This is a genomic window from Streptomyces sp. RG80, assembly GCF_040446465.1.
Taxonomy (GTDB): domain Bacteria; phylum Actinomycetota; class Actinomycetes; order Streptomycetales; family Streptomycetaceae; genus Streptomyces.
This window is the reverse complement of sequence record NZ_JBEAAJ010000010.1, coordinates 428,008-520,886: the sequence shown is the minus strand read 5'-3', so window position 1 is coordinate 520,886 and position 92,879 is coordinate 428,008. Positions and strand designations below refer to the sequence as shown.

Below are 92,879 nucleotides of genomic sequence, written 5' to 3'. Positions count from 1 at the left end.
GCCGATGGACTTCCACGTCTCGGACTCGTACTTCGTGGTGGCGCACTTCCACTACGTGGTGTTCGGCACCGTCGTCTTCGCGATGTTCTCCGGCTTCCACTTCTGGTGGCCGAAGATGACCGGCAAGATGCTCGACGAGCGCCTCGGCAAGATCACCTTCTGGACGCTGTTCATCGGCTTCCACGGCACCTTCCTGGTCCAGCACTGGCTGGGTGCCGAGGGCATGCCCCGTCGTTACGCGGACTACCTCGCGGCCGACGGCTTCACCGCCCTGAACACGATCTCGACGATCAGCTCGTTCGTCCTCGGCGCGTCGATCCTGCCCTTCTTCTACAACGTGTGGAAGACGGCCAAGTACGGCAAGAAGGTCGAGGTCGACGACCCGTGGGGCTACGGCCGCTCGCTCGAGTGGGCGACGTCCTGCCCGCCGCCGCGGCACAACTTCCTCACCCTGCCGCGGATCCGCAGCGAATCCCCGGCGTTCGACCTGCACCACCCGGAGATCGCCGCTCTCGACCAGCTCGAGAACGCACCTCACGGTGAGAAGGCTCTCGCGGGCGGCAAGGAGGCCGGCAAGTGAAGATCCAGGGCAAGATGTTCATGTGGCTGAGCGTCTTCGTCCTCGCCATGGCGGTCGTCTATGGCGTGTGGTCGAAGGAGCCGGCCGGTACCACGGCGCTCTTCCTGGCCTTCGGCCTGTGCATCATGGTCGGCTTCTACCTGGGCTTCACCGCCCGGCGGGTCGACGCGGGCGCACAGGACAACAAGGAGGCGGACGTCGCGGACGACGCCGGCGAGGTCGGGTTCTTCAGCCCGCACAGCTGGCAGCCGCTCTCGCTCGCCGTCGGTGGCGCGCTGGCGTTCCTCTCGGTCGCGATCGGCTGGTGGCTGATGTACTTCTCGGCGCCGCTGATCCTGGTCGGCCTGTGGGGCTGGGTCTTCGAGTACTACCGCGGTGAGAACCGCACCCAGTAGCACGGCCTGAGCTCAACAGGAGCCCGGACACTCCGTCAGGAGGGTCCGGGCTCCTGCTTTTGCAGCAGCCCCTGTCCCTCGTCCGAGTTACCCACCGCGCCGCGTCCCACGAAGCTTCCTAGCTTGAGGCTATGAGCCAGACTCCGCGCACCCGCACCGTCATCTCCTGCACGCTGCTGGTGGTCGCCCTGACCGCGGGCGCCACCGCCTGCGGCAGCGACGGCAACCCGCTGTCGGCGGCGCCGTACGACGCCGCGGACCAGATCTCCTTCAACGGCCCCTCCGGCGACGGGAAGAAGGCCGACCCCGACAAGCCCCTCGAGGTCACCGCCGAGGACGACGACGGGCGGATCACCGACGTCACGGCCATGGACGCCACAGGGCGCTATGTGGCGGGCGAACTCTCCGCCGACGGCACTCGCTGGCACAGCACCAGCCCGCTGGCCGCCAGCGCCCGCTACACGGTGCGGGTCAGCACGGAGGACGAGGACGGGGCGCCCGGGCGGAAGATCCTCGCCTTCGACACCGGCAAGCCGCTCACCAAGAAGCGCCTGAAGGTCACCTTCGGCCCCAAGGCGGGCAAGTACGGCGTCGGCCAGCCCATCACCGCCGAACTCAGCAAGCCCGTCAAGGACAAGGCGCAACGGGCCGTCGTGGAGCGCGCGCTCAAGGTCGACTCGATGCCCGCCGTGGAGGGCGCTTGGCACTGGGTGGACGACAAGGAGCTCCACTACCGCCCCAAGGAGTACTGGCCCGCCCGCGCCACCATCCAGGTTCGAAGCAACCTGGACGGCATCAAGATCAGCGACCGGCTGTGGGGCGGCAAGGTCAAGCCCCTGACCCTGACCACGGGCGACCGGGTCATCGCCGTCACGGACGCGTCGTCGTACTCCATGACGGTCTACAAGAACGGCAAGTCGATCAACGAGATCCCCGTCACCACCGGAAAGCCCGGCTTCGAGACCCGCAACGGCGTCAAGGTCGTCCTCGGCAAGGAGCACTTCGTACGGATGCGCGGCACCAGCATCGGTATCGCGGAGGGCTCCTCGGAGTCGTACGACCTGCCCGTCTACTGGGCCACCAGGGTCACCTGGAGCGGTGAGTACGTGCACGCCGCGCCCTGGTCGACCGGGTCCCAGGGGTACGAGAACGTCAGCCACGGATGTACGGGCATGAGCACCGACAACGCCGAGTGGTTCTTCGAGAACGTCCGGGAGGGCGACGTCGTCAAGGTCGTCAACTCCTACGGCGACACCATGGAAGCCTTCGGCAACGGCTTCGGCGACTGGAACCTCGCCTGGAAGAAGTGGCGCGCGGGCAGCGCGCTGGTGGGCGGGAGCCCCGACGGCCCCCGCCCGGAGGAGCGGGCGAGACTGCGTCCCGAGTCGCTCTGAGCCGCCGTCTCAGGCGCTCAGGGCCTTCTTCCCGCGCAGCAGGGAGGCCAGCGACGACGCGAACTCCACCGGGTCCACCGGCAGCGTCACGGCCGCCTCCGCACGGCTCCAGGTGGCCAGCCAGGCGTCCTGGGGCCGGCCGATGAGCAGCAGCACCGGCGGGCAGTCGAACACCTCGTCCTTGACCTGGCGGCACAGCCCCATGCCGCCCATCGGAGCGGCCTCGCCGTCCAGGACGGCGACGTCGATCCCGCCCCGGTCCAGTTCCTTGATGACGGCGGCGGGGGTCGCGCACTCCACGAACTCGATCAGGGGAGCGTCGGGGGCGGGCCTGCGCCCGGTCGCCAACCGCACCTGCTCGCGGGTGTTGGCGTCATCGCTGTAGACCAGCACCGTGGCGGTCGCCTGCATCGTTCCTCCGCGCGTCATTGGTCGGGTACCGATGCGGCGGATGCTACCCCCTTGAACACTCCGTCAACACCCGCTTGAACACCCCCGCGATGGGCCATCCGGGCAGTACACACGCTGCGGACACCCCGAACGGCACCCCCGGGAGTGAGGGCGGGATAAGCGACCGACATAATGTCGGTCGTGGCGACAGCAACGACAGTAGAAACCGGGCACGCGCACCCGTCGGTCAACCGGCCGAACCTCACCAGCGTCGGAACCATCATCTGGCTGAGTTCCGAGCTGATGTTCTTCGCGGCCCTCTTCGCGATGTACTTCACCCTCCGATCGGTGACCGGTCCCGAGTTCTGGAAGGAGAAGGCAGACTTCCTGAACCTCCCGTTCTCGGCGACGAACACCACGATCCTGGTGCTCTCCTCCCTCACCTGCCAGCTCGGCGTGTTCGCCGCCGAGCGCGGTGATGTGAAGAAGCTCCGGATGTGGTTCATCGTCACGTTCGTGATGGGTGCGATCTTCATCGGCGGCCAGGTCTACGAGTACACCGAGCTGGTGAAGCACGAGGGCCTCTCGCTCTCCTCTGACCCCTACGGCTCGGTCTTCTACCTGACCACCGGTTTCCACGGTCTGCACGTGACGGGTGGCCTCATCGCCTTCCTGTTCGTCCTCGGCCGCACCTACGCGGCCAAGAGGTTCACGCACGAGCAGGCGACCGCCGCCATCGTCGTGTCCTACTACTGGCACTTCGTCGATGTCGTCTGGATCGGCCTTTTCGCCACGATCTACCTGATCAAGTAGTCGGGCCCGCGCCCGCACATTCCAGAAGCATCGACGCAGAAGATCCTGACACCGGGGTAATCCGTGAAAAAGCTCTCCGCACGACGACGCCATCCGCTGGCGGCGGTCGTCGTCCTACTCCTCGCGCTGGCGTGCACGGGGGGGCTGTACGCCGCGTTCGCGCCCGCGGAAAAGGCGCAGGCTGACGAAACAGCCCAGTCCCTCACCATCGAGGAGGGCAAGAAGCTCTACGCAGTGGGCTGCGCCAGTTGCCACGGCACCGGTGGTCAGGGCACCACCGACGGCCCGAGCCTCGTGGGTGTGGGCGCCGCGGCCGTCGACTTCCAGGTCGGTACCGGCCGTATGCCGGCCCAGCAGCCGGGCGCGCAGGTCCCGAAGAAGAAGGTCATCTACACGCAGGCCGAGATCGACCAGCTCGCGGCGTACATCTCCTCGCTGGGTGCCGGTCCGGCCATCCCGACGAAGAACGAGTACAGCCCGGACGGAGCGGACATCGCCAAGGGTGGCGAGCTGTTCCGCACCAACTGCGCGCAGTGCCACAACTTCACCGGCAAGGGCGGTGCGCTGACGCACGGCAAGTTCGCGCCGAGCCTCGAGGGCGTCGACCCGAAGCACATCTACGAGGCCATGCAGACCGGCCCGCAGAACATGCCGTCGTTCCCCGACACCACGCTGTCGGAGCAGAACAAGAAGGACATCATCGCGTACCTCGACGCGGTCAACGGCGATGACACCGAGAGCCCCGGCGGCCTCGAACTGGGCGGACTCGGTCCGGTCAGTGAGGGTCTGTTCGCGTGGGTGTTCGGACTCGGTTCGCTCATCGCGGTCGCCATCTGGCTCGCCGCTCGGACCGCAAAGGCCAAGAAGTCATGAGTAGCCAAGACATTCCGGAAGAGAACCTGCCCGCAGAGCAGGACGCACACGGTGCGGTAGGCGTCGCGGACGACAAGAACCCCTTCGCCGACCCCGGCCTGCCGCCCCACGAGCACCGCGTGCAGGACATCGACGAGCAGGCCGCCAGGCGGTCCGAGCGTACGGTCGCCCTGCTGTTCACGCTGTCGATGGTGGCCACGGTCGCCTTCATCGTCTCGTACGTGGCGGTGCCGCACGACAAGTCGATCTTCGTCTTCCCGATCGGTCACATCAACGCGCTGAACTTCGCGCTGGGCCTCACCCTCGGGGTGGCGCTCTTCGCGATCGGCGCGGGCGCGGTCCACTGGGCCCGCACCCTGATGTCCGACGAGGAGATGGTCGACGAGCGGCACCCGATCTCGGCCTCCCCCGAGGTCCGCGAGAAGGTCTTCGACGACTTCAAGACGGGCACCAAGGAGTCCGCGATCGGCCGTCGCAAGCTGATCCGCAACACGATGCTCGGCGCGCTCACCCTGGTGCCGCTCTCCGGCGTCATGCTGCTGCGCGACCTCGGCCCGCTGCCCGGCACCAAGCTCCGCCACACCATGTGGAAGAAGGGGCTGATGCTCGTCAACATGAACACGAACGAGCCGCTGCGCCCCTCGGACATCGCGGTCGGTTCGCTGACCTTCGCCAAGCCCGACGGCCTGGAGGAGCACGACCACGACTTCCAGACGGAGATCGCCAAGGCGGCCCTGATGATCGTCCGGATCCAGCCGGACGACATCAAGGACAAGCGCGAGCTCGAGTGGTCGCACGAGGGCATCGTCGCGTACTCGAAGATCTGCACCCACGTCGGTTGCCCGATCTCCCTGTACGAGCAGCAGACGCACCACGTGCTCTGCCCCTGCCACCAGTCCACCTTCGACCTCTCCGACGGTGCCCGGGTGATCTTCGGCCCCGCCGGTCACGCCCTGCCGCAGCTGCGCATCGCCGTGAACGACGAGGGCTACCTCGAAGCGCAGGGCGACTTCGAAGAGCCTGTCGGTCCTGCCTTCTGGGAGCGCGGATGAGCACCAACGAGAACACTGAGCCCGCCCGCGACCGCGGGAAGGCGCCGGCCGGCGAGAAGCTCGCCGACTGGGCCGACGGCCGGCTGGGGATCTACTCCCTGGCCAAGGCCAACATGCGCAAGATCTTCCCCGACCACTGGTCGTTCATGCTGGGCGAGATCTGCCTGTACAGCTTCATCATCATCATCCTCACGGGTGTGTACCTGACGCTGTTCTTCCACCCGTCGATGAACGAGGTGGAGTACCACGGCAGCTACGTCCCGCTGCAGGGCCAGCTGATGTCCGAGGCGTTCAACTCGACCATGCACATCTCCTTCGATGTGCGCGGTGGTCTGCTGATCCGGCAGATCCACCACTGGGCGGCGCTGATCTTCCTCGCCGGCATGTTCGTGCACATGATGCGTGTGTTCTTCACGGGCGCCTTCCGCAAGCCGCGTGAGGTCAACTGGCTGTTCGGCTTCCTGCTGTTCGTCCTGGGCATGTTCACCGGCTTCACCGGTTACTCGCTCCCGGACGACCTGCTCTCCGGCACCGGCGTCCGCTTCATGGAGGGCGCGGTCCTGTCCGTGCCGATCGTCGGCACGTACCTGTCGTTCTTCCTGTTCGGCGGAGAGTTCCCCGGCGGCGACTTCGTGGCCCGGTTCTACTCGGTCCACGTCCTGCTGCTGCCGGGAATCATGCTCGGCCTGATCGTGGCGCACCTGATCCTGGTGTTCGTCCACAAGCACACGCAGTACGCGGGCCCCGGCAAGACCAACAAGAACGTGGTCGGCATGCCGCTGTTCCCGGTCTACACGGCCAAGGCCGGAGGCTTCTTCTTCCTGGTCTTCGGTGTCATCGCGGTCATCGCGGCGATCGCCTCGATCAACCCGATCTGGTCCATGGGCCCCTACCGGCCGGACCAGGTGTCCACGGGCGCCCAGCCCGACTGGTACATGGGCTTCTCCGAGGGCCTGATCCGTGTCATGCCGGGCTGGGAGATCAACTTCTGGGGTCACACGCTCGTCCTGGGTGTGTTCATCCCGCTGGTGATCTTCCCGCTGGTCCTGGTCGCGATCGCGGTCTACCCGTTCATCGAGTCCTGGGTCACCGGCGACAAGCGCGAGCACCACATCCTGGACCGCCCGCGCAACGCCCCGACGCGTACCGCCTTCGGTGTCGCGTGGATCACCTGGTACATGGTGCTGCTCATCGGTGGCGGCAACGACCTGTGGGCCACGCACTTCCACCTGTCGATCAACTCGATCACCTGGTTCGTCCGGGTCGCGTTCTTCGTGGCCCCGGTGATCGCGTTCATCGTCACCAAGCGGATCTGCCTCGGCCTCCAGCGCCGCGACAAGGACAAGGTGCTGCACGGCCGCGAGTCGGGCATCATCAAGCGCCTGCCGCACGGTGAGTTCATCGAGGTGCACGAGCCGCTCAGCCAGGACGCGCTGCACACGCTCACCGCGCACGAGCAGTACAAGCCCGCCGAGATCGGCCCGACGGTCGACGAGAACGGCGTCGAGCGCAAGGTGAAGGGTTCCGAGAAGCTGCGCGTCAAGCTGAGCAAGGCTTACTACGGCGAGGAGTCCCAGATCCCCAAGCCGACCGCCGAGGAGTTCAAGGAGATCACGAGCGGCCACGGCCACCACTGATCGCTGCGCTCGCCACGCGCGGTAGAAGGGCCCCGTCCGAACACCGGACGGGGCCCTTTGCCGTGCCCCGCTGCTGGATAGGGTGGGGGCACACTTTTCTACGACATCCTGGAGCGGCCTTATGAGCGCTGTGACCCCCGCTGGAGGCGACACCGCGGCGGGCCGTTCCTGGCCCGAGGTACTGAGCGCACTGCTCGGCGGGCGGGACCTGAGCTCCGGCGACACGGCGTGGGCCATGGACCGCTTCATGAGCGGCGAGGCCACGGACGCCCAGATCGCGGGCTTCATGGTGGCGCTGCGGGCCAAGGGCGAGACGGTCGAGGAGATCACCGGTCTCGTCGAGGCGATGTACAAGCACGCGCAGCCGCTGGACATCCCCGGCCCCGCCGTCGACATCGTCGGCACCGGCGGCGACCGGGCGAAGACGGTCAACATCTCCACGATGTCCGCCATCGTGATCGCGGGCACCGGGGCGAAGGTCGTCAAGCACGGCAACCGGGCCTCGTCCTCGGCGAGCGGTTCCTCCGACGTGCTGGAGAAGCTCGGCATCAACCTGGACCTGTCGCCCGAGGGGGTGGCGCGGGTGGTGGACGAGGCCGGCATCACCTTCTGTTTCGCGGCCAAGTTCCACCCGTCGATGCGGTTCGTCGGCGGGGTCCGCCGCGACCTCGGGATCCCGACCTCGTTCAACCTGCTCGGCCCGCTGACCAACCCCGCCCGGGTCACCGCCTCGGCGGTCGGCTGCTTCGACACCCGGATGGCGGGGCTCATCGCCGGAGTGCTGGCCCAGCGCGGCTCCTCCGCGCTGGTCTTCCGCGGCGACGACGGCCTCGACGAGCTGACCACCACGGCCACCTCGCGGGTCTGGATCGTCCGCGACGGCGCGGTGCGCGAGGAGGCCTTCGACCCTCGGGACGTCGGTCTCGCACTGGTGCCGGTGGAGGCGCTGCGGGGCGCGGACGCCTCGTTCAACGCCGAGGTCGCGCGTCGGCTGCTGGACGGCGAGACCGGAGCGGTGCGCGACGCCGTACTGCTCAACTCGGCTGCCGCGCTGGTGGCGTTGGAGCCGACGCAGGCGCCGCTCGTGGACCAGATCCGGGCCGGCATGGCGAAGGCGGCCGAGTCGATCGACTCGGGCGCGGCCAAGCGGACGCTGGAGCGCTGGGTGGCGGCCAGCAACGCCTGACGTGCATCGGGTGTCGTCCCGCGATCCGGACACGGGTTGCGGGACGACGATCACATCGCGTACGTTCCTGTACCAGGTCATGAGTGACAGTCATGAGGCCCCGGCCGACTGTCCGGCAACCCTCCGTCCGTGGCGGGGTGCCCCGGGTGAAGACCAGGCCGTAGGCAGCGAGGTCTACGGCAAGCGCGGACCCCTCGAAACGCCAGGGGTCCTGGTCGTCGAGGAGCCTCCCGTGAGCAAGCGAATGCGATAGGGCCGCCGAGCCCCGCCTCCGCGCACCCTTCTTCTCTTCCTTCCCCGCATGCCTGGCTTCCTTCCGCATGCTCTCTCACGGGAGTTCCCCATGTCTGTCTCCACCGCTGCCGCCGCCCAGACCATTTGCACCCCCCTGCCCGTTCTGGGGCGTGATGTCACCGTCCCGCTCGTCACCGGCGGCGAGGTCACCTACGCGGCCCTCGACTACGCGGCCAGCGCCCCCGCCCTCCAGCGCGTCTGGGACGACGTGGCGGCCTACGCCCCGTACTACGGCAGCGTCCACCGGGGCGCCGGCTACCTCTCCCAGCTGTCGACCGACCTGTTCGAGAACGCCCGCCGGACCGTCACCGAGTTCCTGGACTGCCGGGCCGACGACCAGCTGATCTTCACCCGGTCCACCACGGACTCCCTCAACCTGCTGGCCCAGGCCCTTCCCGCCGACTGCCAGGTCTTCGTCTTCGAGACCGAGCACCACGCCTCCCTGCTGCCCTGGCGCGACGCCCGCGTCACCTACCTCGACGCGCCGCGCACCCCGCGCCAGGCCGTCGAGACCCTGGAGAAGGCCCTCGAGGACCGCGACCCGTACGGCCCGGCCCTGGTCTGCGTCACCGGCGCCTCCAACGTCACCGGCGAGCTGTGGCCCGTACGGGAGCTGGCCGCCGCCGCCCACGCGCACGGCGCCCGGATCGTCCTGGACGCCGCCCAGCTGGCCCCCCACCACCCGGTGTCGGTCCAGGATCTCGACGTGGACTGGGTCGCCTTCTCCGGCCACAAGCTGTACGCGCCCTTCGGCTCCGGCGTCCTGGCCGGCCGCGCCGACTGGCTCCGGGCCGCCGACCCCTACCTCGCGGGCGGCGGCGCCAGCCGCAAGGTCTCCCGGCGCGAGGACGGGGGAGTGGACGTGGAGTGGCACGAGAGCGCGGCCCGTCACGAGGCCGGGTCCCCGAACGTGATCGGCGCCTACTCCATCGCCTCGGCCTGCAAGGCCCTCACCGAGGCCGGCTTCGACACCCTGGTCGCCCGCGAGCAGCACCTGATCGAGACGGTCAGGGCCGGTCTCGCCGACGTCCCCGAGGTCCGGATCCTCTCCCTGTTCGGGGACGACGCCCCGCGCGTCGGCGTGCTCTCCTTCGTCGTCCAGGGCTGGAACAGCTCCCACTTCGCCGCCGCCCTCTCCGCCGAGTACGGCATCGGCGTCCGCGACGGCCTCTTCTGCGCCCACCCCCTCGTCCGCACCCTCCTCGGCAGCGACCCGCAGACCCAGGGCGAGTGCGGAGCCCCGGAGGCCGCGCCCGGCGAGAAGTCCCTCAACGCGATCCGGGTGAGCTTCGGGGCGGGGACGCCGGACGAGCACGTGGAGCGGTTCGTGACCGCCGTCAAGGAGCTCGTCCGCGATGGTGCGAAGTGGAACTACCGCACGGAGGACGGTCGTTGCGTCCCGGCGGTCTGACCTGCTGACAGGCCTGCTATACCCTGCCTCCTCGACAGGTTCACGCTGGACGGGGGAGCGGGAAGTGCAGGCGCTGCGCACGACGGATCCACGCAGGATCGGCCCGTACGAGGTGCGGGGCCGGCTCGGCTCGGGAGGTATGGGCGAGGTCTATCTCGCCGAGTCACGGACCGGGCTGCGGCTGGCGGTGAAGGTCGTGCGGTCCGAGTACGCCCAGGACCGCACCTTCCGCGCGCGGTTCCGGCAGGAGGTGCGGGCCGCTCAGACGGTCGGCGGGACGGGGACGTACACCGCGCGGGTGGTCGACGCCGACCCCGAGGGCGAGCACCCCTGGATGGCGACGGAGTTCGTGGCGGGGCCGAACCTCAGGGACGCGGTGCTGGACGGCGGGGCGCTGCCGGAGCCGGCGGTACGGGTGCTGGCGGCGGCGCTGGGCGAGGCGCTGGGCGCGATCCACGCCAAGGGCATGGTCCACCGGGACCTCAAGCCCTCCAACATCCTGCTCGCACCGGACGGCCCCCGGGTCATCGACTTCGGGATCGTCCGGGCGCTGGAGGCCACGGCGATGACCCGCACGGGCGCGATCGTCGGCTCGGTCGGCTATGTCTCGCCCGAGCAGATCCGCAACGGCGGCCAGGTCGGCCCGCCGAGCGACGTCTTCGCGCTGGGCGCGGTGCTGGCGTACGCGGCGAGCGGCCGCGAGCCCTTCGGCGAGGGCCAGGACTCGGTGATCCTGCTGCGCGTGCTGACCCGGGACTTCGATCTGATGGGCGTCCCGGACGGGCTGCTGCCGCTGGTGGAGTCCTGTCTGCGGGACGAGCCGGGAGAGCGGCCGACGCCGCAGGCGGTGGTGGAGGCGGTGGGGCACACGGCGGGCTCGCTGCGGGCGAGCGTACGGCCGGGCTGGTTCAGGGCCCTCTCGCCGGAGTCCGTCGCGGCCAAGGGCGACGAACGATGGCTTCCGCAGGGGGAGTCGGGGGAGCGGGAGAGCCGGGTCGAGTACGTGGCGCCGACGACGGCGACGGATACGCCGGTGCCGGACGGAGTGGTGTCGGGTGCGGTGGAGGCGGATGCGGTGAAGCCGGGTGCGGTGGTGTCGGGTGCGGTGCAGGCGGGCGTCCCGGCGACGGCCGTGGTGCCCGCTGCCTCGCCCTCGCCCTCGCGACGCGGGCTGCTGAAGGCCCTCACCGGCGGGGCCGTGGTGGTCGCCGGCGGTGGGGTCGGCGGGTGGCTGTGGCTGCGGGACTCGGGGAACGAGGGGCGCGCGACGGGCGGCGGGGCCACCTCGCCGGACAAGGCCTCGACTTCCGGCAAGCCGGGGGCGAAGGTCCGGTGGCGCTACGCGGCCGCCAAGCCGAGTGCCTCGCAAAGCCCGCTGGGGACGGTCTCGCCCGACGGGCGGGTGCTCTACGTGCCCATGGCGGACGGCACCCTGCGGGCGATCGGAGCGGACGGGAAGGAACGCTGGCAGCGCGATTTCGGCAACATCGCCACCCTCACCGTGTCGAACCCGGTGGTGACCTCGGACGGCCTCTACACCGTCGTCAGCGACGTCAAGGCGGGTGCCCCCGTCTCGACGCTGCTCGCGCTGGACGCGGACGGGGAGCAGCGGTGGGAAAAGGCCATACCCAGCGGGGGTTACGTCACCAATCCGGTGCCGGCCGGGGACCTGATCGCCGTCGGCTACGCCGTGGCGGAACTCGAGGGCGCCGGAGAGATCCGTGCCTACGACGCGGACGGCCTAAGCCGCTGGAACACCGGACTCCAGGGATCCCCGCACGCCGAACTGCTGGTGGCGGACGACATCCTCTACGCGCCGAGCTTCGACAACCATTTGCACGCGCTCGGCGCAGCCGACGGCGGGGAGCTGTGGAAGGCCAAGGTGAACGGTGACGTCGACCAGCCGGCGGTGGCGAAGGACGTGGTCGTCGTCGGTACGGGCGACGAGGCCGGCACCCTGTTCGGGATCGGCCCCGATGGGCAGCGGCTCTGGCAGCGGACCGGCCTCGGGAGCGCGTTCGTCACGGCCGGCGGCTCGGACGACGTGGCCTTCCTCGGCATCGAGCGCGAGGGACAGGCTCTCCTGGCGCTCGACAAGGGCGGGAAGCTGCTCTGGGAGTACCGGCCCGGGGACTTCTTCTCGAACCCGGTGCCGGCCGGAGACCTGATCTACCTGCTGACGCCCACGCAGGTCCATGCCCTCACCCGGACCGGCGAGACCGCCTTCAAGGTCGAGGTCGGCGTCCTCCAGAACGGGACGGCGGCCCCCGTACTGCACGGGAACCGCCTCTACACCGCCTCCAGCGAGGGCATCATCGCCGCCGACATCACCGTCTAGCTGTCGAGCCCGATCGCGAACGCCGCCTCCAGGTCGTGCTGGGAGTACGTGCGGAAGGCGACGTGGGTGTCGGTGCCCTCGACGCCCGGGATCTTGCTGATGCTGCCGGGGATGACCTCGGCGAGGTCCTCGTGGCGCTTGACCCGGACCATGGCGATCAGGTCGTAGGTGCCGGTGACGGAGAAGACCTCGCTCACGGAGTCCAGGGCCGCGATCGACTCGGCGATCTCGGGGATCCGGTCCACGCTGGTCTTGATGAGGACGATCGCGGTGATCACGGCTGGTTCTCTCCCTCGGGGGCCGGAGCTGGGGCGGCCTTCACTCTAGTGGCACGGCCGAAGCGCACCCACGCGAAGGCGAAGCCCAGGCCGAAGCCCACCAGGTGCGCCAGATACGCCACTCCCGGGCCGCGCGAGGCCTGTCCCGCCGCCACCCATTGCAGGGCCGCCCAGAAGGGCAGCACGACCCAGGCCGGGAAGCGCAGGGGGAGGAAGAAGAGGAACGGGAGCAGGCTTGTCACCCGGGCGCCGGGGAACAGGTAGAGAAACGCTCCGAGCACGGCTGAGATCGCCCCGGACGCCCCCACCAGCGACTGGTCGGAGCCGGAGTTCGCGGCCGCGTAGCCCAGCAGCGCGAGATAGCCGCAGCCCAGGTAGAAGAAGGTGAACTGGACGCGGCCCATCCGTTCCTCGGTCAGTACGCCGAAGACGTAGAGGAAGAGCATGTTGCCGAGGAGGTGGACCCAGCTGCCGTGGACGAAGAGGGCCGTCGCGGGGGTGAGCGCGGCTCTGGCCGAGCCCTCGAACAGTTCTGCGGGGACCACGCCCCAGCGGTGGAAGTAGGCGCGCTGAGCCGCGAGGAGCGCGTCGCCGGAGCCGTACGCCGGATTGAGGCCCGCGGCCGGGCCGATCGCGAAGAGCGTGCAGCACAGGGCGATGAGGCCGTAGGTCACCGGCGCCGACCGCCACAGCGATCCGCTCGCCCGGCCGGCTCCCGCGCTCCAGTTGCTGATCATGAACACAGAGCATGACGTAACGGGACGCAAGCCGACAGACCGCCTCGCCGCCGTGGACGGACCAGCGGCGAGTCCCTGCCAGGCCTTAGGGTTACGGCCACACGCCCGGGCGGCCGGTGCGTCGCGGACAATGGAAGACCTAGAAGGAAAGAGCACAGCCACGATGACGGTTCCCCTGCCGACCGCCTCGACGCGGTGGCGCTGCACCCTCTGCGGCAACCTCACGCGCTTCGATGTGACCCGCTCGTCGAAGGTCGTCGAGTACGTCCACCTCGACCTGGCCGGTGCGCCGAACGTCGAGGAGCGCGAGGTGGTCAGTGAGACCATCGAGTCGGTCCGCTGCCGCTGGTGCAACGCCGTGGATCAGGTGGAACTCGTGGACAGGCCGGGCGCCGGCTCCTGAGGGAGCAGGCCCCGCGGGAACGGTTGGGGTGTTGACGGATGGTGGAGTCCACAGGCGGGGGGCCGGGCGACGGCGCCGCCGAGGTGCTCGACCGTCCGCTGCCCGACGGCGTACGGCGACGCGTCGTGCAGATCGTCTCCGACGGCTTCGGTGGACTGACCGTCGGTGAACTGCCCGCGCAGCTCAGACAGTACGCACGGTTCGCGGCCAACCGGCGGGCCAAGTTCGCCGGCAACGCGATGGCCGCGGCACTGGAGACCGAGCCGCTGTTCCGGCAGCGGATCGGGGAGAAGTTCAGAGAGGCCCAGCCGGAGCTCGCCGGCGCCCTCGACTCCGGCTCGCCGCCCCCGGCCGCGGATCCGCTCGACGTGGCGGCCGCGGCCTATGTTCTGCGCCCCACCGGCTGGGTGAAGCTCGTGACCGCGGCCGGTGAGGAGGCCCAGCGGGCCGACGCCGAGCGCGCCGACGAGGAGAGCCGGGCCGAGCTTGAGCGGCTGCGCGAGGAGCTGGCGCACGCTCGTGAGCACACCCGGGCCGAGACCGAGCGGCTGCGTACGGAGCTGGAATCGGCCAAGAAGGAAGCCGAATCGCTTCACCGCAAGCTGCGCGCCGCCCTCAGTGACGTCAAGCGCGGCGAGGCCGCCCTGCGCAAGATGCGGGGCGAGATGGACGCGGTGCGCGCCGAGGGGCAGACGCAGGTGTCCGCGGCCGAGGTCGAGGCGCGGCGGCTCAAGGCCCGCCTGGGCGAGGTCGAGGCCGCGCTGGAGGCCACCCGTCGTGCGGCCCGCGAGGGGCGCAGCGTCGAGGACATGCGCGTACGGCTGCTTCTGGACACCGTGCTGGACGCGGCCCAGGGACTGCGCCGGGAGCTGGCGCTGCCGCCGGTCTCCGTACGTCCGGCCGAGACCGTCGACGCGGTCGAACCGGGACGAATGACCCCGAAGGACATCGCGGCGCGGGCGTTGTCCGAGAACGACCCCGCGATCCTGGACCAGCTTCTCGCCCTGCCGCAGGCCCACTTGGTGGTCGACGGCTACAACGTCACCAAGACCGGCTATCCGCAGATGCCGCTGGAGAAGCAGCGGCTCCGGCTGCTCGGTCAGCTCTCGCAGCTCGCCGCGCAGACCGGGGCGGAGGTGACCTGTGTCTTCGACGGGGCCGAGCTGGCCGCGCCGGTGCTGCTGGCGCCGCCGCGCGGGGTGCGGGTGCTGTTCTCCAAGCCCGGTGTCACCGCCGACGAGTTGATCCGTCAGCTGGTGCGGGCCGAGCCGCCGGGGCGCCCTGTCATCGTCGCCTCCACCGACCGTGAGGTGGCCGACGGGGTGGCGAAGGCGGGGGCCCGGCCTGTCGCTTCCGCGATGCTTCTCAAGCGTCTGTCGTAAACATCAAGTTCCAGGTTTAATGCCCGAATTGGTGGAATCGTCACGCAACGTAGTGTCAATCGAGCATTACGGCACGTGAGTTGTGTGTAAAGAATGCGGTCCGTGACCGATTTTTTCGCTTGAGGATTTGAATGATCACAAGAAGGTCACTAGGGTCTGGGCTCGAACCTCCGAACGGGTGATCACTCACAAGAAGGAGCTCACCTCCGTGGCGTCCCACCGTCGACCCAAGCAGCCGAGCCGCACGCGCGTGACCGTGCTGACCACCGCTGCTGCCGCTGCCGTCGCTCTGAGCGCCAACGCCGCCAACGCGGCGCCGAGCGAGAAGCCGAGCAAGGACGAGGTCAAGTCCAAGGTCGACAAGCTCTACGAGGAGGCCGAGCAGGCCACCGAGAAGCTCAACGGCGCCAAGGAGAAGCAGGAGAAGCTCCAGAAGGAGATCTCCACGATCCAGGACAACGTCGCCCGCGGCCAGGAGGAGCTCAACGAGCTCCGTGACTCCATGGGCCTGGCGGCCGCCGCCCAGTACCGCACGGGCAGCATCGACTCCTCCCTCCAGCTCTTCCTGTCCTCGAACCCGGACGACTACCTGGACAAGGCCTCCACGGCCGACCAGTTGAGCGCCCAGCAGGTCGACGCGCTGAAGAAGATCCAGGAGAAGCAGCGCGAGCTCGCCCAGGAGCGTTCCGAGGCCTCCGAGAAGCTCAAGGACCTCTCCAGCACCCGGACCGAACTGGCCAAGAAGAAGAAGGAAGTCCAGGGCAAGCTCGCCGAGGCGCAGAAGCTCCTCAACACGCTGACGGCCGCCGAGAAGGCCGCCCTCGCCGCCGAGGACGCCCGCGCCAGCCGCTCCGCCAGCGAGCGCGTCGACCTGGGCAACTCCACCCCCGCCTCCGGCCGCGCGGCCGCCGCTTTCGCCGCCGCCCAGAGCCAGCTCGGCAAGCCCTACGTCTACGGCGCCACGGGCACCGCCTCCTACGACTGCTCGGGCCTGACCTCCTGGGCCTACGCCCAGGCCGGTGTCTCCATACCGCGTACCTCGCAGGCGCAGGCCGGCTACGGCAGGCACCTGTCGATGAGCGAACTCCAGGTCGGCGACCTCGTCATCTTCTACGGCGACCTGCACCACGTCGGCCTCTACGCGGGCAACGGCCAGGTCATCCACGCCCCCCGCACCGGCACGGTCGTCCGCTACGAGTCGATCGGCAACATGCCGTTCCAGTTCGGCGTCCGGGTCTGATCACCCTCAAGATCACGACACCGCACCGCCCGAACGGGCGAATTGCGGGAACATGAACTGACCCCATGCCCCGCCCATGACCTGCGTCATAGGCGGGGCATCACTGTGTGTGCCCACGAAGGTCGTTGGTCGGCACCCCGTCACGGAGCTACTGTCACCCGCGTTTCCCCGGAGTAGCTCTCGCCGGGGAAGGTCCTTGTCCGCCAGCGGAAGGAGTGCGGCTTCCCGTGGGGTTCCATCGCCGCCTTGTACCGTCCGGGTTCGACCGGGGCGCCAGTGCCGCGCTCTGCGTCCTGTCAGCCACCGCCGCGGCCCTCGGCGCCGTACCGGCGTCGGCCGCGCCGCACGACGACACCCGTGCCGAGGTGGACCGTCTCTACGAGGAGGCCGAGCAGGCCACCGAGGCCTACAACAAGGCCGACGAACGCGCCGACACCCTCCGCGAGGAGGTCGGCACTGCGCAGGACCGCATCGCCCGCCAGCAGGAGCGCATCAACACCATGCGGGAGGCCCTCGGTTCGCTGGCCGGCGCCCAGTACCGCGCCGGCGGCCTCGACCCCTCCCTCGCCCTGCTGTTCTCCGACGACCCGGACGACTACCTCGACAAGGCCGCCGTCCTGGACCGGATCACCGCCCACCAGGCCGGTGAGCTGAAGGACCTCCAGGAGGCGATGCGCGAGCTCACCCAGGAGCGCGCGGAGGCGACCGGGAAGCTCACCGAGCTGGAGAAGAGCCGCAAGGCGGTCGCGACCCACAAGCGGAGCGTCGAGAGGAAGCTCGCCAAGGCCCGCGAACTGCTCAACTCCCTGCCGTCCGAGGAGCGCGCCGCCTACGACCGGGCCTCCCGCTCCGGCCGCGAGGAGATGCCCGACCTCGGCAGCGCGGTCCCGCCCAACGCCCGCGCCGGTGCCGCGGTCGCCGCCGCCCGGGCCGCGCTCGGCAAGCCGTACGTCTGGGGCTCCACCGGCCCTTCCGGCTTCGACTGCTCGGGCCTGATGGTGTGGTCGTACCGCCAGGCCGGGGTCTCCCTGCCGCGCACCTCGCAGGCCCAGCGGCACGCCGGCCGGCAGGTCCCGCTCTCCCAGGCCCAGCCCGGTGACCTGGTCACCTACCGCTCGGACGCCAGCCATGTGGGGATGTACGTCGGCAACGGCCAGGTGATCCACGCGCCCTACCCCGGCGCCCCTGTGCGCTACGACCCGGTGGGCATGATGCCGGGGGCGACGGTCACCAGGGTCTGACCTTCGCCGCGTCCCCGCCGTACGATCGTGAAATGGCTGGTCGAAGGCGGGCGTCGCGCCGCGGTGTGCTGGTGCTGTGCCTGCTGCTCGTCGCCCTGGTGGGGTGCGGCGGCGGGCCCGCCTCCGACACCGCCCGGGCCGATGTCCAGCGGCTCCTGGACCGGCGGTCGGCCGCCGTCCTCGACCGTGACCAGGCGGCCTTCAGGAAGACGGGCGACCTGGACTGGTTCGAGAACGCCCGCGGGGTGCCGTTCGCGGCCTGGGCGTACCGGCTGACCGCCCTGCACCGGGACGGCGCCACGGCCACCGCCGAGGCCGAGCTCAGCTATCGCATACAGGGCTACGACAACGCGCCGGTCAGCGTCGGCCGCACCCTCACCCTGAGTCTGGACGCGGGCGGCCAGTGGTACGTGGACACCGAGAGGCCCGCGGAGAAGTCCGCCGAGCAGCTGTGGGACCAGGGCGAGGTGGCCGTGGTGCGCGGGAAGCACAGCCTCGTCCTGGGCGCCGAGCAGTCGACCGAGGCGCTGCACTCCTACGCCGACCTCGCGGACCACGCCGTCCCGGCCGTCTCGGCGGCGTGGGGCACCGACTGGTCCCGGCATGTCGTCGTCCTCGTACCGGACTCCCTGAAGGGCATGGCGGGGCTGCTCGGGTCGCCCGCCTCCTCGTACCGCGGGATCGCGGCGGTCACCACGGGCGAGACCGGGGCCCCCGCGAGCGCGCCCGCGGACCGGATCATCGTCAACCCCGACGCGTACGGCGTCCTCGGCGACGTCGGCAAGCAGGTCGTGCTCACCCACGAGACCACCCATGTCGCCACCCGCGCCGACACCAACGCCGCCACGCCCCTGTGGCTGTCCGAGGGGTACGCCGACTTCGTCGGCTATCTCGGCTCCGGCCGCTCGCCGGTCCAGGCCGCCCCCGAGCTCTGGCGGGCCGTGACCGACGGGCGGTCGCCGACCGCGTTGCCCGAGGACGCGGACTTCGGCTTCAGCGGGGACGCGACCGAGCTCGCGCGGGCCTACGAGAGCGGCTGGATGGCGTGCCGGATGGTCGCCGAGCAGTGGGGCGAGCCGAAGCTCCGGGAGTTCTACAAGGCGGTCGGCGCGCACCGGGAGCGGGCCGGGGCGGTCGAGGGCGCGCTCGAGGAGGTGCTCGGCACGGACCTGGAGGACTTCACGGCGCGCTGGCGGGACTATCTGCGGGTTCAGCTCGGCTGAGTCGCGCTATGGCCTCCTCCAGCCAGGTGCGTTCCGCCGCCCCGGTCGCCCGGGCGACCCGCAGCATGCCCTCCCGGAACAGGTCGCCGCTGTCCTCCGCGCGGACGGGCTCCCCGCCCTCGTAGAAGAAGCTCGTCGGCGTGTCGAGGAACTCCAGGCGGCGGCGCAGCACCGCGGCCTGTTCGCGGCGGTCCGGCAGGTGGCGCAGGAACGTGAGGACCGTGTTGAAGCGGACCTGGTCGGTGATCTCGACCTGCTTGGGGCGGCGCAGGCGCTCCAGCAGGTCCTCGCGGCCCTCGTCGGTGAGGGAGAGGGTGCGGCGCGGGGCCGCGCTCGCGCCCGGCTCCTCGTGCTGGTCGAGCTTGCCGGCCTTGATCAGACGGGTGATCGCCGGATAGAGGGCGCCGTCGCTGACCGGGCGGACATGGCCGCTGAGCGCCTTGATGCGCTCCTTCAACTCGTAACCGTGCAGGGGCTCTTCGGCGAGGAAGCCCAGGATCGACAGCTCCAGCACTCGGATTCCTCCTTGTGGTTGTCGTAGCGCCATGATACCTCTTAACGAGCTACCTCGATTAGAGGTAGCTCGGTTCGAGGGGGGTCTCGTGTCTCGTGTGGACAGTCACCGCAAGCAGCTCGTCGCGCTCGCCCACCCCGTCTACTTCTCGCTCCTCGCCTCGGTCGCCGCCGGGATCATCAACACCGTCTGGGTCTCCCGGCTCGGCGGCCCGGCCGTGGCCGCCGTCGCGGTGGCGACCAACACCGAGAACGTGCTGCTCGGCATCGCCCTGGTCTTCGGCTCCGGGACGACCGTGCTGGTCGCGCACGCCAGGGGCGCTCGGGACCCGGGGGCCGTGCGGGCGGCCGTGCGCGGGGGCTGGGCGGTGTTCGGGGTGGTCACACCGGTGGTCGCGGTGGGCGGGTTCCTGCTGCGGGAACCGCTGGCCCGGCTGGTCCTCGACGGGGGCGCGGCCCTGCCGCTCGCGGTCGGGTACTTCGCGATATCGATGCCGGGCATCGCCGTGTTCTACGCCCAGCAGCTGGTGGACGGCATCCTCAAGGGCGCGGGCGACACCAGGACACCGATGCGGCTCGCGCTGCTGGCCAACGGGCTGATCCTGGTCTGCGACCCGTTCCTGATCCACCTCTACGGTGTCCGGGGCGCCGCCGCCTCGACCGTGCTGTGCCGGTGTGCGGCGCTGGCGGCGGGGCTGGTGGCGGTGCGCCGGAACCCGTTGCTGCGGACCGCCACCGGACCGGGGATCGCCTTCGGAAGAACCCTGCGCACCGGGCTGCCGATGGCCGCCGACTTCACCGTGCGCCAGGGCGGTGCGCTCGTGCTGGTCGCCATCGTGGCGCGGCTGGGGGTGACGGCGGTGGCCGGCTACGCGATCGCGTACAAGGTCATGTACGTGGCCACCATGGGCTTCTACGCGGTACGGCAGGCCGCCTCCATCCACACCGCGCATCTGCTGGGCGCCGGGCGGGACGAGCGGCGCGCGATCGGTCGGCAGGCCGTGCTGGTGTCCGGGACGTTCGCGCTGGCGGCGGCTCTCGTGCTGGCCGGGACCGCCCCCTGGATCATGGCCGCCTTCGGCGCCGGGCCCGGCGTCGCCCACGACGGAGCGCTCTTCCTGCGCTGCGTCGGGCCCTATCTGCTGCTGACGGCCTGCTTCATCGCGCTCGGCGGGGTCTTCGAGGGCAGCGGCGGCGCGCCGGTGCTGCTGCGGGTGACCCTGGTCGGCACGGCGGTCCAACTGCCGCTGGCGTACGGCCTGTCGGGGCTGGGACTGCCGGGGGTGTGTCTGGCGCTGGCGCTGTCCATGGCGGTGCAGTGCGCGGCGGTCGCCCTGGCGGCGACCCGGCGTCAGGAGGTGACCGGGGTCTTGGTGGTGCGGGCTTCGGTCTGAGGGGCGGGGATGTCCCGTGCCGGGGCGGTGGCGACGACCGCCATGACTGCGGGGTGTCGCGGAGTGTGGAGTGTGGTGGCGATCGAGGGCCGTCGCGTCCGAGCGGGGATGCGCCGGGTGAGGGAGTCCCGTTCCGAAGCGGTCGGCGTCAGGAGGTGACCGAGGTCTCCTCGGTGGTGAGTGCGGCCTGAGCGGGCACCGGTGTCTCGGCCTCGGGTGACACGGTCGAGCGCCACAGCTCCACGGCCGCGAGGACGGTGGCGGCGACCAGCAGGCCGTTGCGGATGAACAGCAGGGTGACACCGAGGCCGTCGCTCGCGACGACGTTGCCGAAGTAGATCGGGAACTCCAGCACCGTCACGAAGGAGGCCGGCAGCACGATCAGGGCGGGCACCGTCATCCGGCTGGCCCGGAAGCACAGACAGACGGCCGCCAGCCCGATCAGCCACACCATGTACTGCGGGCTGATCACCCGGCTGGTCGTGGTGAACAGCAGCACCGCCACGAAGGCCGCGTCGGCCGCGGTGTGCGCCTGGAAGCGGGTCGCCATCAGCCGCCACAGCAGCAGCCAGCCGAAGGCGAGCCCGGTCAGGGCCAGGGCGGCCGTGCTGACGATGTTCACCCAGGGGCCGAGGAACTCCACCGAGCCGTAGTTGAGCAGCACCTGCCCGTCCCAGCCGTACTGCCGGGCCACATGGAAGACCAGGGAGCCCAGCGACTCCACCTCGGTGCCCCGGTCGGCCTGGAAGGTCAGGAAGGCGAAGGCACCCGGCATGGTGACGGAGAACAGGGCGGCGAGGCCCGCCGCGGTCACCGCCGCCGCCATCCAGGTGCTCCGCCTGCGGACGGCGACCAGCAGCAGCACCGGCCACACCTTGAGCATCGCCCCGAAGCCCACCAGGACCCCCGCCACCCGGGGATGCCGGGCGCCCGCGAGCAGCGCGGCGACCGCGACGGCGGTGACCATCACGTCGTAGCGGGCGTACACGGTGGGTCCGAGCAGCGGGACGCCCACCACCCAGACCCAGGCGCCGCGCAGCGAGCGGCCGGGGCGCAGGCCCGCGTACAGCAGCAGGGAGAAGGCGACCAGGTCGGCGGCGAAGGCGAGGAGGAAGAACGCGGTCGCGTACTGGAGGAAGGGCAGCAGCGCGGGGGAGAGGATCGCGAGCGCGGCGGCGGGCGGGTACTGCCAGGTGACGTCGTCCTGCGGGAACGTTCCGGTGCTCAGGACGTCGTACCAGCCCCGGTAGATCACCGAGACGTCGCTCGTGACGTCCGGGCCGGGGAAGACGAACACCTTGAGCACGAACAGGAGCAGCAGCAGCCTCGTCAGCCCCCAGGTCACCAGCAGTCCGGCCGGAGACCGCCTCGCACCCGCAATGTCCACCGGAGCCCCTGTTCGCGTGTTGCCCGTCTTGAGATGGCCATGATGTCCCGTCCGCCTGTGTGCTTGCCATAAACGCGGCCGTGCCGAGCTGTGGGCGGGCCTCGGAGCAGGTTCGGCGGGCGCTTTGGATAAGGTCGGGCGCGATGCACAAGACCCTGATCGTGACGAACGACTTCCCGCCCAGGCCCGGCGGCATCCAGGCGTTCCTGCACAACATGGCACTGCGGCTCGACCCGGAGCGGCTCGTCGTCTACGCGTCCACCTGGAAGCGCGGCCACGAGGGCGCCGAGGCTACGGCGGCCTTCGACGCCGAGCAGCCCTTCACCGTCGTACGCGACCGTACGACGATGCTGCTGCCGACGCCCGCGGCGACGCGTACGGCCGTCGGACTGCTGCGGGAGCACGGCTGTACGTCGGTGTGGTTCGGGGCGGCCGCACCGCTCGGGCTGATGGCGCCGGCGCTGCGGAAGGCCGGTGCCGAGCGGCTGGTGGCGACCACCCACGGGCACGAGGCGGGCTGGGCCCAGCTGCCCGCCGCGCGGCAGTTGCTGCGCCGGATCGGGGAGGGCACCGACACCATCACCTACCTCGGCGAGTACACGCGCTCGCGGATCGCCGGCGCGCTGACGCCCCAGGCGGCCTCGCGGATGGCGCAGCTGCCGCCGGGGGTGGACGAGAAGACCTTCCACCCGGGCTCGGGCGGCGAGGCCGTCAGGGCGCGGCTCGGGCTGACCGACCGGCCGGTGGTCGTGTGCGTCTCGCGGCTCGTGCCGCGCAAGGGGCAGGACACGCTGATCCTGGCGATGCCCCGGATCCTCGCCGCCGAGCCGGACGCGGTGCTGCTGATCGTCGGCGGCGGGCCGTACGAGAAGGAGCTGCGCAAGCTCGCCCACGAGACCCGGGTCGCCGACTCCGTCCGCTTCACCGGTTCCGTCCCCTGGTCCGAGCTGCCCGCGCACTACGGCGCCGGGGACGTCTTCGCGATGCCGTGCCGGACCCGGCGAGGCGGGCTCGATGTCGAGGGGCTCGGGATCGTGTACCTGGAGGCTTCCGCGACCGGGCTGCCCGTCGTCGCCGGGGACTCGGGCGGCGCCCCGGACGCGGTGCTGGACGGCGAGACCGGCTGGGTGGTGCGGGGCGGCTCCGTGGCGGAGACCGCCGAGCGCGTCGTCGTGCTCCTCGGGGACGCCGAGCTGCGTCGCCGGATGGGGGAGCGGGGGCGGGAGTGGGTCGAGGAGAAGTGGCGCTGGGACCTGCTCGCGGAGAAGCTCAAGGCCCTTCTGTAAAGCGGCCGGGCAAAGGTCCGGTCCGAACCCTGCGGTAGTACTAGGCGGAACCGGAAAATCCGCACATGCTGCGCTCATGACAGCAAAACTGATGCAGCGTCAGCTGACGAGACGTCAAATCCTGGGCATGGCCGCCCTCCAGACGGCCGCCGCCTCGGGTCTCACCCGCATCGGTCTCCAGTCGGCACAGGCCGTCGAACCGGCCGCCGTCGACAACGCCCCCGCCATCGTGGTCGGTTCGGGCTACGGCGCCGCCGTCGCCGCGCTCCGTCTCGGCCAGGCGGGCATCCGTACGATCGTGATCGAGATGGGCCGGCTCTGGAACACCGCCGGCTCCGACGGCAAGATCTTCTGCTCCACGGCCAACCCGGACCAGCGCTCCATGTGGTTCCGCACCCGCACCGAGGCGCCGCTGGCCACCTTCCTGTGGCTGGACGTCGTCAACAAGGACATCAGCTCCTACCCCGGCGTCCTGGACCGGGTGCGCTTCGCCAACATGTCCGTGTTCGTCGGGCGGGGCGTCGGCGGCGGCTCCCTGGTGAACGGCGGCATGGCGGTGACCCCGCTGAAGTCGTACTTCGCCGAGCAGTTCCCCACGGTCGACGCCGACGAGATGTACGGCACCTACTTCCCGCGCGCCAACTCCATGCTCGGCGTCAACACCATCGACCCCGCCTGGTTCGAGTCGACCGAGTGGTACCGCTTCTCCCGCATCTCCCGCAAGCACGCCCAGAACACCGGCCTGAAGACCACCTTCGTACCCAGCACCTACGACTTCGCCTACATGCAGAAGGAGGCCGCCGGCACCGCCACCAGGTCCGCGCTCGCCCAGGAGGTCATCTACGGCAACAACCACGGCAAGCGCAGCCTCGACAAGACCTACCTCGCCTCCGCGCTCGGCACCGGGAACGTCACCATCAACACGATGGAACGGGTCAGGGCCATCAGCCGGGCGAGCGACGGGACGTACGTGCTGACCGCCGACCGCATCAACGACGCCGGCACGGTCGTCGAGACCAAGCAGTACAGCTGCACCTACCTCTTCCTCGGCGGCGGCAGCCTCGGCACCACCGAACTCCTCGTCCGGGCCCGGGACACGGGCACCCTGCCCGCCCTGGACGCCAGCGTCGGCGCCGGGTGGGGGCCCAACGGCAACACGATGCTGGGCCGGGCCAACCACCTGTGGGACACCGTAGGGGCGAACCAGTCGACCATGCCGGTCATGGGCATCGACGACTGGGCGAACACCGCCAACCCCGTCTTCGCGGAGATCGCTCCTTTACCCACGGGACTGGAGCACTGGGTCAGCCTCTATCTGGCGATCACCAAGAACCCGCAGCGCGCGACGTTCACGTACAACAGCTCCACGGGCGGAGTGAACCTCGGCTGGACCGTGGCCCAGAGCGCGGTGTCGTCGGGCATGGCCAAGAAGCTCTTCGACCGGATCAACTCGGCGAACACCACGATCTACCGGACCGATCTGTTCGGCTCGAACAACCGGACCTTCGCCGACGACTTCACCTACCACCCGCTCGGCGGCTGTGTGCTGGGCAAGGCGACCGACGGCTACGGGAGGGTCAAGGGATATTCGAAGCTGTACGTCACCGACGGCTCGCTCGTGCCCGGGTCGATCGGAGTGAACCCGTTCGTCACGATCACCGCGCTCGCCGAACGGACGATGGCGCGGGTCCTCGTGGAGGACACCGCGCCATGACGCTCTCTCAGAAAGCCTGCTACTTCTGGTAGATCGCCTCGATCTCGTCCGCGTAGTCCTTCGCCACCACGTTCCGCTTGAGCTTCAGCGACGGCGTCAGGTGGCCCGAGTCCTCCGTGAACTGGGAGGAGAGAATGCGGAACTTCCGCACCGATTCCGCCTTCGACACCGCGGCGTTGCCGTCGTCGATCGCGGCCTGGATCGCCGCGTTCAGGTCCGCGTCCCCGGCCAGCGACGCCGCGGTGGAACCCGCCGGCTTGCCGTGCTCGGCGGCCCACCGGCCGAGGAACTCGTCGTCGATGGTGACCAGCGCGCCCACGAAGGGCCGCCCGTCGCCCACCACCATGCACTCCGCGACCAGCGCGTGGGCGCGGATCCGGTCCTCGATGACCGCCGGGGCGACGTTCTTGCCGCCCGCGGTGACGATGATCTCCTTCTTGCGGCCGGTGATCCTGAGGTAGCCGTCCTCGTCGAGGGTGCCGATGTCGCCGGTGTGGAACCAGCCGTCGGCCAGCGCCTCCTCGGTGGCGCCCGGGTTGTTCCAGTAGCCGGTGAACAGGTGCTCGCCGTGCAGCAGCACCTCTCCGTCGTCGGCGATCCGGACCACCGAGCCCGGCAGCGGCTGGCCGACCGTGCCGATCTTCTGCCGGTCCCAGGGGTTGAAGGCGGTCGCCGCACAGGACTCGGTCAGGCCGTAGCCCTCCAGGACCGTGAAGCCGATGCCGCGGAAGAAGTGACCGAGCCGCTCACCGAGCGGGGCGCCGCCGGAGATGGCGTACTCGCCCTTGCCGCCGAGGACCGCGCGCAGCTTGCTGTAGACCAGCTTGTCGAAGGTCTTGTGCTTGATCTTCAGGCCGAGGGACGGGCCCGAGGGGGTGTCCAGCGCCTTGCTGTAGGCGATCGCGGTGTCCGCGGCCTTGTCGAAGATCTTGCCCTTGCCGTCCGCCTGGGCCTTGGCGCGCGCCGAGTTGTAGACCTTCTCGAAGACGCGCGGGACGCCCAGGATCAGGGTCGGCCGGAAGGACGCCAGCTCGTTGGTCAGGTCCTTGATGTCCGGGACCGTGCCCAGCTTGATCGGCGCCATCATCGGCGCGATCTGCACGAGCCGGCCGAAGACGTGCGCGAGCGGCAGGAAGAGCAGGACGGAGCACTCGCCGGTGCGGAACAGCGGGCGCAGACGCTCCACGATGTTCCCGCACTCCGCGAAGAAGCTGCGGTGGGTCAGCACACAGCCCTTGGGGCGGCCGGTGGTGCCGGACGTGTAGACGATGGTCGCCGGGTCGTCGGCCTTGGCGAGCGAGCTGCGCTCCTCGACGGCGGCGTCGCTGATGTCCTTGCCGAGCCGGCCCAGCTCCTCCACGCCCCCGGCGTCGATCTGCCAGACGTGCTTCAGGGCGGGCAGCCCGTTGCGCACCGACTCGACGGCGGCCACGTGGCTGTCCAGCTCGACGACGATGGCGGTGGCGCCCGAGTCGGACAGGATCCACTGGACCTGCTCCGGCGAACTGGTCTCGTACACCGGCACGGTGATCGCACCCGCACACCAGATCGCGAAGTCCAGCAGAGTCCACTCGTAGCGGGTGCGGGACATCAGGCCGACGCGGTCGCCGGGCTGGACACCGGAGGCGATGAGCCCCTTGGCGGCGGCGTGCACCTCGGCCAGGAAGGTCGTGGCGGTCACGTCCTGCCAGGCGCCGCCCACCTTGCGGGCGATCACGGCGACGTCGGGATGCTGCGCGGCGTTTCTACGGACGATGTCCGTGAGGTTGCCGTCCGCAGGGACCTCGTACAAAGCCGGAAGGCTGAACTCGCGCAAGACTGCTGCTCCTCATAGGGCGCCGGCGCCACGACGTTGTGCGATGCGACGGTGCGGTCCAAGGCTCGGGCAGGTGCTCGGGACCCTCAGCGGTTTCAGCCACTGGTTGAAATCCTGAGCACGACTGGACTGCCCGGACGTTACCCGCCGGTATGGCGTCTCCGACAGGGGGTCCCGGCGAGATGTTCGCTGCGTCACACAGATTGGTGTTTCTTTTCGCGCACAGTAGTCCACGCATTTGATGACTAGCCAGTAACCGCAGGTCCCGTCGCCACTGTTCACGTATGCCGCACAGGCCTACCCTTGATCGCCATGGCACTCACACCGCCCGGCAACGGGAGGACGCGCGTACATGTGGTCAGCGACGTACACGGCAACGCCCGTGACCTGGCCAGAGCCGGCGAGGGCGCGGACGCCCTGATCTGCCTGGGTGACCTGGTGCTCTTCCTCGACTACGCCGACCACTCCCGCGGGATCTTCCCCGACCTGTTCGGCGTGGAGAACGCCGACCGCATCGTGGAACTGCGCACCGCCCGCCGCTTCGAGGAGGCCCGCGAGTTCGGCGCCCGGCTGTGGGCGGGCATCGGCACCGACCGGGCGGCGGCGATCGAGAAGGCGGTTCGCAAACAGTACGCCGAGATGTTCGCCGCGTTCCCGACACCGACGTACGCCACCTACGGCAATGTCGACATGCCGCCCCTGTGGCCCGAGTACGCCGGACCGGGCACCACCGTGCTGGACGGCGAGCGCGTCGAGATCGGCGGCCGGACCTTCGGCTTCGTCGGCGGCGGCCTGCGGACCCCCATGCGCACCCCGTACGAGATCAGCGACGAGGAGTACGCGGCGAAGATCGAGGCGGTCGGCGAGGTCGACGTGCTCTGCACCCACATCCCGCCGGAGGTGCCGGAGCTGGTCTACGACACCGTCGCGCGCCGCTTCGAGCGCGGCAGCCGCGCCCTGCTCGACGCCATCCGCCGCACCCGCCCCCGGTACGCCCTCTTCGGCCACGTCCACCAGCCGCTGGTGCCCCGGATGCGGATCGGGGCGACGGAGTGTGTGAACGTGGGCCACTTCGCCGGGTCCGGGAAGCCCTGGGCGCTCGAATGGTGAGCCAACGCAGGTGGGGGTGAAGTCGGGCGCTCACGTGCGCGGTAGCCTTCACGCTGCACACACGTGCGCAGCACGACCTGCCCTACCGGCCCGCATCTGGAGGAGCCACGGCGATGGCGGAACACACCAGCTCGAGCATCACGATCGAGGCGGCACCGGCCGACGTCATGGCGGTGATCGCCGACTTCGCCCGCTACCCGGACTGGACCGGCGAGGTGAAGGAGGCCGAGGTCCTCGCCACCGACGCCCAGGGGCGTGCCGAGCAGGTGCGGCTCGTCATGGACGCGGGGGCCATCAAGGACGACCAGGTCCTCGGCTACACGTGGACCGGTGACAACGAGGTCTCCTGGACGCTGGTCAAGTCCCAGATGCTGCGCTCCCTCGACGGGTCGTACATCCTCAAGCCGGCGGGCGCCGGCGCCACCGAGGTGACGTACCTCCTGACCGTGGACGTCAAGATCCCCATGCTCGGGATGATCAAGCGCAAGGCCGAGAAGGTCATCATCGACCGGGCGCTGGCCGGGCTGAAGAAGCGCGTGGAGTCGGGGGCCAAGTAGGGCGGGTGGAGCCGGCGGGTGAAGCGGAGCGTTACCGTCACTCCCATGCGCACCCTCCTGATCACCGGTCCCGGTGGTGGCGGTCGGACGACCGTCGCCGCCGCCACCGCCCTCGCCGCCGCCCGTGACGGCGTCCGCACTCTCGTGCTGAGTGCCGACCGCACCGACACCCTCGGCTCGGTCCTGGGCGTGGCCACCGGACGGGTGCCCGTGGAGGTCCGGGACGGCCTCACCGCCTGGCGGCCCGACGCCGCCGCCGGCTTCCGCGACGACCTCGCCGCCTTCCAGCAGCGCGCGTCCTCCGTGCTCGACCTGCTCGGCGCCTCCCGCCTCGACCCCGAGGAGGTCACGCCGCTGCCCGGCGCCGAGGAGCTGACGCTGCTCCGGGCGCTGCGGGACGCGGCCCTGTCCGAGCGGCACGACCTGCTCGTGGTGGACCTCCCGGCCACCGCGGAGGCGCTCGCCCTGCTCGCCCTGCCCGAGGAGCTCCGCCGCTATCTGCGCCGCCTCCTCCCGCCCGAACGGCAGGCCGCCCGCGCGCTGCGGCCCGTCCTCGGACGGCTGGCCGGGGTGCCGATGCCCTCGGAGTGGCTGTACGAGACCGCCGCGCGCTGGGACCTGGAACTGGCCGCCGTCGAGTCGGTCGTCACGGACCGCAGCACCGTCGTACGGCTGGTCGCCGAGCCGGGCCCGGCCGGCGCCGACGCCGTACGCGACGCGACCCTCGGCCTCGCCCTGCGCGGACTGCGCCCGGACCACCTGATCGCCAACCGCGTCCTCCCGGAATCCGCGGCCGACAGCTGGCTCGCCGCCCCCGTCGCCCAGCAGCGCAAGACGCTGGAGGAATGGGCCCAGTCCTACGACGTCGTACGCGTCGCACACCCTGGCCGTGACCCGCGGGGCGCCGACGACCTCGCCGAACTCGCCGTCCCCGGGGCGCCGGACGGGCCCTCGCGGGTCGAGTGGCCGGTCGAGGACCGTCTCGCCGACGACGGCGTCCTCGTCTGGCACCTGCCCCTGCCCGGCGCGATACGGGACGAGCTCGACCTCATCCGGCGCGGTGACGAACTCGTGGTCAGCGCGGGGCGGTTCCGCCGGATCGTGCCCCTGCCGTCCGCCCTGCGCCGCTGCACCGTCGCCGGGGCCGCCCTGCGCGACGGGGAGCTGTGCATCCGGTTCGCGCCGGACCCGGATCTGTGGCCGCAGACCCGGTGAACCCGCTGCGCCCGTTCGGGTAACGTCGTAGAGACGAACCGCAGTCAGGAGTCCGTCATGAGCGAAGAGCTCCCCCCGTCAGAGGCCGCCGATCGCGAGGCCGTCGACGAGGTGCGGGCGACCGACGCCGATGCCTGGGCGACGGCGTGTGCCGAAGACCTCGCGGCGGAGAAGGCCCGCCGTCGCGCCGAGTACGGCCCGCCTCCGGGCTCGGCCGCCGAGGAACTGCGCAAGCTCGTCGACGCCGTCACCGACAAGCTGTCGTCGATCCAGTCGCCGCTGTTCGGCGCGGTGGCCGGACCCGCCGCGCAGCAGGTGGTGCACCAGGTCGTCCAGCAGGCCAAGGCCGCCGTCGAGCCCGTCATCGAACGCAACCCGGACGTCTTCGACCACCTCGCGGCAGCGGGCAACGAACTGCTCGCCGCGTACCGGTCCGCCGTCCAGGCCCAGGAACAGCGCTGGACGGCCCGGGACAAGCCGTCCCGCGACCCGGACGACCGGGGCGAGGACCCCGGCCCCGGTGAACGGATCGACCTGGACTAGAGGCCCCTCCGGTACGGTGGGCCATAGCGGGGCTCGACCGAAACTGAGGGATTCATGGGACTCACCATCGGCGTCGACATCGGCGGCACGAAGATCGCGGCCGGCGTGGTCGATGAGGAAGGCAACATCCTCTCGACCCACAAGGTGCCGACCCCGGGTACGCCCGAGGGCATCGTGGACGCCATCGCCTCCGCGGTGGACGGGGCGCGCGCCGGGCACGAGATCGTCGGCGTGGGCATCGGTGCGGCCGGTTACGTCAACCGGCAGCGCTCGGAGGTGTACTTCGCGCCCAACATCGACTGGCGCAACGAGCCGCTGAAGGAGAAGGTCGAGGCCCGCGTGGGCCTCCCGGTCGTCGTGGAGAACGACGCCAACGCGGCCGCGTGGGGCGAGTACAAGTTCGGCGCGGGCAAGGGCCACCGCAACGTCATCTGCATCACCCTCGGCACCGGCCTCGGCGGCGGCATCATCATCGGCAACAAGCTGCGCCGCGGACACTTCGGCGTGGCCGCCGAGTTCGGCCACATCCGCATGGTGCCGGACGGCCTGCTGTGCGGCTGCGGCTCGCAGGGCTGCTGGGAGCAGTACGCCTCGGGGCGCGCGCTGGTGCGGTACGCCAAGCAGCGCGCCAACGCGACCCCCGAGAACGCCGAGATCCTGCTGGGCCTCGGCGACGGCAGCCCCGACGGCATCGAGGGCAAGCACATCTCGATGGCCGCCCGGCAGGGTGACCCGGTCGCCGTGGACTCCTACCGTGAGCTCGCCCGCTGGGCCGGAGCCGGCCTCGCCGACCTCGCCTCCCTCTTCGACCCCTCCGCCTTCATCGTCGGCGGCGGCCTCTCCGACGAGGGCGAGCTGGTCCTGGACCCGATCCGCAAGTCCTACAAGCGCTGGCTGGTCGGCGGCAACTGGCGCCCGGTGGCGGATGTGATCGCGGCCCAGCTGGGCAACAAGGCGGGGCTGGTGGGCGCGGCGGACCTGGCCCGCGAGCCCGACCCGATCATGTAACAGGCGTTCACTGGACCTACCCAGGGGCGCGGGGAACTGCGCGACAAGCCACGACGGTGCGGCAGTCGCACATCTTCCTCGCGTCCCTCGTCATTGGGCGTAAATTGCTCATCATGGCGTCCGACGATCCCACCCTCGTCCGAGTCCTGAGCTACAACATCCGCTCCATGCGAGACGACACCGATGCCCTGGCCAGAGTCATCCGCGCCTGCGCACCGGACCTCGTACTGATCCAAGAAGCCCCCCGCTTCTTCCGCTGGCGCAAGAAACTCGCCCGCCTGGCCCGGGCGACGGACCTCGTCATCCTCACCGGGGGTGCCACCGCCGCCGGCCCGGCGATCCTGTGCAACCTCCGCACCACCGTCGAGCGCACCGAGGACGTCCTCCTGCCGCTCACCCCCGGCCAACACCGCCGCGGCTTCGCCACGGCGGTGGTCCGCATCGGCGGCGCCCGTCTCGGCGTCCTGAGCTGCCACCTCTCGCTCCGCAACGACGAGCGCTACGAGCAGGGCGGCATGCTCCTCGACCGGCTGGCCGGCATGGGAGTCGAGCACGCCGTCGCGGGCGGCGACCTCAACGAGGCCCCCGGCGGCCGCACCTTCCGCCGCCTCTCCGACAACCTCCAGGACTGCTGGGCGACGGCCCCCTGGGGCGGGGAGCACACCTGGACGCGCGACGAGCCGCACCGCCGTATCGACGCGATCTTCGCGAGCAAGGGCATCGAGGTGGTGAGCTGTGGAGTGCCCGAGGACGTCGATGAGACAGACCTGAGGGCGGCCACGGACCACCTTCCGGTCCTGGCCGCCCTCAGAGTGCCCGTGAGCTAGACGACCGCCCCGCGCCCCGGGTCGTCCTCGTCCTCGTCGTCCGTCCGCATCCGCACCACCAGCGTGGCGAACCCGCCCAGGAAACCGCCGATGCTGAGGGTGGTGAGCCACCAGGTCATCTCCCAGCCCAGCAGTATCGCCAGCAGGAGCAGCAGCGGCCCGCCCAGGACAGCGAGCCACGCGAACTTCGCGGTGGTGTCCGCGGCCGGCAGCGGCGGCGGCTCCGGCGGGACGAAGTGGCCCTCGTCGTCCTCGTCGAAGTCCTCCTCGGCCGGCTCGGGCATCGTGTAGTCGCGGGGGCCGCCGACGCCGGGCGCGAAGGAGACGGAGCTGCCCAGCGGCTTGGCCGAGGCGGGCTTCTCGTCCTCCTCCTTCGGCTTCTCGTCGTTGGTCTCCGGCTCCAGGAGCGCCAGGTCCTCCACCGACTTGAACGGCTTGCTGCCCGGCGGGTCCTTCGGCTCCTCGCCGTACCCGGCGACGATCGCCTCCCAGGCCGCCGCCTCGTCGAAGGGGACGCCCTGCTCGTCCGGCTCCCGGTCCTCGCGGTCGGAGTCGTGCTCAGCCACGTGCGGCCGTCCCTTCCTTGCCGATACCGGTCGCGAGCCGGCCGATGAAGGCGAAGCTCTCCTCGAAGATCCGCTCCGCGTCATGGTCCAACGTCGCGACGTGGTAGCTCTGTTCCAGCACGATCTCCGATACGTCCGTGGAGGACACCCGGCTCAGCACACGCGCGGAGTCGGCCGACGGCACCACATGGTCCACGGCGCTGCGCAGGAGCAGCAGCGGCTGGGTGACCTGCGGAAGCTCGCCGTCGACCAGTTTGAAGAACTGCCGCAGGGAGTGCGCGGCGTGCAGCGGCACCCGGGTGTACCCCAGCTCGTGGGCACCCTCCTTGGCGATGTCGTCGGCGATGCCCGGCGTCGACCGCAGCAGATGACGGGCCACCGGAAGGGCGTACGGCGCGAGGCCGTGCATACGGTTCGCCGGGTTGACGGCCACCACACCGCTGACGGCGTCCCCGTGCTTGGCGGCCAGCCGCAGGGCGAGGGCGCCGCCCATGGACAGGCCTGCCACGAACACCTGGGTGCAGCGCTCGCGCAGGGCACGCAGCTCGCGGTCCACCTCGGCGTACCAGTCCTGCCAGCCGGTGAGTGCCATGTCCTCCCAGCGGGTGCCGTGCCCCGGAAGGAGGGGCAGCGACACGGTCAGGCCGCGCTCGGCGAGGTACTCCGCCCAGGGGCGCAGCGACTGCGGGGAACCGGTGAAGCCGTGGCAGAGGAGGACCGCAGTCTCCCCGCCCTCGTGGCGGAACGGCTCGGCTCCAGGGAGGACCGGCACCTTCGGTCTCCTGTTCATGAGAAGGGTGTGAACGCGTCCAGGTGTGGTTCACCGTACGCGACCGCACTGACACCGACCAGGGTCGTCGGGGCCTTTGACAGTGCTCCGGGTTAAGGTCTGACCGACAGACACAGGAGGCACGGGGTTGTTGTACGGAACGATGAAGGTCGCCATCGGCGGGCCGCTGAAGGTCGCCTTCAGGCCCTGGGTGGAAGGCCTCGAGAACATCCCTGCCGAGGGCCCCGCGATCCTGGCGAGCAACCACCTCTCCTTCTCGGACTCCTTCTTCCTGCCCGCGGTCCTGGACCGCAAGGTCACCTTCATCGCCAAGGCGGAGTACTTCACCACGCCGGGCCTGAAGGGCAGGCTCACGGCCGCGTTCTTCAAGGGCGCGGGGCAGCTCCCCGTGGACCGCTCCGGCGCGCGCGGCGCGGGTGAGGCGGCGATCAAGGCCGGCATCGAGGTGCTGGAGCGCGGCGAGCTGTTCGGGATCTACCCGGAGGGCACGCGCTCGCCCGACGGCCGGCTCTACCGGGGCAAGCCGGGCGGCCTCGCGCGCGTGGCGCTCGCCACCGGCGCGCCCGTCATCCCGGTCGCCATGATCGACACCGAGAAGATCCAGCCGCCCGGGCAGGTGATGCCCAAGCTGATGCGGCCGGGCATCCGCATCGGCGAGCCGCTGGACTTCAGCCGGTACCAGGGCATGGAGCACGACCGTTTCGTGCTGCGCGCCGTGACCGACGAGGTCATGTACGAAATCATGAAGCTCTCCGGCCAGGAGTACGTCGACATGTACGCGACCGCCGCCAAGCGGCAGATCGCGGAGGCGACGAAGGCCGAGAAGGAAGCGGAGAAGGCGGCCAAGGCCGCCCTCGCCAAGGCGGAGAAGGAACGCTCCGAGTCCTGAAAAGGGACTTCAAGGGGGCGGGGTGGGGCGGGGGACCATGGCCAGGCGTGAGCGTGTGATGAGGATGTCGGTCGAGCTGCCGTTGTGGCGTGCGCTCACCGGGTACCGGGTGCTGACCCTGCTGTACGCGGTCGGGCTGTTCGCCACGAACTACGAGAACTACGACCGGCCGGGCATCGCCATCGGCTACTACGCCGTCCTGGTCGTCTGGACGTTCGCCACCCTGCCCCGGGTCCAGAACGAGGCCGCCTGCACCAAGCGCTTCCTCGCCCTGGACCTCACCGTCGCGCTCACCGGCATCCTCCTCACCCCGCTGGCGGCCGACGCCCACCACATCGACTCCGGTGGTCCCACCCTGCCGTCGATATGGACCGCCGGTTCGGTCCTCGCGTTCGCCATCAAGGGCGGCTGGCGCTGGGCCGCGTTCGCCTCCACGACGGTCGCCGTCGCCAACCTGATCGAGCGCGGCCAGCCGGCCCGGGACACCGTCCACAACGTGATCCTGGTCTGGGTCGCCTCCATCGCCATCGGCTACGTCGTCGAGGTCGCCCGCGCCTCCGAGCGCACCCTCGCCCGCGCCCTGGAGATAGAGGCCGCGACCCGGGAGCGGGAGCGGCTCGCGCGGGACATCCACGACAGCGTGCTCCAGGTGCTCGCCATGGTGCAGCGGCGCGGCGCCGTCATCGGCGGCGAGGCGGCCGAGCTGGGCCGGATGGCCGGCGAGCAGGAGGTCGCGCTGCGCACCCTGGTCTCCGGCGGTCTGACCCGCGTGTCGTGGGCGTCCGAGGACACGGCCCAGGGAGCCGTCGTACGTGCCGTCGACGAGCCCGACGACTCCGGTCCCGTCGATCTGCGCGTGCTGCTCGCGCCCTTCGCCGCCGCCAGGGTCAGCCTCGCCGAACCCGGCGCCCCGGTGACCCTGGACCCGGCCGCCGCCGAGGAACTGGCCGCCGCGGTGGGGGCGGCCCTGGACAACGTACGCAAGCATGCGGGGGAGCACGCGCGTGCGTGGATCCTGGTCGAGGACGAGCCCGACGAGGTCGTGGTGACCGTACGGGACGACGGGCCCGGTATCCCCGAGGGGCGGCTCGCGCAGGCCGAGGGGGAGGGGCGGATGGGGGTCGCCCTGTCGATCCGGGGGCGGTTGCGCGAACTCGGCGGCAGCGCCGAACTGATCTCGGTGCCCGGGCAGGGCACGGAGGTCGAGCTGAAGGTACCGAAGGTCTCACGGGGGAAGGCAGGACAGCGATGAGTGACAAGGACCCGATCAGGGTGATGGTGGTCGACGACCATCCCATGTGGCGTGACGCGGTCGCTCGCGACCTGGACGCGTCCGGCTTCGACGTGGTGGCCACCGCGGGCGACGGCGAACAGGCGGTACGCCGGGCCAAGGCGGTCGCCCCCGACGTTCTGGTCCTGGACCTCAACCTGCCCGCCAAGCCCGGTGTCCAGGTCTGCAAGGAACTCGTCGGCCACAACCCGGCGCTACGGGTGCTCGTGCTGTCGGCGAGCGGGGAGCACGCGGACGTGCTGGAGGCCGTGAAGTCGGGCGCGACCGGCTATCTGCTGAAGTCGGCGTCCACCGAGGAGCTGCTCGACGCGGTGCGCCGCACGGCCGTCGGCGACCCGGTCTTCACGCCCGGCCTCGCCGGTCTCGTCCTCGGCGAGTACCGCCGGCTCGCCTCCGAGCCCGCGCCCGCCGCGGACCCCGACCAGCCCAAGGCGCCGCAGCTCACCGACCGGGAGACCGAGGTGCTGCGGCTGGTCGCCAAGGGCCTGAGCTACAAGCAGATCGCCGAGCGTCTGGTCATCTCGCACCGCACGGTCCAGAACCACGTCCAGAACACCCTCGGCAAGCTCCAGCTGCACAATCGGGTGGAGCTCGTCCGGTACGCCATAGAGCGCGGGCTTGACGACGAGTAAACCAACCGCCCGACAGTTCACCGGAATTGCCCTTCCCGCCCATCCCTGTGTGACCTGGATCACCATTAGCGTGACCCTCACAGGCAACCGCGGCGAAGGGACATTTCCATGCGGGTCGGAGTACTGACCGGAGGCGGCGACTGCCCCGGGCTCAACGCCGTCATCCGGGGCGTCGTCCGCAAGGGCGTGCAGGAGTACGGCTATGACTTCGTCGGCTTCCGGGACGGCTGGCGAGGACCACTGGAGAACGACACCATCCGCCTCGACATCCCCGCCGTGCGCGGCATCCTGCCCCGCGGCGGCACCATCCTCGGCTCCTCGCGCACCAACCCCTTGAAGGTCGAGGGCGGAATCCGCCGGATCAAGGAGAACCTCGCCAAGCAGGAGGTCGAGGCGCTCATCGCCATCGGCGGCGAGGACACCCTGGGGGTGGCCGCACGGCTCACCGACGAGTACGGCGTGCCCGTCGTCGGCGTACCGAAGACCATCGACAACGACCTGTCCGCCACCGACTACACCTTCGGCTTCGACACCGCCGTCGGCATCGCCACGGAGGCGATCGACCGGCTGCACACCACCGCCGAGTCGCACATGCGCGTCCTGGTCTGTGAGGTCATGGGCCGACACGCGGGCTGGATCGCCATCCACTCCGGGCTCGCCGGAGGCGCCAACGTCATCCTCATCCCCGAGCAGCGCTTCGACGTCGACAAGGTGTGCGCCTGGGTGACCTCCCGCTTCAAGGCCTCGTACGCCCCGATCGTGGTCGTCGCCGAGGGCGCCATGCCCAAGGACGGCGACGTGGTCCTCAAGGACGAGTCGCTGGACTCCTTCGGACACGTCCGGCTGTCCGGGGTCGGCGAGTGGCTGGCCAAGGAGATCGAGAAGCGGACCGGCAAGGAGGCCCGCACGACCGTCCTCGGGCACATCCAGCGCGGCGGCACCCCCAGCGCCTTCGACCGCTGGCTCGCCACCCGCTTCGGCCTGCACGCCATCGAGGCCGTCCGCGACGGCGACTTCGGCAAGATGGTCGCGCTGCGCGGCACGGACATCGTGCGCGTGCCGATCGCGGAGGCGACGGCCAAGCTGAAGACGGTGGATCCGAAGCTGTACGAGGAGGTCGGGGTGTTCTTCGGCTGAGGACGCCGTCAACCCCCGCTCGCTTCAGCTGAGTTGCACGATCCCCGAGCGCCGCCGCGGTCACCGTGGCGGCGTTCGGCGCATGGGGCAGGAAGTTCTGTGAGCGCCGCTCGGTGTGGCGCCGTATATTCAGCCCATACCCCACCAGAACGGGAGCGGTCATGGAGATTCTCGCCTTCGGTGTCCAGGCGGACGAGAAACCCCTGATCGAGCGGGCCTTCCAGGGGCACCACGAGGTCCGCTGTCTGGACGTCTTCCTCAACGAGGACACCGCCCCCATCGCCGCCGGCTACGAGGTGGTCTCCACCAGCGTCAACGCCGAGCTCGGCCACCGCGTCCTGGAGGTCCTCGCGGCCGGCGGCACGCGGATGATCGCCCAGCGGTCCACCGGGTTCAACAACATCGACCTCAAGGTCGCCGAGCGGCTCGGCATGACGGTCGCCCGGGTCTCGTACTACTCGCCGTACTCGGTCGCCGAGTTCGCCTGGACCCTCGCCATGGCGGTCAACCGCCGTATCGTCCGCGCCTCCACCCGCACCCGCGACTTCGACTTCCGCCTCGACGGACTGATGGGCCGCGACCTGCGCGGCCGCACCGCGGGCGTCCTCGGCACCGGCAAGATCGGCGAGGCCTTCACCCGGATCGCCCACGGCTTCGGCATGAGGCTGCTCGGCTGGGACGTCGCCGAGAACCCCGCGTGCATGGAACTCGGCATGAAGTACGTCCCCAAGGAGGAACTCCTCGCCGAGTCCGACCTGGTCACCCTGCACGTCCCGCTGATGCCGGAGACCCGGCACCTCATCGACGCCGCCGCCCTGAAAGTCATGCGGGACGACGCGATCCTGGTGAACTCCAGCCGCGGCGGCCTCGTCGACACCGCCGCCCTCGTCGACGAACTGCGCGCGGGCCGCTTCGCGGGCGTCGGGCTCGACGTGTACGAGGCCGAGGCGGGCCTGTTCTTCCTCGACAAGTCCCTGGAGGCCGTCGAGGACGACACCCTGGCCCGCCTCGTCACCTTCCCCAACGTCCTGGTCACGTCCCATCAGGCGTACTACACCGAGGACGCCGTCGCCCAGATCGTCGACGCCACGGTGAAGAACGTCCTCGACTACAAGGCCGGCCGCCGCTCGGAGAACGTGCTCGTCCCGCGCAGCTGAGCCATCAACTCCCGTACCACCGCGGCCCCGTTCAGCGTGAGCACCGACTCCGGGTGGAACTGCACACCGGCGAAGCCGGGCCCCCGCAGGGCGTGCACCTCGCCCGACGCGCTCCGGCTGACCTCGACGCCGTGCGCGGCCAGCTCGGCCGCCGTCTCGTCGGCGCAGTGCGCCACGAAGCTGTTGTAGAAGCCGACCGTCTCCGGCCGCCCGAACAGGTCGATCTCCGTCTGCGCGCCCTGGTACGGCACTTCCTTCCGTACGATCTCCAGGCCCAGCTCCGCCGCGAGCAGCTCGTGCCCGAGGCAGACGCCGAGCACGCCGTGCCGGTGCCCCCGGATCACCTCGGTGGCCAGCGACCGCAGGAACCGCATCTTCGGATCGGCCGTGTCGGACGGGTCACCGGGACCCGGACCCAGCACCACCGGCCCCTCGTGCGCGAGGACCGCCTCCCGCAATCCGGGTTCGTCATAGCGCCGGACAGTGACCTCCAGACCGCTGGACCGCAGGACATGCGCGAGCATCGCCGTGAAGGTGTCCTCCCCGTCGACGACCAGGGCATGCCCGGCCAGCTCCGCCGACCGCTCCTGCATCCGGAGCCAGAACGGGGCGAGGGAGCTCCGGCGCCCGTCCAGCGCGGCACGCACGCGTGGGTCGTCGGCGAGGTGCACGCGCGCGTGCTCCGCACGTGGCCGCTGCTCGACCACGCCGAGCGCCGCCAGCACCCCCGCCGCCTTGGCGTGCGTCTCCGCGACCTCGCCCGCCGGGTCGGACCCCCGTACGAGCGTGGCCCCGACCGGCACCCGCAGCCGGCCGTCCGCGTCGATGTCGGCGGTACGGATGAGGATGGGGGAGTCGAGCGTCTGGGCGCCCCCGGAGTCCCGGCCGAGCAGGGCCAGCGCCCCCGCGTAGTACCCGCGCCCACCGACCTCGTGCCGCTCGATGACCCGGCAGGCGTTCTGCACCGGCGACCCGGTGACGGTCGCGGCGAACATGGTCTCCTTCAGCACCTCCCGCACATCCAGCGAGGACTTCCCGCGCAGCTCGTACTCGGTGTGCGCGAGGTGTGCCATCTCCTTCAGCCGCGGCCCGACGACGACTCCGCCCATGTCGCCGACGGTGCACATCATCTTGAGCTCCTCGTCGACCACCATCGACAGCTCCTCGATCTCCTTGCCGTCGGCGAGGAACTCCAGCAGATGCTCGGGCGTCGGCCCCTGGGCCGGATAGCGGTACGTCCCGCTGATCGGGTTCATCACGACCGTCCCGCCGGACATCCGCACATGGACCTCGGGGCTGGCGCCGACGAGGGTCCGCTCGCCGGTGTGCACGACGAACGTCCAGTACGCGCCCCGCTCGCCCTCCAGCAGCCGCCGGAACAGGGCGAGGGCGTCGGCGCGTCCGAACCCGGGGATCTCACCCTCGTAGGTCCGCCGGATCACGAAGTTCGCGCCCTCGCCCCGCCCGATCTCCTCCCGCAGCACGCGCCCGACGATCTCCGCGTACTCCTCGTCGGCCACGTCGAAGCCGCCGCGCTCGACGCGCACGTCATGGGCCGGGAGATGGGCGAGGACCTCCGCCAGCGGCAGTGTGTGGGTCTCCTCCGGGGTCAGCACCGACAGCGGCGTCCCGTCGTCGCGGACGTCGAAGCCACGCTCGCGGATCTGCCGGAACGGGACCAGGGCGAGGCCCTCCTCGGGGAGGTCGGCGAGCCTGTCGTACGTCGAGACCGGGCCGAGGAGCAGCTCCACGGTCTGCTCGTCATGGCCCGGCGTGCGACGGCGCAGCAGGGCGAACGGGCGGGGGTCGTCGATCAGGTCGGGCAGCTGCATGGGTCCGTGTCCTTCGGTGAGAGTTCACTGGGAGGAACGGACCCCGGAAACACCGAAGGCCGCCCCTCGGGCGGCCTTCGCGAAGTCTTGCGTACGCGTGATCAGTGGGCCGCCGGATGAGCGGTCCACCACCAGTTCTGGTTCGAAAGCGCGTACATGCGACGCACCCTACCGCATTCCACTCCGTGTACCCCGTGTCTCATTTGCTGGGCATGCGCCGGGAGGCACGACATGACCCCGTAATGTTGAGGCCGTGACCGTGAACGCTAAGACCAGCGCGAGCGCTGGCAACACCTGGCGAGACCTGCCCGCGGCGCAGCAGCCCGAGTACCCCGACACCGAGGCTCTGCGCGCAGTCGTTGCGGAGCTGGAGTCGTATCCGCCGCTCGTCTTCGCGGGCGAGTGCGATCAGCTGCGCGCCCGGATGGCGGCCGTCGCCAAGGGAGAGGCGTTCCTGCTCCAGGGCGGCGACTGCGCCGAGGCCTTCGACGCGGTGTCGGCCGACCACATCCGCAACAAGCTCAAGACCCTGCTCCAGATGGGCGCCGTGCTGACGTACGCCGCGTCCGTCCCCGTGGTGAAGGTGGGCCGGATCGCCGGCCAGTACTCCAAGCCGCGCTCCAAGGGCACCGAGACCCGCGACGGCGTGACCTTGCCGACGTACCGCGGCGACTCGGTCAACGGCTTCGACTTCGACGAGAAGTCCCGGATCCCGGACCCCGAGCGCCTGAAGCGGATGTACAACGCCTCCGCCTCCACGCTCAACCTGGTCCGCGCCTTCACCACCGGCGGCTACGCCGACCTGCGCCAGGTGCACGCCTGGAACCAGGACTTCGTGAAGTCGTCCCCGTCCGGCCAGCGCTACGAGCAGCTCGCGCGGGAGATCGACAACGCGCTGAACTTCATGCGGGCCTGCGGCACGGACCCGGAGGAGTTCAAGACGGTCGAGTTCTACGCCTCCCACGAGGCGCTGCTCCTCGACTACGAGTCGGCGCTGACCAGGGTCGACTCGCGTACCGGCCATCTGTACGACGTCTCCGGCCACATGGTGTGGATCGGTGAGCGCACCCGTCAGCTGGACCACGCGCACATCGAGTTCGCCTCGAAGATCCGCAACCCGATCGGCATCAAGCTCGGCCCGACGACCACGGCCGAGGAGGCGCTGCAGTACATCGAGCGCCTCGACCCGGACCGCGAGCCGGGCCGGCTGACCTTCATCGTCCGCATGGGCGCCGACAAGGTCCGCGACAAGCTCCCCGAGCTGGTCGAGAAGGTCACCGCCTCGGGCGCGACCGTCGCCTGGGTGACCGACCCGATGCACGGCAACACCTTCGAGGCGGCCTCGGGTCACAAGACCCGTCGCTTCGACGACGTGCTGGACGAGGTCAAGGGCTTCTTCGAGGTCCACAAGGAGCTCGGCACCCACCCGGGCGGCATCCACGTGGAGCTCACCGGTGACGATGTCACCGAGTGCGTGGGCGGCGGCGACGAGATCTTCGTCGACGACCTGCACCAGCGCTACGAGACGGCCTGCGACCCGCGCCTCAACCGCAGCCAGTCGCTTGACCTGGCGTTCCTCGTCGCCGAGATGTACAGGGACCAGTAGCGGGAGCACCTGTTACAGGGACACGCAGTGGGGCGCGGATCACATACGATCCGCGCCCCACTGCACTTTTATGGTTCCTGTATGGCGGGTAAGGTTAGGTTAGCCTCACCGATCAACGGGGATGGCAAGACCGATCAATCCCGTCGGGAGGTGACCCGCGTGTACGTCTGCAGTTGTTTCGGGGTCACCGAGCAGCAGGTGAAGAAGCATGCGGAGGACGGTGCCTGCACCCCCCGCCAGATAGCCTCGGCCTGCAAGGCGGGCACAGACTGCGGTTCGTGTGTACGCCGTATTCAGGCGATCCTGGGCCGGGGCGCGTGCCCCCGCCGTGAGCTGGCCGACCAGGGTCAGCCGGTCCTCGCCGAGCTCGACGAAGCCGCCTGACCTTCGCGCGCCCGACCTTCCCGGCTCAGCTCTCCGGCTGCTCGATCAGCTGCGCGATGTAGAGCGCGTCGCCGAGCTTCTCCAGGAGCTCCAGCTGGGTGTCGAGGTAGTCGATGTGGTGCTCCTCGTCCTCGAGGATCGACTCGAAGATGTTCGCGGACGTGATGTCGCCCTTGGCGCGCATCACCTCGATACCGCGCTTGAGGCGGTCGATCGCCTCGACCTCGACCTGCCGGTCGGCCTCGAACATCTCCTTGATCGTCTGCCCGACCCGGACATGGAACAGCCGCTGGTAGTTCGGCAGCCCGTCCAGGAACAGGATCCGGTCGGTGAGCACCTCGGCGTGCTTCATCTCGTCGAACGACTCGTGGCGCGTGTACTTCGCGAGCTTCGTCCAGCCGAAGTTCTCCTGCATCTTCGCGTGCAGGAAGTACTGGTTGATCGCGGTGAGCTCGCCGGTGAGCTGCTCGTTGAGGAATTCGATGACCTCGGGGTCGCCCTGCATCGCAGAGGCTCCTTCCAACCGTGGGGAACTGGCAGGTTGCGCCGCATCCTTGCACCGGTTCCGAAGATCGTCCAGTAAGTCTTCACTTAGTAAGTAAGGGCATGCTTAGTCCGGTTTGGGGTGATTCGGGATGGGGTTGGTCAGGTGCACCGCCCCGGGTCTGTCAGGATGGAGTCATGGGTCAGTCGGTGGAACGCGAGTCAGGAGAAGCGGCACACTCCGAGCTTCCGCCGGGGCAGCGAATGCAGCGCGGCTGGCCGGTCACGCACTACGGACCCGTCCCCAAGTTCCGCCCCGAACGCTGGGAGTTCCGCGTCTTCGGCGCCACCGCGGACGGCGGCAAGGAGTGCTGGACCCACGAGGAGTTCACGGCGCTGCCGCACACCACCGTCGTGGCCGATCTGCACTGCGTCACGAAGTTCAGCATGCTCGGCGCCGAGTGGGGCGGTGTGCCCGCCCGGACCATCCTGGAGATCGCCCCGCCCGCCCCGGCCGTCACCCATGTGATGGTGTGGGCGGAGTACGGCTTCAGCTCCAACCTGCGCCTCGCCGACTTCGCCGCCGAGCGCACGATTTTCGCCACCCACAAGGACGGCGAACTGCTCACCGCCGAGCACGGCTTCCCGCTGCGGCTGGTCGTGCCTCATCTGTACGCCTGGAAGGGGCCCAAGTGGGTCCGCGGCGTCGAGTACATGACCGCCGACCGCCGCGGCTTCTGGGAGGAGCGCGGCTATCACAACATCGGCGACCCCTGGAAAGAGCAGCGCTACTCCTACCAGGAAGTCCCCGGGGACGGTCCCGAGCTCTGACCCCTCGGCTCAGTGGTGGTACTGGTGCACCACCGCGTGGCCCTTGCCGCGGCCGATCATCCACTTGTTGACCGGTGTGGTCAGGACGAAGGCGATGGCCAGCGCGATCGCCAGCGCACCCCAGAACAGTGGGTCACCGAGCCCGGCGTCCATGGCGCCCGGCCACAGCACGATCACGCCGTTGTCGACCAGTTCCATCACGGCGATGGACAGGGTGTCCGCGGCCAGCGCCACCTTCAGCGCGGCGCGCAGGCCGACGCCCGCCTTCATGACGCCGCGCAGGGTGAGCGCGTAGCCGAAGAAGAAGGCGAGGGCGATCGCCAGGATCAGGGTCGGGGTGTTGCCCCAGCCGAGCGCCGTGCCGATGACCATGCCCAGCACCTCGCCGATGGCGCATCCGGTGAGGCAGTGGAGGGTGGCCTGGACGGCCGTGGTCCAGCCGCTGCCCGTCTGGTGGCCCTCGTGCCCGTGGTGAGCGTGTCCTGTGTGCGCCTCGTGCTCCATGAGTACCCCCAACGTCAGGTAGCGGTTCCTGCCTTGAGCAAGAACCGTATACCCCCTAGGGGTATTCCGTAACGGCTATCCGTCGCGCAGTTTCTTCAGCCGCTCCACGTCCGCCGCGTGTCCCTCCTTGCCGCCGGGCGTCTCGATGATCAGCGGTACGCCCTCGGTGGCGGGGTGGGTCATCAGTGCCCGGAACGGGTCCTCGCCGATGTGGCCGGAGCCGATGTTCTCGTGCCGGTCCTTGTGGGCGCCGACGACGTCCTTGGAGTCGTTGGCGTGGATCAGCTTCAGCCGGCCCTCGCCCACGGTGTCCACCAGCAGGTCGAGGGTCTGGTGCATACCGGACGGGCCGGTCAGGTCGTGGCCCGCCGCGAAGATGTGGCAGGTGTCGAGGCAGACGCCGAGCTTGGGGTGGGCGTCCAGGGCCTCGAAGTACGGTCCGAAGTCCCAGGTCCGCGAGCAGAGCGACGAGCCCTGTCCGGCGGTCGACTCCAGCAGCAGGAACGGGTCGTCGTCATGGGTGAGCTCGTCCAGCAGCGGCAGCAGGTACTCCCGGACCTGCTTGAGGGCGACGGGGCGGTCCCGGCCGCCGGTCGCGCTGCCCGTGTGCACGACCACGCCGAGCGCCCCGATCTCGCGGCCGCGGCGCAGCGAGTGGCGCAGGCTCTCCACCGACTTCTCCACGGTGGCCTCGGTGTGCGAGCCGAAGTTGATCAGATACGGGGCGTGCACATACGCGGGGATCGACTCCGCCGCGCACGCCGCGCGGAACTCCTCGTCCTGGCGCGGGTTGCCGACGGGCGTGGCCCAGCCGCGCGGGTTGGCGACGAAGACCTGCACGGTCTCCGCCCGGAGATCACGGGCGTAGGACAGGCCGACGGAGTTCAGACCGCCGGCCACGGGGACATGGCCGCCGACGGGGTTGCGCTGAGTCATCACCCACTCAGGGTGTCATGTGAGCGGGCATGCCCAGATCAGGCACCTGGCCGCAGCCGCCGCGGCAGCGGCCCTCGTGGTCGTCAGCGGTTCTCGCGGCCGACGGGGCGACGGTGTCAGCGGATCTCGATGGTGATCGTCGATCCCTTGGGGGCCGTCTGACCGCCCTCCACCGACTGGCTCTTGACGGTGTCGCCGAACAGTCCGAGGATCCCCCGGTCCTCGTCGACCTCGAACCCGGCCCCCTCCAGCGCGGACTTGGCGTCGTCGACGCTGTCGCCGACCACGTCCGGCACCTCGACCAGCTCCGGACCCTTGGAGATCGTCAGCGTCACGGTGTCGCCCTCGGCGGCCTCGCTGCCGTCCTGCGGGGTCTGCGCGGCGACCAGACCCTTGTCGTACTCGGAGTTGACCTGCTGGGAGGCGACCTTCACCTTCAGGCCCGCCTCCGCCAGGTCCGCCTTCGCGTCCTCCAGGCTCTCGCCGGTGACGTCCGGGACGTCCACCGGGCTGCCCTTGCTGACGACCAGGGCGACGGCCGAGCCCGCGCGGAGCGTGGTGCCCGCCTCCGGGTCGGTGCTGATGACGAACCCCTTGATGACGTCCTCGCTGAACTCCCGGGTCACCATGCCCGGTTCGAGCCCGTCGTTCTCCAGCCGGTTCTTCGCCTTGTCGAGCCGGTAGCCCTTCAGATCGGCGAGTTTCACGGTGTCGGGACCCTTGGAGATCGTCAGCCCCACCGAGTCGTTGTCCCGGATCCGGGTGCCGACCGTCGGGTCCGAGCTGATGACACGGCCGCGCTTGACGGTGTCGCTGTACTCCCGCTGCACCTTCCCGACCTCGAGCCCGGCCTGCTCCAGCCGGTCCCGGGCCTGCGTCTCCGTCTTGTCGATCAGCGCCGGGACCTTGGTGAACTGGCCGGAGTTGATGTACCAGACGCCCGCGCCGACGCCGAGGATCAGCAGAAGGGCGACGACGATGGCGAGCGGCCCGCGCGGCGGGCCCGAACGGCGCCGGGGCGGCGGGGGCGGGGGGGTCTGGAGCCGGCTCGTGCGGTTGAGCGACGGCGCCGCGTCGTCCTCGTTGACCGGCAGGGGCCGCGGCACCGTCAGTGAGCGCGGGATCACGCTCGTACGGTCCTCGGCACCACTGTGCGCGACGGACAGGGCCTGCGGCGGAACCAGGTCCAGCTGGTCCTCGCTGAGCGCGCCGCGCGCCTCGCGGGCCTGGGCGAGCAGCGCCACCGCGTCGTACGGGCGGATGTCCGGGGTGCGGGCGGTCGCCGACGCGACCAGTTCGTCCAGCTCGAACGGCAGCCCCGGCACGACGGCCGAGGGCGCCGGGACGTCCTCGTGGAGATGCTTGTAGAGCACGATGGCGGGGGACTCCCCGTCGTGCGGCTTCTCGCCGGTCAGCATCTCGTACAGCACGACACCGCAGGCGTAGACGTCGACGCGGGCATCGGCGGCGCCCGGCTGGTCGATCTGCTCGGGTGCGAGATAGGAGACGGTGCCGAGCACGGCACCGCTGGTGTTGGTGACGGTGTCGACGGACCGGACCAGCCCGAAGTCGGCGACCTTGACCCGGCCGTCGTCCCCTATCAGGACGTTCTCCGGCTTCATGTCCCGGTGCACGAACCCCGCGCGGTGCGCGGCGCCGAGCGCGGCGAGCACCGGCTCCAGGATGTCGAGTGCGGCCCGCGGTTGCAGCGCCCCGCGGTCGCGCAGCACGTCACGCAGCGTGCAGCCCGCCACGTACTCCATGGCGAGATAGACGTACGACCCGTCGGTGCCCTGGTCGAAGACCTGCACCACGTTGGGGTGGGCGAGTCGGGCGACGGACTTGGCCTCGCGGATGAACCGGTCGACGAAGGTGCCGTCGGCCGCGAGGCCCGGGTGCATCACCTTCAGCGCGAGCACGCGGTCGAGGCGGGTGTCCACGGCCCGGTAGACCGTGGCCATCCCGCCGACCGCAATCCGCGCGTCCACGCGATAACGCCCGTCGAGCACCTGCCCGACGAGAGGGTCCTGAAGGGTCGTATCCACGCAGGTGAGTGTACGAGCCGTGACTGACAGGGCCGTCGGTTCGGGCGAGATCGGGGCGGGACTGAAGCCGTCCTGTGACGGACGTCGCAACGACTTTCGTCCCGCATCGAACGTACGTTCAGAACGCGGGGCGTTCCGGATCCAGTCGCGCCAACCCCTCGGCGGGGGAGGAGGCTTCGGCGAAATGCCGCCGCGGGATACGCCCCGCGCGGTACGCGAGGCGGCCCGCCTCCACCGCGTGCCGCATCGCATGCGCCATCAGCTCCGGCTCCTGTGCCCGCGTCACGGCCGAGGCGAGCATCACACCCGCGCACCCCAGCTCCATCGCGAGCGCCGCGTCCGACGCCGTCCCCGCGCCGGCGTCCAGGATCACCGGCACGCGCGCGTGCTCGACGATCAGCTGGAAGTTGTGCGGGTTGCGGATGCCGAGCCCGGAGCCGATCGGGGAGCCCAGCGGCATGATCGCCGCGCAGCCCACGTCCTCCAGCTTGCGGGCCAGCACCGGGTCGTCGTTGGTGTACGGCAGCACCGTGAAACCGTCGTCGACCAGCGTCTCCGCCGCGTCCAGCAGCTCGATGGGGTCCGGCAGCAGGGTGCGTTCGTCGGCGATGACCTCCAGCTTGACCACGTCGGTGCCGAGCGCCTCGCGCGCGAGGCGGGCCGTCAGCACGGCCTCGCCCGCGGTGAAGCAGCCCGCGGTGTTGGGCAGCACCTGGATGCCGAGCCGGTTCAGCACCGACAGGACGGAGCCGTGCACGTTCGGGTCCACGCGGCGCATCGCGACCGTCGTGAGCTCGGTCCCGGAGGCGATCAGCGCCCGCTCCAGCCCGTCCAGGCTGGGTGCCCCGCCGGTGCCCATGATCAGACGGGACGAGAACGCCGTACCGCCGAGGAGGAAGGGATCGTCGGCCATGGGTCAGCCTCCTTGGACGGCGGTGAGGACCTCGACACGGTCCCCCTCGGTGAGGGGTGTCGAGGGCCACTGCCCGCGCGGGACGACGGTTTCGTTGAGAGCGGCGGCCACTCCGGAGGGCGCCGGGGTCAGGGTCCGTACGACGGTGTCGAGAGCCGTGCCGGGAGCGAACTCACGCGGCTCTCCGTTGAGGGAGATGTTCATGCGGGCTGCTCCGTGAGGTGCGGGGCCGTGGGCTCCGGGCGGGCGAAACGCTTCGGCGTGAACGGGCGGACCTCGTCCGGGAGTTCACCGGTGGCCAGTACGTCGGCCATCGCGTCGCCGGTGACCGGGGTCAGCAGCACACCGTTGCGGTAGTGGCCGGTCGCGAGGAGCAGCCCGGGCAGCTCGGTCGGGCCGAGCAGCGGCGCGTTGTCGGGGGACCCCGGGCGCAGTCCCGCGCGGGTCTCCGTGAGCGGCAGCTCGGTGATGCCGGGGACCAGCTCATGGGCGTCGCGCAGCAGCTCGTACACCCCGCCCGCGGTCACCGTGGTGTCCCAGCCGAGCTCCTCGCTGGTCGCCCCGATCACCAGCTCGCCGTTCTCGCGCGGCACCAGGTAGACATGGCTGCCACGGACCACGGCCCGCACGGTCCGGCTCAGGAACGGCGCGTACCGCTGCGGCACGGTCAGCCGCAGCACCTGCCCCTTCACCGGCCGCACGGGCGGCAGTACGGCGTCGGGGACCCCGGCGAGCCGCCCGCTGAGGCTGCCGCCGGCCAGGACGACCTGGCCCGCGCCCAGCCGCGTGGCGTCGGTCGTGGTGATGCCGGCGGCCCGGCCCGCAACGACGTCCAGGCGCTCGGCCCAGAGGCGATGGAAGACCACGCCCGCGTGCTCGCACGCCGCCAGCAGCGCCTTGACCAGCCGGCGGGGGTCGATCTGATGGTCGCCGTCGACCCGCAGCCCGCCGCGTACACCTGGCGCGAGCATCGGCTCCAGACGCCGGCACTCCCGCCCGGACAGCCACTCCGACTCCAGGCCTGACTCCCGCTGGAGGGCGTGCAGTTCGCGCAGATGGGCGCGGTCGTCGGCGTCCAGCGCGACGGCGAGCGTGCCGCAACGGCGGTAACCGAGGTCCTGGCCGGTCAGCTCGGTGAGCTCGGCCGCGAAGTCCGGATAGCGGCGGGCCGAGGCGAGGTTCAGACCCAGCAGGGTCTGCTCGCCGTAGTGCAGTTCCGTGACGGCGGCCAGCATGCCGGCCGCCACCTGGGCGGCCCCGCCGCCCGGTTCGGGATCGACGACGGCCGTGGCGAGACTGCGCTGCGCGGCCCGCCAGGCCGTGACGAGGCCGATGATTCCGCCCCCGACGACGAGGACGTCTGACGTACGTGAGGACATGGGCGTCCAGCCCCTCCCTTCGCCGGCATGACCCGGATCAGGTTCGTACGGTCGGAGGCCGCCAGCCTCCCTCTCAGCCCGGTGCGTCCGGGCTCCCGCGAGTGCTCTACGTTGGCCACCCTAGCCCGACGTCGTATGTCTCAGTAAGGGAGCCTCGCTCGGTGGCACGCTCGCTCGACGGTCTCGTCCTCGCCCCCGTCGCCGACCAGGCCCCAGGTCAGGTGGGCACCCGCACCCGGTTCACGTACCACGAGAAGGACGGCGAGATCTGGGCCGAGTACGTGGGCGGGGACGTCGTACGCGGGCATCTGATCGGGACCCGGGAGGGGGACCGGCTGGACTTCCGGTACGTCCAGCTCAAGCACGACGGGACGACCTCGTCCGGGCACTGTGTGTCCACGGTCGTCGAACTTCCGGACGGGCGCGTGCGCCTGGAGGAGACCTGGGAGTGGGAGTCCGGGCCCGGCAGCGGGACGAGCGTCGTGGAACAGATCGCCGAGGGTGTGGAGCAGGTCACTGCGCACGACTCCTGACTGACAAATTGTCAGTTGTCTATGGTGATCAGGTGAGCGAGGAGACGCAGGCGCAGGCGAGGCAGCGGGTCGTGGTGGTGGGCGCGGGCATGGCCGGCGTGCAGACCGCGGTCGCGCTGCGCGAACAGGGCTTCACCGGCACCGTGACACTGATCGGCGCCGAGCCGCATCAGCCGTACGACCGGCCACCGCTGTCCAAGGCCGTACTGCTCGGCAAGGCCGAGGGCTCCGCCTTCGACGTCGACTTCGAGGCGCTCGGCATCGAGCTGGAACTGGGCCGCGAGGTGCTGGGCGTGCGCCCCGCCGAGCACGCCCTGGACACCGAGTCCGGGCCGGTGCCGTACGACGTCCTGGTCCTGGCCACCGGTGCCGAACCGATCCGGCTGCCCGGCGCGGAGGGCGTCCCCGGCGTCCATCTGCTGCGCACCCTCGACGACGCCGAGCGGCTGCGGCCGGTGCTCGCCCGGCAGCACGACATCGTGGTCGTCGGCGCGGGCTGGATCGGCGCCGAGTTCGCCACCGCCGCACGCGAGGCGGGCTGCGCGGTGACCGTCGTGGAGGCCGCCGAACGGCCGTTGGCGGGAGCGCTGCCCGCGGAGGTGGCCGCCCCGATGGGGGGCTGGTACGCCGACGCGGGTGCCGTGCTGCGCACCCACGCGCGCGTGGCGCGGGTCGAGCCCGGCACGGTCGTCCTCGACGACGGCACACGGCTGCCCGCGGACGCCGTCGTGGTCGGCATCGGCGCCCGCCCCGCCACGGCCTGGCTGGCCGGATCGGGCGTCGAGCTCGGCGCGCACGGCGAGGTCGTGGCCGACGACCGTCTGCGCACCTCCGCACCCGACGTGTACGCGGTCGGCGACTGCGCGTCCTTCCCCTCGGGAAGGTACGGCGAGCGCCTGCTGGTCCACCACTGGGACAACGCCCTCCAGGGGCCGCGCACGGTGGCGGCCAACATCATCGGCGAGACCCCCGCGGTCTACGACCCGGTGCCCTACTTCTGGTCCGAGCAGTTCGGCCGCTTCGTCCAGTACGCCGGTCACCACACCTCCGCCGACACCGCGGTGTGGCGCGGCGACCCGTCCGGTCCCGCCTGGACCGTCTGCTGGCTGCGGGAGAACCGCCTGGTCGGCCTGCTGGCGGTGGGCAGGCCGCGGGACCTGGCACAGGGGCGGAAGCTGATCGAGGCGGGGACCGAGCTGGACCCGGCGCTGCTCCCGGACCCGGCGAGGCCGCTGAAGGCCGCCACGGCGTAGCGGAAAAGCCCAGGTGGGAGGGGTCCGGCTTCCGACTGTCAGTGCGGGATGGCAGGCTTGATGTCGTGACCGAGATTGACGCAAAGATCGATGCTCTCGTCCCCGCCTGGCTCACCCTCCCCGACATCGCGGAAATGCTCGATGTCGAGGTGACGCGTGTGCGGCAGCTGGTCAAGGACGGCCAGCTCATCGCCGTACGCCGAGGTGAGAACCGCGCGCTGCACGTCCCCGCCGCCTTCATCGACGGGGTCGAGCAGAAGGTCGTCAAGGGCCTCACCGGGACCCTGACGCTCCTGCGGGACGACGGCTTCAGCGACGAAGAGATGCTGGAGTGGCTCTTCACCCCGGACGACAGCCTGCCCGGCACCCCCGCACAGGCACTCGCCGAGAATCGCGGCACGGAGGTGAAGCGCCGGGCCCAGGCGCTCGCCGTCTGACCCGAGCACCGAGAGAAACGAACACCGTCCGGTACGGGCCGGGGTCCGCGGGCCCCGGCCGCGGGTGACTGCGGCCGGGGGCGCGCGCGGCGTCGGTCGACGGGCGGTGCGGTCCGGGTCGGTCCGGGTCGGTTCGAGTCCGGGCCGCCCCGGCAGAGGGCGGTGGTGCGAGTCCGTCGGTGGGGTCAGCCGGGGATCGGCCGGGGCCGGCCACCACGAGAACGGGCGCGCGCCTCGACCCGCAGCCGTGGTCGCGGACAGCCGCCTCGGCACCCGCAGCCGCCGGTTGGCTCAGGGCCGGTCGGTCGCGGAGGGGCCGTGTCAGCTCGGCCCCGCCCCGCCGAACCGCACCTGTGGTTCACTACGCCCGGTCCGCCGAGGCCGACCGCACCGGTCCGCGGCCCGTACGCCATCCATATCGGGGGACACCCATGCCCGTCACGTCCGACACCGCCGCCCGCGCCCAGCTCGCCGACGCCCGGCTCTATCTGTGCACGGACGCCCGCAAGAAGCAGGGCGACCTGCCCGAGTTCCTGGACGCGGTCCTCGCGAACGGCGTCGACGTCGTCCAGCTGCGCGACAAGACCCTGGAAGCGGACGAGGAGCTGGGCCTGTTGGCGCTGTTCGCCGACAAGTGCCGACAGCACGGCAAGGTCCTCTCGGTGAACGACCGTGCCGACGTGGCGCACGCCGTCCGGGCCGCCCACCCCTGGCCGCCCGCGGTCCTGCACCTCGGCCAGGGCGACCTCCCGGTCCCCGCGGCCCGCGCGATCCTCGGCGACGACATCCTCGTCGGCCGCTCCACGCACTCCGAGACCGAGGCCGCCGCGGCCGCCGTCCAGGAAGGCGTGGACTACTTCTGCACCGGCCCGTGCTGGCCGACCCCCACCAAGCCCGGCCGCCACGCCCCCGGCCTCGACCTGGTCCGGTACACCGCCGCCCTCGGCACCGACCGCCCCTGGTTCGCCATCGGCGGCATCGACCTCGGCAACCTCGACGAGGTGCTGGAGGCCGGCGCCCGCCGGGTCGTCGTCGTACGGGCCATCACGGACGCGGACGACCCGGGTGCCGCGGCGGCGGAGTTCGCGAAGCGGCTCCGGGACGCGGCTCCGGGACGCCGCGTGAGCCCGGCGTAACTCCGGTGTGAGTCCGGCGTCGAGCGGTCCCGGTGTCCGAGGGGTGGACAACAAGTCGACAAAAAGGGCAAATTTCCCTGATTCGGTTGGGTGACCGCTGCCCCCTGACTAACCTGCGGGTATGGCCCTCGGAACCGCATCCACCAGGACGGACCGCGCACGCACCGTGCGCGACATGCTCGCCACGGGCAAGACGACGTACTCCTTCGAGTTCTCGGCGCCGAAGACCCCCAAGGGCGAGCGGAACCTGTGGAGCGCGCTCCGGAGGGTCGAGGCGGTCGCCCCCGACTTCGTCTCCGTGACGTACGGCGCCGGCGGTTCCACCCGGGCGGGCACGGTCAAGGAGACCGAGCAGATCGTCGCCGACACCACGCTCACCCCGGTGGCGCACCTCACCGCGGTCAACCACTCCATCGCGGAACTGCGCAACATCATCGGCCAGTACGCCGACGCCGGGATCCGCAACATCCTGGCCGTGCGCGGCGACCCGCCCGGCGACCCCATGGGCGACTGGGTGGCCCACCCGCAGGGCCTGACCTACGCCGCGGAGCTCGTCCGGCTCATCAAGGAGTCGGGTGACTTCTGCGTCGGCGTCGCGGCCTTCCCGGAGATGCACCCGCGGTCCGGGGACTGGGACGCCGACGTCGCGCACTTCGTCGACAAGTGCCGGGCCGGCGCCGACTACGCCATCACGCAGATGTTCTTCCAGCCGGAGTCCTATCTGCGGCTGCGTGACCGAGTCGTCAAAGCGGCCTGCGTGACCCCCGTCATCCCCGAGATCATGCCGGTGACCAGCGTGCGGATGCTGGAGCGCCTGCCACAGCTCAGCAACGCGGCCATCCCCTCTGTCCTGAAAGAGCGGATCCTCACAGCAAAAGACGATCCGGCCGCTGTACGCTCCATCGGTATCGAATTCGCCACGGAGTTCTGCGCCCGGCTGCTGGCCGAGGGAGTGCCCGGACTGCACTTCATCACGCTCAACAACTCGACGGCGACGCTGGAAATCTACGAGAACCTGGGCCTGCACCACCCATCGCAGGCCTAGACCGGCCGCACGGATATACGACACACTGCGTAGCGGTCACTGGGAGAGGGGCGTACATGGGCTGGACGGTCCTCTACATCGCGTTCGGAGTCGTCGCGCTGTGGTTGCTCGGCGAGGTGCTGCTGCAGTACAAGGCGCGGCTGCGCTGGCGACTGCTCGCCTTCGCGGGCTTCCTGGGTGTCGTGCTCGGTGTCCTGATGCCCTCGGTGGTCGTCATCGGACTGGGCGCCATCGCCTTCGCGGTCGGCCAGACCTACGTCACCCTCTCCTTCCGTCGCGGCTTCGAACAGGGCTGGGCGGTCAATCCGCCGGAGGCCCTGGGCGGCCTGGTCGGCGGCAAGCGCGCCGGCCGCCGGGACCGCGGCCGCGAGGAGCCGACCCTGGAGGTCACCGACCTCGAGGCGACGGACACCGGTTACGGCGACGTCGGCAACTACGCCTCGGACCCGGTCGGTTACGGCCAGGACGACTACGACCGCGACGACGTCTTCACCCCCACCCGCACCGCCGCCGCCGAGAGCACCGCGGTCTACGAGCCGCAGCCCATGCCCGATGACACCGGCTCCTACGGCATATACCGCGACGGCACGTACGCCGGCCAGGGCCAGACCCCGGATCAGGGCCAGGACCAGTACGCGGCGACCGCGCAGGGCGCCGACCAGACCTACGGCTACGACGGCTACACCGGCTACGACCAGCAGAACTACGGCTACGACATGGCCGGACAGCAGCAGTACGCCGCCTACTCCGACCCGTACATCGGCACCCAGACCTACGGCGGCTACGACACCTCCTACGGCGGCCAGCAGAGCTACGGCCAGCAGGCGTACGGCCAGGACCAGTACGGCAACCCCACCTACGGCGGCGAGACCCCGGCCGGTGGCGTCTGGGTCCCGCAGCAGCGCACCGACGAGACGTACGGCGGTGAACTCCCGCCGGAGCAGCAGCAGTACCCCTACCAGGGCAACGGCCAGCAGCAGGGGAACGGCTACGACGAGCAGTACCGCTTCTGACCGGCAGTCACGTCACTGAGAGCCGCGGAACTCCGGTCCCTCCACGATCAGACCGGCGACCAGAGCGCCCGACATGCCCGCGTGGGGGAGACCGCCACCGGGGTGCGACCAGCCGCCGACGGTGAACAGGCCCGGTAGCTCCGTGGTGTTCGCCGAGTGCAGCAGCCGCCCCTCGGCCGCTGCGAGGGCGGGGGCCGGAACCGCGCCGCCCTCCGTGCCGGTGGCTTCCGCGATGTCGGCCGGTATGCGCACCTCGTGCCACAGCAGGCGCTCCCGGAGGTCCGGGACGGCCCGCTCGGCGGCGGTGATCAGCTGCTCCGCGTGATCGCCGAAGACCTCGGACCTCGGCCAGTTTTGGCCCGGGAAAGCCGGCACGGTCGCGGTGAGGGTGATCGCCTCGTGGTCCGGGTCCGGGACCAGGGAGGGGTCGTCGGGGCGCAGGACGGTGAGCGTGGGACGCGCGTCGAGCCCCCTGATCGGGCCGAACACCATGTCCAGCTCGCGCTCCCGGTCCTCGGCGTGCAGCACAGTCCGGTGCGCCACCCCCTCCGGGCGCCCACCGCGCAGCGCCAGCAGCACCGTCAGACGGCTCGGCATCCCGGGCAGCGCGGGAACGTCACCGTCCCCGCGGACCTCGGAGCCCCGCACACAGCCGCTCAGCACCTCGGGAGCGACACCGGCGACCACGAACTCCGCCTCCGTCACCGTCCCGTCGGCCAGTTCGAGTCCCGCCGCCCGACCGTCCTTCTCCAGCACCCCGGTGACCTCGGCGCCGAAGTGGAACTCGACCCTGCGCGCCACACATCGCTCGTACACCGCGCGCGCCAACTCCCGTATCCCGCCCCGGACATACCAGGTACCGAAGGCGTGCTCCATGTACGGCAGCACCGCCGCGCTCGCCGGCGCGACCCGCGGGTCCAGGCCGTACGCGAGCGCGTGGCTCTCCAGGAGGGCGACGAGCCTCGGGTCGCGCAGCTCCCACGCGCCCACCTCGGCGAGCGTGCCGGCCCGGCGGGTGCGGAGCAGTTTCTTGTGGGGGACCGAGGGATAGGGCTCGCGGTCGGCCAGCACCGACCAGTTCGGCCACAGGGGTTCCTCCAGGAGCGGCCGACGGGTGCGGTCCCAGGCCTCGCGGGCCCGGACCAGGAAGTCGCCCCAGCGGTCGCCCGAGCCCGAGCCGAGCGCCTCCTCCAGTGCGGAGACGACACCCGCGCGCGAGGCGTTCGGCAACGAGGCCTCGGTTCCGTCCGGGAAGAGGTGCCGCGATGACGGGTCGACCTGGACCAGCTCGACGACCGACTCCAGCGGCTCCTTGCCGGTCTTGACGAACAGATCGCGGTAGACCGCGGGCAGCGGAAGCAGCCCCGGTCCGGTGTCGAAGGCGAACCCGTCGCGCTCGAGACGGCGCACCGCACCGCCGTACGTCTCCGTACGCTCGTACACCGCCACCCGGTGGCCCGCGACGGCCAGCCGGGCAGCGGCCGCCATCGCGCCCATCCCGGCGCCGATCACCGCAATCCGTGCCATGCCTGCGACTTTATCGGCCACCACTGACAGCCGGTCGGGGTGGTGGCCGGGGCCGTGGTGACTCGGGTGCGCGCTGGGGGCGGGCACCCGGGCGACCGCGCCGGCGTCAGCCCGGTGGCCAGCCAGAGCGTCCCGCGAGCCGTTTCTCCTCGCGGCGTTGCGCCCGGCGGCGCAGGAAGCGGCGGATCCGGGAGATGAAGAACACGAGTATCACCAGGCCGCCGACGAGCAGCACGGCCGCGATGATCGCCGCCGCCTCCGGGTGGAAGATCGCGAAGGTGACGAGCCCGCCGACCCCGAGATCCTCGGCCAGGCTCACGATCACATTGCTGAAAGGCTCCGGCGAGGTGTTGACCGCCATCCGCGTCCCGGCCTTGACGGCGTGGCTGGCCAGCGCCGTCGAACCGCCGACCAGACCCGCGACGACGTCGTTGAGCGAACCGCTCTGCCCGGCGAGCACCGCGCCGACCCAGGCGCCCGCGGCCGGCCGGATCACCGTGTGGACCGAGTCCCACGCCGAGTCGACGTACGGGATCTTGTCCGCGACCGCCTCGCACAGGAACAGCACGCCCGCTGTGACGAGCACCTCAGGGCGCTGGAGCGTCTCGGGGACGTCGTCGCTCAGTCCGGTCGCGCCGAAGACGCCGAGCAGCAGCACGACGGCGTACGCGTTGATTCCGCTGGCCCAGCCGCTGGTGAAGACGAGAGGGAGTACCGACACGGAGGCGATCGTAACCACTCGGCAACGGAGCGTCCTGGGCCTGAGTGCGCAGGTCTGAGTACGCGTACCTAGTGGGTGAGATGAGTACGCGCGCGGATGGGGGCCGACCTGCGCGAACGAGAGAGTGGAGCCACGGAGAAGGGGAACGGCTTCAGCACCGGCGACACGGGGCGCCGGAGCGGAGCCGCCCCGGATCCGCTCCTTCCGCCGGCGGAAGTCGGCGGGAGCGAGGCACGGGGGACCCGGGGGAACGACCGAACGGGGGTCCAACGGGGGACACGGGGGAAAACGGGGGAGCACGAGAAGGCGCCGGTTCGAGGTGGCCCGCGGGGGACGCGGCCACCACGGACCGGCGCTTTCGTCTGTCTACGCGCGCGTACCGGCCTCAGCCCCGGCCGCTCACCCGCCCCTGAAGCAGCCGCGACAGTGCCGAGTGCACATCGTCCAGCGAGCGCTCCGGCTGGAACGCCTTCCAGTCCAGGGCGGCCACCAGCACCATGCCGACCAGCGCGGACGCGGTCAGCGAGACGTCGATCGCCTCGTGGAACTCGCCGTTCTCGATCCCCTCGCGCAGCACGCCCTCGACGACGGCGACCGCCTGCTGCCGGACCACCAGGAGCGTGGACTGCCAGGCCCGGTTGGTGCGCCACAGCTCGGCCACGTACAGCTGGGTGAAGGCCGGATAGCGGTCGATGAAGACCAGACCCGCCCGGATCATCGCGTCCAGGGCGTCCGTCCTGCTGCCGCCCTCCGTCGCCGTCCGCTCGGCGGCTTCCCGGAGGGAGGCGGTGAGCAGGCCCACACCGTGCCGCAGCAGCTCCTCGAAGAGGACGGACTTGCTCGCGAAGTTGTAGTAGACCGTGCCCTTCGCCACCCCCGCGCGCTCGGCGATCTCGTCGACGGTGGTGGCGGAGAAGCCCTGCTCCGCGATGAGCGTGACGGCCGCCTCGTAGAGCTTCTGCCGGGTGGCCTCGCGGCGCGTGCTGCCGCTGCTGCTTTCCATGGCCCCGATTCTCACAGCTGCCGGGGGCCCGGCGGTCGTCGAGGTCACAGGCTCAGCTCCGGATGCAGTCGGTCGAGCGTCCACACCTGGCGGCGCCGGGCCGACAGCGCGGTCAGCGCGAGCGCGCCCGCGGTGAAGGCCGTGAGCACCACGCACGCGTGCCACACCGGACCGAGACCGCCGCCCGTGATGAGCCTGCGCAGCGCCTCGACGACGTAGCTCATCGGCAGGAAGGGATGGAGCGCGTTGAAGAAGCCCGGGCTGGTCTGCACGGGGTAGGTGCCGCCCGCGGACGTCAACTGGAGCATCAGGAAGGCCAGGACGAGGATCCGCCCGGCCGCTCCGAAGCGGGCGTTGAGCCACTGCACGATCGCCGCGAAGCACGCCGTCACCAGGAACAGGAAGCCCACCGTGCCGGCCGCCCGCACCATCTGGAGGCCGATCGCCCAGTGCAGCACCGACATGAGGGCCACCGTCTGGAGCACCCCGAGCGCCACCACCGGCAGCCAGCCCGCCAGCGCGATCCGCCACGCGGGGGCGCCCGCGGCGAGCGCGCGCCGGTTCATGGGCGCGACCAGCATGTACGCCACCATCGCGCCCACCCACAGGGACAGCGGGATGAAGTACGGGGCGAAACCGGTGCCGTAGTTGGGCGCCTTGTGCAGGTCCCGGGAGACCAGCTGGACCGGGTCGGCCATGACGCCGGTGCGCTCGTCGCGGTCGGCCTTGTCGTAGTCGGGGATCTGGTCGGCGCCGTCGTGCAGCCCGTCGGAGAGCTTCCCGGAGCCGTCGACGAGCTTGTACATGCCGCCGTTCAGATCGGTCGCGCCCGTCTTGAGCTTGCCGACCCCTTCGTCCAGGTCGTCGGCGCCGGTCCTGGCCGTACCGAGGCCGGTGTGCAGCTTCTCGGCGCCCGCGGCGACCTTCCCGGCTCCCTTGTTCAGCTCGTTGATCTTGGAGACGGCGTCGTCGAGGTCCTCGGAGAGGTGCGGCGCCCGCTTCGCCAGGGCCTGTGCCTGCTTCTGCAGGGTCGCCAGGTTCGAGTCGAGCTTCTTCAGGTCACCGTCCTGGTCGCCCACGAGCGTGTCGATGTCGTCCGCGATCGTCGAGACATCGGCGGCCGCGTCCCTGGCCTTCTCCAGGTCGGAGCAGGCGGCGTCGGGCAGCAGGGGCTTCTCGCAGCGCGTGTGGTAGATCCTGTCGAGTGTGCCGGAGGCGGTCCGGGCCCCCTCGGCGGCGACGGGGGCGGTCTCCACCAGGGTGCCCAGGTGCTTGCGGATCGCCTTGCTCGAGTCGGCGACGAGCTGGGCGGTGTCGCCGATCGTCTGCTCGTTGTCCGCCAGGAACGGGCCCACCTTCGCCGCGACCCCGTTGACCTTGTCGGCGAGCGTCTGGGTGCCCTCCGCGACCTGCTGCGAGCCGTCCTGGAGGTCGCCCGCGCCCTTGTCGAGCTTCTTCAGTCCCTTGGCCAGCTCGCCACTGCCGCTCTTGGCGTCCTTCAACCCGTCGGCGAGGTCCTTCGAGCCCTTCTCGGCCTTCCCGAGCCCGCCCTCCAGCTTGTCGGCGCCCTTGGCGGCCTTGACCGTGGCGCCGTGGATGTCGGAGAACGAGATGAAGATCCGGTCCAGGAAGGACCGTGACGCCTTCGTGGACGCGGCCTGCCGCACCTCGCCGAAGACCGTGCGGGAGATCTGCCCGACGATGTAGTTGTTCGCGTCGTTCGTGCGCACCTGAAGGGCGCCCGTCTCGGGGGAGTCGCCCGCGCTGGACGCGATCCGCTCACTGAAGTCGGCCGGCACGGTCAGCGACAGGTAGTACCTGCCGTCCTCCACGCCCGCGCGGGCCTCGGCGGCGCCCACCTCGTGCCACTCGAAGACGTCGCTGTCGCGCAGCCCCTCGGTGATGTCGTCGCCCGCCGCGAGCTTCGTGCCGTCGGCACTCGCTCCCCGGTCGTCGTTGACGAGCGCCACGGGGATCCGGTCCAGCCGGCCGTAAGGATCCCAGAACGACCACAGGTACAGGGCTCCGTACAGCAGGGGCAGCACCAGCAGCGCGACCAGCGCGGCCCGCGGCAGCTTCCCCCGCCCGAAGCGCCGGAGCTCAAGCGCGGCCAGTCGCGGCGAGCGCATCGGCGGCCTCCTTCTTCCGAGTCGAGCCCTGAGGGGTGCTTCGGGTGGACACCTTCACGGCCTCCTCGGGGGCCTCACTGCACACCGCCACGACCGTGGTCCCCGCCGAGGCGATCGACGTCAACAGCGCCCAGACCTCGGCCCATTCCGCCTCGGACAGCTTCAGGTCGGTGTCGTCCACGCCGAGCAGCCGCGGACGTCCGACAAGGGCGAGAGCCACGGACAGCCGCAGCGCCTCGAGCCGCTCCAGATCCCGTACGGCGGTCCGCGAGCCCTTGGGCAGGGACTCCAGGTCGAGCCCGGCGGCGCTCAGAGCGGTGTCGATCCGCAGCCGCGCCTCGTCCTTCCGCTCGGCACGCGGCCGCAGCAGCCCCCGCAGGGAGTCGCCGAACCGGCGCTGGAGCAGCGCCCGTTCCCGCAGGTGCTCCCCGACGGTCAGGGCCGGTTCAAGGTCGGTGACCCCGGCGACGTTGGCCACGGCACTCACCCGCCGCACCGCCCCGAGCTGCTTCGGCAGCCGAGCCCCGCCCACGGCCGCGGTTCCCTCGCTCGCCCTCATCCGCCCGGTGAGCGCGAGCAGCAGACACGTACGCCCCGACCCCGAGGCCCCCTCGACGGCGATCAGCGAACCGGGCTCCGCGTCGAAGTCGATCCCGCGGAACGCCCAGCCGCGCGGCCCCTTGAGCCCGAAGCCCTCGGCTGTGACGGCGACTCCGTCCACAGCCCACCCCCTGTACTCGAAGTACCCGAACTGACCGAACTTTTGAACTGACTGGTCAGTGCAAAAAGTAACCCGAACCTTCGATCGAAGCAAAAGCCCAGGTCAGAACGGATTGTCAGTGGCATACCTCACGATGGGCACATACGGCATCCCGTATCGGGACGTGCCGTCACACAGACGACAGGAGGTTCGTCATGGCCAGCTATCACGCAGCAGCCGCCCGCCGGCGCCGCGCCACCGGCCCTGCCCCCTCACTGACCGGTCCGGCGAGCGATGTCCACCCCGTGCTCCGCCGGACCACGGCCCCGCCCGCCGCCCTCGATCTGCTCGCCCAGGCCCGTGCCGGACTCGACGAGGCCGCCGTCCTGGAGACCCCCAACGAGCGCTACGCCACGGCTCATCTCGCCGCCCTGCGTACCGCCGCCGCCGTGCTCGCCGCGCGAGGGCGCCCGGAGCCCACGCCCCGACGGCGGGCCAAGATACGGAGCGCCTGGGAAGTGCTCCCCGAGATAGCGCCCGAGCTCGCCGAGTGGAGCGGGCTCTTCGCCGCCGGCGCCCGGCGCCGCGCCCGCGCCGAGGCCGGTATCCAGGGCGCGGCCAGCCGCCGGGACGCCGACGACCTCATCCGCGACGTCGCGATGTTCCTGCGCCTGGTCGAGCGGATGCTGGTGCTCCAGCCGGTGCTGCCCCAGCCACGCCAGGACGCGGACCACCCCGAGCCAGACGACCACGAGACCGGGCGGGACATGCCGGACGCGGGGTGAGCGGGCCGGGGGAGCGACCGGGGGAGCGGTGCGCGCCCGCTTGCTCCGCCGGTGCTCATCGCGCTCGGTGGAGACAGGGCTGACGCGGTGCCTCCACGCTTCCCATTAGGGTGGAGGGCGCCTGAAGCCTTCCTCCGCCCGCACCCCCGGCGAGGAGGGCAGCCCGTTCGCTCCGCCGTGCAAGAGGCGGTGCCGCGCCGAGGAGTCAACTGCCGTGTCGGACCCGCTGCGACCCCGCGCCTCTCTCCGTACCGCCGTGGTCTGGGAGGTGCTCCAGGAGGCCCTCGAGCGGCGGGTCAAGGCCACCGGCCGGGACGTCCTGGACGTCCTCGACACCGGGGGCGGCAGCGGCAACTTCGCCGTGCCCGTCGCCCGCCTCGGTCACCGGGTCACCGTCGTCGACCCCAGCCCCAACGCGCTGTTCGCCCTGGAGCGCCGCGCCGCCGAGGCCGGCGTCGCCGACCGGGTGCGCGGTGTCCAGGGTGACGCCCACGGTCTCTTCGACGTGGTGGAGCGCGGTGCCTACGACGCGGTGCTGTGCCACGGCGTGCTGGAGTACGTGGACGACGCGACCGAGGGCATCCGCAACGTGGTGGCCGCCCTGCGGTCCGAGGGCGTCCTCAGCCTCCTCGCCGCCGGGCTCGGCGGCGCGGTGCTCGCCCGTGCCCTGGCCGGCCACTTCAAGGAGGCCCGGCAGGCTCTCGACGACCCGAACGGCCGCTGGGGCACCGGCGACCCCGTGCCGCGGCGCTTCACCGCCGAGCAGCTCACCGAGCTGGTCGAGGGAGCGGGCCTGGCGGTCGGTGCCGTGCACGGTGTCCGGGTCTTCGCCGACCTGGTCCCCGGAGTGCTGGTCGACACCGAGCCCGGCGCCCTGGAGGCCCTGCTCAAGCTGGAGGAGGTGGCGGCCGAACTCCCCGCCTTCCACTCCGTGGCCACACAGCTTCACGTGCTCGGTGAGACGCGAGGGGCCGTCGAGGCCTGAGGCACCTCTCCTGGTGCAGCGCTGATCAGGGACTTGGGTGCAGATGGAGTACGCCACAGGCCCCCCGATCGGGCGCCCGGCGCCGTATGATCGAGGGAGACCGTCCGGCATGACGGGTCGGCCGCTGGGGAATGCAAGATCTAGCGAGCCGGATCGTTCATGGCGGAATCCCGGTTGGCCAATTGGCGTAGAGGGGCGGGTTTCACGGGGGCGATTCCCTGCCTATCCTGAAGGGACCCCCCGAGTCGCCCCGGCGACTGCACGATGAGGAGGACTCCGTGCCGCTCTCGGAGCACGAGCAGCGAATGCTCGAGCAAATGGAGCGAGCGCTGTACGCCGAAGATCCCAAGTTCGCGACAGCGCTTGAGGGAAGCGGGCTGCGCACGTACACCCGGCGACGGGTCTACCAGGCGGTCGCGGGCTTCCTCGTGGGTATCGCGCTCCTCATGGCAGGAATGGTCGCCAAGCAGGTCTGGCTCAGCGTGGTGGGCTTCCTCGTCATGCTGGGCTGTGCGGTACTCGCAGTGACCGGCTGGCGCAAGGCTCCCAAGCCGGGCGAGCAGCCCGCTGCCGGGGCCCCGCACGCCCGCCGTCAGGCCCGGCAGAAGCGCTCCATGATGGACCGCATCGAGCAGCGTTGGCAGAAGCGCCGCGATGAGCAGGGCGGCCATTAGTCCGACCAGCAGCTGATGCGTCAGGGGGTGACCGTCCGGGAGGCGGTCACCCCCTCACGCACGCCCTTTTACAGCACCCTTTTGACGGCACCCGTCACCCTTACCCGTCACCCTTTCGGCGAGCGCCTGACCAGCGATCACTCGAACGACGGTCGAGGCCCGGCCGACGAACGCCCGACGAACGCCCGACCAACGGCTGAGGCCCCGATCCGCTCGCACGGATCGGGGCCTCAGCCATGGGGCCCGTGGGCTGCTCAGCCCTCCTGGCCCGACGGCTTGCGCAGCGTCGGCCTGGCCGCCGCCGCCCGGGCCGTCACCCGGGTCCACCACTCCGAGACGGCCCACACCACTCGTACGGTGGAACGCGGGGCGAAGATCGCCCGCAGTTGCGTACGCCGCGGCGCCGGGTCGGCCAGTCCGGCGACCGCCTTGCGGACCTCCTCCGCGAGCCCGGCCGTCGGGCGGGGCTGAGGCGCGTAGAGGACCTGCTCCACCGCGTCCGCCACCCGATGCACCGAAGCCGCGGCCACCGGATCGAGATGCCCGAGTCTGACGATCCGGGCCGCCGCCTTGCGCGGCGTCTGCGACTCGTCCGGCAGGATCCCGAAGTCCCACGCCGTATCGGTCAGTTCCGACCAGACCGCCAGCGTGTGCAGCGCCGCGTCCGCCTCGCTGCGGCCGTGCGCCCCCAGCCGTACCGCCCGGGTGCGCCGGCGCCACAGCATCGGTGCCAGTGGAATCGCCAGTGCCGCCAGTCCGCCGAGGGCCCAGGCCAGGACGACGTACCACTTCGGGCCGTCACCGCCGCCGGTCGGCGCGATCGCCGCGGACTCGCTCGGGCAGGCCTCCAGCTTCTTCTGCTCCGCCGTGCAGCTCTCGCTCGCCGAGGGGGCGGTGGAGGGCGCCGCGCTGGCCGACCGGGACGGGACGCCCGGGTCGGGGAGGTTGCTGTTCGGGCTGTCCGTCTGCGTGTACTCGGGCTGGGTGCCCCGCGTCGGAGTCGGCTCGAAGCGCGTCCAGCCCACGCCCTCGAAGTACAGCTCGGGCCAGGCGTGGGCGTCCCGCAGCCCCACCGACACCGAGCCGTCGGCCTCCGGAGTACCCGGCGCGAAGCCCACCGCGATCCGGGCCGGGATGCCCAGGGTGCGGGCCATCGCCGCCATGGCGTAGGAGAAGTGGACGCAGAAGCCCTGCTTGTCCTTCAGGAACCGGGCGATCGCCTGGGAGCCGGAGCCGACCTGCACCTGGGTGTCGTACTGGAAACCGCCGGTCAGGGAGAAGTACTCCTGGAGCTTGACCGCCTGCTCGTAGTGGTTCGCGGAGCCCTGGGTGACCTCACGCGCCGTCTTGGCCACGACCGCCGGCAGCGAGTCCGGCACCTCGGTGTACTCGCGCCTCAGGTCCGCCGGCGGTGCCGGGGCCGCTGCCAGCTGCTCCGCCGTCGGCTGCACGACAAGGCTCTTGACCTCGTACGTCGCCCCGCCGGTGTTCTGGTCGTGGTCGCCGACGAGGGTCATGCCGTCGGGTTCGTAGCGCCAGTCCCCGTCGACCTGCACACTGCTGGGCGGGTACGGCATCGGGAGCCAGTCCTGCCGGTAGTCCTTGGCGGCCGCCACCCGGGTCGTGATCTCGGAGCGCCGGATGTCGGCGCCGAGACCGATCGGGGTGGGAAGCTCGTCCGGCACCTTCACGATCTTGCGCTCGGACGACTTCCAGGTCCGGCCGTCGAAGTCGTCCAGCGAGACGATCCGCAGATAGAGGCTGCCCTGGTCCTCGGGCTCGGTGCGCAGGGACAGGACCTTGCGGTCCTCGTCCACGTTCAGGTTGTCGCGCAGGGACACCAGTGGGTTCACCGCGGAGATCGTGCCGCCGTTCCCGCTGCCGCCGCCCGCACCGACACCGGTGCCGTCCAGGAGACCGCCGTCCATCGCCGGCAGCGCGACCGGCACCACCAGGGCGAGCCCCAGCGCGACCGCGCCGATACGCCGACCGGTGCGGACCGGCGCGACCACGCCGGACTCCCCGCCCGGGGTACGCGGCGACCCGCCGAAGACCCGGCCCCACTGGGAGAGCCGGTCGCGTCCCTCGGCCAGCAGCAGCGTCAGATAGCCGGCCGCCGCGACCAGGAACCACAGCCAGTCGGCGCCGCCGTCGGACAGCCCCGCGGCGACGGAGTACAGCGCGAGCAGCGGCAGTCCGGCCGGGGCCGCGCTGCGGAAGGTCACCGCGAGGGTGTCCACCGCGAGGCCGATGAGCAGCACACCGCCGATGATCATGAGCCGGATGCCGTCCGACTCCAGCGGCGCCGGGATGGCGTACCGCGCGATGTCGTCGCCGCCCTGCCGGAACAGCTCGGCGAAGTGCTGGAACGCCTCCGGAGTCGGGACCAGCCCGGCGACGGCCTGCTCCCGGGCGAAGACCACGGTCAGCATCATCAGGGTGACCAGGGCCTGGGCGGCCACGGTCAGCGGCCGGGCCAGCGGCACCCGCCGGGTCGCCGCGCCCACCAGCGCCTGGACGCCGAGCAGGAAGGCCGCCTGGAGGATCCACGAGGCCGGTTCGACCAGGGGCAGCAGGGCGCAGGACGCCGCCAGGGTGGCCGCCCAGGCGCACAGTGCCAGTCGTGCCCGCCCGCTCATGCGTGTGCCCCCTCACTGCCCGGACCGTTCGGCGCGCCGATGCCGGTGCGCTCGCGGTCCGCCTGCCGCCACAGTTCGGTCAGGGAGGCGCCCCGCGGCACGCTCAGGGCCGTCCAGCCCGCCTCGCGCAGCATCCGCAACCGCTCCTCGCTCCTGTCCAACGGCCCGGCCACATCGGTGGGTTCCCGCACCCAGTGCTGACTGTCCAGCAGGAAGGCGACCGCGCCCCCGCTGCGCTGGCGCATCTTGGCGGCCACCGTGGCCTGCTCCTCGTCGAGGTCGCCGAAGAAGGCGACCAGCAGCCCTTCGTTGCCCCCGCGCAGCACGTCGTAGGACCGGGACAGGCCCGTGCCGTCGGAGTGGTCGATCACCGCGAGGGTGTCCATCATCAGCCCGGCCGCGTCCGCCGACTCCTGGCTCGCGCCCGCGAACCCGTCCGCGCCCTCGCCGGGCACCGAACTGCCGGTGTCCGTCAACAGTCGTACGGAGAAGCCCCGTTCGAGCATGTGCACCAGCGCCGACGCCGCGCCCGACACGGCCCACTCGAAGGCCGAGTCGGGGCCCGCGCCGCGAAAGGCCAGGCCCCGGGTGTCGAGCAGCACCGTGCAGCGGGAGCGCTGCGGCTGCTCCTCGCGGCGCACCATCAGCTCGCCGTAGCGCGCGGTGGACCGCCAGTGCACCCGGCGCAGATCGTCGCCGTAGCGGTATCCGCGCGGGATGACGTCGTCCTCGCCGGCCAGCGCCAGCGAGCGTTGCCGCCCGTCGCCGTACCCCTTGGCCTCGCCGCTGAACCGCACCGGCGGCAGCGGCTCCACGCGCGGGATCACCGTCAGGGTGTCGTACGAGGAGAAGGACCGGGTCAGCTCGCACATGCCGAACGGGTCGGTCAGGCGCAGCTGGAGCGGGCCCAGGGGATAGCGGCCGCGCAGGTCGGAGCGGACGCGGTAGGACACCTCGCGGCGGCCGCCCGCCTCGACCCGGTCGAGGACGAAGCGGGGGCGCGGGCCGAGGACGTAGGGGACCCGGTCCTGGAGCATGAGCAGACCGGTGGGCAGCCGGGAGACGTTGTCCATGCGCAGATGGACCCGGGCCTCGCTGCCGGCGGGCACGCGCGCGGGGGAGAGCCGGCGGCTGCCGGCCACCCGGTAGCGGGTGCGGTAGAGCACGGTCGCGCAGACCAGCGGCAGCAGGGCCAGCAGCAGGCCGACCCGGAGCAGATCGCTCTGCCCCAGGACGTACGCGCAGACGGCGGCGGCGATCCCGGCGGCGAGGAAGGAACGGCCGCGGGTGGTCAGCCCGGCCAGCGCGGTGCGTATCCCGCCCTTGTCGCCCCGGTCGGCCTCGCTGTGGCCCGCCCCGGCGGCGGTGGTCATCACAGCCTCCGCGGCGGCTGCTGACCGAACGCCTGTGCGCCGTGCCCGAGCCCGATGCCGCTCTGCTGCTGGGGCACCGGGGTGCGCTGGAGGATCTCCTGCACGACCTGCTCGGCCGTACGCCGGTTGAGCTGGGCCTGGGCGGTGGGCAGCAGGCGGTGGGCCAGGACGGCGACGGCGAGTGCCTGGATGTCGTCCGGCAGCGCGTACTCCCGGCCGCTGAGGGCGGCGGACGCCTTCGCCGCGCGCAGCAGATGCAGCGTCGCGCGCGGGGAGGCGCCGAGTCTGAGGTCGGGGTGGGTGCGCGTGGCGGCGACCAGGTCGACCGCGTACCGCCGGACCGCGTCGGCGACGTGGACCCCGCGGACGGCGTCGACCAGCTTCACGATGTCGTGCGCGTGCGCCACCGGCTGGAGGTCGTCCAGGGGGCTCACCCCGCCGTGGATGTCGAGCATCTGGAGCTCGGCGTCCGCGCTGGGGTAGCCGATGGACACCCGGGCCATGAAGCGGTCCCGCTGCGCCTCGGGCAGCGGGTACGTGCCCTCCATCTCGACCGGGTTCTGGGTGGCCACCACCATGAACGGGCTCGGCAGCTCGTACGTCTGCCCGTCGATGGTGACCTGCCGCTCCTCCATGGACTCCAGAAGCGCGGACTGGGTCTTCGGCGAGGCGCGGTTGATCTCGTCGCCGATCACGATCTGCGCGAAGATCGCACCCGGCTTGAACTCGAAGTCCCGGCGCTGCTGGTCCCAGATGGACACACCCGTGATGTCCGAGGGCAGCAGGTCCGGCGTGAACTGGATACGCCGCACCGAGCAGTCGATGGACCGCGCCAGTGCCTTCGCCAGCATGGTCTTGCCGACGCCGGGCACATCCTCGATCAGAAGATGCCCCTCGGCGAGCAGTACGGTCAGCGAAAGCCGTACGACCTCGGGCTTGCCCTCGATCACACCCTCCACCGAACTGCGGACTCGCTCCACAGTGGCAGTCAGATCAGTGAGGCTCGCTCGATCGTCATAGGTCGTCACCCGGCCCTCCTCGGCCCGTTCTTTCCCGGGCCGACGCTCTGCGTTGCGGACCGGCCCACCCCGAATCACGGACACCACACGGAAATGGTTCCGCGCGACGTCCACCCCCGCATTCTTGCTGCCGTTACCGATTCGTGTCACTCGCCTGTGGACAACTGCCTGCGATATGTCGGGGCTTGCGGCCTTTTGGGCACCCCTGAACCGGAAATCAACAGCAGAACGACAGCTTCGCGGTGGGTCAGGCGGGGTCGATCTCGCGCAGCAGACCCGTCTTCACGTCGAACACGAAGCCCCGCACATCGTCGGTGTGGAGCAGGAACGGGGAGGTGCGCACCCGCTGCATCGACTGCCGTACGTCCTGGTCGACGTCCCGGAAGGCCTCCACCGCCCAGGCGGGGCGCTGGCCGACCTCCATCTCCAGCTCGGTGCGGAAGTCCTCGGTGATCGCTTCCAGACCGCAGCCGGTGTGGTGGATGAGGACCACGCTGCGGGTGCCGAGCTTGCGCTGGCTGATGGTGAGCGAGCGGATCACGTCGTCGGTGACCACGCCGCCCGCGTTACGGATGGTGTGGCAGTCGCCGAGCTCCAGGCCGAGCGCCTTGTGGAGGTCGAGACGGGCGTCCATGCAGGCCACGACGGCGACATGCAGAACGGGACGGGCGTCCATACCGGGGTCGGTGAAGGCGGAGGCGTACTGCTCGTTCGCCCCGACGAGCCGGTCGGTGACGGTGTTGCCGCGTATGGCGGCTTCGGGCGAGGCGGCAGCGGATGCAGAAGTCGTCATAGGCACGACGGTACTGGTCACAGCGATTCCGGTCCTGTCGTGAGATGGGAAAAAGAGCGTCATCACGCCCTCTCTGTGAGGTAAGCCACAAGGGGGTGGCGGTGCGTCCGAGCGGGTGATTTCCCGCGGCCCGTCGCTTCGTCCCGAGCCGGGTCGCGACGCGCAGGCCGGTTGATTGACCGCGAGACACCGTGGACTAAAGTGACGCGAAGCGGGAGGCGAGGTCTCCCCGCTGGACTGACTTCCCCGGGAGACGCCGGCCAAGCCACCGGAATCTCCCCCACGTGCGCGGCGCGCACGTACGGCTCGGCCTCCCCCCGCTCCCGGTCGGCTGACGCTTCCGGCGCCGGCGGGCCTCCCCTCCATCGGGGGTTCCCCGGTTCGACGGGGGAGGGCGGGGACCCGGCGGTGCGTACGGCCCCGCCGGACCTGAGAGGGCCCCTTGAGCCAGAGTCGACACGTCCCGGTGATGCTCCAGCGGTGCCTGGACATGTTGGCCCCCGCCCTCCAGGCCCCCGGAGCGGTCGTCGTCGACTGCACCCTCGGCCTCGGCGGCCACAGCGAGGCCCTTCTCCAGCAGTTCCCCGAGGCCCGGCTCGTCGCCCTGGACCGCGACAAGGAGGCCCTGCGGCTGTCCGGCGAGCGCCTCGCGCCGTTCGGAGAGCGCGCCACCCTCGTCCACGCGGTGTACGACGAGCTCCCGGAGGTCCTGGACCGACTCGGCGTCCCGCGTGTCCAGGGTGTCCTCTTCGACCTCGGTGTCTCCTCCATGCAGCTCGACGAGGCCGACCGCGGGTTCGCCTACGCCCAGGACGCCCCGCTGGACATGCGCATGGACCAGACGACCGGCATCAGCGCCGCCGAGGTCCTCAACACCTACCCGGCGGGCGAACTGGTCCGGATCCTGCGCGCGTACGGCGAGGAGAAGCAGGCCAAGCGGATCGTCTCCGCGATCGTGCGCGAGCGCGACAAGGAGCCGTTCTCCAACAGCGCGCGGCTGGTCGAGCTGATCCGTGACTCCCTGCCGCAGGCCGCCAAGCGCACCGGCGGCAACCCGGCCAAGCGCACCTTCCAGGCGCTGCGCATCGAGGTCAACGGTGAACTCGCCGTCCTGGAACGGGCGATCCCGGCCGCCGTGGACGCGATCGCGGTGGGCGGGCGGGTCGCCGTGCTGTCGTACCACTCGCTCGAGGACCGCCTGGTCAAGCAGGTGTTCGCGGCCGGTGCCGCCAACACCGCGCCCCCCGGACTGCCGGTCGTCCCCGAGCAGTACCAGCCACGACTCAAGCTGCTCACGCGCGGTGCCGAACTTCCCACGGAGGAAGAGGTCGCCGAGAACCGACGGGCGGCCCCCGCGCGGTTGCGCGGCGCCGAGCGCATCAGGGAGGCGCTGGAATGACGGAGACGAGAGGGCCGGGGCGCGTGAGCGAGTTGGGAAACCGGACTCACTGGAGGTGGAGTGAGTAGGAAACCCGAACTGAAAGGGCGGGCCGCCCGTCTCGCGCGGCTCTTCCCGGCGGCGGGGGGCCGCGGACAGGCGGCCCGCACCCCGTTCGTCCTGCTCGTCGTGCTGCTCCTCGGCGGTGGCCTCATCGGGCTCCTCGTGCTGAACTCCGCGCTCTCCGAAGGGTCGTTCAAGCTCGACGACCTCCAGAAGGAGACGAAGAGCCTCACCGACCAGGAGCAGGCGCTCCAGCGGGACATCGACTCCTACTCCGCCCCCGACGCCCTCCAGCGCCGCGCCCGCGAGCTCGGCATGGTCCCCGGCGGCGACCCCGCCTTCCTGGACCCCGACGGCACCGTCAAGGGCGTCCCGGGAGCCGCGGCCGAGCGGTCCTCGACAGAGTACGTACGGCCGCCCGAGGCGATGGTGCCCCTGGTGGCGCCCTCGGTGACCCCGACCCCCACGGCCACCCCCACGGACGCTCCCGCGAACAGCCCCATGCCCACCCCCTCCACCGCCCCGTCCTCCGCGACCCCGACCCCCGGCAGGTGACGGAAGTGTCCGACAGGGAACCGCCGCGCCGCCGCGTACCCGGCCCCGCCAGGCCCGCCCCCGACGCCCGACGCCGCCCCAGGCCCGGCGCCGGCCCCGGACCCGGCGTCCGCCCGGCCCGCCGCCCCGCCGCGCCCCGCCCCGCGGGCCCGCGCATCATCCGGCTCGGCAGCCCCCGGCCCCGGCTCCGCATGGTCAGCCTCGCCCTGACCCTCGTACTGGTCGCCTTCGCCGTACGGCTGCTCCAGGTCCAGGCCGTCGACGCGAGCACCTACGCCGCCAAGGCCGAGCAGAACCGGTACGTCGGCTACACCCTGGCCGCCGAGCGCGGCCAGATCACCGACCGCTCCGGTGTGGCCCTGGCGACCAGCGTGGACGCGTACGACATCACGGCCGACCCCACGCTCTTCGCCAAGAAGCAGCTGAAGATCACCGACGGTCCCGAGCAGGCGGCCGCGCTCCTCGCGCCGATCCTCGGCCAGGACCAGGCGGACCTGACCGAGAAGCTGCGGACCAAGGGGCAGTACGTCAAGCTCGCCGGCCGGCAGACACCGCAGGTCTGGAAGCAGATCAAGGACCTCAAGAGCGCGCTGGCCGCGAAGGCGAGCGACGACAAGACCACCGTCAACGTCCTCGCCGGTGTCTTCGCGGTCGCCACCAGCAAGCGCGTGTACCCCAACGGCGACCTCGCCGCCGGGATACTGGGTTGGGTCAACGCCGACGGCAAGGGCGGCGGCGGGGTCGAGCAGGAGCTGAACACCCTGCTGACCGGCAAGGACGGCAAGATCCGTTACGCCCAGTCCGGCGGCCGTCAGGTCCCCACCGCGGGCTCCACCGAGACCCCCGCGGTGCCCGGCAGCGACGTCGAGCTCACCATCGACCGCGACATCCAGTGGGCCGCGCAGGACGCCATCAGCGAGCAGGTGAAGAAGTCCAAGGCGGACCGCGGCTACGTGATAGTGCAGGACACGCAGACCGGCGAGATCCTCGCCATGGCCAACTCGCCCGGCTTCGACCCGGGCGACCTCTCCCAGGCCGACCCGAGCACCCTGCACAACTGGGCCCTGGAGGACGCCTACGAGCCCGGCTCCACCGCCAAGGTCATGTCGATGGCGGCCGTGCTGGAGGAGAAGGTCGCGACGCCGCTGACGCAGGTCGTCGTGCCCAACCGGCTGCACCGCGGCGACCGGCTCTTCCAGGACGACATCGACCACGAGACCTGGTATCTCACGCTCAACGGCGTGCTCGCCAAGTCCAGCAACATCGGCACCATCCTGGCGACCGGCCAGCTCGGCAAGACGCAGGCGCAGGCCAACAAGGTCCTCTACTCGTATCTGCGCAAGTTCGGCCTGGGCAGCTACAGCGGCCTCGGCTTCCCCGGCGAGACCAAGGGCATCCTCGCGGCGCCGCAGGACTGGTCGACCTCGCAGCAGTACACGATTCCTTTCGGCCAGGGCGTCTCCCTCAACGCGATGCAGGCCGCCTCCGTCTACTCGACCATCGCCAACGGCGGGGTCCGCGTCGAGCCCACGCTGGTCCGCGGCACCCAGGGACCCGACGGACGCTTCACCCCCGCCGCAAAGCCTGACAGGAACCGGGTGATCAGCGAGAAGACGGCGAAGACCCTCGCCCGGATGCTGGAGTCGGTGGTGGACGACCGGGAGGGCACCGGCGCCAAGGCGCGTATCCCCGGCTACCGGGTCGCGGGCAAGACGGGTACGGCCAACCGCGTGGATCCGGCCACCGGCAAGTACCGCGGCTACACCTCGTCGTTCGCCGGGTTCGCGCCCGCCGACAAACCCCGTGTCACCGTCTACTGCGCCATCCAGAACGCCACCAAGGGCAGCTACTTCGGCGGCCAGATCTGCGGACCGGTCTACAAGCAGGTCATGGAGTTCGCACTGAAGTCCCTCCAGGTCCCGCCGACCGGTGCCAAGCCCGCCAGCCTCCCCGTCACCTTCAAACCCTGACCTGCACGCCTCAGCACGGAACCACCCAGGAACCAGCTCGTGACAACGATCACTCCCGATTCCGGGAACCAGGGCGCGCCCACGCCCTCGCTTCGCTCCGAAGCGGGTCCGCCCGGTACGCTCACCGCCGTGCCACACGCTGATCAGTCCCAAACCACCCAGAAGGGCCATCCCGTGACATATCCGGGGCCGCCCAGGCCGGTTCAGGTCTCCGCCACACCCCTCGCGGAACTCGCCGACCAACTGGGTGTCGTACAGCCCGAAAGCGGCGCGGAGGTCACGGGCATCACCCATGACTCGCGCGCCGTCCGCCCCGGCGACCTGTACGCCGCCCTCCCGGGCGCCCGACTGCACGGGGCGGACTTCGCCACCCAGGCCACCGGCCTCGGCGCGGTCGCCGTGCTGACCGACCCGACCGGCGCCGACCGCGCCGCGGCGACGGGGCTGCCGGTCCTGGTCGTGGACGATCCGCGCGCGCGGATGGGCGAACTCGCGGCCACCATCTACGGCCGCCCGGGCCGCGATCTGCTCCAGATCGGCATCACCGGTACGTCCGGGAAGACCACCACCGCGTATCTGGTGGAGGGTGGTCTGAAGACCGCCCGCAGCACCGGTCTCATCGGGACCGTCGAGATGCGGATCGGCGACGAGCGCATCAAGTCCGAGCGCACCACCCCCGAAGCCACCGATCTCCAGGCCCTGTTCGCGGTCATGCGCGAACGCGGCGTCGAGGCGGTCGCGATGGAGGTCTCCAGCCATGCGCTGGTGCTCGGCCGCGTCGACGGCACCGTCTTCGACATCGCGGTGTTCAACAACCTGAGCCCGGAGCACATGGAGTTCCACTCCGACATGGAGGACTACTTCCAGGCGAAGGCGCAGCTGTTCACGGCGAAACGCAGCAGGCTCGGCATCGTCAACCTCGACGACGAGTACGGCCGCAGGCTGGTCAAGGAGGCCGGCGTACCGATCGTCACCTTCTCCGCCGAGGGCCATCCCGACGCCGACTGGCGTGCCGAGGACGTCCAGGTCGGCCCGATGGACTCCACGTTCACGGTGATCGGCCCCAAGGGCGAGCGGATCACCGCCAGGTCGCCGATCGCCGGGCCCTTCAACGTGGCCAACACCCTCGCCGCGATCACCGCCCTCGCCGTCGCGGGCCTCGACGCGCAGAGCGCCGCCGACGGCATCGCCGCGGTGCCGGGCGTGCCGGGGCGCCTGGAGCGGGTGGACGCCGGGCAGCCGTATCTCGCGGTCGTGGACTACGCCCACAAGACCGACGCCGTCGAATCGGTCCTGCGCGCCCTGCGCAAGGTCACCGAGGGCAGGCTGCACATCGTGCTCGGCTGCGGCGGGGACCGCGACAGGACCAAGCGGGCCCCGATGGGCGCCGCCGCGGCCCGGCTCGCCGACACCGCCGTACTGACCTCCGACAACCCCCGCTCCGAGGACCCCCTCGCGATCCTTGCAACCATGCTCGAGGGCGCGGCGTCCGTACCAGCACACGAGCGCGGCGAGGTCCAGGTCTTCGAGGACCGGGCCGCCGCGATCGCCGCCGCCGTCGCCCGCGCCCGGCCGGGGGACACCGTGCTGGTCGCCGGCAAGGGTCACGAACAGGGCCAGGACATCGCCGGAGTGGTCCGTCCCTTCGACGACCGCCAGGTGCTTCGAGAAGCCATTCAGAAGACCCAGGGATGAACTTGTGATCGCCCTCTCTCTCGCCGAGATCGCCTCAGTCGTCGGCGGGCAGACACACGACATACCGGATCCGTCCGTCCAGGTCACCGGATCCGTCGTCCGGGACTCCAGAGAGGTGGAGTCCGGCAGCCTCTTCGTCGCCTTCGCCGGCGAGCGCGTCGACGGCCACGACTTCGCGGCGCAGGTCGTCGAGGCGGGCGCGGTCGCCGTACTGGCGTCGCGCCCCGTCGGCGTGCCCGCGATCGTCGTCGAGGACGTGCAGTCGGCGCTCGGCGCCCTCGCCCGGCACGTCGTACGACGGCTCGGCGCGACCCTGGTGGCCCTCACCGGCTCCGCGGGCAAGACCAGCACCAAGGACCTGATCGCCCAGGTGCTCCAGCGCAAGGCGCCGACGGTGTGGACCCCGGGCTCGCTCAACAACGAGATCGGGCTGCCGCTGACCGCCCTCAGCGCCACGGACGAGACCAGGTTCCTCGTCCTGGAGATGGGCGCCCGCGGCATCGGCCACATCCGCTACCTCGCGGATCTGACGCCCCCGAGGATTGGCCTCGTCCTCAACGTCGGCACCGCGCACATCGGCGAGTTCGGCGGCCGGGAGCAGATCGCGCAGGCCAAGGGCGAACTGGTGGAGTCCCTTCCGGAAGACGGCACGGCCGTCCTCAACGCGGACGACCCGCTCGTACGGGCCATGGCAGCCCGTACGAAGGCGAAGGTGATCCTTTTCGGAGAGTCCGACGAAGCGGACGTACGAGCCGAGAACGTCAGACTCACGGACAGCGGACAGCCCTCCTTCAGGCTTCGCACACCCTCCGGTGCAAGCGACGTGACCATGCGCCTGTACGGTGAGCACCACGTGTCGAACGCGCTCGCAGCGGCCGCCGTCGCCCATGAGCTGGGCATGTCCGCGGAAGAGATCGCCACCGCGCTCTCCGAGGCGGGCTCCCTCTCCCGCTGGCGGATGGAGGTCACCGAGCGCCCGGACGGCGTGACGGTCGTCAACGACGCCTACAACGCGAACCCCGAGTCCATGCGAGCGGCTTTGCGCGCGCTCGCGGCCATGGGCAAGGGGCGGCGGACCTGGGCGGTGCTCGGCAAGATGGCCGAGCTCGGGGACGAGGCGCTCGCCGAGCACGACGCGGTCGGACGGCTCGCCGTCCGGCTCAATGTCGGCAAGCTCGTCGCGGTCGGGGGCAGGGAAGCGTCCTGGCTGCAACTGGGCGCATATAACGAGGGTTCGTGGGGTGAGGAGTCGGTGCACGTGTCCGACGCACAGGCGGCGGTCGACCTGTTGCGCAGTCAGCTGCGCCCGGGAGACGTCGTTCTCGTGAAGGCGTCCCGTTCGGTCGGCCTGGAGAGTGTCGCCGCGGCGCTGCTCGGCGCCGAGGGTGAGGTTGCCGCCCGATGATGAAGCAGATCCTGTTCGCAGGCGTCATTGGTCTGTTCCTGACCCTGGTCGGCACCCCGCTGCTGATCAAGCTGCTGGCCCGCAAGGGCTACGGCCAGTACATCCGCGACGACGGCCCGCGCGAGCACGCCAGCAAGCGCGGTACGCCGACGATGGGCGGTATCGCCTTCATCTTCGCGACGGTCGCCGCCTACTTCCTGTCCAAGCTCATCACCGGCTTCCCCCCGACCTACTCGGGTCTGCTGGTGCTCGGCCTGATGGTCGGCATGGGCCTGGTGGGCTTCCTCGACGACTACATCAAGATCGTCAAGCGGCGCTCGCTCGGTCTGCGGGCCAAGGCCAAGATGGCCGGTCAGCTGATCGTCGGCATCAGCTTCGCGGTGCTCGCCCTGATGTTCCCGGACGCCCGCAACAACACCCCGGCCTCCGACAAGCTGTCGTTCATCACGGACTTCGGCTGGAAGATCGGCCCGGTGCTGTTCGTGATCTGGGCGCTGTTCATGATCCTCGCGATGTCGAACGGCGTGAACCTGACCGACGGTCTGGACGGCCTGGCCACCGGCGCCTCCGTGCTCGTCTTCGGCGCCTACACCTTCATCGGTGTCTGGCAGTTCCAGGAGTCCTGCGCCAACGCGGGCACCCTGACCAACCCGAACGCCTGTTACGAGGTACGAGATCCCCTCGACCTGGCGGTCATCGCCTCGGCCCTGATGGGTGCCTGCCTCGGCTTCCTGTGGTGGAACACCTCGCCGGCGAAGATCTTCATGGGCGACACCGGTTCGCTCGCCCTCGGCGGTGTCCTCACGGGCCTGGCGATCTGCTCCCGCACCGAGCTGCTCGTCGCCATCATGGGCGGTCTGTTCGTCCTCATCACCATGTCGGTCGTCATCCAGGTCGGCTCCTTCAAGCTCACCGGCAAACGCGTCTTCCGGATGGCACCGCTCCAGCACCACTTCGAACTCAAGGGCTGGTCCGAAGTGCTCGTGGTGGTCCGTTTCTGGATCATTCAGGGCATCTGCGTGATCGTCGGCCTGGGTCTCTTCTACGCGGGATGGGCAGCAGAAAAGTGACCTCCTCGGAGCTCCTTGACTGGCAGGGCAAGCACGTCACCGTCGCCGGACTCGGCGTCTCCGGCATCCCGGCGGCCAAGGTGCTGCACGCGCGTGGAGCCGTCGTCACGGTCGTCAACGACGGCGACGACGCACGCGCGCGTGAGCAGGCCGCCGAACTGGAGGCGCTCGGCGTCACCGTCCGCCTCGGCGACGGCGCCACCCTGCCCGAGGGCACCGAACTCATCGTCACCGCACCCGGCTGGAAGCCCGACAAGCCGCTGTTCACGGCGGCGCGCGAGGCCGGCGTCGAGATCTGGGGCGACGTGGAGCTCGCCTGGCGGCTGCGCGGGCTGGACGGTAGAAAAGCAGCCCCCTGGCTCGCCATCACGGGCACCAACGGCAAGACCACGACCACCCAGATGCTGGCGTCCATCCTGAAGGCGGCGGGCCTGCGCACGGCCGCCGTCGGCAACATCGGCGTCTCGCTGCTGGACGCGGTGCTCGGCGAGGAGCGCTACGACATCCTCGCCGTGGAGTTGTCGAGCTACCAGTTGCACTGGGCGCCCTCCCTGCGCGCCCACTCCGCCGCCGTCCTGAACCTCGCGCCGGACCACCTCGACTGGCACGGCTCCATGGAGGCGTACGCGCGCGACAAGGGCCGTGTCTACGAGGGCAATCGCGTCGCCTGTGTCTACAACGTGGCCGACAAGGCCACCGAGGACCTGGTGCGCGAGGCGGACGTCGAGGAGGGCTGCCGGGCCATCGGCTTCACCCTCGGCGCCCCCGGCCCGTCCCAACTCGGCGTCGTGGACGGCATCCTGGTCGACCGCGCCTTCGTCGAGAACCGGCAGAAGAACGCCCAGGAGCTCGCCGAGATCTCCGACGTCGACCCGCCGGCCCCGCACAACATCGCCAACGCCCTTGCCGCGGCGGCCCTCGCCCGCGCCTTCGGGGTGCCCGCCAAGGCCGTACGCGACGGTCTGCGGGCGTTCACCCCGGACGCCCACCGGATCGCGCACGTGGCCGACGTGGACGGCGTGGCGTACGTCGACGACTCCAAGGCCACCAACACCCACGCGGCGGAAGCCTCGTTGGCGGCGTACGAGTCGATCGTGTGGATCGCGGGCGGCCTCGCCAAGGGCGCCACCTTCGACGAACTGGTCGCCAAGTCGGCGAAGCGACTTCGTGGCGCGGTTCTGATCGGCGCCGACCGGGCCCTGATCCGCGAAGCCCTCGCGCGACACGCCCCGGAAGTACCCGTCGTCGACCTCGACCGGACCGACACTGGGGCGATGCTCCAGGCGGTGACGGAGGCGAAGCGGCTGGCTCGGCCCGGCGACACGGTGCTGCTGGCCCCGGCCTGCGCCTCCATGGACATGTTCACCAACTACAACAAGCGCGGTGACGCGTTCGCGGAGGCGGTTCGCGAACTCGGCTCCTGACCGACGTAGCGGAGGCTCTGATGCCCAGCAGCCGTACCGGCCGACCGCCCGTGCAGCGGGCCGTCAGACGTCCGGCCGCTTCCCGGACAGTGCGCCAGAATCCCGTCCTACGGCTCTACACGCGCGCGCGTAAGGCCTGGGACCGGCCGCTGACGGCGTACTACCTGATCCTCGGCGGCAGTCTGCTGATCACGGTGCTGGGTCTGGTGATGGTCTACTCGGCCTCCCAGATCAAGGCCCTGCAGATGTCGCTGCCGGGCTCGTACTTCTTCCGCAAGCAGCTCCTCGCCGCCGTGATCGGCGCCGCGCTGCTGCTGGTCGCCTCGCGGATGCCGGTGAAGCTGCACCGGGCGCTGGCCTACCCGATCCTCGCGGGCGCCGTCTTCCTGATGGCGCTGGTGCAGGTGCCCGGGATAGGGATGGCGGTCAACGGCAACCAGAACTGGATCGCGCTCGGCGGCTCCTTCCAGATCCAGCCCAGCGAGTTCGGCAAGCTCGCCCTGGTGCTGTGGGGCGCCGATCTGCTGGCCCGCAAGCAGGACAAGAAGCTGCTGACCCAGTGGAAGCACATGCTGGTGCCGCTCGTCCCGGTCGCCTTCATGCTGCTGGGGCTGATCATGCTCGGCGGTGACATGGGCACCGCGATCATTCTCACAGCGATCCTTTTCGGCCTTCTGTGGCTCGCGGGGGCGCCGACCCGGCTGTTCGTCGGGGTGCTGTCGGTCGCCGCCGCGATCGGCGTGATCCTCATCAAGACCAGCCCCAACCGGATGGCCCGGCTCCAGTGCATCGGCGCCACCGACCCCGGCCCGGGCGACGCCTGCTGGCAGGCGGTGCACGGGATCTACGCCCTCGCCTCCGGTGGAATCTTCGGTTCCGGGCTCGGGGCGAGTGTGGAAAAATGGGGGCAACTCCCGGAAGCGCACACGGACTTCATCTTCGCCGTCACCGGGGAGGAACTGGGTCTGGCGGGGACGCTGTCGGTGCTCGCCCTCTTCGCGGCTCTAGGCTATGCGGGTATCCGCGTGGCCGGTCGTACGGAGGACCCCTTCGTCAGGTATGCCGCGGGAGGCGTGACCACCTGGATCACCGCGCAGGCGGTGATCAACATCGGTGCGGTGCTCGGCCTGCTGCCGATCGCCGGCGTCCCCCTCCCGCTGTTCTCCTACGGAGGATCCGCCCTGCTGCCGACCATGTTCGCCATCGGGCTGCTGATCGCGTTCGCGCGTGACGATCCCGCTGCGCGGGCGGCGCTTTCCCTGCGGCAACCCCGCTTTGGTAGAAAGCGGGGTGCCGGGGGACCCTCGGGGCCTCGGAGATGGAACACGATGCGACGGCGTGCCTCGGCGGCGCGCTCGTCCGGAGAGCGGTGAATTTCGGTGCATGTCGTACTCGCCGGTGGGGGGACCGCCGGCCACATCGAGCCCGCGCTCGCCCTCGCGGACGCCCTGCGCAGGCAGGACCCATCCGTGGGGATCACGGCCCTCGGCACGGAGCGCGGCCTGGAGACCACGCTCGTCCCGCAGCGGGGCTACGAGCTCGCGCTGATCCCGGCGGTACCGCTGCCACGCAAGCCCACCCCCGAGCTGATCACCGTCCCGGGCCGGCTGCGCGGCACCATCAAGGCCGCCGAGCAGATCCTGGAGCGCACCAAGGCGGACGCCGTCGTCGGCTTCGGCGGTTACGTGGCCCTGCCCGGCTACCTCGCCGCCAAGCGTCTCGGCGTGCCGATCGTGATCCACGAGGCCAACGCCCGCCCCGGCCTCGCCAACAAGATCGGCTCGCGGTACGCCGCCAGGGTCGCCGTCTCCACCCCGGACAGCAAGCTGCGCGACGCCCGCTACATCGGCATCCCGCTGCGCCGGACCATCGCCACCCTCGACCGGGCCGCCGCCCGTCCCGAGGCCCGCGCGATGTTCGGCCTCGACCCCAACCTGCCGACCCTCCTGGTCTCCGGCGGCTCCCAGGGCGCCCGCCGCCTCAACGAGGTCGTCCAGCAGGTGGCTCCCTGGCTCCAGCAGGCCGGCATCCAGATCCTGCACGCGGTCGGCCCGAAGAACGAACTGCCGCAGGTGCACCAGATGCCGGGGATGCCCCCGTACATCCCGGTACCGTACGTGGACCGGATGGACCTCGCGTACGCCGCGGCCGACATGATGCTCTGCCGCGCGGGCGCGATGACCGTCGCCGAGCTCTCCGCCGTCGGACTCCCGGCCGCCTACGTCCCGCTGCCCATCGGCAACGGCGAACAGCGGCTCAACGCCCAGCCGGTGGTCAAGGCCGGCGGTGGTCTGCTGGTCGACGACGCGGAGCTGACCCCCGAGTGGATCCAGCAGCAGGTCCTGCCCGTGCTCGCCGACCCGCACCGGCTGTACCAGATGTCCCGCGCCGCCGCCGAGTTCGGCCGTCGGGACGCCGACGAACTGCTCGTCGGCATGGTGTACGAGGCGATCTCCGCCAATCGTGCACACCGCTAGGCACATGTGACGAAGGGCAGGCAGCGTGGCCGGAACGACGACCGCCGAGCGCGGTGAACGCCAGCAGGAGTCGTCCGGCCCGCCCCCTGTCCGCCGTCTGAGGGCGCCTCAACTCCGTACGATCATCATTCTCGCCGTCGCGCTGGTCCTGCTCGCCGCGGGCGGTGTCTGGGCCCTGTACGGCTCGCAATGGCTGCGCGTGGAGCGCGTATCGGTCTCCGGAACCGGTGTCCTGACGCCCGCGCAGGTGCGGGAGGCCGCCGATGTGCCGGTCGGATCGCCACTGATTTCCGTCGACACCGATGCCATTGAGTCGCGGTTGCTCCGGAAATTGCCCCGAATTGACTCGGTTGACGTGGTCCGCTCCTGGCCGCATGGAATCGGCCTGAAAGTGGTCGAGCGGACTCCGGTTCTGATTGTCGAAAAGGGCGGAAAGTTTGTCGAAGTGGACGAAGAAGGCGTCCGTTTTGCCACGGTTTCCCAGGCCCCGAAAGGCGTTCCCGCACTGGAATTGACGGCTTCCGACTCGGGCTCCGCCGCCGCGAGCCTGCGCCGCTTCGGCGAGGACCGGCTCGTGCGCGAGGCGGTGCGGGTCGCGGGTGCCATTCCGGCCGCCGTCGCGAAGAGCACCCGTACCGTCAAGGTGCGTTCGTACGACGACATCTCGCTGGAGTTGGGCGACGGGCGGACCGTCGCGTGGGGGAGTGGCGAGAAGGGGGCCGCGAAGGCCCGTACGCTCAGCGCTCTCATGAAAGCGGCGCCGGATGCGCGGCACTTCGACGTCTCGGTTCCCACCGCCCCTGCGTCATCAGGGAGTTGACGTACATCAGCGCAGGCCAGCACCCTGGTTGGCTACCGCTACGGCTGATCACATAGGGTGAAAAGAAAAACGGGAGGTTCGGCGTGTTCGTTGAACGTGCGCCACTTGTCGACTTAGTGTCCTGTTCAGAAGACTCCAGGGAACAGACACACTGGTAATCCTAAACTTCAACGTTAGGGTTCGGGTCGGCGCTATGGACCGTCCCATTCGGCATCCGTCGTCGCATCGCATGACCCGCGATACGACGACACGTAACTCGAGGCGAGAGGCCTTCGACGTGGCAGCACCGCAGAACTACCTCGCAGTCATCAAAGTCATCGGTGTCGGCGGCGGTGGTGTCAATGCCATCAACCGGATGATCGAGGTCGGTCTCAAGGGCGTCGAGTTCATCGCCATCAACACCGACGCTCAGGCGCTGTTGATGAGCGACGCCGACGTCAAGCTCGACGTCGGCCGTGAACTCACCCGCGGACTCGGCGCCGGCGCCAACCCGGCCGTCGGACGCAAGGCCGCCGAGGACCACCGCGAGGAGATCGAGGAGGTCCTCAAGGGGGCCGACATGGTCTTCGTGACGGCCGGCGAAGGCGGCGGCACCGGTACCGGCGGCGCACCCGTCGTGGCCAACATCGCCCGCAACCTCGGCGCCCTCACCATCGGCGTGGTCACCCGCCCCTTCACCTTCGAAGGACGGCGCCGCGCCAACCAGGCCGAGGACGGCATCGCGGAACTCCGCGAAGAGGTCGACACCCTCATCGTCATCCCCAACGACCGGCTGCTGTCCATCTCGGACCGCCAGGTCTCGGTGCTGGACGCCTTCAAGTCGGCCGACCAGGTCCTGCTCTCCGGTGTCCAGGGCATCACCGACCTCATCACCACGCCCGGTCTGATCAACCTCGACTTCGCCGACGTCAAGTCGGTCATGTCCGAGGCCGGTTCGGCCCTCATGGGCATCGGCTCGGCCCGCGGCGACGACCGCGCGGTGGCCGCGGCCGAGATGGCGATCTCCTCGCCGCTCCTCGAGGCGTCCATCGACGGCGCCCGCGGTGTGCTGCTCTCCATCTCCGGCGGCTCCGACCTCGGTCTGTTCGAGATCAACGAGGCCGCCCAGCTGGTCAGCGAGGCCGCGCACCCCGAGGCCAACATCATCTTCGGCGCGGTCATCGACGACGCCCTCGGCGACGAGGTCCGGGTCACGGTCATCGCCGCCGGCTTCGACGGTGGCCAGCCGCCGGCCCGCCGGGACAACGTCCTCGGCTCCGCCTCGTCGTCCTCGCCCCGCCGCGAGGAGCCCACTCCGGTACGGCAGACCGAGTCCCGCCCGTCCTTCGGCTCGCTCGGCAGCGTCACGCCGAAGGAGGAGCCGGAGCCCGCGCCCGAGCCGGTGGCCGACCTCCCGGTCGCCCCGCCGGTCCCGCCGTCGCGGACCTACTCCGACAGCGCGGCCGAGGAACTGGACGTGCCGGACTTCCTGAAGTGATAGGACAGCGCTCCGCAACGAGCACTGTGAGCGGCGCGCACTTCGCCTTCACCGACAGGTGGGGCGGGGTGAGCGCCGTTCCGTACGAGGAGCTCAACCTCGGCGGGGCGGTGGGCGACGACGCCGACGCCGTACGCGCCAATCGTGAACTGGCCGCCAAGTCGCTGGGGCTCGACCCGGCGCGGGTGGTCTGGATGAACCAGGTGCACGGGGCGGACGTCCAGGTGGTCTCCGCGCCGTGGGGGGACCGGCCGGTGCCGGAGGTCGACGCGGTCGTCACCGCCGAGCGGGGTCTCGCCCTCGCAGTTCTCACCGCCGACTGCACGCCCGTTCTGCTCGCCGACCCGGTCGCCGGAGTCGTCGCCGCGGCCCACGCCGGTCGGCCCGGCATGATCGCCGGGGTCGTCCCCGCCGCCGTACGGGCCATGACCGAGCTCGGCGCCGAGCCCGCCCGGATCGTCGCCCGCACCGGACCCGCCGTGTGCGGCCGGTGCTACGAAGTGCCGGAGGGGATGCGCGCCGACGTCGCCGCGATCGAGCCGGCGGCGTACGCCGAGACGAGCTGGGGCACACCCGCGGTGGACGTGACCGCCGGAGTGCACGCGCAGCTCGAACGGCTCGGGGTGAGCGACCGGGAGCAGTCGCCGGTGTGCACGCTCGAGTCGGGTGACCACTTCTCCTACCGCCGCGATCGCACGACAGGGCGACTCGCGGGATATGTCTGGTTGGACTGAGAGAGCATGACGGACCGTAAGGGCGAACTCGCCGCGAACCTGGCGAAGGTGGAGGAGCGCATCGCCGCCGCGTGCGCGGCCGCGGGTCGCAAGCGCGAGGAGGTGACCCTGATCGTGGTCACCAAGACCTACCCCGCGAGCGATGTGCGCATGCTGGCGGAACTCGGTGTGCGCCACGTCGCCGAGAACAAGGACCAGGACGCGGCACCCAAGGCCGCCGAGTGTTCGGATCTGCCGCTGACTTGGCATTTCGTGGGCCAGTTGCAGACCAACAAGGTGCGTTCTGTGGCTGGTTATGCCGATATGGTGCAGTCCGTCGACCGTGCCCGACTCGTCACGGCGCTCTCCAGGGAAGCGGAGCGGCAGGGGCGGGAGCTCGGCTGTCTGATCCAGGTCGCGCTCGACGCGAACGAAGGGGGACGCGGGGAGCGCGGGGGCGTCGGACCCGATGGAATCGAGGAGTTGGGCGACCTCGTGGCACAGGCGCCGGGTCTGCGGCTGGCGGGTCTGATGACCGTCGCCCCGCTCACCGGTGTTTACGCGGGACGCGAACTCGCCGCGTTCGAGCGGTTGATGGATTTGTCGACCGACCTGCGCCGAGCCCATCCGGCTGCGAACATGGTGTCGGCAGGGATGAGTGCGGATCTCGAACAGGCTGTGGCGGCCGGGGCGACACATGTGCGCGTCGGTACGGCGGTACTCGGAGTCCGCGCGAGGCTCGGGTAACGTCGCCAGGAAGTCGGACCACAGTAGAAAATATGGTCATTACCGCCGAAAGGCGGGTGTAACGACCACGTGGATCGCGGGCACTTGGCAGTTCGTCAGCCGATCCACCACAGAGCGGAGGACTCAGAGAATGGCCGGCGCGATGCGCAAGATGGCGGTCTACCTCGGCCTCGTGGAGGACGATGGTTACGACGGCCGCGGTTTCGACCCCGACGACGACTTCGAACCCGAGCTGGACCCGGAGCTCGAGCGTGACCACCGGCGACATGAGCCGGTGCACCAGGCACACAGTGCACATCAGTCCCAAAGGGACGAAGAGGTGCGAATCGTGCAGCCGTCGGTGCCGCGTGAGCCGGTCGCCCGTTCCGCTTCGCTAGCCGCTGAATCCGGACGGCCCGCGCGTATCGCGCCCGTGGCGTCCATCACACAAGAACGCGCAAGCCTGGAGAAGAACGCACCGGTGATCATGCCCAAGGTCGTGTCGGAACGAGAGCCTTACCGGATCACCACGCTTCACCCGCGGACCTACAACGAGGCCCGTACCATCGGGGAACACTTCCGTGAGGGCACCCCGGTGATCATGAATCTGACTGAGATGGATGACACAGACGCGAAGCGACTTGTCGACTTTGCGGCCGGTTTGGTGTTTGGTCTTCACGGCAGCATCGAGCGGGTGACGCAGAAGGTGTTCCTGTTGTCGCCTGCTAACGTCGATGTCACGGCGGAGGACAAGGCCCGTATCGCAGAGGGCGGGTTCTTCAATCAGAGCTGAGACAGACGACCGGTAAGCAGTGCGGAACAGGGGAGAGGGAAAGACAGGCCATGGGCGTGTTCGCGCAGGTGATCTACATCGCGCTGATGGTGTTCCTCATCGTGCTCATCTTCCGGTTGGTCATGGACTACGTCTTCCAGTTCGCCCGCTCGTGGCAACCTGGCAAGGCGATGGTGGTCGTTCTGGAGGCCACCTACACTGTCACCGATCCACCGCTGAAGCTTCTGCGGCGGTTCATCCCGCCGCTGCGTCTCGGGGGCGTGGCGCTCGACCTGTCCTTCTTCGTACTGATGATCATCGTCTACATCTTGATCTCTATCGTGGGCAATCTCGCGAGGTGACAGTGGACGATACGGTCTTGCCGACTGCCGATGACTACGTTGAGGTGAAGAGATGCCGTTGACCCCCGAGGACGTGCGGAACAAGCAGTTCACGACCGTCCGCCTCCGAGAAGGCTATGACGAGGACGAGGTCGATGCCTTCCTCGATGAGGTCGAAGCCGAACTGACGCGCCTGCTGCGCGAGAACGAGGACCTGCGCGCCAAGCTGGCCGCGGCGACGCGTGCCGCTGCCCAGAACCAGCAGAACATGCGCAAGCCTCCGGAGGGCCCCGGCCCCCAGGACCAGCAGCAGGGGATGCCCCAGCAGGGAATGCCCCAACAGGGCATGCCGCAGCAGGGTATGCCCCCGCAGGGCATGCCGCAGCAGGGCATGCGTGGCCCCGGTCCCGGCGGCCCCGTGCCGGCCGGCATATCGGGCCCGCCGCAGCAGCAGATGGGCGGCCCCATGGGCGGCCCGCCCCAGCTGCCGAGCGGTGCGCCGCAGCTGCCCGCCGGTCCCAGTGGCCAGGGCGGTCCGCAGGGTCCCGGTCCCATGGGTCAGGGTCCCGGTCCGATGGGCCAGGGTCCGATGGGCGGCCAGCCTCCCATGCAGCAGCAGATGGGTGGCCCGATGGGCGGCCCCATGGGTGGTCCGATGGGCGGCCCCGGTCAGGGCCCCGGTGGCGACAGCGCCGCCCGTGTCCTCTCGCTGGCTCAGCAGACCGCCGACCAGGCGATCGCCGAGGCCCGTTCCGAGGCCAACAAGATCGTCGGCGAGGCGCGTTCGCGTGCCGAGGGTCTCGAGCGTGACGCCCGTGCCAAGGCCGACGCCCTGGAGCGGGACGCGCAGGAGAAGCACCGCGTCGCGATGGGCTCCCTGGAGTCCGCCCGCGCCACGCTGGAGCGCAAGGTCGAGGACCTGCGCGGCTTCGAGCGCGAGTACCGCACGCGGCTGAAGTCCTACCTGGAGTCGCAGCTGCGTCAGCTGGAGACCCAGGCCGATGACTCGCTGGCCCCGCCGCGTACCCCGGCGGCCGCGTCGCTTCCGCCGTCCCCGGCGCCCTCGATGGCCCCGGCCGGTGCGAGCGCCCCGTCGTACGGTGGCAACCCGGGTGGCATGGGCGGTGCCCCGGCCCCGGCGGCCCCGTCCTACGGCGGCCAGCAGCAGATGTCGCCCGCGATGACCCAGCCGATGGCTCCGGTCCGGCCGCAGGGCCCCGGCCCGATGGGCCAGGCCCCGTCGCCGATGCGCGGGTTCCTCATCGACGAGGACGACAACTGACGAGTTGTAGTACGCCTTAGGCGTCGGCAGCGTTCAAAAGGGGCGGGCCCCGGATTCACTTCCGGGGCCCGCCCCTTTTACGCGAGTTGATCGCTGTGTCGTTCTTGGCTGTGGCGTTGCTCGCTGTGGCGTTGCTCTCTGTGCGGTTGCTCGCTGGGCGGGCGAAGGACCACAGCCGAAGGGCCCGGCCCCCGCTCGGGGAGACCGGGCCCTTCGGCTGTCGGCGGTTACGCCTTGCGCAGACGGAACGTCAGGGACAGGCCCTCGTCGGTGAAGGTCTCGCCGTAGGTGTCGTCCGCCTCACCCTGGCCGAAGTCCGTGGCCAGGACCTCGTCGGCGATCAGGCCCGCGTGCCCGGTCAGGGCATCGAGCACCGCCGGGTCCGTGGACGTCCAGCGCAGCGCGATGCGGTCGGCCACGTCGAGGCCGCTGTTCTTGCGGGCCTCCTGGATCAGGCGGATCGCGTCACGGGCGAGGCCCGCGCGGCGCAGCTCCTCGGTGATCTCCAGGTCCAGCGCCACGGTCGCACCGGCGTCCGAGGCCACCGACCAGCCCTCGCGCGGGGTCTCCGTGATGATGACCTCGTCGGGTGCCAGGGTGATCGTCTCGCCGTCGAGCTCGACCGAGGCCGTGCCCGCGCGCAGGGCGAGGGACAGCGCGGCCGCGTCCGCGTTCGCGACGGCCTTCGCCACGTCCTGGACGCGCTTGCCGAAACGCTTGCCCAGGGCGCGGAAGTTGGCCTTGGCCGTGGTGTCCACCAGGCTGCCGCCGACCTCGGAGAGGGACGCCAGGGACTCGACGTTCAGCTCCTCGGTGATCTGCGTGTGCAGCTCGCGGTCGAGGGCGTCGAAGCCGGTCGCGGCGATGAGCGCCCGGGACAGCGGCTGGCGGGTCTTCACGCCCGACTCCGCGCGCGTGGCCCGGCCCAGCTCCACGAGCCGGCGCACCAGGACCATCTGCTTCGACAGCTCCGGGTCGATGGCGGTCAGGTCCGCCTCCGGCCAGGACGTCAGGTGCACCGACTCCGGGGCGTCCGGGGTGACCGGGACGACCAGGTCCTGCCAGACCCGCTCGGTGATGAACGGGGTCAGCGGGGCCATCAGCTTGGTGACCGTCTCGACGACCTCGTGCAACGTGCGCAGCGCGGCCTTGTCGCCCTGCCAGAAGCGGCGACGCGAGCGGCGGACGTACCAGTTGGACAGGTCGTCGACGAACGCCGACAGGAGCTTGCCGGCGCGCTGGGTGTCGTAGGCCTCCAGAGCCTGGGTCACCTGGTCGGTGAGCGCGTGGAGTTCGGACAGCAGCCAGCGGTCCAGGACCGGGCGGTCGGCCGGGGCCGGGTCGGCGGCGGAGGGCGCCCAGTTCGACGTACGCGCGTACAGGGCCTGGAAGGCGACCGTGTTCCAGTAGGTGAGGAGGGTCTTCCGCACCACCTCCTGGATGGTGCCGTGGCCGACCCGGCGGGCCGCCCAGGGAGAGCCGCCGGCCGCCATGAACCAGCGGACCGCGTCGGCACCGTGACGGTCCATCAGCGGGATCGGGTCCAGGGTGTTGCCCAGGTGCTTGGACATCTTGCGGCCGTCCTCGGCGAGGATGTGGCCGAGGCAGACCACGTTCTCGTACGAGGACTTGTCGAAGACCAGGGTGCCGACGGCCATCAGCGTGTAGAACCAGCCGCGGGTCTGGTCGATGGCCTCGGAGATGAACTGCGCCGGGTAGCGGGCCTCGAACAGTTCCTTGTTCTTGTACGGGTAGCCCCACTGCGCGAACGGCATCGAACCCGAGTCGTACCAGGCGTCGATGACCTCCGGCACGCGCGTGGCCGTCTTTCCGCAGCTGTCCTGGGGGCACGCGAAGGTGACGGCGTCGATGTACGGGCGGTGCGGGTCGAGGCCGGAGTGGTCCGTGCCGGTCAGTTCGGTGAGCTCCGCGCGGGAGCCGACGACCGTGAGGTGGTCGTCCTCGCAGCGCCAGATGGGCAGCGGGGTGCCCCAGTAGCGGTTGCGGGACAGCGCCCAGTCGATGTTGTTCTGCAGCCAGTCGCCGAAGCGGCCGTGCTTCACCGTCTCCGGGAACCAGTTGGTGTTCTCGTTCTCCTGGAGGAGGCGGTCCTTGGCGGCGGTGGTGCGGATGTACCAGGACGGCTGCGCGTAGTAGAGGAGCGCGGTGTGACAGCGCCAGCAGTGCGGGTAGCTGTGCTCGTACGGGATGTGCCGGAAGAGGAGGCCGCGCTGCTGGAGGTCCTCGGTGAGCTGTTCGTCCGCCTTCTTGAAGAAGACGCCGCCGACCAGCGGGACGTCCTCCTCGAAGGTGCCGTCCGGGCGGACCGGGTTCACCACGGGCAGGCCGTAGGCGCGGCAGACCTTGAGGTCGTCCTCACCGAAGGCGGGGGACTGGTGGACCAGGCCCGTACCGTCCTCGGTCGTCACGTACTCCGCGTTGACGACGAAATGTGCCGGTTCCGGGAACTCGACGAGCTCGAACGGACGTTGATAGGTCCAGCGCTCCATCTCGGCGCCGGTGAAGGACCGGCCGGTGGTCTCCCAGCCCTCGCCGAGGGACTTGGCGAGCAGCGGCTCGGCGACGACGAGCTTCTCCTCGCCGTTCGTCGCCACGACGTAGGTGACCTCCGGGTGCGCGGCGACCGCCGTGTTGGACACCAGGGTCCAGGGGGTCGTCGTCCACACCAGGAGCGCGGCCTCACCGGCGAGCGGACCGGAGGTGAGCGGGAAACGGACGTACACGGACGGGTCCACGACCGTCTCGTAGCCCTGCGCCAGCTCGTGGTCCGACAGGCCCGTGCCGCAGCGCGGGCACCAGGGGGCGACGCGGTGGTCCTGGACCAGCAGACCCTTGTCGAAGATCGTCTTCAGCGACCACCACACGGACTCGATGTACTCGGGGTCCATCGTGCGGTACGGGTCCTGGAGGTCGGTCCAGTAACCCATGCGGGTCGTGAGCGCCTCGAAGGCGTCGGTGTGGCGGGTCACCGACTCGCGGCACTTGTCGTTGAACTCGGCGATGCCGTACGCCTCGATGTCCTGCTTGCCGGAGAAGCCGAGCTCCTTCTCCACCGCCAGCTCCACCGGGAGGCCGTGGCAGTCCCAGCCGGCCTTGCGGGCCACGTGGTAGCCGCGCATGGTGCGGAACCGGGGGAAGACGTCCTTGAAGACGCGGGCCTCGATGTGGTGGGCGCCCGGCATGCCGTTGGCGGTGGGCGGGCCCTCGTAGAACACCCACTCGGGGCGCCCCTCGGACTGCTCCAGGGTCTTGGCGAAGATCTTCTGCTCGTGCCAGAACTCGAGCACGGCGTGCTCGAGGGCGGGCAGGTCGACCTGGGCGGGCACCTGGCGGTACGTAGGCGATGTCATCAGCGAGCTTCCTCCGGCGGACTTGCTGCCTTCCGTCCGGAGGGACGAGAGCCGATTCCTGTACGCCGGTTTCGGCGCGCTCCCGCGGTACCACCCTCCTTGGCTCCCCGGTGCGCCTTCCACACCGATGAGCCCCCTCATTGGGGTCGCGATGCCGGTTCTAACGCCCCTCGCGGGGTTTCTTCCGGCGGCTCCGGGGTGATCTTCACGTCGCGCTCGCCCCCGGGCTTCCACCGTCCCCGGGTCGCTCTGGGCTGCGTACGCCGCTACTCGTCCCCATCCACGCTTCTCGCTCCGCCCAGTGTACGGCGCCGCACGGACAGCGGCCGACCGGATTTACGGGCCCGGGGTGCGGGCCTGTGGACGGGGGTGCCGCGCGGTGGGGAGTGACCCGAATGGAGCGGTACGCCTGTTCGGATTCTGGGACGCACGGCACGGCGGATTACCCGGCGGGGAGCTGGGCACAACGCATGCAGGCTCGGCGCGCCCCATGCGTGAGCCGGGCGAATCGGGCGGTGTGCCCCGTTGCCGCGGGACTCGAGTCGATTTATCGTCCCAGCACGATTCGCGTGCAAGATCACAATATGTGAAGGGGCCGCGGCCATGGTGGCGAAGAAGACCGCCGTACAGCAGTCGGCGTCGGGCAGCTCGGGGACTGCCAAGGCCTCCGTCGGTGCGGCCAAGGACGTGGGCGGGAAGAAGAGCGCGCAGGGAGGGGCCGGGCGCGCCACGAAGGCAGTCAAGGCGGTGAAGGCGGTGAAGGCGGGGGGCGCCGACGCGAAGAAGAGCGCCGCCAAGAAGGCCACGGCGTCCAAGGCGGCTCCCGCGCGGAAGGCCGTCGAGGAGGAGGGACCCGAGAGACCGGCGGCCGGGAAGACCGCCGCCAAGAAGACGGCGGTGAAGAAGACGGTCGCCACGAAGGCAGTGGCCAAGAAGACGGTGGCCAAGAAGGCAGTGGTCAAGAAGGCGGCGGTCCAGAAGACGGCGGTCCAGAAGGCGGCGGTCCAGAAGGCGGCCGCGAAGGAACCGGCCGCCAAGAAGGCGGCTGCGGCGGCGAAGAAGGCGGCCGTGAAGAAGTCCGCCGCCGCGCACAGCACCTCCACGAAGAGCTCGGCCGGCAAGAGCACGGCCAAGAAGGCGGGCGCGGCCGAGGCCGCGAAGCAGACGGGAGCCATGACGGTGGTTGCGAAGAAGACTCCTGGCACGGCCACGGCGGCGAAGAGCGCGGTCCCCAAGGCACGCCTGGCCGCGGCGGTGGAGCCGGGCGAGCTCGCGGTCCGCCCCGGCGAGGACCCATGGACGCCGGAGGAGGTCGCGGAGGCGCGTGCCGAGCTCCAGTCCGAGGCGCTGCGGCTGCGCACCGAGATCACGACCTCCGAGGAGTCCCTCGTGGGTCTGATGCGGGACTCAGGGGACGGCGCCGGCGACGACCAGGCGGACACCGGAACCAAGAACATCACGCGCGAGCACGAGATGGCCCTCGCGGCCAACGCGCGCGAGATGCTGATCCAGACCGAGCGCGCCCTGGAGCGTCTCGACGCGGGCACGTACGGCCTGTGCGAGAACTGCGGCAACGCCATCGGCAAGGCGCGCATGCAGGCGTTCCCGCGGGCCACCCTCTGTGTGGAGTGCAAGCAGAAGCAGGAACGCCGGTACTGAGGGCGCGGTGGGGCGTGCCGTACCCTCGTCCTCAGTCAGGAACTAGTCGAGGGACTCACGTGGCAGAGGCGGAGCGCATCATCGGTACGCCGGACTCCCCGGAGGGGGCGGAGACCGAGCCGGAGCAGTCGTCCGGTCCGGAGGGGCACGAAGGCGCCGGGGTACGGCCGAGGGGGAAGCGGCGGATCGCCGTGCTGTTCGCGGTCGCCGCGTTCGCGTACGTCCTCGACCTGGTCAGCAAGATGATCGTGGTCGCCAAGCTGGAGCACCACGCGCCGATCGAGATCATCGGGGACTGGCTGAA

General features: G+C 70.7%; 86 protein-coding genes and 2 riboswitches (1 of these 88 running past the window's edge). Of the genes, 59 read left to right on the top strand and 27 right to left on the bottom strand.

Features of this window, described 5'->3' with window-relative positions:
* From ABKA17_RS34730 to ABKA17_RS34720, 3 genes are all read left to right on the top strand, one after another.
* Positions 1-580 (top strand): cytochrome c oxidase subunit I (locus tag ABKA17_RS34730; protein WP_353696299.1); only part of this gene is annotated, 580 nt, incomplete at its 5' end.
* Positions 577-975: a cytochrome c oxidase subunit 4 gene (locus ABKA17_RS34725; RefSeq protein ID WP_353696298.1), complete on the top strand. Its 399-nt coding sequence runs from the start codon at positions 577-579 to the stop codon at positions 973-975. The genes ABKA17_RS34730 and ABKA17_RS34725, both read left to right, overlap by 4 nt.
* A gap of 131 nt (positions 976-1,106) precedes the next feature.
* Positions 1,107-2,369 (top strand): L,D-transpeptidase, encoded by a 1,263-nt coding sequence (locus tag ABKA17_RS34720; protein ID WP_353696297.1) that lies wholly within the window; start codon positions 1,107-1,109, stop codon positions 2,367-2,369.
* Between the two features lie 9 nt (positions 2,370-2,378).
* On the opposite strand, the gene ABKA17_RS34715 is transcribed toward ABKA17_RS34720, so the two are convergent.
* Entirely contained in the window at positions 2,379-2,780 is a 402-nt protein-coding gene (locus ABKA17_RS34715) for a DNA-binding transcriptional response regulator (RefSeq protein ID WP_353696296.1), read from the bottom strand.
* A gap of 171 nt (positions 2,781-2,951) precedes the next feature.
* Here ABKA17_RS34715 and ctaE point away from each other — a divergent pair, with 171 nt between their 5' ends.
* From ctaE to ABKA17_RS34680, 7 genes are all read left to right on the top strand, one after another.
* The gene (ctaE, locus tag ABKA17_RS34710) at positions 2,952-3,572 is read left to right on the top strand and encodes an aa3-type cytochrome oxidase subunit III (protein WP_171141838.1); all 621 of its coding nucleotides are present in this window, start codon (positions 2,952-2,954) and stop codon (positions 3,570-3,572) included.
* A 63-nt stretch (positions 3,573-3,635) separates the two neighbouring features.
* Positions 3,636-4,445 carry a cytochrome bc1 complex diheme cytochrome c subunit gene (gene qcrC / locus ABKA17_RS34705; protein ID WP_353696295.1) on the top strand — a complete coding sequence of 270 codons (810 nt, stop codon included), beginning with the start codon at positions 3,636-3,638 and terminating at the stop codon, positions 4,443-4,445.
* Positions 4,442-5,497 (top strand): cytochrome bc1 complex Rieske iron-sulfur subunit, encoded by a 1,056-nt coding sequence (qcrA, locus tag ABKA17_RS34700; RefSeq protein ID WP_353696294.1) that lies wholly within the window; start codon positions 4,442-4,444, stop codon positions 5,495-5,497. The genes qcrC and qcrA overlap by 4 nt, the downstream gene beginning before the upstream one ends.
* On the top strand, positions 5,494-7,134 hold the full coding sequence (qcrB, locus tag ABKA17_RS34695) for a cytochrome bc1 complex cytochrome b subunit (RefSeq protein WP_353696293.1): 1,641 nt from the start codon (positions 5,494-5,496) through the stop codon (positions 7,132-7,134). Before qcrA ends, qcrB begins: the two co-directional genes overlap by 4 nt.
* 121 nt (positions 7,135-7,255) lie before the next feature.
* Entirely contained in the window at positions 7,256-8,320 is a 1,065-nt protein-coding gene (trpD, locus tag ABKA17_RS34690; protein ID WP_353696292.1) for an anthranilate phosphoribosyltransferase, read from the top strand.
* 75 nt (positions 8,321-8,395) lie between these two features.
* Positions 8,396-8,512: riboswitch (SAM riboswitch) on the top strand.
* A gap of 151 nt (positions 8,513-8,663) precedes the next feature.
* On the top strand, positions 8,664-10,025 hold the full coding sequence (locus tag ABKA17_RS34685) for an aminotransferase class V-fold PLP-dependent enzyme (protein ID WP_353696291.1): 1,362 nt from the start codon (positions 8,664-8,666) through the stop codon (positions 10,023-10,025).
* Positions 10,026-10,089: 64 nt separating this feature from the next.
* Positions 10,090-12,363, top strand: a complete 2,274-nt coding sequence (locus ABKA17_RS34680; RefSeq protein WP_353696290.1) for a protein kinase domain-containing protein — start codon at positions 10,090-10,092, stop codon at positions 12,361-12,363.
* On the opposite strand, the gene ABKA17_RS34675 is transcribed toward ABKA17_RS34680, so the two are convergent.
* Together ABKA17_RS34675 and ABKA17_RS34670 are read right to left on the bottom strand one after the other, a co-directional pair.
* Entirely contained in the window at positions 12,360-12,641 is a 282-nt protein-coding gene (locus ABKA17_RS34675; protein ID WP_353696289.1) for an Lrp/AsnC family transcriptional regulator, read from the bottom strand. The two genes, ABKA17_RS34680 and ABKA17_RS34675, sit on opposite strands and share 4 nt — an antisense overlap.
* The gene (locus tag ABKA17_RS34670; RefSeq protein ID WP_353696288.1) at positions 12,638-13,378 is read right to left on the bottom strand and encodes a rhomboid family intramembrane serine protease; all 741 of its coding nucleotides are present in this window, start codon (positions 13,376-13,378) and stop codon (positions 12,638-12,640) included. Before ABKA17_RS34670 ends, ABKA17_RS34675 begins: the two co-directional genes overlap by 4 nt.
* A gap of 163 nt (positions 13,379-13,541) precedes the next feature.
* Between ABKA17_RS34670 and ABKA17_RS34665 the strand changes: the two genes are divergently transcribed.
* The 5 genes from ABKA17_RS34665 (at position 13,542) to ABKA17_RS34645 (ending at position 18,867) form a co-directional block, all read left to right on the top strand.
* Complete coding sequence (locus tag ABKA17_RS34665) at positions 13,542-13,781, top strand: hypothetical protein (RefSeq protein WP_353696287.1); 240 nt, start codon at positions 13,542-13,544, stop codon at positions 13,779-13,781.
* A gap of 38 nt (positions 13,782-13,819) precedes the next feature.
* On the top strand, positions 13,820-15,163 hold the full coding sequence (locus ABKA17_RS34660) for an NYN domain-containing protein (protein ID WP_353696286.1): 1,344 nt from the start codon (positions 13,820-13,822) through the stop codon (positions 15,161-15,163).
* Between the two features lie 208 nt (positions 15,164-15,371).
* Positions 15,372-16,403 carry a C40 family peptidase gene (locus ABKA17_RS34655; RefSeq protein WP_353696318.1) on the top strand — a complete coding sequence of 344 codons (1,032 nt, stop codon included), beginning with the start codon at positions 15,372-15,374 and terminating at the stop codon, positions 16,401-16,403.
* A gap of 227 nt (positions 16,404-16,630) precedes the next feature.
* Positions 16,631-17,644: a C40 family peptidase gene (locus tag ABKA17_RS34650; protein WP_353696285.1), complete on the top strand. Its 1,014-nt coding sequence runs from the start codon at positions 16,631-16,633 to the stop codon at positions 17,642-17,644.
* A gap of 32 nt (positions 17,645-17,676) precedes the next feature.
* The gene (locus ABKA17_RS34645; protein WP_353696284.1) at positions 17,677-18,867 is read left to right on the top strand and encodes a hypothetical protein; all 1,191 of its coding nucleotides are present in this window, start codon (positions 17,677-17,679) and stop codon (positions 18,865-18,867) included.
* Here the strand turns inward: ABKA17_RS34645 and ABKA17_RS34640 are convergent.
* Positions 18,824-19,381, bottom strand: coding sequence for a PadR family transcriptional regulator (locus tag ABKA17_RS34640; protein WP_353696283.1), 558 nt, complete (start codon positions 19,379-19,381; stop codon positions 18,824-18,826). The genes ABKA17_RS34645 and ABKA17_RS34640 overlap by 44 nt on opposite strands.
* A 97-nt stretch (positions 19,382-19,478) precedes the next feature.
* Here ABKA17_RS34640 and ABKA17_RS34635 point away from each other — a divergent pair, with 97 nt between their 5' ends.
* A complete protein-coding gene (locus tag ABKA17_RS34635) occupies positions 19,479-20,774 on the top strand; it encodes an MATE family efflux transporter (RefSeq protein ID WP_353696317.1) in 1,296 nt (431 codons plus the stop codon).
* A 148-nt stretch (positions 20,775-20,922) separates the two neighbouring features.
* On the opposite strand, the gene ABKA17_RS34630 is transcribed toward ABKA17_RS34635, so the two are convergent.
* Positions 20,923-22,161: a glycosyltransferase 87 family protein gene (locus ABKA17_RS34630; protein WP_353696282.1), complete on the bottom strand. Its 1,239-nt coding sequence runs from the start codon at positions 22,159-22,161 to the stop codon at positions 20,923-20,925.
* Between the two features lie 143 nt (positions 22,162-22,304).
* On the opposite strand from ABKA17_RS34630, the gene ABKA17_RS34625 reads away from it, so the two are divergent.
* Positions 22,305-23,447 (top strand): glycosyltransferase family 4 protein, encoded by a 1,143-nt coding sequence (locus tag ABKA17_RS34625; RefSeq protein ID WP_353696281.1) that lies wholly within the window; start codon positions 22,305-22,307, stop codon positions 23,445-23,447.
* Between the two features lie 76 nt (positions 23,448-23,523).
* Positions 23,524-25,161, top strand: coding sequence for a GMC oxidoreductase (locus ABKA17_RS34620; RefSeq protein WP_502994459.1), 1,638 nt, complete (start codon positions 23,524-23,526; stop codon positions 25,159-25,161).
* Between the two features lie 19 nt (positions 25,162-25,180).
* Here the strand turns inward: ABKA17_RS34620 and ABKA17_RS34615 are convergent, their stop codons facing one another.
* Positions 25,181-26,977: an AMP-dependent synthetase/ligase gene (locus ABKA17_RS34615; RefSeq protein ID WP_353696280.1), complete on the bottom strand. Its 1,797-nt coding sequence runs from the start codon at positions 26,975-26,977 to the stop codon at positions 25,181-25,183.
* Between the two features lie 354 nt (positions 26,978-27,331).
* Here ABKA17_RS34615 and ABKA17_RS34610 point away from each other — a divergent pair, with 354 nt between their 5' ends.
* The 6 genes from ABKA17_RS34610 to ABKA17_RS34585 all read left to right on the top strand — a co-directional run bounded on the left by ABKA17_RS34610 (position 27,332) and on the right by ABKA17_RS34585 (position 32,237).
* Positions 27,332-28,087 (top strand): metallophosphoesterase family protein, encoded by a 756-nt coding sequence (locus ABKA17_RS34610; protein ID WP_353696315.1) that lies wholly within the window; start codon positions 27,332-27,334, stop codon positions 28,085-28,087.
* A 113-nt stretch (positions 28,088-28,200) separates the two neighbouring features.
* Positions 28,201-28,644: an SRPBCC family protein gene (locus ABKA17_RS34605; RefSeq protein ID WP_353696279.1), complete on the top strand. Its 444-nt coding sequence runs from the start codon at positions 28,201-28,203 to the stop codon at positions 28,642-28,644.
* A 45-nt stretch (positions 28,645-28,689) separates the two neighbouring features.
* Positions 28,690-29,859, top strand: coding sequence for an ArsA family ATPase (locus tag ABKA17_RS34600; protein ID WP_353696278.1), 1,170 nt, complete (start codon positions 28,690-28,692; stop codon positions 29,857-29,859).
* 57 nt (positions 29,860-29,916) lie between these two features.
* The gene (locus tag ABKA17_RS34595) at positions 29,917-30,402 is read left to right on the top strand and encodes a DUF5304 domain-containing protein (protein ID WP_353696277.1); all 486 of its coding nucleotides are present in this window, start codon (positions 29,917-29,919) and stop codon (positions 30,400-30,402) included.
* A 54-nt stretch (positions 30,403-30,456) separates the two neighbouring features.
* Positions 30,457-31,410 carry an ROK family glucokinase gene (locus ABKA17_RS34590; RefSeq protein WP_353696276.1) on the top strand — a complete coding sequence of 318 codons (954 nt, stop codon included), beginning with the start codon at positions 30,457-30,459 and terminating at the stop codon, positions 31,408-31,410.
* Positions 31,411-31,523: 113 nt separating this feature from the next.
* Entirely contained in the window at positions 31,524-32,237 is a 714-nt protein-coding gene (locus ABKA17_RS34585; RefSeq protein ID WP_353696275.1) for an endonuclease/exonuclease/phosphatase family protein, read from the top strand.
* On the opposite strand, the gene ABKA17_RS34580 is transcribed toward ABKA17_RS34585, so the two are convergent.
* Together ABKA17_RS34580 and ABKA17_RS34575 are read right to left on the bottom strand one after the other, a co-directional pair.
* On the bottom strand, positions 32,234-32,803 hold the full coding sequence (locus ABKA17_RS34580) for a hypothetical protein (RefSeq protein WP_353696274.1): 570 nt from the start codon (positions 32,801-32,803) through the stop codon (positions 32,234-32,236). The genes ABKA17_RS34585 and ABKA17_RS34580 overlap by 4 nt on opposite strands.
* The gene (locus ABKA17_RS34575; protein WP_353696314.1) at positions 32,796-33,575 is read right to left on the bottom strand and encodes an alpha/beta hydrolase; all 780 of its coding nucleotides are present in this window, start codon (positions 33,573-33,575) and stop codon (positions 32,796-32,798) included. Before ABKA17_RS34575 ends, ABKA17_RS34580 begins: the two co-directional genes overlap by 8 nt.
* Before the next feature lie 160 nt (positions 33,576-33,735).
* On the opposite strand from ABKA17_RS34575, the gene ABKA17_RS34570 reads away from it, so the two are divergent.
* The 5 genes from ABKA17_RS34570 to ABKA17_RS34550 all read left to right on the top strand — a co-directional run bounded on the left by ABKA17_RS34570 (position 33,736) and on the right by ABKA17_RS34550 (position 38,699).
* Positions 33,736-34,482 carry a lysophospholipid acyltransferase family protein gene (locus ABKA17_RS34570; protein WP_353696313.1) on the top strand — a complete coding sequence of 249 codons (747 nt, stop codon included), beginning with the start codon at positions 33,736-33,738 and terminating at the stop codon, positions 34,480-34,482.
* 37 nt (positions 34,483-34,519) lie between these two features.
* Entirely contained in the window at positions 34,520-35,734 is a 1,215-nt protein-coding gene (macS, locus tag ABKA17_RS34565; protein ID WP_353696273.1) for a MacS family sensor histidine kinase, read from the top strand.
* A complete protein-coding gene (locus tag ABKA17_RS34560; RefSeq protein ID WP_353696272.1) occupies positions 35,731-36,405 on the top strand; it encodes a response regulator in 675 nt (224 codons plus the stop codon). Before macS ends, ABKA17_RS34560 begins: the two co-directional genes overlap by 4 nt.
* Before the next feature lie 108 nt (positions 36,406-36,513).
* The gene (locus ABKA17_RS34555) at positions 36,514-37,542 is read left to right on the top strand and encodes a 6-phosphofructokinase (RefSeq protein ID WP_353696271.1); all 1,029 of its coding nucleotides are present in this window, start codon (positions 36,514-36,516) and stop codon (positions 37,540-37,542) included.
* Positions 37,543-37,703: 161 nt separating this feature from the next.
* A complete protein-coding gene (locus ABKA17_RS34550) occupies positions 37,704-38,699 on the top strand; it encodes a 2-hydroxyacid dehydrogenase (protein ID WP_353696270.1) in 996 nt (331 codons plus the stop codon).
* On the opposite strand, the gene ABKA17_RS34545 is transcribed toward ABKA17_RS34550, so the two are convergent.
* Complete coding sequence (locus tag ABKA17_RS34545) at positions 38,651-40,531, bottom strand: anthranilate synthase family protein (protein WP_353696269.1); 1,881 nt, start codon at positions 40,529-40,531, stop codon at positions 38,651-38,653. The genes ABKA17_RS34550 and ABKA17_RS34545 overlap by 49 nt on opposite strands.
* A gap of 101 nt (positions 40,532-40,632) precedes the next feature.
* Positions 40,633-40,689, bottom strand: a complete 57-nt coding sequence (locus tag ABKA17_RS34540; protein WP_353696312.1) for a trp operon leader peptide — start codon at positions 40,687-40,689, stop codon at positions 40,633-40,635.
* 95 nt (positions 40,690-40,784) lie between these two features.
* On the opposite strand from ABKA17_RS34540, the gene ABKA17_RS34535 reads away from it, so the two are divergent.
* Together ABKA17_RS34535 and ABKA17_RS34530 are read left to right on the top strand one after the other, a co-directional pair.
* A complete protein-coding gene (locus tag ABKA17_RS34535) occupies positions 40,785-42,137 on the top strand; it encodes a class II 3-deoxy-7-phosphoheptulonate synthase (RefSeq protein ID WP_353696268.1) in 1,353 nt (450 codons plus the stop codon).
* Between the two features lie 150 nt (positions 42,138-42,287).
* A complete protein-coding gene (locus ABKA17_RS34530) occupies positions 42,288-42,521 on the top strand; it encodes a (2Fe-2S)-binding protein (RefSeq protein ID WP_353696267.1) in 234 nt (77 codons plus the stop codon).
* 25 nt (positions 42,522-42,546) lie between these two features.
* Here ABKA17_RS34530 and bfr read toward each other — a convergent pair whose 3' ends face one another.
* Positions 42,547-43,026, bottom strand: a complete 480-nt coding sequence (gene bfr / locus ABKA17_RS34525) for a bacterioferritin (protein WP_353696266.1) — start codon at positions 43,024-43,026, stop codon at positions 42,547-42,549.
* Between the two features lie 176 nt (positions 43,027-43,202).
* Between bfr and ABKA17_RS34520 the strand changes: the two genes are divergently transcribed.
* The gene (locus tag ABKA17_RS34520) at positions 43,203-43,835 is read left to right on the top strand and encodes a sulfite oxidase-like oxidoreductase (RefSeq protein WP_353696265.1); all 633 of its coding nucleotides are present in this window, start codon (positions 43,203-43,205) and stop codon (positions 43,833-43,835) included.
* A 9-nt stretch (positions 43,836-43,844) separates the two neighbouring features.
* Here the strand turns inward: ABKA17_RS34520 and ABKA17_RS34515 are convergent, their stop codons facing one another.
* The 6 genes from ABKA17_RS34515 to thiO all read right to left on the bottom strand — a co-directional run bounded on the left by ABKA17_RS34515 (position 43,845) and on the right by thiO (position 49,612).
* The gene (locus ABKA17_RS34515; RefSeq protein ID WP_353696264.1) at positions 43,845-44,339 is read right to left on the bottom strand and encodes a DUF4396 domain-containing protein; all 495 of its coding nucleotides are present in this window, start codon (positions 44,337-44,339) and stop codon (positions 43,845-43,847) included.
* A 75-nt stretch (positions 44,340-44,414) separates the two neighbouring features.
* The gene (locus ABKA17_RS34510; RefSeq protein ID WP_353696263.1) at positions 44,415-45,275 is read right to left on the bottom strand and encodes a deoxyribonuclease IV; all 861 of its coding nucleotides are present in this window, start codon (positions 45,273-45,275) and stop codon (positions 44,415-44,417) included.
* Between the two features lie 116 nt (positions 45,276-45,391).
* On the bottom strand, positions 45,392-47,320 hold the full coding sequence (pknB, locus tag ABKA17_RS34505; RefSeq protein ID WP_353696262.1) for a Stk1 family PASTA domain-containing Ser/Thr kinase: 1,929 nt from the start codon (positions 47,318-47,320) through the stop codon (positions 45,392-45,394).
* A 118-nt stretch (positions 47,321-47,438) separates the two neighbouring features.
* On the bottom strand, positions 47,439-48,233 hold the full coding sequence (locus ABKA17_RS34500) for a thiazole synthase (protein WP_353696261.1): 795 nt from the start codon (positions 48,231-48,233) through the stop codon (positions 47,439-47,441).
* A 3-nt stretch (positions 48,234-48,236) separates the two neighbouring features.
* Positions 48,237-48,437 (bottom strand): sulfur carrier protein ThiS, encoded by a 201-nt coding sequence (gene thiS / locus ABKA17_RS34495; RefSeq protein ID WP_353696260.1) that lies wholly within the window; start codon positions 48,435-48,437, stop codon positions 48,237-48,239.
* On the bottom strand, positions 48,434-49,612 hold the full coding sequence (gene thiO / locus ABKA17_RS34490) for a glycine oxidase ThiO (RefSeq protein WP_353696259.1): 1,179 nt from the start codon (positions 49,610-49,612) through the stop codon (positions 48,434-48,436). Before thiO ends, thiS begins: the two co-directional genes overlap by 4 nt.
* Positions 49,610-49,721: riboswitch (TPP riboswitch) on the bottom strand. Its footprint overlaps the gene before it by 3 nt.
* A 52-nt stretch (positions 49,722-49,773) precedes the next feature.
* On the opposite strand from thiO, the gene ABKA17_RS34485 reads away from it, so the two are divergent.
* The 6 genes from ABKA17_RS34485 (at position 49,774) to ABKA17_RS34460 (ending at position 55,029) form a co-directional block, all read left to right on the top strand.
* Positions 49,774-50,145, top strand: a complete 372-nt coding sequence (locus ABKA17_RS34485) for an avidin-fold protein (RefSeq protein ID WP_353696258.1) — start codon at positions 49,774-49,776, stop codon at positions 50,143-50,145.
* An 89-nt stretch (positions 50,146-50,234) separates the two neighbouring features.
* Positions 50,235-51,398, top strand: a complete 1,164-nt coding sequence (locus tag ABKA17_RS34480) for an NAD(P)/FAD-dependent oxidoreductase (RefSeq protein WP_502994464.1) — start codon at positions 50,235-50,237, stop codon at positions 51,396-51,398.
* Between the two features lie 65 nt (positions 51,399-51,463).
* On the top strand, positions 51,464-51,835 hold the full coding sequence (locus tag ABKA17_RS34475) for an Rv2175c family DNA-binding protein (RefSeq protein ID WP_353696256.1): 372 nt from the start codon (positions 51,464-51,466) through the stop codon (positions 51,833-51,835).
* 431 nt (positions 51,836-52,266) lie between these two features.
* The gene (gene thiE, locus ABKA17_RS34470; protein ID WP_353696255.1) at positions 52,267-52,971 is read left to right on the top strand and encodes a thiamine phosphate synthase; all 705 of its coding nucleotides are present in this window, start codon (positions 52,267-52,269) and stop codon (positions 52,969-52,971) included.
* Positions 52,972-53,092: 121 nt separating this feature from the next.
* Entirely contained in the window at positions 53,093-54,016 is a 924-nt protein-coding gene (gene metF, locus ABKA17_RS34465) for a methylenetetrahydrofolate reductase [NAD(P)H] (RefSeq protein WP_353696254.1), read from the top strand.
* 56 nt (positions 54,017-54,072) lie between these two features.
* Complete coding sequence (locus ABKA17_RS34460) at positions 54,073-55,029, top strand: SCO2102 family sporulation regulator (protein ID WP_353696253.1); 957 nt, start codon at positions 54,073-54,075, stop codon at positions 55,027-55,029.
* 12 nt (positions 55,030-55,041) lie between these two features.
* Here the strand turns inward: ABKA17_RS34460 and ABKA17_RS34455 are convergent, their stop codons facing one another.
* From ABKA17_RS34455 to ABKA17_RS34435, 5 genes are all read right to left on the bottom strand, one after another.
* Positions 55,042-56,556, bottom strand: coding sequence for a phytoene desaturase family protein (locus ABKA17_RS34455; protein WP_353696252.1), 1,515 nt, complete (start codon positions 56,554-56,556; stop codon positions 55,042-55,044).
* A gap of 106 nt (positions 56,557-56,662) precedes the next feature.
* A complete protein-coding gene (locus tag ABKA17_RS34450; RefSeq protein ID WP_353696251.1) occupies positions 56,663-57,277 on the bottom strand; it encodes a DUF4126 domain-containing protein in 615 nt (204 codons plus the stop codon).
* Between the two features lie 385 nt (positions 57,278-57,662).
* The gene (locus tag ABKA17_RS34445; RefSeq protein ID WP_353696250.1) at positions 57,663-58,280 is read right to left on the bottom strand and encodes a TetR/AcrR family transcriptional regulator; all 618 of its coding nucleotides are present in this window, start codon (positions 58,278-58,280) and stop codon (positions 57,663-57,665) included.
* Positions 58,281-58,324: 44 nt separating this feature from the next.
* Complete coding sequence (locus ABKA17_RS34440) at positions 58,325-60,409, bottom strand: YhgE/Pip family protein (RefSeq protein WP_353696249.1); 2,085 nt, start codon at positions 60,407-60,409, stop codon at positions 58,325-58,327.
* On the bottom strand, positions 60,381-61,130 hold the full coding sequence (locus ABKA17_RS34435; protein WP_353696248.1) for an ATP-binding cassette domain-containing protein: 750 nt from the start codon (positions 61,128-61,130) through the stop codon (positions 60,381-60,383). Before ABKA17_RS34435 ends, ABKA17_RS34440 begins: the two co-directional genes overlap by 29 nt.
* Before the next feature lie 194 nt (positions 61,131-61,324).
* Between ABKA17_RS34435 and ABKA17_RS34430 the strand changes: the two genes are divergently transcribed.
* From ABKA17_RS34430 to ABKA17_RS34420, 3 genes are all read left to right on the top strand, one after another.
* The gene (locus tag ABKA17_RS34430; RefSeq protein ID WP_353696247.1) at positions 61,325-61,894 is read left to right on the top strand and encodes an SAV_6107 family HEPN domain-containing protein; all 570 of its coding nucleotides are present in this window, start codon (positions 61,325-61,327) and stop codon (positions 61,892-61,894) included.
* Between the two features lie 214 nt (positions 61,895-62,108).
* Complete coding sequence (locus ABKA17_RS34425; protein ID WP_353696246.1) at positions 62,109-62,879, top strand: methyltransferase; 771 nt, start codon at positions 62,109-62,111, stop codon at positions 62,877-62,879.
* A 278-nt stretch (positions 62,880-63,157) separates the two neighbouring features.
* The gene (locus ABKA17_RS34420) at positions 63,158-63,553 is read left to right on the top strand and encodes an SCO2097 family morphological protein (protein WP_171144436.1); all 396 of its coding nucleotides are present in this window, start codon (positions 63,158-63,160) and stop codon (positions 63,551-63,553) included.
* A gap of 254 nt (positions 63,554-63,807) precedes the next feature.
* Here ABKA17_RS34420 and ABKA17_RS34415 read toward each other — a convergent pair whose 3' ends face one another.
* The 4 genes from ABKA17_RS34415 to ABKA17_RS34400 all read right to left on the bottom strand — a co-directional run bounded on the left by ABKA17_RS34415 (position 63,808) and on the right by ABKA17_RS34400 (position 69,440).
* A complete protein-coding gene (locus ABKA17_RS34415; protein ID WP_353696245.1) occupies positions 63,808-66,192 on the bottom strand; it encodes a transglutaminase TgpA family protein in 2,385 nt (794 codons plus the stop codon).
* Entirely contained in the window at positions 66,189-67,565 is a 1,377-nt protein-coding gene (locus ABKA17_RS34410) for a DUF58 domain-containing protein (RefSeq protein WP_353696244.1), read from the bottom strand. The genes ABKA17_RS34415 and ABKA17_RS34410 overlap by 4 nt, the downstream gene beginning before the upstream one ends.
* Positions 67,565-68,593, bottom strand: a complete 1,029-nt coding sequence (locus tag ABKA17_RS34405; RefSeq protein ID WP_353696243.1) for an AAA family ATPase — start codon at positions 68,591-68,593, stop codon at positions 67,565-67,567. Before ABKA17_RS34405 ends, ABKA17_RS34410 begins: the two co-directional genes overlap by 1 nt.
* Positions 68,594-68,831: 238 nt before the next feature.
* On the bottom strand, positions 68,832-69,440 hold the full coding sequence (locus tag ABKA17_RS34400; RefSeq protein WP_353696242.1) for a beta-class carbonic anhydrase: 609 nt from the start codon (positions 69,438-69,440) through the stop codon (positions 68,832-68,834).
* Positions 69,441-69,819: 379 nt separating this feature from the next.
* Here ABKA17_RS34400 and rsmH point away from each other — a divergent pair, with 379 nt between their 5' ends.
* From rsmH to ABKA17_RS34320, 16 genes are all read left to right on the top strand, one after another.
* Positions 69,820-70,776: a 16S rRNA (cytosine(1402)-N(4))-methyltransferase RsmH gene (rsmH, locus tag ABKA17_RS34395; RefSeq protein WP_353696241.1), complete on the top strand. Its 957-nt coding sequence runs from the start codon at positions 69,820-69,822 to the stop codon at positions 70,774-70,776.
* A 60-nt stretch (positions 70,777-70,836) separates the two neighbouring features.
* Entirely contained in the window at positions 70,837-71,373 is a 537-nt protein-coding gene (ftsL, locus tag ABKA17_RS34390; protein ID WP_353696240.1) for a cell division protein FtsL, read from the top strand.
* 5 nt (positions 71,374-71,378) lie between these two features.
* Positions 71,379-73,343, top strand: coding sequence for a peptidoglycan D,D-transpeptidase FtsI family protein (locus ABKA17_RS34385; protein ID WP_353696239.1), 1,965 nt, complete (start codon positions 71,379-71,381; stop codon positions 73,341-73,343).
* Positions 73,344-73,517: 174 nt separating this feature from the next.
* Positions 73,518-75,038 carry a UDP-N-acetylmuramoyl-L-alanyl-D-glutamate--2,6-diaminopimelate ligase gene (locus tag ABKA17_RS34380; RefSeq protein ID WP_353696238.1) on the top strand — a complete coding sequence of 507 codons (1,521 nt, stop codon included), beginning with the start codon at positions 73,518-73,520 and terminating at the stop codon, positions 75,036-75,038.
* Between the two features lie 4 nt (positions 75,039-75,042).
* Positions 75,043-76,443 carry a UDP-N-acetylmuramoyl-tripeptide--D-alanyl-D-alanine ligase gene (locus ABKA17_RS34375; protein ID WP_353696237.1) on the top strand — a complete coding sequence of 467 codons (1,401 nt, stop codon included), beginning with the start codon at positions 75,043-75,045 and terminating at the stop codon, positions 76,441-76,443.
* Complete coding sequence (gene mraY, locus ABKA17_RS34370; protein WP_353696236.1) at positions 76,440-77,513, top strand: phospho-N-acetylmuramoyl-pentapeptide-transferase; 1,074 nt, start codon at positions 76,440-76,442, stop codon at positions 77,511-77,513. The genes ABKA17_RS34375 and mraY overlap by 4 nt, the downstream gene beginning before the upstream one ends.
* Entirely contained in the window at positions 77,495-78,937 is a 1,443-nt protein-coding gene (gene murD / locus ABKA17_RS34365; protein WP_353696235.1) for a UDP-N-acetylmuramoyl-L-alanine--D-glutamate ligase, read from the top strand. Before mraY ends, murD begins: the two co-directional genes overlap by 19 nt.
* A gap of 20 nt (positions 78,938-78,957) precedes the next feature.
* Positions 78,958-80,310: a putative lipid II flippase FtsW gene (ftsW, locus tag ABKA17_RS34360; protein WP_353696234.1), complete on the top strand. Its 1,353-nt coding sequence runs from the start codon at positions 78,958-78,960 to the stop codon at positions 80,308-80,310.
* A gap of 6 nt (positions 80,311-80,316) precedes the next feature.
* Positions 80,317-81,414 (top strand): undecaprenyldiphospho-muramoylpentapeptide beta-N-acetylglucosaminyltransferase, encoded by a 1,098-nt coding sequence (gene murG / locus ABKA17_RS34355; RefSeq protein WP_353696233.1) that lies wholly within the window; start codon positions 80,317-80,319, stop codon positions 81,412-81,414.
* A 25-nt stretch (positions 81,415-81,439) separates the two neighbouring features.
* Positions 81,440-82,234, top strand: coding sequence for a cell division protein FtsQ/DivIB (locus tag ABKA17_RS34350; protein ID WP_353696232.1), 795 nt, complete (start codon positions 81,440-81,442; stop codon positions 82,232-82,234).
* A gap of 277 nt (positions 82,235-82,511) precedes the next feature.
* On the top strand, positions 82,512-83,711 hold the full coding sequence (gene ftsZ / locus ABKA17_RS34345; protein ID WP_353696231.1) for a cell division protein FtsZ: 1,200 nt from the start codon (positions 82,512-82,514) through the stop codon (positions 83,709-83,711).
* Entirely contained in the window at positions 83,708-84,445 is a 738-nt protein-coding gene (gene pgeF, locus ABKA17_RS34340) for a peptidoglycan editing factor PgeF (protein ID WP_353696230.1), read from the top strand. The genes ftsZ and pgeF overlap by 4 nt, the downstream gene beginning before the upstream one ends.
* Before the next feature lie 6 nt (positions 84,446-84,451).
* The gene (locus tag ABKA17_RS34335) at positions 84,452-85,171 is read left to right on the top strand and encodes a YggS family pyridoxal phosphate-dependent enzyme (protein ID WP_353696229.1); all 720 of its coding nucleotides are present in this window, start codon (positions 84,452-84,454) and stop codon (positions 85,169-85,171) included.
* Positions 85,172-85,301: 130 nt separating this feature from the next.
* Positions 85,302-85,943, top strand: a complete 642-nt coding sequence (locus tag ABKA17_RS34330; protein WP_353696228.1) for a cell division protein SepF — start codon at positions 85,302-85,304, stop codon at positions 85,941-85,943.
* A 50-nt stretch (positions 85,944-85,993) separates the two neighbouring features.
* Positions 85,994-86,284: a YggT family protein gene (locus ABKA17_RS34325; protein ID WP_037937545.1), complete on the top strand. Its 291-nt coding sequence runs from the start codon at positions 85,994-85,996 to the stop codon at positions 86,282-86,284.
* Positions 86,285-86,336: 52 nt separating this feature from the next.
* Positions 86,337-87,545, top strand: coding sequence for a DivIVA domain-containing protein (locus ABKA17_RS34320; protein WP_353696227.1), 1,209 nt, complete (start codon positions 86,337-86,339; stop codon positions 87,543-87,545).
* A gap of 227 nt (positions 87,546-87,772) precedes the next feature.
* Here the strand turns inward: ABKA17_RS34320 and ileS are convergent, their stop codons facing one another.
* A complete protein-coding gene (ileS, locus tag ABKA17_RS34315) occupies positions 87,773-90,916 on the bottom strand; it encodes an isoleucine--tRNA ligase (RefSeq protein ID WP_353696226.1) in 3,144 nt (1,047 codons plus the stop codon).
* A 603-nt stretch (positions 90,917-91,519) separates the two neighbouring features.
* Here ileS and ABKA17_RS34310 point away from each other — a divergent pair.
* Positions 91,520-92,575, top strand: a complete 1,056-nt coding sequence (locus ABKA17_RS34310; protein ID WP_353696225.1) for a TraR/DksA family transcriptional regulator — start codon at positions 91,520-91,522, stop codon at positions 92,573-92,575.
* A gap of 59 nt (positions 92,576-92,634) precedes the next feature.
* Positions 92,635-92,879: the 5' portion of a signal peptidase II gene (gene lspA, locus ABKA17_RS34305; protein WP_353696224.1), read on the top strand. It continues 355 nt past the right edge of the window; only the first 245 of its 600 coding nucleotides appear in the window; the start codon lies at positions 92,635-92,637; its stop codon lies beyond the right edge, outside the window.

Coding starts and splice junctions, on each gene's coding strand:
- ABKA17_RS34625 (WP_353696281.1), top strand. CDS start 22,305: ATGCACAAGACCCTGATCGTGACGAACGACTTCCCGCCCAGGCCCGGC.
- ABKA17_RS34310 (WP_353696225.1), top strand. CDS start 91,520: ATGGTGGCGAAGAAGACCGCCGTACAGCAGTCGGCGTCGGGCAGCTCG.
- ABKA17_RS34510 (WP_353696263.1), bottom strand. CDS start 45,275: ATGACTCAGCGCAACCCCGTCGGCGGCCATGTCCCCGTGGCCGGCGGT.
- macS (WP_353696273.1), top strand. CDS start 34,520: ATGGCCAGGCGTGAGCGTGTGATGAGGATGTCGGTCGAGCTGCCGTTG.
- ABKA17_RS34670 (WP_353696288.1), bottom strand. CDS start 13,378: ATGATCAGCAACTGGAGCGCGGGAGCCGGCCGGGCGAGCGGATCGCTG.
- ftsW (WP_353696234.1), top strand. CDS start 78,958: ATGCCCAGCAGCCGTACCGGCCGACCGCCCGTGCAGCGGGCCGTCAGA.
- ABKA17_RS34325 (WP_037937545.1), top strand. CDS start 85,994: ATGGGCGTGTTCGCGCAGGTGATCTACATCGCGCTGATGGTGTTCCTC.
- mraY (WP_353696236.1), top strand. CDS start 76,440: ATGATGAAGCAGATCCTGTTCGCAGGCGTCATTGGTCTGTTCCTGACC.
- ABKA17_RS34590 (WP_353696276.1), top strand. CDS start 30,457: ATGGGACTCACCATCGGCGTCGACATCGGCGGCACGAAGATCGCGGCC.
- ABKA17_RS34330 (WP_353696228.1), top strand. CDS start 85,302: ATGGCCGGCGCGATGCGCAAGATGGCGGTCTACCTCGGCCTCGTGGAG.
- murD (WP_353696235.1), top strand. CDS start 77,495: ATGGGCAGCAGAAAAGTGACCTCCTCGGAGCTCCTTGACTGGCAGGGC.
- ileS (WP_353696226.1), bottom strand. CDS start 90,916: ATGACATCGCCTACGTACCGCCAGGTGCCCGCCCAGGTCGACCTGCCC.
- ABKA17_RS34715 (WP_353696296.1), bottom strand. CDS start 2,780: ATGCAGGCGACCGCCACGGTGCTGGTCTACAGCGATGACGCCAACACC.
- ABKA17_RS34455 (WP_353696252.1), bottom strand. CDS start 56,556: ATGGCACGGATTGCGGTGATCGGCGCCGGGATGGGCGCGATGGCGGCC.
- ABKA17_RS34560 (WP_353696272.1), top strand. CDS start 35,731: ATGAGTGACAAGGACCCGATCAGGGTGATGGTGGTCGACGACCATCCC.
- qcrA (WP_353696294.1), top strand. CDS start 4,442: ATGAGTAGCCAAGACATTCCGGAAGAGAACCTGCCCGCAGAGCAGGAC.
- ABKA17_RS34400 (WP_353696242.1), bottom strand. CDS start 69,440: ATGACGCTCTTTTTCCCATCTCACGACAGGACCGGAATCGCTGTGACC.
- metF (WP_353696254.1), top strand. CDS start 53,093: ATGGCCCTCGGAACCGCATCCACCAGGACGGACCGCGCACGCACCGTG.
- ABKA17_RS34410 (WP_353696244.1), bottom strand. CDS start 67,565: ATGACCACCGCCGCCGGGGCGGGCCACAGCGAGGCCGACCGGGGCGAC.
- ABKA17_RS34645 (WP_353696284.1), top strand. CDS start 17,677: ATGGCTGGTCGAAGGCGGGCGTCGCGCCGCGGTGTGCTGGTGCTGTGC.
- ABKA17_RS34515 (WP_353696264.1), bottom strand. CDS start 44,339: ATGGAGCACGAGGCGCACACAGGACACGCTCACCACGGGCACGAGGGC.
- ABKA17_RS34555 (WP_353696271.1), top strand. CDS start 36,514: ATGCGGGTCGGAGTACTGACCGGAGGCGGCGACTGCCCCGGGCTCAAC.
- ABKA17_RS34550 (WP_353696270.1), top strand. CDS start 37,704: ATGGAGATTCTCGCCTTCGGTGTCCAGGCGGACGAGAAACCCCTGATC.
- ABKA17_RS34570 (WP_353696313.1), top strand. CDS start 33,736: ATGAAGGTCGCCATCGGCGGGCCGCTGAAGGTCGCCTTCAGGCCCTGG.
- ABKA17_RS34685 (WP_353696291.1), top strand. CDS start 8,664: ATGTCTGTCTCCACCGCTGCCGCCGCCCAGACCATTTGCACCCCCCTG.
- thiS (WP_353696260.1), bottom strand. CDS start 48,437: ATGAACATCTCCCTCAACGGAGAGCCGCGTGAGTTCGCTCCCGGCACG.
- ABKA17_RS34600 (WP_353696278.1), top strand. CDS start 28,690: ATGCGCACCCTCCTGATCACCGGTCCCGGTGGTGGCGGTCGGACGACC.
- ABKA17_RS34320 (WP_353696227.1), top strand. CDS start 86,337: ATGCCGTTGACCCCCGAGGACGTGCGGAACAAGCAGTTCACGACCGTC.
- qcrB (WP_353696293.1), top strand. CDS start 5,494: ATGAGCACCAACGAGAACACTGAGCCCGCCCGCGACCGCGGGAAGGCG.
- ABKA17_RS34500 (WP_353696261.1), bottom strand. CDS start 48,233: ATGGCCGACGATCCCTTCCTCCTCGGCGGTACGGCGTTCTCGTCCCGT.
- ABKA17_RS34660 (WP_353696286.1), top strand. CDS start 13,820: ATGGTGGAGTCCACAGGCGGGGGGCCGGGCGACGGCGCCGCCGAGGTG.
- ABKA17_RS34520 (WP_353696265.1), top strand. CDS start 43,203: ATGGGTCAGTCGGTGGAACGCGAGTCAGGAGAAGCGGCACACTCCGAG.
- trpD (WP_353696292.1), top strand. CDS start 7,256: ATGAGCGCTGTGACCCCCGCTGGAGGCGACACCGCGGCGGGCCGTTCC.
- ctaE (WP_171141838.1), top strand. CDS start 2,952: ATGTCGGTCGTGGCGACAGCAACGACAGTAGAAACCGGGCACGCGCAC.
- ABKA17_RS34545 (WP_353696269.1), bottom strand. CDS start 40,531: ATGCAGCTGCCCGACCTGATCGACGACCCCCGCCCGTTCGCCCTGCTG.
- ABKA17_RS34415 (WP_353696245.1), bottom strand. CDS start 66,192: ATGAGCGGGCGGGCACGACTGGCACTGTGCGCCTGGGCGGCCACCCTG.
- thiO (WP_353696259.1), bottom strand. CDS start 49,612: ATGTCCTCACGTACGTCAGACGTCCTCGTCGTCGGGGGCGGAATCATC.
- ABKA17_RS34430 (WP_353696247.1), top strand. CDS start 61,325: ATGGCCAGCTATCACGCAGCAGCCGCCCGCCGGCGCCGCGCCACCGGC.
- ABKA17_RS34460 (WP_353696253.1), top strand. CDS start 54,073: ATGGGCTGGACGGTCCTCTACATCGCGTTCGGAGTCGTCGCGCTGTGG.
- ABKA17_RS34605 (WP_353696279.1), top strand. CDS start 28,201: ATGGCGGAACACACCAGCTCGAGCATCACGATCGAGGCGGCACCGGCC.
- ABKA17_RS34440 (WP_353696249.1), bottom strand. CDS start 60,409: ATGCGCTCGCCGCGACTGGCCGCGCTTGAGCTCCGGCGCTTCGGGCGG.
- ABKA17_RS34445 (WP_353696250.1), bottom strand. CDS start 58,280: ATGGAAAGCAGCAGCGGCAGCACGCGCCGCGAGGCCACCCGGCAGAAG.
- bfr (WP_353696266.1), bottom strand. CDS start 43,026: ATGCAGGGCGACCCCGAGGTCATCGAATTCCTCAACGAGCAGCTCACC.
- ABKA17_RS34665 (WP_353696287.1), top strand. CDS start 13,542: ATGACGGTTCCCCTGCCGACCGCCTCGACGCGGTGGCGCTGCACCCTC.
- ABKA17_RS34585 (WP_353696275.1), top strand. CDS start 31,524: ATGGCGTCCGACGATCCCACCCTCGTCCGAGTCCTGAGCTACAACATC.
- ABKA17_RS34335 (WP_353696229.1), top strand. CDS start 84,452: ATGACGGACCGTAAGGGCGAACTCGCCGCGAACCTGGCGAAGGTGGAG.
- ABKA17_RS34480 (WP_502994464.1), top strand. CDS start 50,235: ATGGCCGGCGTGCAGACCGCGGTCGCGCTGCGCGAACAGGGCTTCACC.
- thiE (WP_353696255.1), top strand. CDS start 52,267: ATGCCCGTCACGTCCGACACCGCCGCCCGCGCCCAGCTCGCCGACGCC.
- ABKA17_RS34720 (WP_353696297.1), top strand. CDS start 1,107: ATGAGCCAGACTCCGCGCACCCGCACCGTCATCTCCTGCACGCTGCTG.
- ABKA17_RS34620 (WP_502994459.1), top strand. CDS start 23,524: ATGACAGCAAAACTGATGCAGCGTCAGCTGACGAGACGTCAAATCCTG.
- ABKA17_RS34595 (WP_353696277.1), top strand. CDS start 29,917: ATGAGCGAAGAGCTCCCCCCGTCAGAGGCCGCCGATCGCGAGGCCGTC.